Here is a 114,035-nt window from a genome sequence, read left to right as displayed (position 1 = left end):
CCAGTGGTCCCCGTGCCGGTGCGTGGTGACGACGGAGGCGATTCCGTCGTCACCGATCAGCGCCAGCAGGGTCTCCGGCTCGGCGGCCGCGTCGATCAGCAGCTGCTCGCCGGTCGCCCGGCAGCGCAGCAGATAGGCGTTGTTGTTCATCCCGCCGACGGCGACCTTGGAGATCATCAGATCCGTCAGTTCGTGCACGCTCGCCGGTCCGCCGACCTTCACCGCTCCGCTGTACGTCATACGGCTCAGCCTATAGCGGGGGCAGCGCGGGCAGGGGGCCCCCGGCCACGGTCAGGGCGGAGCCGTCACGGCGGCCGCAGAGCCAGCCCAGCAGCTCGGCGGCGGGCCCCTGCACCGTCACCAGGGCGGCCGGCGGGCCGCCGCCCGTGCTCCAGGTGCGGCCGTCCAGGTCGGTCAGCGCGGTGGCGGGCACATCCTGGTTGCCCAGGAAGCGTTCGGCCAGGAACGCGATCTCCCGCTCCACGAACTCCGCGGGCAGGTCCTCCAGCTCGTAGCCGACGTCGAGGTCGACGTGGTGCAGCTCCACCTCGACCCAGCGCCGGAAGGGCACCCGGGCGGCGGAGTCGGTCACGCCGTTGCGCAGGGTGACCGTACGGGACCAGTCGGCGGGTTCGGCGGCGGCCGCCAGGAAGCCGTCCGCGGTCTGCCGCAGATCGGCCAGCTGCTCGGCCGCCGGGCGGGGGGCGCCGTCGGCGATGTCGGCGTCCCGGGTTTCGCTGCTCGCGTACATCGGGAGGCCCCGGAGAACATTTCCGATCGCGTCGGCGTTACGTGACAGGTGGGCCAGTACATGGCCCCGGCTCCATCCGGGAAGCCGTGACGCCCCGGCGACCGAGGCGTTGTCCAGTTTGCCGACTGCGTCGAGCAGTCGTTCGGTCGCTTCGCGTACTGCTCCCAGGTCGTGCGCATGATCAATCATGCGGCCGAGCCTAGCTCCGCCACTCATTCGGGTGAAGGAGCCCGAGGGCGGCCGTAAATCGAATGTGCGTGCTATACGCTCGGAATCGAAAGCTTCTTACACCGCTGTGGCGCCCCCCATACCCTGGGAGAGGGGCTCAGTTCCCCCCGCTTCTCTCTAGAAAGGTGCGGACCGGCGTGGCCGACCGTCTCATCGTCCGTGGCGCGCGCGAGCACAACCTGAAGAACGTCTCGCTCGACCTGCCCCGCGACTCCCTCATCGTCTTCGCCGGGCTCTCCGGGTCGGGCAAGTCGTCCCTCGCGTTCGACACGATCTTCGCCGAGGGGCAGCGCCGCTACGTCGAGTCGCTCTCCTCGTACGCCCGGCAGTTCCTCGGCCAGATGGACAAGCCGGACGTCGACTTCATCGAAGGTCTTTCGCCGGCCGTCTCCATCGACCAGAAGTCGACCTCGCGCAACCCGCGCTCGACGGTCGGCACGATCACCGAGGTCTACGACTACCTCCGGCTGCTCTTCGCCAGGATCGGCAAGCCGCACTGTCCCGAGTGCCGCCGCCCCATCGCGCGCCAGTCGCCGCAGGCCATCGTCGACAAGGTCCTCGGCCTGCCGGAAGGCAGCCGCTTCCAGGTCCTCTCGCCGCTGGTGCGCGAGCGCAAGGGCGAGTTCGTCGACCTCTTCGCCGACCTCCAGACCAAGGGCTACAGCCGCGCCCGGGTCGACGGCGTCACCATCCAGCTCTCCGAGCCGCCCACGCTCAAGAAGCAGGAGAAGCACACCATCGAGGTGGTCGTCGACCGCCTCACCGTCAAGGACGGCGCCAAGCGCCGGCTGACCGACTCGGTCGAGACCGCGCTCGGCCTCTCCGGCGGCATGGTCGTGCTCGACTTCGTCGACCTCCCCGAGGACGACCCCGAGCGCGAGCGGATGTTCTCCGAGCACCTCTACTGCCCGTACGACGACCTCTCCTTCGAGGAGCTGGAGCCGCGCTCCTTCTCCTTCAACTCGCCCTTCGGCGCCTGCCCCGACTGCACCGGCATCGGCACGCGCATGGAGGTCGACCCGGAGCTGATCGTCCCCGACGAGGAGAAGTCCCTCGACGAGGGCGCGATCCACCCCTGGTCCCACGGACACACCAAGGAGTACTTCGGCCGCCTCATCGGCGCGCTCTCCGAAGCGCTCGGCTTCCGTACGGACATCCCCTGGGCCGGGCTGCCGCAGCGGGCCAAGAAGGCCCTGCTCTTCGGCCACAAGATCCAGACCGAGGTCCGCTACCGCAACCGGTACGGGCGCGAGCGCGCCTACACCACGCCCGCCTTCGAGGGCGCGGTGCAGTTCGTCAAGAGGCGTCACACCGAGGCCGAGAGCGACTCCAGCCGGGAGCGCTTCGAGGGCTACATGCGCGAGGTGCCCTGCCCCACCTGCGAGGGCACCCGGCTGAAGCCGATCGTGCTCGCGGTGACGGTGATGGAGAAGTCCATCGCCGAGGTCTCCGCGATGTCGATCAGCGAGTGTGCCGAGTTCCTCGGCCGCCTGAAGCTGAACGCCCGCGACAAGAAGATCGCCGAGCGGGTGCTCAAGGAGGTCAACGAACGGCTGAAGTTCCTCGTCGACGTCGGCCTGGACTATCTGTCGCTGAACCGCGCGGCGGGCACCCTGTCCGGCGGCGAGGCCCAGCGCATCCGGCTGGCCACCCAGATCGGCTCCGGCCTGGTCGGCGTGCTGTACGTCCTGGACGAGCCGTCCATCGGCCTGCACCAGCGCGACAACCACCGGCTCATCGAGACCCTGGTCCGGCTCCGCGACATGGGCAACACGCTCATCGTCGTCGAGCACGACGAGGACACCATCAAGGTCGCCGACTGGGTCGTCGACATCGGTCCCGGCGCGGGCGAGCACGGCGGCAAGGTCGTCCACTCCGGCTCGCTCAAGGAGCTCCTGGCCAACAAGGAGTCCATCACCGGCCAGTATCTGTCCGGCAAGCGGTCCATCCCGACCCCGGACATCCGCCGCCCGGTCGACCCGGCCCGGGGCCTCACCGTGCACGGCGCCCGGGAGAACAACCTCCAGGACATCGACGTCTCCTTCCCGCTCGGCGTCCTCACCGCCGTCACGGGCGTCTCCGGGTCCGGGAAGTCGACGCTGGTCAACGACATCCTCTACACCCACCTGGCCCGTGAGCTGAACGGCGCCAAGTCGGTCCCCGGCCGTCACACCCGGGTCGACGGCGACGACCTCGTCGACAAGGTGGTGCACGTCGACCAGTCGCCGATCGGCCGGACCCCCCGGTCCAACCCGGCGACGTACACCGGGGTCTTCGACCACGTCCGCCGGCTCTTCGCCGAGACGATGGAGGCGAAGGTGCGCGGCTATCTGCCGGGCCGCTTCTCCTTCAACGTCAAGGGCGGCCGCTGCGAGAACTGCTCCGGCGACGGCACGATCAAGATCGAGATGAACTTCCTGCCCGACGTGTACGTCCCGTGCGAGGTCTGCCACGGAGCGCGCTACAACCGGGAGACCCTGGAGGTCCACTACAAGGGCAAGTCCATCGCCGAGGTGCTGGACATGCCGATCGAGGAGGGCCTGGAGTTCTTCGAGGCCGTCCCGACGATCGCCCGCCACCTCCGTACGCTCAACGAGGTCGGCCTCGGGTATGTGCGGCTGGGCCAGTCCGCGCCGACCCTGTCCGGTGGTGAGGCGCAGCGCGTCAAGTTGGCGAGCGAGCTCCAGAAGCGCTCCACCGGCCGCACGGTCTACGTCCTGGACGAGCCGACCACCGGTCTCCACTTCGAGGACATCAGCAAGCTGATCACCGTGCTCTCCGGCCTGGTGGACAAGGGCAACACGGTCATCGTCATCGAGCACAACCTCGATGTCATCAAGACCGCCGACTGGGTCATCGACATGGGCCCCGAGGGCGGCAACGGCGGTGGCCTGGTGGTCGCCGAGGGAACGCCGGAGCAGGTCGCCTCGGTCCCCGCCAGCCACACCGGGAAGTTCCTCCAGTCCATCCTGGACGCGGACCGCATCAGCGAGGCCGCGGTGCCCTCGGGGCGGGGGACGACCCGCAAGGCGGCCGCCCGCAGGACCGCCCCGGCGAAGAAGACGGCCGCCGCGGCCAAGAAGGCCGCGGTGACCAAGGCGAACGCCACGGGCGCCAAGGCGGGTACGGCCAAGGCCGCCGGCACGACGGCCGCCGCGAAGAAGGCCACCCGCGCCCGCAAGGCCTGAGCGAGGCCCGGGCGAGGCCTGGGCGAGGCGCGAGCGGCTGCCCGGCCCGGCAGCCGCTCTTGCCCCGCGCCGACGACGGCGGCTCCCGCAGCACGAAGGGGGCCGCCGTCGCCCGTCGGGGCAGGCGTTCCGGCCCGGTCGCAGGGCTTCCGATCCCCGCCGGTATCGTCGGTTCTGTCACCGGCACGCAGGGCCGCCGTCACCGCCCGCCCTGTCCGGCGACGCGGATCCGCCGTGATCCACCCCGGAACGACCAGCCCCACCGTGATCCACCCCGAACAACGACCCGTGGAGTCCGCATGCCCGGCCTGCCCGCCGCCCGCCGTACCGTGCTGAAGGGCGCCGCGCTCGCCGGCGCCGCCGGGCTGGGAGCGGCCGCCTGCTCCACCGAGTCCAAGCTCGGCCACGCCAAGAACCCCACCCCCACCGCTCCCGTCGACCTCGGGGCCGCCTCCGAGGTGCCCGTCGGCGGGGCCAAGCTCTACCGCGAACAGCGCCTGGTCGTCGTCTGCCCGGCGAAGGGCGAGTACAAGGCGTTCAGCGCCCAGTGCACCCACGGCGGCTGTGTCCTGGACAAGGTCGAGGGCACCGAGGGCCACTGCCCCTGCCACGGCAGCCGCTTCGACATGACCACCGGCAAGCCGGTGAAGGGCCCGGCCACCGTGCCGCTGCCCGCCGTCCCGGTCACCGCCGAGGGCGGAAAGCTCGTCGCGGGCCCCGACGCCTGACGCGGAACCTCGGCCCCGACGCCTGACGGAGACCTCGGCCCCGACGCCTGACGCGGAACCGGCGCTCGGCGCCAGGAGGCCGGTCGTCGCGTCGAGGCCTCACTCCCAGTCCCAGTCGACCCCGATCAGGCCGGGCCGTACGCTCTCCTCCACCAGGTGCACGGTCCGGTGCCGGCCGGTCAGCGTGAGGTCCGCGCGGGCCCCGCGCGCCGCCCCGGCCGACGCCTGGGCGAACCGGCGGCACCGCACCGGGAGCGCCGCCTCGTCGAAGCCGACCTGGAGCACGTACTGCCCACCTCCGAAGGTGAAGCCGCGCACGTACTCGCCGCCGGCCCCGCCCGTACCGTCCTCGAAGCCGTAGCCGAAGAGGTACGTCTCACCGGACCGCAGCCGGGTGTCGAAGAGCAGCTCCGCCACCAGCACCCCCGCGTCCCGGTCCCAGCGGACCCGGCCCGTCCGGCAGTTCTCCAGAGCCCGCACCGCGATCCGCGACGGGTCGCAGCCGGGGTCGCCCCGGTGGACCGCGAGATAGCGGTCGACGCCGTCCCGGTGCGCGCGCACCACGTGCTGCGACGTGCGGCCCGCCAGCTCGCGCCGCGCCCCGATCCGTACCCGCTCCTGGTGCCCCACGGTGTGCAGGCCGCCGTCCACGGGTGACTCCATCGCCGCCAGGAGCCGCTCCACCGAGCCCGACGCCTCCATGAGCGACCGGTACGAGCGGCCGGCCGGGCGGTCCCCGTCCGCCGGGGCGTCACCGTCGCGCAGCAGCCGCAGCAGTGAGTCGTCCGGCAGCGCGAGCACCTCCTCCAGCGCGGCGACGGCCCGCAGCGACTCGGCCCGCCGGGGGCGTCGCACCCCCTGCTGCCAGTAGCTGAGGCTGGTCACCCCGAGTTTGACGCCCCGGTGCGCCAGATGGTGCTGCACTCGCTGGAGCGGCAGCCCGCGCACCGACAGAGCGGTGCGCAACGCCAGATGGAACGGTCCGGTCCGCAGTACCTGCGCCAGTTCGATCTCGGTCTGCCGCAATGCGGGCCTCCGGTGAACGTTCACGTGGGGAGTGGCGACACCGGCCCCCGGGGGATGCGGGGGAGCAGGTGACCGGGACGGGGCCGTTCACACGGACGCCGTGCCGTTCACACCGTGATGTCACCTCGCATTGAAGCGTGTTGACCTGCTCCGGACAACGCCGGATGCTCATCGTCAGCGTCCGGACGCGCTCCTCCGATCCCCACCCCCGCATTGGGAGGAACGCCATGCGCAACCGAAGAGTCAGGCCCGGAAGGTTCTCGTTCACCGCCCTCCTGGCCGCCGTCCTGCTCGCCGTCCCCGCGGGCACCGCCACCGCCGCCCAGTCCCCGGACGGGGCGGGCTCCGCCGTCGCCGCCACCCAGCGGCTCGACATCACTATGCAGGCGCAACAGCAGACCAACTGGTGCTGGGCGGCCGGCGGCAACACCATCGCCGCCTGGTTCGGCCGCAACTACTCCCAGAACCAGTTCTGCAACGCCGCCTTCAACCGCAGCCAGAACTCCCAGTGCCCCAACTCGCAGGCCACCCTCGGCAACGTCCAGACCGGACTGTCCTGGGCCGGGGTCAGGCCCGGCAGTTACGTCACCGGCTGGCTGCGCTACCCGACCGTGCAGGCCGAGATATCCGCCCAGCGCCCCATCGAGACCCGCATCCAGTGGTCGTCCGGCGGCGGCCACATGCATGTGATCTACGGGTACGACGACGCCAACAGCTGGGTCTACTGGGGCGATCCGTGGCCCTCCAGCAACCGCTACAACTGGGCCTCGCACGCCTGGTACGTCAACAACAACGAGTTCTCCTGGACCCACTCGCTCTACCGGATCGGGGCGTGAGGTCATGAACTCCACCACCCGGCGCATCGCCGTCGCCACCGCCCTCACCGGCGCCGCCCTGTTCACCGCCGCGGCCCCCGCCCTCGCCGACGACGGCCGGGCGGCCCCGCCGAAGCTCACCGCCGCCACCCTCGAAGCGGCCCACGAGGCCGCCACCGAGCCCGCGACTCTGGACACCCTGTCCCGGTTCTTCGCCCGGGAGGGCGCGGTGAGCAGGGCGGCGAGCGCACCCAGGATCGAGGGGAGGACCGTTCCCGTCCGCACGCTCTCCGCCGACTTCGTCGCCGGGAAGCCCGGGGCCGCCCCGAGCACCGTGGACTACCTGGCCAGCACCGCTGTCTCCTCCGACGGCCAGAAGGCCTCCCTGTGGACCGTCCCCGGCGCCGACGGGGGCGACCGGTGGCAGGTGGTGAACATCGCCACCGGCGACGACGAGGCCCGCTACACCGCACAGGGGGCCCGCGCGCTCCCCGGCGGCACCGTGTTCCGCGAACCGCAGATCGACGCCTGGTACGTCCACGACGGCTCCCGGGTACTCCCGCTGGACGAGGACGCGAAGGCCGCCGTGGGCGCACGCGGCACCGCGCTCAGCGCCTACCGGACCCGGGTCCAGGAGGCGTACGGCGACAAGCTGCCCGGCTCCGGATACGCCCGCTCCGGCAAGGCGGGCGGCTACGGACCCGACGCGGCCACCGGCGCCGGGGGAGCCCCGGCGGCCGCACCCGCCCCCGGCCCGGTCTCCGGCCCTGCCGCGGACCGGGCGCCGGACCCCGCCGGGAGCCCCGCGCTCGCCGGCACGGCGTCCGGGTCGCCGGACACGGCCCTGACCGCCGTGTCCACGACCGCGGGGGCCGGGGCGCTGCTCGCCCTGGCCCTGTGCGGGGCCGCCGCCGTACGCCGCCGGAACCGTGCCGGGCGACCCCCGGCCACGGACGCATAGCAGCGGCTCCACCGGCCCACAGGCCCGCGCTCCGGGGTGCGAACACCCCACGGCACCCCGGAGCGCGGCACCGCCCCCGGCACCACGTGAGGACGACGCGCTGTCACTGCCCGCAAGTAGGGTGTGAGACATGGCAGACCCCTCCAGCTACCGCCCCAAGCCGGGACAGATCCCCGACTCCCCGGGGGTCTACAAATTCCGCGACGAGCACCGCCGGGTGATCTACGTCGGGAAGGCCAAGAACCTGCGCCAACGCGTGGCCAACTACTTCCAGGACCTCGCCGGCCTCCATCCGCGTACGCGCACGATGGTCACCACCGCCGCCTCCGTCGAGTGGACGGTCGTCTCCACCGAGGTCGAGGCGCTCCAGCTGGAGTATTCCTGGATCAAGGAGTTCGACCCCCGGTTCAACGTCAAGTACCGGGACGACAAGAGCTATCCGTATCTCGCGGTCACGCTCAACGAGGAGTTCCCCCGCGTCCAGGTCATGCGCGGCGCCAAGAAGAAGGGCGTGCGCTACTTCGGCCCGTACGGCCACGCCTGGGCGATCCGCGAGACGGTCGACCTGATGCTCCGCGTCTTCCCCGTCCGCACCTGCTCCGCCGGGGTCTTCAAGAACGCCGCGCGCACCGGCCGCCCCTGCCTGCTGGGGTACATCGGCAAGTGCTCGGCCCCCTGCGTCGGCCGGGTCACCCCCGAGGAACACCGGGAGCTGGCCGAGGACTTCTGCGACTTCATGGCCGGCCGCACCGGCACCTACATCCGCCGCCTGGAGAAGGACATGATGCAGGCGGCCGAGGAGATGGAGTACGAGCGGGCCGCCCGCCTCCGCGACGACGCCGAGGCCCTCAAGCGGGCCATGGAGAAGAGCGCCGTCGTCCTCGCCGACGCCACCGACGCCGACCTGATCGCCGTCGCCGAGGACGAGCTGGAGGCCGCCCTCCAGATCTTCCACGTGCGCGGCGGCCGGGTGCGCGGCCAGCGCGGCTGGGTCACCGACAAGGTCGAGGCGGTCGACACCTCCGGCCTCGTCGAGCACGCCCTCCAGCAGCTGTACGGGGAGGAGCGCGGCGACGCCGTCCCCAAGGAGGTGCTGGTCCCCGCCCTGCCCGAGGACGCCGAAGCGGTCTCCCAGTGGCTCGCCGAGCGCCGGGGCTCCCAGGTCAGCCTGCGCATCCCGCAGCGCGGCGACAAGAAGGACCTCATGGTCACCGTCCAGCGCAACGCCCAGCAGGCGCTCGGGCTGCACAAGACCAAGCGCGCCTCCGACCTGACCACCCGCTCCCGCGCCCTGGAGGAGATCGCCGAGGCGCTGGGCCTGGACACCGCCCCGCTGCGTATCGAGTGCTACGACATCTCCCACCTCCAGGGCGACGACGTGGTTGCCTCCATGGTCGTCTTCGAGGACGGCCTCGCCCGCAAGAGCGAGTACCGCCGCTTCCAGATCAAGGGCTTCGAGGGCCAGGACGACGTCCGCTCGATGCACGAGGTGATCGGCCGCCGCTTCAAGCGCTACCTCCAGGACAAGGAGCGCACGGGGGAGTGGGAGGAGACGCCGGAGACCGCCCCCGCTACCACCGGCCCCGCTCCGGTCCCCGCCGCCACCGGCCCGGTCCCCGCCCCGGCCCTCTCCGCCGCCTCCCCGGACGACGAGCCCGAGCCCCGGGAGGACGACGGCCGCCCCAAGCGGTTCGCCTACCCGCCGCAGCTCGTCGTCGTCGACGGCGGGCAGCCCCAGGTCGCGGCCGCCAAGCGGGCCCTGGACGAGCTGGGCATCGACGACATCGCGGTCTGCGGCCTGGCCAAGCGCCTCGAAGAGGTCTGGCTCCCCGATGACGACGATCCCGTCGTCCTGCCCCGCTCCAGCGAGGGCCTCTACCTCCTCCAGCGCGTCCGGGACGAGGCCCACCGCTTCGCCATCACCTACCAGCGCGCCAAGCGCGCCAAGCGCATCCGCAGCAGCCCCCTCGACGACGTGACCGGCCTCGGCGAGACCCGGAAGCAGGCCCTCGTCAAGCATTTCGGCTCGGTGAAGAAGCTCCGGCAAGCGACAATCGACGAGATCTGCGAGGTGCCCGGGATAGGGCGAAGGACGGCGGAATCGGTGGCCGCCGCCCTCGCCTCGACCGCTCCCGCGGCGCCTGCCGTGAACACGGCCACAGGAGAGATCATTGAAGAGGACGACGGGGGCAGCTCATGACCGAGAACAGCCACGAGAACGCACAGAGCGGCGCGGCGCACGAGACCGCGGACCGAGACAACACCGACCAGGACGTCACCGACCGGGACAGCACCGACCGGGACGTCACCGACCGGGACACCGCAGACCGAGCAGACGGAGCAGCAGACGTGAGTACGAGCACCCCGAACGAGACGGGTGAGGCGGCCATCCCCGAGCTGGTGATCATCTCCGGGATGTCGGGCGCCGGCCGCAGCACCGCCGCCAAGTGTCTGGAGGACCTCGGCTGGTTCGTCGTCGACAACCTGCCGCCCGCGCTGATCCCCACCATGGTGGAGCTCGGCGCCCGCTCGCAGGGCAATGTGGCCCGGATCGCCGTCGTCGTCGACGTACGCGGCCGGCGCTTCTTCGACAACCTCCGCGACTCCCTCGCGGACCTGGAGGCCAAGCACGTCACCCGGCGGATCGTCTTCCTGGAGTCCTCCGACGACGCCCTCGTGCGCCGCTTCGAGTCCGTCCGCCGCCCGCACCCCCTCCAGGGCGACGGCCGCATCGTCGACGGCATCGCGGCCGAGCGCGACCTGCTGCGCGAGCTGCGCGGCGACGCCGACCTGGTCATCGACACCTCCAGCCTCAACGTGCACGAGCTGCGGGCCAAGATGGACGCCCAGTTCGCGGGCGAGTCGGAGCCGGAGCTGCGGGCCACGGTGATGTCCTTCGGCTACAAGTACGGCCTGCCCGTCGACGCCGACCTGGTCGTCGACTGCCGCTTCCTGCCCAACCCGCACTGGGTCCCCGAGCTGCGCCCCTTCACCGGCGTCAACGAGGAGGTGTCCGACTACGTCTTCGACCAGCCGGGCGCCAAGGAGTTCCTCAACCAGTACACCGAGCTGCTCCAGCTGATCGCCGCCGGCTACCGCCGCGAGGGCAAGCGGTACGTGACCATCGCCGTGGGCTGCACCGGCGGCAAGCACCGCTCCGTCGCCATGTCGGAGAAGCTCTCGGCCCGCCTCGCCGCCGAAGGCGTCGAGACCGTCCTCGTGCACCGCGACATGGGGCGAGAGTGACCGGACGCAACCTGCGTATGCGACGCCTGAGCCGCGCCACCTCGGCGCTCTCCGGCCGCAAGCGCGGTGCTCAGCCCAAGGTCGTCGCGCTCGGCGGCGGTATGGGGCTCTCGGCGTCCCTGGCGGCGCTGCGCCGGATCACCGGCGACCTCACGGCTGTGGTCACCGTCGCCGACGACGGCGGCTCCAGCGGCCGGCTGCGCGAGGAACTGGGCGTGCTGCCGCCCGGCGACCTGCGCAAGGCGCTCGCCGCGCTGTGCGGCGACGACGACTGGGGCCGCACCTGGTCCCGGGTCATCCAGCACCGCTTCGAGTCCAAGGGAGACCTCCACGAGCACGCTGTCGGCAATCTGCTGATCGTGGCCCTCTGGGAGCAGCTCGGCGACCATGTCCAGGCGCTCGACCTGGTCGGCAAGCTGCTCGGCGCGCACGGGCGGGTGCTGCCGATGTCGGCCGTCCCGCTGGAGCTCCAGGCGCTGGTCAAGGGCCACGACCCCGATCTGCCCGACGCGATCGTCACCGTGCGCGGTCAGGCCACGGTGGCGCTCACGCCCGGCGAGGTGCAGTCCGTGCACGTGGTCCCGCCCGACCCGCCGGCCGTCCCGGAAGCCGTGGAGGCGGTCCTGGACGCCGACTGGGTGGTGCTCGGTCCCGGCTCCTGGTTCTCCTCGGTGATCCCGCACCTGCTCGTGCCGGAACTGCTCGACGCGCTGGTCACCACGAAGGCCCGCAAGGTCCTCTCGTTGAACCTCGCACCCCAGCCCGGTGAAACAGAAGGCTTCTCACCGCAGCGTCATTTGGAGGTTTTGGGGCGACACGCCCCTAAACTCGCCTTGGACGTGGTGCTGGCCGATGAGGCCGCCGTGCCCGACCGTGAGTCACTCGCCGATGCCGCACTACGGCTCGGAGCCGCGGTCGAGCTGGCGCCGGTGGCATCGCCCGACGGCGTTCCGGTCCATGATCAGGAGCTGTTGGCCGCCGCGTACGACCGTATTTTTCGGATGCATGGAAGGATCGGCCCATGGCGATGACGCCAGCGGTGAAGAACGAAATCTCTCATCTTCCCGTCACCCGGACCTGCTGCAGGAAAGCAGAGGTCTCGGCGATTCTTCGGTTCGCGGGCGGCCTGCACCTGGTGAGCGGCCGGATTGTGATCGAGGCGGAGCTGGACACCGGCAACGCCGCCCGCCGCCTCAAGCGCGACATCCTGGAGATCTTCGGGCACAGCTCGGAGCTGATCGTGATGGCCCCCGGCGGACTGCGCCGAGGCTCGCGCTATGTCGTACGGGTGGTGGCGGGCGGCGACCAGCTGGCCCGCCAGACCGGTCTGGTGGACGGCCGCGGCCGTCCGATCCGCGGGCTGCCCCCGCAGGTGGTCTCGGGGGCCACCTGCGACGCCGAGGCGGCCTGGCGCGGAGCCTTCCTCGCCCACGGCTCGCTCACCGAGCCCGGCCGCTCCTCCTCGCTGGAGGTCACCTGCCCGGGGCCCGAGGCGGCCCTCGCCCTGGTCGGCGCGGCCCGTCGGCTCTCCATCGCGGCGAAGGCCCGCGAGGTGCGCGGAGTGGACCGGGTGGTGGTCCGCGACGGCGACGCGATCGGCGCCCTGCTGACCCGCCTCGGCGCCCATGACGCGGTGCTGGCCTGGGAGGAGCGGCGGATGCGGCGCGAGGTCCGCGCCACGGCCAACCGGCTCGCCAACTTCGACGACGCGAACCTGCGCCGCTCGGCCCGCGCCGCGGTCGCCGCCGGGGCCCGGGTGGGGCGTGCGCTGGAGATCCTCGGCGAGGAGGTCCCCGAGCACCTGGCCGCCGCGGGACGGCTGCGCATGGAGCACAAGCAGGCCTCCCTGGAGGAGCTGGGCGCGCTCGCCGACCCGCCGCTGACCAAGGACGCGGTCGCGGGACGGATCCGCCGGCTGCTGGCGATGGCCGACAAGCGGGCCCAGGATCTGGGCATCCCGGGGACCGAGTCGACCCTCAGCGAGGAGCTCGCCGACGGCCTGGTCGGCTGACTCGGCGGCGAGCAGGGGACGTTGGTCCCGCACCCGCCGGGACCCAGGTCCCGCTCCACCGGGACCCAGGTCCCGCCCGGCGAAACGGAGGTCCGTACTCCTACCGACGAGTACGGACCTCCGGTCGTGTCCGGTGGCGCGCAGTGGCCCTCTCGATGTCACCCCCGGGCCCTCGGAGAGGTAGGGTCGGAAGCGGTCGGGGACATCCCTATACAACTCGCCGGCGTCGAAAACCGGCGTACCTAACGAGGAGATCGGTTCGTGACGATCCGCGTAGGCATCAACGGCTTCGGCCGCATCGGTCGCAACTACTTCCGCGCGCTGCTCGAGCAGGGTGCGGACATCGAGATCGTGGCTGTCAACGACCTGGGTGACACTGCGACCACGGCCCACCTGCTGAAGTACGACACCATTCTGGGTCGTCTCAAGGCAGAGGTCAGCCACACCGCCGACACCATCACCGTCGATGGTCACACCATCAAGGTGCTCTCCGAGCGCAACCCGGCCGACATCCCCTGGGGTGAGCTGGGCGTCGACATCGTCATCGAGTCGACCGGCATCTTCACCAAGAAGGCCGACGCCGAGAAGCACATCGCGGGCGGCGCCAAGAAGGTCCTCATCTCGGCTCCGGCCAAGGACGAGGACATCACCATCGTGATGGGCGTCAACCAGGACCAGTACGACGCGGCCAACCACAACATCATCTCCAACGCCTCCTGCACCACCAACTGTGTGGCGCCGATGGCCAAGGTTCTCGACGAGAACTTCGGCATCGTCAAGGGCCTGATGACGACGGTCCACGCGTACACCAACGACCAGCGGATCCTGGACTTCCCGCACTCGGACCTGCGTCGCGCCCGCGCCGCCGCCGAGAACATCATCCCGACCACCACCGGCGCCGCCAAGGCCACCGCCCTGGTCCTGCCGCAGCTCAAGGGCAAGCTCGACGGCATCGCGATGCGCGTCCCGGTCCCGACCGGCTCCGCCACCGACCTCGTCGTGACGCTGGCGCGCGAGGTCACCAAGGACGAGGTCAACGCCGCGTTCAAGAAGGCCTCCGACGACGGCGCCCTCAAGGGCTTCCTGACGTACACCGAGGACCCGATCGTCTCCTCGGACATCGTCGGCGACCCGTCGTCCTGCACCTTCGACTCCTCCCTGACCATGGTCCAGGAGGGGAACTCGGTGAAGATCCTCGGCTGGTACGACAACGAGTGGGGCTACTCCAACCGCCTCGTCGACCTCACGGTCTTCGTCGGCGAGCAGCTCTGACCCTCGGGCCGGCAGGCACAACGATGTGACTGAGGGGCTCGACCTGCGCAATGAAGCGCAGGTCGAGCCCCTTAGCATGTTCATCCGTCCTTGCAAGGAGTAACGGAAGCCAGATGAAGACGATCGACGAACTTCTCGCCGAAGGGGTCGCGGGCAAGCGGGTATTCGTCCGTGCCGACCTCAACGTGCCGCTGGACGGCACCACGATCACCGACGACGGCCGTATCCGCGCCGTCGTCCCGACGATCGCCAAGCTCGCCGAGGCCGGCGCGCGCGTCGTCGTCGCCTCGCACCTCGGCCGCCCCAAGGGCGCCCCTGACCCGGCCTTCTCGCTGGCGCCCGCCGCCGCACGCCTGGGTGAACTCCTCGACGCCGAGGTCGCCTTCGCCACCGACACGGTCGGCGAGTCCGCCCGCGCCGCGGTCGCCGGCCTCGCCGACGGCCGGGTCGCGGTCGTCGAGAACCTCCGCTTCAACGCCGGTGAGACGTCCAAGGACGACGCCGAGCGCGGCGCCTTCGCCGATCAGCTGGCCGAGCTCGCGGACGTCTACGTGGGCGACGGCTTCGGCGCGGTGCACCGCAAGCACGCCTCGGTCTTCGACCTCCCGGCCCGGCTCCCGCACTACGCGGGCTACCTCATCGCCACCGAGGTCGGCGTCCTGAAGAAGCTCACCACCGACGTCAAGCGGCCGTACGCGGTCGTCCTCGGCGGCGCCAAGGTCTCCGACAAGCTCGGCGTGATCGACCACCTGCTGGAGCGGGCCGACCGCATCCTCATCGGCGGCGGCATGGCGTACACCTTCCTCAAGGCCCAGGGCCACGAGGTCGGCAGCTCGCTGCTCCAGGAGGACCAGATCCCGGCCGTGCGGGAGTACCTGCGACGCGCCGAGGAGAAGGGCGTGGAGTTCGTCCTCCCCGTCGACGTCGTGGTCGCCCCGTCCTTCCCGGACCTCAAGACCAAGGCCCCGGCCCACCCCACCACCGTCGCCGCCGACGCCATGCCGGCCGGCCAGATGGGGCTGGACAACGGACCGGAGACCAACAAGCTCTACGCATCGAAGCTCGCCGACGCGGCCACCGTCTTCTGGAACGGCCCCATGGGCGTCTTCGAGCACCCCGACTTCGCCGACGGCACCCGCGCGGTCGCCCAGGCGCTCGTCGACTCGTCGGCCTTCAGCGTCGTCGGCGGTGGCGACTCCGCCGCGGCCGTTCGCATCCTGGGCTTCGACGAGAATGCATTCGGACATATTTCGACCGGTGGCGGCGCGAGTCTCGAATACCTCGAGGGCAAGACGCTTCCCGGCCTCGCCGCACTGGAGGACTGACCTTTCATGACCACCCGCACCCCGCTGATGGCGGGCAACTGGAAGATGAACCTCAACCACCTCGAGGCCATCGCCCACGTCCAGAAGCTCTCCTTCGCCCTGGCCGACAAGGACTACGAGGACGTCGAGGTCGCCGTCCTCCCGCCCTTCACCGACCTGCGCTCCGTGCAGACCCTGGTGGACGGCGACAAGCTGAAGATCAAGTACGGCGCCCAGGACATCTCGGCGCACGACTCCGGTGCGTACACCGGTGAGATCTCCGGCCCCATGCTCGCCAAGCTGCGCTGCACGTACGTGGCCGTCGGCCACAGCGAGCGCCGCCAGTACCACGGCGAGAACGACGAGATCTGCAACGCCAAGGTGAAGGCCGCCTTCAAGCACGGCCTGACCCCGATCCTCTGCGTCGGCGAGGGCCTGGACATCCGCAAGGCCGGTGACCAGGTCTCCTACACGCTCGCGCAGCTCGACGGCGCCCTGAAGGACATCCCGGCCGAGCAGGCCGAGACCATCGTGATCGCCTACGAGCCGGTCTGGGCCATCGGGACCGGCGAGGTCGCCACCCCCGAGGACGCCCAGGAGGTCTGCGGCGCGATCCGTGGCCGGCTGGCCGAGCTGTACTCCCAGGAGCTGGCCGACGCCGTCCGTATCCAGTACGGCGGCTCGGTGAAGTCCGGCAACGTCGCGGCCATCATGGCGCAGCCCGACGTGGACGGCGCCCTCATCGGCGGCGCCGCACTGGACGCCGACGAGTTCGTCAAGATCGTCCGCTTCCGCGACCAGTGAGTATGCGGTAGCGCCGATCCGTCGTACCCTTGCGGGGGCCGGAGGGGCTAGCGCCCTTCGGCCCCCGGTGCACGTACACGCAGTAGTCAAGAATTCCGGAAAGTAGGGACCAGCCGTGGTTTTGGCGTTCCAGATCGCTCTGATCGTCTTCAGCCTGCTGCTGATGCTGCTGGTGCTCATGCACAAGGGCAAGGGCGGCGGCCTCTCCGACATGTTCGGTGGCGGCATGCAGTCCTCCGTCGGTGGCTCCTCGGTCGCCGAGCGCAACCTCGACCGGATCACCGTCGTGGTCGGTCTGGCCTGGTTCGCGTGCGTCGTGGTGCTCGGTCTGCTCGTCAAGCTGGACAGCTGACCCGTCGTCCGCGCATACCGGTGACGGTGTAACTCCTTCCACTGGACGCGCGTTGGGCCTTACGTAGACTGGGGCATCGCTCGACTCACGCAGGGAGTTACGACCGTGGCAAGTGGCAACGCGATCCGGGGAAGCCGGGTCGGAGCGGGGCCGATGGGGGAGGCCGAGCGGGGCGAGTCCGCGCCGCGCGCCCGCATCTCCTTCTGGTGCTCGAACGGGCACGAGACGCAGCCGAGCTTCGCCCATGACGCGCAGGTGCCGGACACCTGGGACTGCCCGCGCTGCGGCTTCCCGGCCGGCCAGGACAAGGACAGCCCGCCCGACCCGCCCCGCACCGAGCCGTACAAGACGCATCTGGCGTACGTACGCGAGCGGCGGAGCGACGAGGACGGCGAGGCGATCCTCGCCGAGGCGCTGGCCAAGCTCCGCGGCGAGATCTAGGGCCTGTCGCCCTGGCCCCGTCGTTCCACGGACCACCCAGTCGTTCACCGGCCGGATACCCCACGGGTGTCCGGCCGTGTCGCGTTCCCGCGCCACCGCCCTCCTCCACGCCGTCGGCCTTCTCGATCAATTAGGTTGGAGGGGCAGCGGGGATGCTGAGTGACGAGAAGAAGTGGGCTGATATCCGGGATGAACGCAGCAAGCCGAACCAAGCTCAACCAGACACCCGAGTGGACGGCTCTCGCGAAGCACCGTGAGGAGCTCGGCGCACCCCAGCTGCGCGAGCTGTTCGCGCGGCAGCCGGACCGGGGCACCGCCTACACCCTCCGGGTCGGCGACCTCCACCTCGACTACTCCAAGCACCTGGTCACCGACGAGACGCTGCGCCTGCTGCGCGAACTCGCCGCCGCCACCGGGGTCGCGGAGCTGCGGGACGCGATGTTCCGGGGCGAGAAGATCAACACCACCGAGGACCGGGCGGTCCTGCACACCGCGCTCCGCGCCCCCCGCGACGCGGTGATCGAGGTCGACGGCGAGAATGTCGTACCCGCCGTGCACGCCGTCCTGGACAAGATGGCCGGCTTCGCCGAGAAGGTCCGGTCGGGGCAGTGGACCGGTCACACCGGCAAGCCCGTCAAGAACATCGTCAACATCGGGATCGGCGGCTCCGACCTCGGGCCCGCCATGGCGTACGAGGTGCTGCGCTCCTTCACGGACCGCGCGCTCACGCTCCGCTTCGTCTCCAACGTCGACGGCGCCGATCTGCACGAGGCCGTCCGTGACCTCGACCCGGCCGAGACGCTGTTCGTCATCGCCTCGAAGACGTTCACGACGATCGAGACCATCACCAACGCCACCTCCGCCCGGGACTGGCTGCTGACCGAGCTGAAGGCCGGTCAGGACGCCGTCGCCCAGCACTTCGTCGCCCTGTCGACCAATGCCGAGAAGGTCGAGGAGTTCGGCATCGACACGGCCAACATGTTCGAGTTCTGGGACTGGGTCGGCGGCCGCTACTCCTACGACTCGGCGATCGGCCTCTCGCTGATGGTCGCCATCGGACCGGACCGCTTCCGCGAGATGCTCGACGGCTTCCACCTCGTCGACGAGCACTTCCGCACCGCCCCCGCCGAGGAGAACGCCCCGCTCCTCCTCGGCCTCCTCGGCGTCTGGTACGGCAACTTCTTCGACGCCCAGGCGCACGCGGTGCTGCCGTACAGCCACTACCTGTCCAAGTTCACCGCATACCTCCAGCAGCTCGACATGGAGTCCAACGGCAAGTCCGTCGACCGTGACGGCAACCCCGTGGACTGGCAGACCGGACCGGTCGTCTGGGGCACGCCCGGCACCAACGGGCAGCACGCGTACTACCAGTTGATCCACCAGGGCACCAAGCTGATCCCGGCGGACTTCATCGGCTTCGCCGCCCCGGTCCACGACCTGCTGCCCGGGCTGATCGCCCAGCACGACCTGCTGATGGCCAACTTCTTCGCCCAGACCCAGGCCCTCGCCTTCGGCAAGACGCCCGAAGAGGTCCGGGCGGAAGGGGTGCCCGAGGAGCTGGTCCCGCACAAGACGTTCCGGGGCAACCACCCCACGACGACGATCCTCGCCGACAAGCTGACCCCCTCGGTCCTCGGCCAGCTCATCGCGCTCTACGAGCACAAGGTCTTCGTCCAGGGCGCCATCTGGAACATCGACTCCTTCGACCAGTGGGGCGTCGAGCTCGGCAAGGTCCTCGCCAAGAAGATCGAACCGCTCCTGACGGAGAGCGGGGGAGCCGACGCCGGGCAGCTGGACAGCTCCACCGCCGCCCTGGTCGACGCCTACCGCACGCTGCGCGGGCGCTGAGCCGATGCCACAGGGGGAGGGGACGGCGGTAGTGCTGCGGCCGCCGCGCAACACGCTGAACGAGCGCGCCGTCGGCTGGTGGCGGGCCCAGTGGCTGCTGCTGACGGCCGTGCCCGTCGTGCCGCTCGTGGTGCTGGGCGCGCTGATCGAGCCGGCCCGCTTCTGGCTGCTGCTGCCCGCCGCGGTCCTGGCCGCGGTGGGCACGGCGGCCGCCGTCCTCTTCCCCCTGTGGTGGTTCCGTACGCACCGCTGGGAGATCACCGAGGACGCGGTGTACGTCCGTACCGGGTTCTTCTGGCAGGAGTGGCGGATCGCCCCGATGTCCCGGATCCAGACCGTCGACACCGTACGGGGCCCGCTGGAGCAGCTCTTCCGGCTCGCCACCGTCACCGTCACCACCGCCTCCGCCAAGGGCGCGGTACGGATCGCGGGCCTGGACCACGAGGTCGCCGCCGACCTCGCCCGGCAGCTCACCCGGATCACCCGCGACACCCCCGGCGACGCCACATGAGCACCGCCGCCCCGCCCGCCGACTGGCGCCGCCTCGACCCGCGTACGGTCCTGGTCACCGCCCTCGTCGTGGCGGGGGTCGTCGCGGGCGCTGCCATCCCCGTCACGCTCGGGCTCACCCGGTGGTTCAGCCTGCCCGCCGCCGTGCTCCAGGTGTTCGCCGGAGCCGTCCTGGTCATCGGGGTCGCGGCGGGCGCCGACCGCGTCCGCTGGCACCGCACCCGCTACCGGATCGGCGAGGAGCGCGTCGACCTCCACACCGGCCTCCTCCTCGTCAAGCGCCGCTCCCTGGCCCGCAGCCGCATCCGCACGGTCGACCTCACCGCCAACCTGATGCTCCGCCTCCTCGGCCTGGTCACCGTCAGGATCGGCACCGGTGAACAGGGCTCCGAGTCCACCCTCGAACTGGACCCGGTCACCCGCGCCGAGGGCGAACGGCTGCGCCGCCTCCTCCTGGAGCGCGCCGCCACCGCACCGGCCGACGGGGGCCACCGCGAAGGGGAACTGGCCGTCCTGGACCCGCGCTGGATCCGCTATGCCCCGGTCTCCTTCGTCGCCCCCATGCTCGGCGGCGCCGCCGCCGGGGCCGTGCTCCAGGTCAGCGACTGGGTCGGGGCCCAGGGCGAGGTCATCGACTGGGTCGGCGACCGCTTCCGGGACACCCCGCTGCTCTGGACGATCATCGTCCTGGTGCTGGCCGCCCTGGTCGCGGGTGTCGTGGGGGCGCTGGGCCTCTGGATCGAGATGTGGTGGAACTACCGCCTGGAGCGCGAGCCGGGCGGCACGCTGCGCGTGCGGCGCGGACTGTTCACCTCCCGCTCCATCTCCGTCGAGGAGGCCCGGCTGCGCGGCGTCGACCTGGTCGAGCCGCTGGGCGTACGGCTGGTCGGCGCGGCCCGGCTGGACGCCATCACCACCGGCCTCGCCAAGGACCACGAGGCCAGGAACGCCGACCACAACACCCTGCTCCCGGCCGCGCCCCGGACCCGCGCCGACACCGTCGCCGCCGACGTGCTGCGCGAGTCGGTCACCCCGACCGGCGCCGCACTCGTCCGCCACCCGCGTGCCGCCCGGGGGCGCAGACTGCGCTGGTCACTCGCCGCGGCCCTCGGCCCGGTCCTCGTCCTGACCGTCCTCGGGGCGCTGCTCACGCCCGTGCTGCTGTGGATCGCGCTCGGCTGCGCGGTGGTGGCCGTCCCCGTGGCGGTGGTGCTCGCCCTGGACGCGTACCGGGGGCTCGGGCACGCGCTCTCCGGGCGCTATCTGGTCACCCGCTCCGGCACGGTCCGCCGTTCCACGGCCGCCCTGGAGCGGGCCGGGGTGATCGGCTGGACGGTCAAGCAGTCGGTCTTCCAGCGCCGGGCCGGGCTGGTGAGCATCACGGCCACCACCGCAGCCGGCGGGGGCTCCTACACGGTGTACGACGCCGACGCCGCCGAGGGACTCGCCTTCGCCGCCGAGGCCGTACCGGGGCTGCTGGAACCCTTCCTGGAGCGCACCGGGGGCGCAGGGACCACCGGCCCGTGACCGACGGCACAGGAGGCGTCCTGTGCAGCGGGGCCGGTGTCGGCGACGATGCTGATCATGACTTCCACCAGCCGTCGTACGGTCCTCACCGCCCTCGCCACCGCAGCAGTCAGCGGCCCGCTGCTGGGCTCGCTCACCGCGACCGACGCCCACGCCACCGGTGACCTGGACATCTACACCTCCAACACCGACCTCTACCGGAAGCTCGCCGGTCAGGAGGGCGTCGAGTTCGCCCGCCGCTACCGGAGACACGAGTACGCCGACCACTCCCTCCCGCAGGGATACCCGTACAACCGGACCACCGTCATGGCCCTGCACGGCGGCGGCATCGAGACCGGCACCTCCGAACTGTGCCTCGCCATCGCCGGCTACCACCCGGCCACGCTCGCCCCACTGACGGACGGCCACGGGGTGTTCGACTACTGGATGTTCGAGGGGCTGCGCTCCTCCGGCAACCGCGACCTGCACGTCACCGCGAAGAACTGCGACGACCACGTCGCCGTCTCCATGGCGGCGAGCAGCCTCAACGTCCTGAGCCTGCACGGCTGTACGGCTGCACAGGCGGGCACCGTCCCGCAGGCCGTGGTCGTCGGGGGACTGAACACCCGCTTCAAGACCCTGCTCAAGGCCGAGTTCGACGCGGTCGGCATCGCCTGGCGCGACGGCAACGAGGTGCCCGACCTGGCCGGGGTCAACCCCGCCAACCCGGTCAACCGCACCATGCTCGCCAAGGGCGGTCAGCTGGAGCTGACCACGGAGCTGCGCGCCGCCATGTTCACGGTCAATACCCGCGCGGGCCGGGCCGGCAGCACGACCCCGGTCTTCGACCGCTTCGCCGGCGCGTGCCGGGCCGCGATCACGAAGCTGGAACAGGGAACGGACCAGATCATCCTCTGATCCCGGGGCGTGATCACCGGGTCCGGGGCCCCGCGCCCCGGACCACTCGGGAGCATCCCATCCGGTTCTGTTCGCGTGCCGGTATTTTTATGCAGCTTTGACGGAGAGCCGTACAACCATTCCGGACAGTGTCGGGAGTCACAGGTGGGTGCACCCGCTCGTCCCTTTTCGTCGTATCCATGCGGTGGACACCCTGTGAACGGAACGGCAATATTGCCGCGCCGAAGTGGATCTTCGGAGCAAGGCCCGGGGGGGTTCGCTTTCACGTGAACATCTTGTCGTCGTTCTCGCTCCATCCCCTTTGGCGGACCGAGTGGAATTCGACCGGATGAGGCACCCGAGTGAAGGCACGAACCGCAATCAAGACGAAGTCGCGGTGGATGAGATCCCTGGCGAAGGTCACGGGCACCGCTGTCGCGGGCGGAGCGCTGGCCTGGCTGGCGCTGGCCGGGGGAGCACCCGTGGTGGCGAGCGACACGGTGGCCGCTGCCGCCGATGAGACGCCTGGCTACGCGGTGGAGGACTTCAACTACCCGCAGGCCGACAAGATCCTCGCGGAGCAGGGGATCGCGCTGAAGCGCGGAGACGGTCACATCGTCCTGGTGGAGTGCGCCGGCGGCACCGGTCTCATCGAGGTGTGGGCGCGCCGACAGGACAACAAGAAGATCTGTTTCCGCGTCACCGGAAACTCGGGGTGGCTGACGATGGAAATCCCGGCGGTGCACTCCATCAAGGGCAACGACTACACGACCGAGGTCGATATGACCGTCGGCAGTGAGAAGAAGTCGTTCGACATCACCAAGAACGAGTGGACCTCGGTGGGCGAGAGCGCGGACGAGCAGAACCGTGAGCACATGCTCGTGGAGATCCGAACCGCCAAGTAGTCCCGAAGACCCCTGTGCTTCGAATCTTCGACAAAGGACTGCACATGCGACATACGACCGCTCTGCGCGCCGCCGCGCTGACCGCGACCCTGGCAGCCGGATCGCTCGCGCTGCCCGCCGCGCCCGCCTCCGCCGTCGCCGGCGGGACCGCCGCGGCCGGGACCTACGCGTACACGGCCGAGATCACCGTCGGCGACCACGACCGAGGCTGTTCCGGCACCCTGATCGATGCCGAGTGGCTGCTCACCGCGGCCAGTTGCCTCGCCGACGACCCGGCCGCCGGTACGGCCGTGCCGGCGGGGGCTCCGGCGCTGAAGACCACGGCGGTCATCGGCCGCGCCGATCTGACCAGCACCCGGGGCGCCGAGCGCCGCATCGTGGAGCTGGTGCCCCGAACCGACCGGGACGTCGTCCTGGCCCGCCTGAACCGGCCGGTCACCGACGTCACCCCCATCGCCCTGGCCACCACCGCCCCCACCGCGGGCGAGGAGCTGACGTTCGCCGGATACGGGCGTACGCGGGACGAGTGGTCGCCGCTGAAGCTGCACACCGGCGTCTACGGAGTCGACTCGGCCACCGCCACCACGGCAGCGGTCACCGGCAGGAACGGGGCCGCCGCCTGTGCCGGCGACTCCGGGGGCCCGGTGGTCCGGTCGGTGGGCGGAACGGCCACCCTCGCGGCCCTGATCAGCCGTTCCTTCCAGGGGGGTTGCTTCGGGGTCGACGAGACCGTGACCGCCACCGGGGGCGTGACCGCCCGGGTGGACGACCTGTCGTCCTGGGTCGAGGCCGAGACCGCGAACACCCGTATCACCGACTTCAACGGCGACGGGGTCGAGGACATCGCGGTGGCCGACCCGAAGGCCACCGTCGGCGGCCACGCCGCGGCCGGTCTGATCCGGGTCGTGTACGGCGCCGGCAAGGGCACCGCCGAAATCACCCAGGACCTCGACTGGGTGCCCGGCGGAGCCGAGGCCAACGACTGGTTCGGCGAGTCCCTGGCCACCGTCGACCACAACGAGGACGGCTACACGGACCTGGTCGTCGGCACACCCGCCGAAGACGTGGGCGCCGCGGCCAACGCCGGGTTCGTCGACGTGCTGTACGGCGCCGCCGGCGGCCTCGGCGCCGGCACCGAGAAGGCCACCCACCTGGAGCAGGGCGCGGGCACCGGCCACATCGCCGGATCCGCCCCCGAAACGGGCGACCGCATGGGCCACTCCGTCGCCGCGGGCACCACCTCCACCGGTGAACCGTGGATTCTGATCGGCACACCCGGCGAGGCCCTCGGCACCGTCAAGGGAGCGGGCACGGCCTTCTACGTGCGCGGCGGAACCAGCACCTCGCTGCACCAGGACAAGCCCGACGTCCCCGGCGAGGTGGAGGCCGACGACGCCTTCGGCTCCAGCGTCGCCGGCGACGCGCACCACATCGCCGTCGGTGTTCCCGGCGAGGCCATCGGGACGGACAAGAACTCCGGCGGGGTGGCCATGTTCCGCCACACGCCGAACGCCCAGGGCATGCCCACCGTCGTCGGCGGGCTCGACCAGGACACCGCGCCCGTCTCCGGCGCTTCCGAGCCCGGCGACGAGTTCGGCGCCTCGCTCGCCATGGCGGACCACCGGGTCCCGGGCGCCACGCCGTCCGCGGCGTCGGTGCTCGTGATCGGATCGCCCGGCGAGGACATGACCGTGGACGGATCCGACCGGGCCGACGCGGGCCGGGCGATCCTCGTCCGCATCGACGCCGGCGGCACCTGGACCTATCTGCGCGAGCTCAACCCGGGCACCGGCGACGACGACGTGTCCGGCACGGCCGAGACCGGGGACCGCTTCGGCGAGGCCGTGAGCGTCGTCAACACCGCGCCGCGAGAGGCCGGAAGCACGGGCACGATGCGGATCGCCGTCGGCGCGCCGGGCGAGGCCATCGGGACGGCCGCCCAGGCGGGCGCGGTCTCGACCTTCTCGCCCTTCGGCGCGGCAGGCGCCACCGACCGCTGGCTCGAAGCGGGCGACGGCGACGGCATCCCGGTCACCCCGGGCGCCGGCCAGAACCTGGGCAGGAGCATCCACTTCACGGGTACGCACCTGTACGTCGGCATGCCGTACGGTCCCTCCGCCCACGGCGCCCTGTACGCCCTGCCGGTCTCCAACGTGTCCTCGGGCGGAGCGGTCGCCCCGGTGACGACCTACCAGCCCGGCGTCGGCGGACTCCCGGCATCCGGCGCGCGTTTCGGCCACGCGGCACGGTAGCCCCGACCGCCACTCCGACCGAAGGCTGACGGAGTCCCCGAGGGCCACGGCTCTCGGGGACTCCCGCTTGTCGGGGCCTTCACCGGAAGCGGCCCCGTCGACGAGCCCCACCAACGCCCACCCAAGAACGAACGAAGGAGCAAGGCATTGAATGCCAGGTTGCGAGCCGCGCTGTCATGGCGCGGCGCCGTGGCGACGCTGATAGCCCTAGTGATGGTCATGGGCATCGATATGCGTCCTGCCGCGGCAGAGGACGAAGCGTGGGTCTACGACAGAACCGACGTGCTGGAAGCCTGGAAGTACGGCGGTCCGGGGGTGCGCGAGGCCGCCGCGATCGCCCTGGCCGGGTCCGACCAGGACGTCCAGACGTTCATGACCCAGGACCTGCCGAACATCTGGGAGGACGACCTGCGGGTCCAGGTCGCCCAGGTCATGGGCAAGGGCGGCCCGGCCGTACGGGCCGCGGCCAACACCGCCATGGACGGCACCGCCACGCAGCTCCAGGCCTTCCTGGACACCACGCTGGCACCCGCGCACGACGAGGATCTGCGGGTCCGGGTCTCGACGGTGATGGCCACGGGCGGCCCGGGCGTGAAGGCCGCGGGCGGCGCCGCGCTGGACGGTACGGCCGACGACTGGAGCGCTTTCCTCCAGGACGGCCAGTACCGGGCGCGGAACGACGACAACCGCGTTCTCGTCTCCCGGCTGCTGGGATCGGGCGGCCCGAACGTCCGGAAGCTCGCGGGCCAGGCCATGGACGGCACGGACGCGGACATCCAGGAGTTCCTGGACCACGGCTGGGCGATCGCGTCGGCGCGTGACCAGGAGACGCTCACCGTCGCGGAGTTGGCCGCCGTCGCCAGCCACGCGCAGAAGCAGGCCAAGAAGCTCACCGAGACCGCCAAGGAAGAGGCGGACAAGGCGGAGAAGGCCACGGCCGCGGCGAAGTCCGCGGCGCTGCTCGCGGCCAAGGAGGCCAAGGAGTCCCAGGAGTCGGCGGGCAGGGCCGCGGCAGCGGCCTCCCGGGCCGCGGCAGCCGCGGCCCGCGCCGCTCAGTCGGCCCGCACCGCGGTGGCGGCGGCCGCGGCGGCGAACGCCACGGCACGGGTGGCGGCCACCGCCGCCGCGCAGGCCGCGTATGCGGCGAGCCGGGCGGGCAACGCCGCGGCGCTGGCCCGGTCCGCGGCCGGTGCGGCCGCCGGCGACGCGTCCCTCGCCAAGAAGGCCAGGCTGGCCGCGGAGGAGGCGCGCGACGCCGCCGACGGGGCCGAGGACGCGGCGGAAGCCGCCGAGCAGGCGGGCGTCGCCTCCGACGAGGCCGCGAAGTCGGCCGGAGCAGCGGCCAGCGCGGGGGCCAACGCCGCCGCCGCGGCGGCGGCGGCAGCCGATGCCGGCCGTTGGGCCGGCTCGGCCGGCGCCAGCGGCGAGAAGGCGGCCGCTGCGGCTGCCAAGGCCAAGCGGCTCGCCGACCAGGCGACGAGGGCGGCCAAGGCCACGCAGATCAACGCCAACCAGGCCGCCACGGCCGCCCGGCAGTCGCGTGACGCGGCCAACGACGCCGCCGCGCACGCCCGGGCGGCGGCCAAGGCGGCGGACAAGGCCGCCGACGAGGCGGGCAAGGCGGTGGACGCCGCAGCGGCGTCCACCGCTGCGGCGAACGCGGCGACGGTCTCCGCCGACAACGCGTTGAAGGCGGCACAACAGGCCTTGACAGTGGTCGACCTCGCACGCAAGACGGATGCCGAACGGCTGGCCCAGCAACAGGACGAGGAGGTACTGGCGGCGGAGGAGGCCAACCGGGCCCACGAGGCCCGTACGGCCGCCGCCGAGTGGCAGGTCGGCCGCGTCCAGGAACTCACCGCGAGGACGCGGACACTGCTGGACGAGGCCAAGGCGGCATCCGACCCGGCGATCACCGCCACCAAGGGCCGGCAGGCCGCGGTCAACATGCTCAACAGCAGCGGGACCTGGGCCCGGAGCGCCGCCGAGGCCGCGTTGTCGGGCACCGACGCCGGCGTGGCGGAGTTCGTGCACACCACGCTGGCGGTGGCGCTGGAGCAGGACGACCGCGCCAGTGTCGCCCACATCGCCGCGACCAGCGAGATCCCGGCGCAGCAGCAGGCGGCCCTGGACACGGTCGACGCGCCGATCGAGCAGGTGCGGGAGTTCCTTCGCACCCGCGCGTACCCGGGCAAGGGCGACGACGACCGGGTCACCGTCGCCAAGCTCCTCGCCGAGGGCGGCCCCGGTGTGAAGGCCGCCGCGGGCGCGGCCCTCGACGGCACCGACGCCGACGTGGCGCGGTTCCTGGAGACCGGGCAGCACACGGCCCGGGAGGACGACGACCGCGTGCTGGTCAGCAAGGCCCTCAGCACCGGTGGCCCCGAGGTCAAGGCCGCGGCGCAAGCCGTGCTGTCGGGTCCGCCGACCAGGCTGCGCCCCTTCCTGGAGATCGGTCTCCACAAGGCACGGCAGCGTGACGCCAACGCCGGAGCCCACATAGCCGAGGTCAACACCCTGTTGCAGGCCGCCTACAAGTCGGCCCACCTCGCACAGAAGGACGCCCACCTGGCCCAGAAGGCGGCCGCGGAAGCGCGCAAGAACGCCGCGGACGCCGTGAAGTGGGCGAACAAGGCGGCCGACTCGGCCAAGGACGCGGACGGCTATGCCAAGCAGGCCAACGCGTCGGCGAACGAGGCGGCCGCGTCCTCCGAGAAGGCGGCGGAATCCGCCCGAACGGCTCGCAACGCGGCTGCGGCGGCACAGAAGGACGCCCAGTCGGCGGCCCGCTCCGCGGAACGTGCCCAGCACTCCGTCGGTGTTGCCGGGAACTACGCGTACCAGGCCGGGATCTCGGCCTACCAGGCCGGAATCTCGGCGGAGGCCGCGGGCAAGGACGCGGTCGCCGCGGCCAAGGCCGAGACCGAGGCGATGAAGATCGCCGCCACCAAGCTGATCGCGGAACTGCAGGAGCAGATCCGGGCCGAGATGAAGGATCCGAGCAAGCCGCTCTCCGACGACGAGATGCGCAAGGCCGTGCAGAAGCGGTTCGTCGAATTCCGTCAGGGCCTGCTGGAGAACAAGGAGTTGAGGCCGGGCGACACGGTCCTCATCTGCGTCGCGGACGGCGGCGGCGGCATGGGGTGCAGCGAGAGTTCGTACATCGACCAGATGGTCGCCTGGTACATCGGCGCCGACGAGATCGAGAACTGCCTCGCGAACAAGTCGCTCTCGTGCGTCGACGATCTCATCCTGAGCGCCCTCAAGCTCAAGATCCTCAAGAAGCTCCCCTGCAACGGCAAGGGCGCACGGGTCATGATGGGCGGAGCCCGGACCGTCGCGGTCCAGGCAGCCGCCGACAAGTGCCCCAACGGCCGCCTGTCGGACAAGCTGCCCAAGGGGATGTCCCAGGAGATCGCGGAGGGGTACGACCTCTACAAGCAGGGCAGGCTCGTCTCCCACGACACCTACAAGGGCAATGAGTGGCCGAAGTGGGCGGGCGCCAAGGAGTACGCGGTTCCGGGCGCTCCCAACAATCAGCGAATCCTGGTCAAGACCCTGCCGAACGGGGTTGAGATGATCGGGTGGACCTCGACCCACTACAAGAAGATCCAGCGCTTCACCGCCCCTCATTTCCCTGACTGGGGCTGGAAGAAGTAGACAGTAGTCAGCACCGAGTCGAAGCCGCGCGATCAGCTCCGGGAGTTCCTGCCGGGGGATCGCGCGGCTTCGGCCTTCCCGTTGAACGGAACGGTTACGCATGAGCCCCGAAAGCGTAGGCATCGACGATCCGCAGGACGTTCTGTATCGACTTGTCGATCAGGAGTCCGGAGAGGTCCTGATCGCTGCGGAAGATCTTCTGGACTACTTCATGGAGGAGGACCGGGACCCGCCGGAGACCGTCACCTTCGTCCGGGCGCACCGGGTCGGCCGTGCCCGGCGGAAGACCGAGCGGGCCGAGCTGCAGGTCGTCGACCGGCAGGGGGCAACGATCGGGGCGTACGACATCGGGAGGGTGTCCGCCGCGTTCCGGCACGAGCTCGTGCCGCCCGGCGAGGACCGCCCCGACCTCGGCTACTCCTTCTTCGGATACACCTGTGAGTACCCCCTGGCCGGGGAGGTCTGGCGACAGTGGGCCACACGTCGACCCGTCGAGCCCGGGGAATGGGCCCGCCACCCGTCCGACTGGCACGAGAGCTGGCTGCACGTCGTGCAGACCGCCTGGTTCGAATCCGGACGGAACGCGACCCGTTACGAGACCGGCGGAACGGCGGTCATCGACAGCACCGCGATCACCACGAGGGACGCCTTCTACTGCGCCCTGGGAGAAGCCGTCAACGGACCCGGCGGCTACTTCGGCTCGAACCTCGACGCGCTCTTCGACTGCCTCCGGACCGCGCGGCGCGACGAAGCGGCTCCGTTCCGCCTGGTCTGGCGGAACTTCGCGGCCTCCCGCGAGGCGTTGGGCAGCGATTTCACCGAGCGCGTTCTCGCCCTGTTCGAGGAGTGCGGTGTGGAGACCGAGCTGTCCTGAGGGGCGGTGCCCCTCGGACGCTCCCGAGCGGCGAGCCTTCCCACCGCGGGACCGGACCGCTCAGCCGCCGTGCGTCGTGTCGATGACGCAGAAGCGGTTGCCCTCGGGGTCGGCGAGTACGACGAAGTCCGGGTCCGGGGGGATACAGCTCCCACGCGACCCTTTCGGCGCCGAGCCCGATCAGCCGCTCCACCTCGGCCTCCTGGGTGTCGGAGTAGAGGTCGAGGTGGACCCGGGGGACCTCCTGCACGGGGGAGGCGGAGCGCCCCAGCGACAGCCCCACGCCGGGCCCGCCCACCGGGACCAGCACCGCCCAGTCGTCCGTTCCCGGCTCGCGCTCGGTGTACTCCAGCGCCGCCTTCCAGAAGGCGGCGGCCCGTCGAACGTCGGACGCGCCCATCACCACGGTTCCGATATGCACCATGGGGCGAGCCTTTCACGCCGCAGGCCCGGCCCGCTCGGGAAGAGAGGGCCGGGCCTGCGGTGCGCGGAACGCTCAGGCGGACGCCTGCGGATACAGCGCGCGCGGCAGCCGCGAGGCCGCCGCGGCGTCCAGCAGCCACAGCGTGCGGTCGCGCCCGTACGCGCCCGCCGCCGGGGCCTGGATCTCCCCGGCCCCGGACAGCGCGATGGCCGCAGCCTCCGCCTTGTCCTCGCCCGCCGCCAGCAGCCACACCTCGCGCGCGGCGCGGATCGCGGGCAGCGTGAGCGAGACCCGGACCGGCGGCGGCTTGGGAGCCCCGTGCACACCGACGACGGTGCGCTCGGTCTCCCGTACCGCGGGCAGCTCCGGGAAGAGCGAGGCCACATGCGTGTCCGGGCCGACGCCCAGCATCAGCACGTCGAACGCGGGCACCGCGCCATGGTCCTCGGGACCCGCGGCGGCGGCCAGTTCGGCGGCGTAACCGGCTGCCGCCGCGTCCGCGTCGTCGCCGTACGGGCCGTCGGACGCGGGCATCGCGTGCACCCGGGCCGGGTCCAGCCCCACCGCGTCGAGCAGCGCCTCGCGGGCCTGGGTGACATTGCGCTCCGGGTCACCCTCGGGCAGGAACCGCTCGTCGCCCCACCACAGGTCCAGACGCGCCCAGTCGATCGCGTCCCGGGCGGGCGCGGCGGCGAGCGCGGCCAGCAGGCCGTTGCCGTTGCGCCCGCCGGTCAGCACCACCGAGGCGTGGCCCCGGGAGGCCTGGGCGTCCACGATCCTCGTGATCAGCCGGGCCGCTGCGGCCTGCGCCATCAGCTCCTTGTCGCGGTGCACGACCAGTTGGGGAGGTGTCACTTCGACGCCGCCTTCTTGGCCGGGGCCTTCTTCGCGGCGGGAGCCTTGGCCTCGGCGGCCCTGTCCGCCTTCTCCTCGGCGCTCGCGACCGGTGCGGCCTTGACCTCGCCGCCCGCGTGCAGCCGGTCGACGCCGAACTTCACCGCGGACGCGTAGGTGTTGTCCGGGTCCAGCCGGCGCAGCTCCTCCGCCAGCAGCTCGGCGGTGTCACGGCGCTTGAGCGCCACCGCGCGGTCCGGCTGGTTCTGCATGGAGAGCGTGGCGAGCGAGCCGTCGGCCCGGTCCAGGACGATGACGCCGTTCTTCGTCTCCATCCGGACCGCGGTGAGACCGGGCCCCCCGGAGAGCGTGCGCTCCACCGGGACGCCGAGCCGGTCCGCGAGCCACATGGCGAGCAGCTCGCAGCTCGGGTTGTCGCTCTCGCCCTCGACGGTCGCGCCCACGACCTCGGCCGGCTGCTGGTCCAGCGCGGCGGCCAGCATCGAGCGCCACGGCGTGATCCGGGTCCAGGCGAGATCCGTGTCGCCGGGGCTGTAGGTCGCGGCCCGCACCGCCAGCTCGTCGAGCGGGAGCTCGGCCGAGTAGGTGTCGGTGATCCGGCGCTGGGCGAGGGCACCGAGCGGGTCCTTCGCCGGGTCGGCGGGTGCGCCCTCGGGCCACCACACCACGACCGGGGCGTCCGGCAGCAGCAGCGGAAGGACCACCGACTGGGCGTGGTTGGCCAGTTCGCCGTGGAGCCGCAGGACGACGGTCTCGCCGGTGCCCGCGTCGGAACCGACCCGCACCTCGGCGTCGAGACGGGCGTCCCTGCGGGCCCGCGGCGAGCGGCTGACCCGCTTGATCACCGCGATGATCCGCGAGGGGTGCTCGCGGGAGGCGTCGCCGGCCGACTTGAGCGCGTCGTACGCGTTCTCCTCGTCGGTGACGACGACCAGGGTGAGCACCATGCCGATGGCGGGGGTGCCGATGGCCCGGCGGGCCGAGACCAGCGCCTGGTTGATCTTGCTGGACGTGGTTTCCGTGAGATCGATCTTCATGGCCGCCTCCAGCTCCGTCCGTCACGTGCGAGCATCTCGTCGGCCTCGGCCGGACCCCAGGTGCCGGCCGCGTACTTCGCGGGCTTGCCGTGCTTGTCCCAGTACTCCTCGATCGGGTCGAGGATGGTCCAGGAGAGTTCGACCTCCTGGTGGCGCGGGAAGAGGTTGGCGTCGCCGAGCAGGACGTCCAGGAGAAGCCGCTCGTACGCCTCCGGGCTGGACTCCGTGAACGACTCGCCGTACGCGAAGTCCATCGTGACGTCCCGGACCTCCATCGAGGTGCCGGGCACCTTGGAGCCGAACCGCACGGTGACGCCCTCGTCCGGCTGGACCCGGATGACCAGGGCGTTGCCGCCCAGCTCCTCCGTGGCGCCGGACTCGAAGGGCAGGTAGGGCGCGCGCTTGAAGACGACCGCGATCTCCGTGACCCGGCGGCCGAGCCGCTTTCCGGTGCGGAGGTAGAACGGCACGCCCGCCCAGCGGCGGTTGTTGATCGTCAGCTTGATCGCCGCGTAGGTGTCGGTCGTCGACTTGGGGTCGATGCCGTCCTCCTCGCAGTAGCCGAGGACCTCCTGGCCGCCCTGCCAGGCGTGCTCGTACTGGGCGCGCACGGTGTGCAGACCGAGGTCCTCGGGCAGCTCGACGGCGGTGAGCACCTTGAGCTTCTCGGCGACCAGGGCCTTCGGGTGGAAGGAGCCGGGCTCCTCCATCGCGGTCAGCGCCAGCAGCTGGAGCAGGTGGTTCTGGATGACGTCACGGGCGGCGCCGATGCCGTCGTAGTAGCCGGCCCGGCCGCCGATGCCGATGTCCTCGGCCATCGTGATCTGTACGTGGTCGACGTAGGACCGGTTCCAGATCGGCTCCCACATCGTGTTGGCGAACCGCAGCGCCAGGATGTTCTGGACCGTCTCCTTCCCCAGGTAGTGGTCGATCCGGAAGACCTCGTTGGGCGGGAAGACGTCGTGCACGAGCTGGTTGAGCTCCTGCGCGCTGGCCAGGTCGTGGCCGAACGGCTTCTCGATGACGGCACGGCGCCAGGAGCCGTCCTTCTGGTCGGCCAGGCCGTGCTTCTTCAGCTGCTGGACGACCTTGGGGAAGAACTTCGGCGGCACGGAGAGGTAGAAGGCGAAGTTGCCGCCCGTCCCCTGGGCCTTGTCGAGCTCCTGGATGGTGGCCTTGAGCGTCTCGAACGCCTCGTCGTCGTCGAAGTTGCCCTGGACGAAGCGCATCCCCTGGATGAGCTGCTGCCAGACCTCCTCGCGGAATGGCGTACGGGCGTGCTCCTTGACGGCGTCGTGGACGACCTGGGCGAAGTCCTCGTCCTCCCAGTCGCGGCGCGCGAAGCCGATGAGCGAGAAGCCCGGCGGCAGCAGGCCGCGATTGGCCAGGTCGTAGACGGCGGGCATCAGCTTTTTACGGGACAAATCGCCCGTGACGCCAAAGATGACCAGGCCCGACGGCCCCGCGATACGCGGGAGCCGTCGGTCCTGTGCGTCACGGAGCGGGTTGGCTCCGGGAACAGCAGACAAAGTGGTCAGCCCTCCGAGGGGGCGAGGCGCGAAAGCTCCGCCTCGGTCGACTTGAGCAGGTCGTTCCAGGACGCCTCGAACTTCTCCACGCCCTCGTCCTCCAGCACCTGTACGACGTCGTCGTACGAGATGCCGAGCTTCTTGACCGTGTCGAGGTCGGCGCGTGCCTGGTCGTAGCCGCCGGTGACGGTGTCGCCGGTGATCTCGCCGTGGTCGGCCACCGCCTCCAGCGTCGCCTCCGGCATGGTGTTCACCGTGTTCGGCGCCACCAGGTCGTCGACGTACAGCGTGTCCTTCAGCGACGGGTCCTTGACGCCGGTCGAGGCCCACAGCGGACGCTGCTTGTTGGCCTGCGCCTTGTCCAGGGGGGCCCAGCGGTCGGAGGAGAAGACCTCCTCGTACGCCTCGTAGGCCAGGCGCGCGTTGGCCAGCGCGGACTTGCCCTTGGCCGCCTTCGCCTCGTCCGAGCCGATGGCGTCCAGCCGCTTGTCGATCTCGGTGTCCACCCGGGACACGAAGAACGAGGCCACCGAGTGGATCTTGGAGAGGTCCAGGCCCGCGGCCTTCGCCTTCTCCAGGCCCGCCAGGTAGGCGTCCATGACCGCGCGGTAGCGCTCCAGCGAGAAGATCAGCGTCACGTTGACGCTGATGCCCCGGCCGATCGTCTCGGTGATCGCCGGCAGGCCGGCCTTGGTCGCCGGGATCTTGATGAGCGTGTTCGGCCGGTCGACCAGCCACGCCAGCTGCTTGGCCTCGGCGACGGTGGCCGTGGTGTTGTGCGCCAGGCGCGGGTCGACCTCGATGGAGACCCGGCCGTCCTGGCCGTCCGTGGCGTCGAAGACCGGGCGCAGGATGTCGGCGGCGTCGCGGACGTCCGCCGTCGTGATCATGCGGAGGGCTTCCTCGACGGTGACCTTGCGGGCGGCGAGGTCGGTGAGCTGCTGCTCGTAACCGTCGCCCGAGGAGATCGCCTTCTGGAAGATCGACGGATTGGTGGTGACGCCGACGACATGGCTCTGGTCGATCAGCTCGGCCAGGTTGCCGGACGTGATCCGCTTGCGCGACAGGTCGTCGAGCCAGATCGCCACGCCCTCGTCGGAGAGGCGCTTGAGTGCGTCTGTCATGAGTTGCATCTCCTACTAGTCGTATCTACCGGCGTCAGCGCGTGGCGGCGGCGAGAGATTCCCGCGCGGTGGCGGCCACGTTCTCGGCGGTGAAGCCGAACTCCCGGAACAGCACCTTCGCGTCGGCCGAGGCCCCGAAGTGCTCCAGCGAGATGATCCGGCCCGCGTCGCCCACGTACCGGTACCAGGTCAGGCCGATGCCCGCCTCGACGGCGACCCGCGCCTTCACCGACGGCGGCAGCACACTGTCCTTGTACGCCTGGTCCTGCTCCTCGAACCACTCGACCGACGGCATCGAGACGACCCGGGTCGGCACGCCGGCCGCCTGGAGCTCCTCGCGCGCCTCGACGGCGACGTGGACCTCGGAACCGGTCGCGATGAGCAGCACCTGCGGCGCGGTGTTCTGCCCGGAGGCCTCTTCGGCCTCGAACAGGACGTAACCGCCCTTGGCCGCGTCCTCGTTCGCCTCGTACGTCGGCACACCCTGCCGGGTCAGCGCCAGACCGTGCGGCGCGCCCTTGCCGAACACCTTGGTGTAGCGGCGCAGGATCTCGCGCCAGGCGATGGCGGTCTCGTTCGCGTCGGCCGGGCGCACGATGTTCAGGCCCGGGATGGCGCGCAGCGCGGCCAGGTGCTCGACCGGCTGGTGGGTGGGACCGTCCTCGCCGAGGCCGATCGAGTCGTGCGTCCACACGTACGTCACCGGCAGGTGCATCAGCGCGGACAGTCGCACCGCGTTGCGCATGTAGTCGGAGAACACCAGGAAGGTGCCGCCGTAGATGCGGGTGTTGCCGTGCAGCGCGATGCCGTTCATGGCGGCGGCCATGGCGTGCTCGCGGATGCCGAAGTGGATCGTCCGGCCGTACGGGTCGGCCTCCGGCAGCGGGTTGCCCACCGGGAGGAACGACGACGTCTTGTCGATCGTGGTGTTGTTCGAGCCCGCGAGGTCGGCGGAGCCGCCCCACAGCTCGGGCACGATCTCGCCGAGCGCCTGGAGCACCTTGCCGGAGGCGGCACGGGTGGCCAGGCCCTTGCCGGGCTCGAAGACGGGGAGCTTCTCCTCCCAGCCCTCGGGCAGCTCGCCCGCGGCGATCCGGTCGAAGGAGGCGGCGCGCTCCGGGTTGGCGGTGCGCCACGCGGCGAACGACTTGTCCCACTCGGCGCGGGCCTCACGGCCGCGGTCCAGGGCCTCGCGGGTGTGGCCGATGACCGCGTCGGAGACCTCGAAGGTCTGCTCCGGGTCGAAGCCGAGGACCCGCTTGGTCGCCGCGATCTCGTCGTCGCCGAGCGCCGAGCCGTGCGCGGCCTCGGTGTTCTGGGCGTTCGGGGCGGGCCAGGCGATGATCGAGCGGGCCGCGATGAACGAGGGGCGCTCGGTCTCGGCCTTGGCCGCCTGCAGCGCCGCGTACAGACCCGCCGGGTCCAGGTCGCCGCTGGGGAGCTGCTCGACGCGCTGGACGTGCCAGCCGTACGCCTCGTACCGCTTCAGGGTGTCCTCGGAGACCGCGGTCTCCGTGTCGCCCTCGATGGAGATGTGGTTGTCGTCCCAGAGCAGGACCAGGTTGCCCAGCTTCTGGTGCCCGGCCAGCGAGGACGCCTCGGCCGAGATGCCCTCCTGGAGGCAGCCGTCACCCGCGACGACCCACACCATGTGGTCGAACGGGGAGGTGCCGGGGGCCGCCTCGGGGTCGAAGAGGCCGCGCTCGTAGCGGGCGGCCATCGCCATGCCCACCGCGTTGGCGACGCCCTGGCCCAGCGGCCCGGTGGTCGTCTCGACGCCGGTCGTGTGGCCGTACTCCGGGTGGCCCGGGGTCTTGGAGCCCCAGGTGCGGAAGGCCTTGAGGTCGTCCAGCTCCAGGCCGTAGCCGGCCAGGTAGAGCTGGATGTAGAGCGTCAGGCTGGAGTGGCCGGCGGAGAGGACGAACCGGTCGCGACCGGTCCACTCGGCGTCCGCGGGGTCGTGCCGCATCACCTTCTGGAAGAGGGTGTACGCGGCGGGAGCCAGGCTCATCGCCGTGCCCGGGTGGCCGTTTCCGACTTTCTGTACGGCGTCCGCGGCGAGAACGCGGGCGGTGTCCACGGCCCGCTGGTCCAAATCGGTCCACTGAAGGTCTGTGGTGGTCGGCTTGATGCTCACCCTGAGTCAGGGCTCCTCTCCACTGTCGTAAACCGGTGACTGTTACCGCACCGGGCGCTGTCGAGCCTACCCCCGTTGACAGGCACACTTTCCGAGCACTTTCCAGGGTGTGGGCGACCCGTGGAGTTCGCCTCCCGGCGGAATGCACATCCGGGGAACAGTCACCCCCAACACGACCCCACCCCCGCGAAGGGCGGCGTATCCGCAACGTCTAGAGTGAACGGGTTCGCGCAAGTCTTCACCGGGCCTCTCCGCCCGGAGCTTGCTGGGATTTCTCTGTCAGGGGTGTGCGTGACGGCCGTCGAGTCCCGACCCGCAGGGGTCGCCTTGACTCCCAGCCCGGGGGGCCATCGCCCGTTCGGGGCCCGCGTCAAGGCCTTCGTGGCGCTTACCAAGCCACGGATCATCGAGCTGTTGCTCATCACCACCGTTCCGGTGATGTTCCTCGCTGCCCAGGGTGTACCCGACCTGTGGCTCGTTCTCACTACCACCATCGGGGGATATCTCTCCGCCGGTGGCGCCAACGCGCTGAACATGTACATCGACCGTGACATCGACGCGCTGATGGACCGTACGTCCCAGCGCCCGCTGGTCACCGGCATGGTCAGCCCCCGCGAATGCCTCGCCTTCGGCATCGCCCTCGCGGTGATCTCCACGGTCTGGTTCGGGCTGCTCGTCAACTGGCTCTCGGCGGCTCTCGCGCTCGGCGCGCTGCTCTTCTACGTCGTCGTCTACACGATGCTGCTGAAGCGCCGCACCTCCCAGAACATCGTCTGGGGCGGCATCGCGGGCTGCATGCCGGTTCTCATTGGCTGGTCGGCCGTGACGAACGAGCTCTCCTGGGCCGCCGTCATCCTCTTCGCCGTCATCTTCTTCTGGACGCCGCCGCACTACTGGCCGCTGTCGATGAAGGTCAAGGACGACTACGCCCGGGTCGGCGTCCCGATGCTCCCGGTGGTCGCCTCCAACCGGGTGGTCGCCCGGCAGATCGTCCTCTACAGCTGGGTGATGGTCGCGGTCTCGCTGCTGCTCACCCCGCTCGGCTACACCGGCTGGTTCTACACCGCGGTGGCGCTGCTGTCCGGCGGCGCCTGGCTCTGGGAGGCCCACGGCCTGCAGAACCGGGCCAAGGCCGGAGTGACCGGGGCGAAGCTCAAGGAGATGCGGCTGTTCCACTGGTCCATCACCTATGTCTCCCTCCTCTTCCTCGCCGTCGCGGTGGACCCCTTCCTCCGCTGACACACCCTCTTCCCGGGTACGGGCGGGTCGCGTGGCACAAGCCACGCGACCCGCCCGTCGCCAGTTCATCTACCCGTCGGTAGCATCCTGTTCATGGCAGAGACGGCAGCAGACGCAGCGGACACCGGACAGACCTCACGCACGGACGCCAGGAAGGCGGCGCGCGCCGAACGCAGGGCGGCGAGGCTCGCCCACCAGATCGGCGCCTTCGCCAAGGAGCACGGCGGCGCGGAGGGGCAGCTCGCCTACATCGGCCAGGCGGGCGCCCGTATCGTCCTGGTCGGCGAGGACGGCGCCTGGGGCGACCTCGTGGCCCCGACCTACGCGGTGGCCGAGAACGCGGCCGCGAAGTCCGGCATCACGATGCACGAGGAGTTCGACGGCGAGTTCGCGCTCAAGGTCCGCACCGGCCCGTACGAGTGGTCCCGGATGGCCGGGATGCAGATCGGCGGCCCCTCCAACGACCGCTGAGGCGACAGCGCCGCTTTCGCCGCCGCCGGGCGACACCTGACACGGGGCCCACCCGTTAGGCCGTGCACACGCACGCCTTCCCAGGGAGCCCGGATGACCGACACCGTTCCCGTGGCCGACCTGGTCGACCAGAACTGCCACGGCGTCCTGCGCACCGAGCTGGGTCTCGGCACCTTCGAGGCCCGGCTCGGTGCCGCCCGCGCACCGGCCGCCCCCGGCACCACCCTTTTCGACACCCAGACCGGGTTCGCCGTACGCCGCTGGTGCCCGCCCCTGCTCGGGCTCGAAGCACACTGCCCGCCCGCCCACTATCTGGCCAGACGGCGTGAACTGGGTGTCGCCGAGACCTCCCGCCGCCTGCTGCGCGCCACCGGGGTCTCCGCCCACCTCGTCGACACCGGACTCCCCGGCGACCTCACGGGACCGGCCGAGATGGCCTCGGCGGCCGGGTCCGAGGCCCGTGAGATCGTCCGTCTCGAAATCCTCGCCGAACACGTCGCCGACACCTCGGGCACCGTCGACGCCTTCCTCGTCAACCTCGGCGAGGCCGTCCACACCGCCGCGTCCTCCGCGGTGGCGTTCACCTCCGGCGTGGCGGTCGCCCCCGTCGGCGGGAAGGCCCCCCGCGTCGCCCCCGAGCCGCCGGGGCCGGTCCGGTTGCGGGCGGCGGCCGGACGCTGGCTGGCCCGGCGCGAGGAGGAGCGCCGGGCCGCCCGCCGGGGCACGGGGGGCCGGGGCGGCGGCGGTGTGCGCGTCGAGCCGGAGCTGCTGGACCATCTGCGCTGGTCGGCGGTGGCCTGCGGGCTGCCGCTGCAACTGCGCCTGGGCGCTGCGGACCCGGCCCGCCTCGCCGACTTCGCCGCCGCGACCGAGGGCCACGGCTGCGACCTCGTCCTCCTGCACGGCTACCCGCACCACCGGCAGGCCGCCGCGCTGGCCGGCCGGCACCCGCACGTCTACGCCGATCTGGGGACCGTACCGGCGCGGACCGGGGCGCGGGCGGCGGGCGTGCTGGCGGAGATCATGGAGCTCGCGCCGTTCGGCAAGCTGCTGTTCTCCAGCGGGGCGCAGGAGCTGCCGGAGCTGCATCTGGTGGGCGCGCGGCAGTTCCGCGAGGCGCTCGGGCGGGTGCTGGGCGGCTGGGTCGAGGACGGCGCGTGGACCCGGCAGGACGCGGCCCGGGTCGCCACGATGATCGGCTCGGGCAACGCGCGCCGGGTGTACGGACTGGGGTGAGGAGCCGGAACGCGCGAACGAAGAAGGGGCGGCGGGCCCGGGCCCGCCGCCCCTTCTTCGTTCGCGCGTGGGTCAGGTCCTTCAGACCGCCGTCGCCGGGGTCGTCTCCGGCTGCTCGGCGGACGGGCCGGGCAGCGGGGCGGGCGCGTCGTCGCCGCGCTCGCGCATGCTCAGCACGAGCCGGATCACGGCGATCCACAGGATGGCCGAGCCGAACATGTGCACGCCGACGAGGATCTCGGGGACGTCGCTGAAGTACTGGACGTACCCGATCGCGCCCTGGGCGAGCAGCACGACCAGCAGGTCGCGGGCGCGGGCCCGGGCGTCGGCGGGCGCGTCGACCACTCGCAGGGCCAGCCACATCGCGATGGCCAGGGCGCAGACGACCCAGGCGGAGATGGCGTGCACATGGGCGGCGGCCGACCAGTCCCACGGCATGCGCGGTACGTCGCTGCTGTCGCCGGCGTGCTTGCCGGAACCGGTCACCGAGGTGCCCAGGACGATCAGGACCACGGTGGTCGCCACGATCGCCCAGGCGAGGCGCCGCACCGGCAGCGGAGTCCGGGGGCGCGGCGGGCCGTCGCCCTCGCCGACCCGCACCCAGGTGATCACGGCGACCGCGAGGAGCGCGTTGGCCAGCAGGAAGTGCCCGGCGACCGTCCAGGGGTTGAGGCCCGCCCAGACCGTGATCCCGCCGAGGACGGCGTTGCCCAGCACGATCCAGAACTGCAGCCAGCCCAGCCGGGCGAGCTTGCGGCGGCGCGGCTTGACCGCGCTGATGGCGATGATCGCCCAGCCGACCGCGGCCGACAGGACGTAGGTCAGCATCCGGTTGCCGAACTCGATCGCGCCGTGCAGCCCCTGTTCGGGCGTCGCGAACAGGCTGTCGTCGGTGCACTTGGGCCAGGTGTCGCAGCCGAGGCCCGAACCGGTGAGCCGGACGGCCCCGCCGGTGACGATGATGAAGACGCTCATCATGACGGCGGAGAGCGCGGCGCGCTTCACCACCTTGGTGGACGGCGTCCAGCGCTTGGCGATGAGGGAGATGGGGGTTTCCACGCGGACCATCGTAGGACGGGGCTTGTGCATGATTTCACGAGGGGGTGGGTTCGTACCCGGTTGCCCGGACACGTCCAGCCGTACGGCCCCGGTGGCCTACTCCCAGCGGAAGAACTTCGCCGCGGCGCCGAGCCCCAACACCGCCCACACCGCGAGGATCCCGGCCTCGGCCCACGGCATCGACGCACCGTGCTGGAGGACGTCCCGCAGCCCCTCGGAGAGCGCCGACACGGGCAGCAGCCCCAGCACCGACTGCGCGGCGTCCGGGAACTTGTCCAGCGGCACGATGACCCCGCCGCCGACCAGCAGCAGCAGGAACACCAGGTTGGCGGCGGCGAGCGTCGCCTCCGCCTTGAGCGTCCCGGCCATCAGCAGCCCGAGCCCGGAGAACGCGGCGGTGCCCAGGACGAGGAGCAGCAGCACGGAGAGCGGGTTGCCCTCGGGCGACCAGCCGAGCGCGAGGGCGATCGCCGTCAGCAGCACGATCTGGAGCACCTCGGTGACCAGCACCGACAGCGTCTTCGCGGTCATCAGCGCCCAGCGGGGCAGCGGGGAGGCCGCGAGCCGCTTGAGGACCCCGTAACGGCGTTCGAAGCCGGTGGCGATGGCCTGGCCGGTGAAGGCGGTCGACATCACGGCGAGTGCCAGGATGCCCGGGGCCAGGAAGTCGACCGACGCGCCCGAGCCGGTGTCCACGATGTCGACCGCGCTGAACAGCACCAGCAGCAGCGTCGGGATGATCACCGTCAGCAGCAGCTGCTCGCCGTTGCGGAGCAGCATCCGGGTCTCCAGCGCGGTCTGCGCGGCGATCATGCGGGGGAGCGGGGCCGCGCCGGGGCGCGGGGTGTACGTACCGGCGCTCATGCGCGCAGCTCCTTGCCGGTCAGTTCGAGGAAGACGTCCTCCAGGGTGTGCCGCTCCACCGAGATGCCCTCGGGCATCACGTCGTGCTGGGCGCACCAGGAGGTCACCGTGGCCAGGAGCTGCGGATCGACGGACCCGGTGATCCGGTACGTCCCCGGCAGCGGTTCGGCGGCCCCGGAGCCGTCGGGCAGCGCCTTGACGAGGGAGCCGAGGTCGAGTCCCGGGCGTCCGGTGAAGCGCAGGGTGTTCTCCGCGCCGCCCCGGCAGAGCTGCTCCGGGCTGCCCCGGGCGATGACCCGGCCCGCGTCGATGATCGCGACGTCGTCGGCGAGCGCCTCGGCCTCGTCCATGAAGTGGGTGGTCAGCACCACGGACACCCCGTCGGCGCGCAGCTCGCGCACCAGGTCCCAGGTGGAGCGGCGGGCCTGCGGGTCGAGCCCGGCGGTCGGCTCGTCCAGGAAGACCAGCTCGGGCCGTCCGACGACCGCCATGGCCAGCGAGAGGCGCTGCTGCTGGCCGCCGGAGAGCCGCCGGTAGGTGGTGCGGCCGCAGTCGGCGAGGCCGAGGCGTTCGATCAGGGCGTCCACGTCGAGCGGATGGGCGTGCAGTTTCGCCATATGGCGGAGCATCTCGTCGGCGCGTGCCCCGGAGTAGACGCCGCCGGACTGGAGCATCACCCCGACCCGGGGGCGCAGCCGCTCCGCGTCGGCGACCGGGTCGAGTCCGAGGACCCGTACGGTGCCGGCGTCCGGGCGGCGGTAGCCCTCGCAGGTCTCGATCGTGGTGGTCTTCCCGGCGCCGTTCGGGCCGAGGACGGCGGTCACCGCGCCGGTCGCGACCACCAGATCGAGGCCGTTCACCGCGGTCTTCGTGCCGTACCGCTTCACCAGGCCCTTGACCTGTACGACGGGCTCGTTCTCCATGGCGCACCAGTCTAGGCAGGGTCCCGGAGCGGGCGGCCCCCGGGGCCAGATTAGGTAACCCTAAGTGACGAACCGCACCGTAGATCGTTCCGGACCGTGGTTGTCAGAGCTGAATGAATTACGCAACAATGGTGTTGTGAAATACGACGGACGGGCTCCCCAGGAGGAACTCGCGACCGGTGAGCGCTCGACGCGCAACCGGGTCGCGCGCTCCATCCTGGACCACGGCCCCTCCACGGTCGCGGATCTCGCCAAGCGCGTGGGCCTCACCCAGGCCGCCGTCCGCCGTCACCTGGACGCCCTCGTCTCCGACGATGTCGTCGAAGCCCGCGAACAGCGGGTCTACGGGGCGCGGACCCGTGGCAGGCCCGCCAAGGTGTTCGCCTTGACGGACTGCGGCCGGGACGCCTTCGACCAGTCCTACGACAAGCTGGCCGCCGACGCCCTGCGCTTCATCGCCGCTTCCGGGGGTGACGAGGCGGTGCTCGCCTTCGCCCGCGCCCGGATGGCCGCGGTGGGCGAGGCGTACCGCGCCGTGGTCGAGGCCGCGGAGCCCGAAGGGCGCACCGAGGCCCTGGCCAAGGCTCTGTCGGCCGACGGGTACGCTGCTATGGCGCGAAGCGCGCCGGGCCCGCAGCAGGGCGAGCAGCTGTGCCAGCACCACTGCCCGGTGGCGCATGTCGCCGAGCAGTTCCCACAGCTGTGCGAGGCGGAGACGGAATTCTTCTCCAGCCTCCTCGGGACCCATGTGCAGCGTCTGGCCACCCTCGCCCACGGCGATGGCGTGTGCACGACCTACGTGCCGCGAAGTGGCCACGCAGCACCCCCACAGACCACCCATTCAGCATCTGCAAGCACGGCCGGGAGGAACCCCGCATGACGCTCCCCACGGAGACTGCCCACCCTGAGCTCGAGGGTCTGGGTACGTACGAATTCGGCTGGGCCGACTCCGACGCGGCAGGCGCGGCGGCGAAGCGCGGTCTGTCCGAGGCTGTCGTCCGCGACATCTCGGAGAAGAAGAACGAGCCCGAGTGGATGCTGAAGCTCCGGCTCAAGGGCCTCAAGCTCTTCGGCAAGAAGCCCATGCCGAACTGGGGCTCCGACCTGTCGGGCATCGACTTCGACAACATCAAGTACTTCGTGCGGTCCACGGAGAAGCAGGCGGCCTCCTGGGAGGAACTGCCCGAGGACATCAAGAACACGTACGACAAGCTCGGCATCCCCGAGGCGGAGAAGCAGCGCCTCGTCGCCGGCGTCGCCGCGCAGTACGAGTCCGAGGTCGTCTACCACCAGATCAACGAGGAGCTGGAGGCGCAGGGTGTCATCTTCATGGACACCGACACCGCGCTGAAGGAGCACCCGGAGCTCTTCAAGGAGTACTTCGGCACCGTCATCCCCGTCGGTGACAACAAGTTCGCCTCGCTGAACTCGGCCGTGTGGTCCGGCGGCTCGTTCATCTACGTGCCCAAGGGCGTCCACGTGGACATCCCGCTCCAGGCCTACTTCCGTATCAACACGGAGAACATGGGTCAGTTCGAGCGGACGCTGATCATCGTCGACGAGGACGCCTACGTCCACTACGTCGAGGGCTGCACCGCCCCGATCTACTCCTCGGACTCGCTGCACAGCGCCGTGGTCGAGATCATCGTGAAGAAGGGCGGCCGCTGCCGCTACACGACCATCCAGAACTGGTCGAACAACGTCTACAACCTGGTCACCAAGCGGGCCGTGGCCTACGAGGGCGCGACCATGGAGTGGGTCGACGGCAACATCGGCTCCAAGGTGACCATGAAGTACCCGGCCGTCTACCTGATGGGCGAGCACGCCAAGGGCGAGACCCTGTCCATCGCCTTCGCGGGCGAGGGCCAGCACCAGGACGCCGGCGCCAAGATGGTCCACATGGCCCCGAACACCTCCTCCAACATCGTCTCCAAGTCGGTGGCGCGAGGCGGCGGCCGTACGTCCTACCGCGGTCTGATCGAGATCGGCGAGGGCGCGCCGGGCGCGAAGTCCAACGTGCTCTGCGACGCTCTGCTCGTCGACACGATCTCCCGCTCGGACACCTACCCCTACGTCGACGTCCGCGAGGACGACGTGTCGATGGGCCACGAGGCGACCGTCTCCAAGGTCTCCGAGGACCAGCTCTTCTACCTCATGAGCCGCGGACTCACCGAGTTCGAGGCCATGGCGATGATCGTGCGCGGCTTCGTCGAGCCGATCGCGAAGGAGCTGCCCATGGAGTACGCCCTGGAGCTCAACCGGCTGATCGAGCTGCAGATGGAGGGTTCGGTCGGCTAGGTCCTCGCCCGAGGACCACCGGGACGGCCGTTCGCGGCCGTCCCCGCCCCACCGAATCCCCCGAGTTCTTGACTTAAGAAAGCGAGCACTACGACAGCCATGGCTGAGGCTCAGAACACTCCGGCGGGCTCCACCACCGCCGGCTCCATCGCGGTGGCCGCCGAGTCGACCGTCGCCACCCGTATGAGCGCACCCCCGTCCTTCGACGTCGCGGACTTCCCCGTCCCGCACGGCCGTGAGGAGGAGTGGCGCTTCACACCGCTGGAGCGACTGCGCGGGCTGCACAACGGCACCGCCGTCGCCACCGGCAGCGGGGTGAAGGTCGCCATCGAGGCCCCCGAGGGCGTCACGGTCGAGACCGTCGGCCGCGACGACTCCCGGCTCGGCAAGGCCGGCATCCCGGTGGACCGGGTCGCCGCCCAGGCGTACAGCTCCTTCGAGCAGGCCTCGGTCGTCACGGTCGCCAAGGAAGCCGTGCTCACCGAGCCGATCCGGATCGCCGTGCACGGAGAGGGCGGCGTCGCCTACGGCCACCAGCTCATCCAGCTGGGCGCCTTCGCCGAGGCCGTCGTCGTCATCGACCACACCGGTGACGCGGTGCTCGCCGCCAACGTCGACTACGTGCTGGGCGACGGCGCGAAGCTGACCGTCGTCTCCGTGCAGGACTGGGACGACACGGCCGTCCACGTCGGCCAGCACAACGCGCTGGTCGGCCGGGACGCCTCGTTCAAGTCGATCGTCGTCACCTTCGGCGGCGACGTCGTGCGCCTGCACCCCCGGGTGGCCTACGCGGCCACCGGCGGCGAGGCGGAGCTCTTCGGCCTGTACTTCACCGACAAGGGCCAGCACCAGGAGCACCGCCTCCTGGTCGACCACAACACCCCGCACTGCAAGTCCAACGCGGTGTACAAGGGTGCACTCCAGGGCGACGGCGCGCACGCCGTCTGGATCGGCGACGTCCTCATCCAGGCCGCGGCCGAGGGCACCGACACCTACGAGATGAACCGGAACCTCGTCCTCACCGACGGCGCCCGGGTCGACTCCGTACCCAACCTGGAGATCGAGACCGGCGAGATCGTCGGCGCCGGCCACGCCTCGGCGACCGGCCGCTTCGACGACGAGCAGCTCTTCTACCTCCAGTCCCGCGGTATTCCGGCCGAGGAGGCCCGCCGTCTCGTCGTGCGCGGCTTCTTCGCCGAGCTGGTCCAGCAGATCGGTCTGCCGGACGTCGAAGCGCGCCTCATCGAGAAGATCGAGGCCGAGCTGAAGGCGTCCGTCTGATGTCCTTCGTCAAGGCCTGTGCGCTGAGTGAGCTGGAGGACGACACCCCGAAACGGGTGGAGCTCGACGGCACACCCGTCTCCGTCGTCCGCACCGAGGGCGAGGTGTTCGCGATCAACGACATCTGCTCGCACGCGAACGTGTCCCTCTCGGAGGGCGAGGTGGAGGACTGCGCGATCGAGTGCTGGCTGCACGGATCGTCGTTCGACCTCCGCACCGGCAAGCCGTCCGGCCTTCCCGCGACGCGCCCCGTCCCCGTATACCCCGTAAAGATCGAAGGGGACGATGTGCTCGTCTCCGTCACCCAGGAGTCCTGAGTCACCCATGGCAACGCTTGAAATCCGCGACCTGCACGTCACCGTCGAGGCCGACAACGCCACGAAGGAGATCCTCAAGGGCGTCGACCTGACCGTGAAGCAGGGCGAGACCCACGCCATCATGGGCCCCAACGGGTCCGGCAAGTCCACCCTCGCGTACTCGCTCGCGGGTCACCCCAAGTACACGATCACCAGTGGCACGGTCACCCTGGACGGCGAGGACGTCCTGGAGATGTCCGTCGACGAGCGGGCCCGCGCCGGCCTGTTCCTCGCCATGCAGTACCCGGTCGAGATCCCCGGTGTCTCGGTCTCCAACTTCCTGCGCACCTCCGCCACCGCCATCCGCGGCGAGGCCCCCAAGCTGCGTACGTGGGTCAAGGAGGTCAAGGAGACGATGGCCGGGCTCCAGATGGACCCCGCCTTCGCCGAGCGCAACGTCAACGAGGGCTTCTCCGGCGGTGAGAAGAAGCGCCACGAGATCCTCCAGCTGGAGCTCCTCAAGCCGAAGATCGCCGTCCTGGACGAGACCGACTCCGGCCTGGACGTCGACGCGCTCAAGACCGTCTCCGAGGGCGTCAACCGGGTCCGCGAGACCGGCGAGGTCGGCACCCTGCTGATCACGCACTACACCCGCATCCTGAAGTACATCAAGCCCGACTTCGTGCACGTCTTCGCCAACGGCCGGATCGCGGCCTCCGGCGGCGCCGAGCTGGCCGACCAGCTGGAGAACGAGGGCTACGAGGCCTACACGAAGGGTGGCGCTTCCGCGTGACTGACGCCCGACAGGGGCTCACCGGCCTCCTCGACACCGAGGCGATCCGCAAGGACTTCCCGATCCTGGACCGCACGGTCCACGACGGCAAGAAGATCGTTTACCTGGACTCCGCGGCGACCTCGCAGAAGCCGCGTCAGGTCCTCGACGCGCTCAACGAGTACTACGAGCGGCACAACGCGAACGTGCACCGCGGCGTCTACACGATCGCCGAGGAGGCCACCGCGCTGTACGAGGGCGCCCGCGACAAGGTCGCCGCCTTCATCAACGCACCCAGCCGCGACGAGGTGATCTTCACGAAGAACGCCTCGGAGTCGCTGAACCTCGTGGCGAACATGCTCGGCTGGGCGGATGAGCCCTATCGGGTGGACCGCGAGACCGAGATCGTCACCACGGAGATGGAGCACCACTCCAACATCGTGCCGTGGCAGCTGCTCTCGCAGCGCACCGGCGCGAAGCTGAAGTGGTTCGGCATCACCGACGACGGCCGGCTCGACCTCTCGAACATCGACGAGATCATCACGGAGAAGACGAAGATCGTCTCCTTCACGCTGGTCTCCAACATCCTGGGCACGGTCAACCCGGTCGAGCAGATCATCCGCCGCGCCCAGCAGGTCGGCGCGCTGGTCTGCATCGACGCCTCGCAGGCGGCCCCGCACATGGTGCTCGACGTGCAGGCGCTCCAGGCCGACTTCGTGGCCTTCACCGGTCACAAGATGGTCGGCCCGACGGGCATCGGCGTGCTGTGGGGACGGCAGGAGCTCCTGGAGGACCTGCCTCCCTTCCTCGGCGGCGGCGAGATGATCGAGACCGTGTCGATGCACTCCTCGACGTACGCCCCCGCGCCGCACAAGTTCGAGGCCGGTACGCCCCCGATCGCCCAGGCCGTCGGCCTCGGCGCGGCCGTGGACTACCTCTCGGCGATCGGCATGGAGAAGATCCACCAGCACGAGAAGGCGATCACCGAGTACGCGGTGAAGCGTCTCCTGGAGGTCCCGGACCTGCGGATCATCGGCCCGGCGACGGCCGAGGACCGCGGGGCCACGATCTCCTTCACGCTCGGCGACATCCACCCGCACGACGTGGGTCAGGTCCTCGACGAGATGGGCATCGCCGTCCGGGTCGGCCACCACTGCGCCCGCCCGGTCTGCCTGCGGTACGGAATTCCCGCGACGACGCGAGCGTCGTTCTATCTGTACTCCACGCCCGCCGAGGTCGACGCCCTGGTGGACGGTCTGGAGCACGTCCGGAACTTCTTCGGCTGAGGGCTGACTGGTGAAGCTGGAATCCATGTACCAGGAAGTGATCCTGGACCACTACAAGCACCCCCACGGGCGCGGCCTGCGGGACGGCGATGCCGAGGTGCACCACGTCAATCCGACGTGCGGCGACGAGATCACGCTCCGGGTGAAGTACGACGGCGAGACCATCGCCGACGTGAGCTACGAGGGCCAGGGCTGCTCCATCAGCCAGGCCAGCGCCTCCGTGCTGAACGAGCTGCTCGTCGGCAAGGAGCTGTCCCAGGCGCAGAAGATCCAGGACGCCTTCTTGGAGCTGATGCAGTCCAAGGGCCAGCTGGAGCCGGACGACGCGATGGAGGAGGTGCTGGAGGACGCCGTCGCGTTCGCCGGCGTCTCCAAGTACCCCGCCCGGGTCAAGTGCGCGCTGCTGAGCTGGATGGCGTGGAAGGACGCGACGGCCAAGGCGCTGTCCGAAGGGAAGACCGCATGAGCGACAACGAGACCGTGACCATGAAGCCGGCCTCCGAGGAGGAGGTCCGCGAGGCGCTGTACGACGTCGTCGACCCCGAGCTGGGCATCGACGTCGTCAACCTGGGCCTGATCTACGGCATCCACGTCGACGACGCCAACATCGCCACCCTCGACATGACCCTGACGTCCGCGGCCTGCCCGCTGACCGACGTCATCGAGGACCAGGCGAAGTCCGCCACGGACGGCATCGTCAACGAGCTCCGGATCAACTGGGTCTGGATGCCGCCGTGGGGCCCGGACAAGATCACCGACGACGGACGCGAGCAGCTCCGCGCGCTGGGGTTCAACGTCTGATCCGCCCCCCGTCTGACACGCTCCGCGAAGAGCGGTGAACGGCCATGCCCGCCAGGCACACTGGCGGGCATGGCCGTTTCGCTGTACCACATCGCCGTCGACGCTCACGACCTGCCGCTCATGGCCCGTTTCTGGAGCGCGGTGCTGGACTGGCAGGTGCTCTTCGAGCACGAGCAGGAGATCATCATCGGCGCGCACGAGACCGCGCTGCCGGGCATGTGCTTCCTCCCCGTGCCGGAGGGGAAGACGGTCAAGAACCGGCTGCACATCGATCTGACACCGGACGACCAGGCCGCCGAGGTCGAGCGGATTCTCGCGCTCGGCGCCCGGCGGGTGGACGTCGGGCAGGGGCCGGAGGCCACCTTCGTGGTGATGGCCGATCCGGAGGGCAACGAGTTCTGCGTGCTGCGCCCCAAGCGGACCCTGACCGACTGAGCCGGGCTCGGCCCCCGCGTGTTCAGACGGGGGAGGGCGGCGGCGGGCCGTACTGCTCGGGCAGGGTCGCCGCCGCGGCCTCGGCCAGGACCGGGCCCAGGTTCTCCGTGCGCATCCGGAGGTCGACGTACAGCAGGCCGACCATCAGCGGCGGGAAGATCGCCGTGAACAGCTGGGCGATCATCTGGCTGATGAACGACAGCAGGATCAGGCCGCCGAACAGGGCGATGAGCTCCCCGCCGCTCGGGTCGGCGTCCACGTCCGCGGTGTCGAACACACCGGGGAGCATGCCGGCCATCTGGAACGGCATCTGGATCATGTAGCCGATCACGGAGGCGAGTCCGAAGGCGAGCAGCCCGACGCCGAACACCCGCCACCAGCTGCCGCGCACCAGTCGGGCCGAGCGGCGCAGGGCCGCGACCGGGCGCTGCTGCTCGAAGACCACGACCGTGGGGGCCAGGGAGAAGCGCACCCAGAGCCAGATCGCCACGGGGGCGACGACCAGGGTGCCGAGCGAGCCGGCCACGATCAGCGGCACGACGCCGTCCTCGTCGCCCAGCGTGACGGCGTAGACCATCAGCCCGGCGAAGGCGGCCAGGAAGAGCGCCACCGGGATGACCATGATCAGCCCGGTCAGGAACACCGTGCCGATGATGGACCAGGCCCGCGACCAGGCTCGGCGCCACACGGCGCCGAAGCGGATCGGGCGGCCCAGGACGGCTTCCTGGAGGACCACCGGGACCGCCGCCTGCACCACGGCCGACGCCAGCAGGTAGATGATCATGCTGACGAGCATCAGCACACCGAACGCGATGCCCAGCGGGACCAGTTCCGAGGAGTCCGGGGACCCCGGGGAGCTGGAGGTGAGCTCGTCCCAGTGGGTCGCGACGGCGGCGCCGGCGACCACCAGCGCGGCGATCATCACGAGCGTCGCCGCGCCGAACAGCGTCAGGGCCATCCCGATCAGCGGCTTCCAGTACCGCCCGAGCGTCGAGAAGGCGCCGCTGAGCATGTCCGAGACCCTCAGCGGCGCCAGGGGTATCACCCCGGGCTTGGGCGGTGCCGCCGCCCACCCGCCGTTCCATCCCCCGCCCGGTCCCTGCGCGCCCCCGTGGAAGGGCCCCCCACCGTGAGGTGCGCCCCCGTACGGGCCGCCGCCCCACCCTGCGTCCTGCGCCACTGCGTCTCCGTCGTGTCGTCGGCCCGGGCAACGGGCCGTGTGGTCGGTCGGCACACCGTAGCGCCCCCGACGTGGGGAGATTATGTGTACGGCCGTACGTAACGTTGGGTACAGTCGTACACATGGGATACGCATACGGACTTCTGGCCGCCGCCATCGCGGCGGAGGTGGCCGGGACGACGGCCATGAAGTACAGCGAGGGCTTCACCCGGCTCTGGCCCTCGCTCGGCACCGTGGTGGGCTACCTCATCGCCTTCACCCTGCTCGCGCAGACCCTCAAGACGCTCTCCGTGGGCACCGCGTACGCCATCTGGGCCGGCGTCGGCACCGCGGCCGTCGCCCTCATCGGGATCCTCTTCCTGGGGGAGTCCAGCGGCCTGGTCAAGATCGCGGGCATCACCCTGATCGTGGCCGGGGTCGTCGTCCTCAATCTGGGAGGGGCGCACTGATGGTCCGGCGGTACGACCCCGGGCGGCGGACGCGGATCATCGACGCGGCGCTCGCCGTGATCGCGGCCGACGGCATAGCGGGTCTCAGCCATCGCACCGTGGCGGCCGAGGCCGATGTGCCGCTCGGCTCCACCACGTACCACTTCGGCTCCCTCGACGAACTCCTGGTCGCCGCCCTGCGCCGGTGCAACGAGAACTTCGTCCAGGCCCTGCGCGACAGCGGCGCATTCGCGGTGGAGGCCGGGGAGGGCGGGCCGGAGGCCGACCTCGCGGAGGAGCTGACCCGGGTGCTGGACCGGTGGTTCGCGGGCGAACGCGGGGCGATCGAGCTGGAGTACGAGCTGTACCTCGCGGCCCTGCGCCGCCCCGCGCTGCGCCCCGTCGCCGCCGAGTGGGCCGAGGGGGCCGTCGAGCTGCTGTCCCGGCGCACCGACCCGGAGACCGCGCGGGCCCTCGTAGCGCTGATGGACGGGGTCTGCCTCCAGGTGCTGCTCACCGGCGGCACGTTCGACGCGCCCTGCACCCGGGAGATGCTGGCCCGGATCGTGGACGGCGCCGCCTGAGCCGAAGGCCGTGGGCGCGGCCCTAGGCGTTGCCTCGGTCGCCCCAGGGGGTGTCCACCCGGTCCGCCGGGCGGCGGACGGCTTCCAGGGCCTCGCGAACGCTCGCCCCGATGTCCGTGATCGGGTACAGCACTTCGCGGATCGTCCGCTCCCGGTCCACCACCAGCGTCAGTCGCTTGAGCCTGCTCACGCCCGCCGCCCGGAACGTCGGCAGGCGCAGCGCCGCCGTCAGCGCCAGGTCCGCGTCCGAGAGCAACGGGAACCGCAGCCCCTCCTTCTCGGCGAAGGCGCGCTGCTCGTCCGGGCGTTGTGCGGACACCCCGTGCACGGTCGCACCCGCCGCCGTGAACTCGGCCGACTGGTCGCGGTACGTGCACGATTCGAGGGTGCAGCCACGCGCCCCCGGGATCCCCGCCCAGCCCGGCGGGTAGGCGTCGCGGCGGGCGTAGGCGCTGGGGAAGCAGTACAGGACGGTGTACGGGGTGTCGGCGACCGGGTCGCGCGGCTCCCCGTCGTCCCCGGTCAGCAGCAGCTCCGGCAGCCGTGTTCCCTTCAGGGCCCGCACCCGGGCCGCCTCCCGCGAGGCCTCCGTCGTCGTCGCCATCGTCTCCCCTTCCCCCAGCACCCAGGTGTCGCCCCAGTCCTGGAGCGCGATCAGCACGGGCAGCAGGGCCCGGCCGCGTGGCGTGAGGCGGTACTCGTGCCGGACCGGTCGGTCCTGATACGGCTCCCGCGCCAGCACGCCCGCGTCGACCAGCAGCCGCAGCCGTTCGGTCAGCACCTTGCGCGAGACGCCCAACTCCTGCTGGAGCGCGTCGAACCGGTGCACGCCGCGCGCGGTGTCCCGCACGATCAGCAGCGTCCACCAGTCGCCCACGACGTCGAGGGCCTGGGCGATCGAGCAGTCGGCGTCGGCCAGGCTGGTGCGCTGAGGCATGGTCGTCCCTCCGGTTGTGGCCGCTGTCCGCCCCGCCCCGCCGGGGCCTTTCGGTTGACCCCGATGGAATCATGCTGCCATAGTCCGTTCCCATAAGGAACTCACTGGCGATCGTGTGGGGGTGGCGGGGATGGGCATGGTGCGCGGTGTACCGCGGACGGTACGGCTGCTGGCGCTCGGGGCGTTTCTCAACGCCGTCGTCAGCTTCACCTTCGTCTACCTCTTCGTGTACCTCGTCGGGCCGCGCGGTCTGACCGTCACCCAGGCCGGAGTGATCAGCGGCGTCGGCGGCGTCGGCCTGGTCGCGGGGAACTTCACCGGCGGCTGGTTCGGCGACCGCCTCGGCCATCGCCGCGCCCTGCTGACCGGCGCCTGCGTCAGCGGTGCGGCGCTCGTCGTCCTGCCCGCCCTGCCGGTCGCGGCCCTGTACGCCGTGCTCCCGGTCGCCCAGTACGCGGCGGGCGTCGTCCGCGCCGCCAACGCGGCCCTCGTCGCGGTCTCCGTCCCCGAGGGCGGAAGCCGCCGCCAGAGCTTCGCCCTCTTCCGCTTCGCCGCCAACGGGGGCTTCGCGATCGGCCCGCCGCTCGGCGCCCTGGTCGCCACCCGGTTCTCGTACGACTGGCTCTTCGTCGCCGACGGCGTCGGCACCCTGCTCTTCGCCGTCTACGCCGCCCGGATCCTGCCCGCCCGCGGCAGCGCCCACTCCGTGCGCGCCCACGACCCGGACGCCCCGGGCCTCTGGCACGAACTGCGGGCCAGGCCCGCCGTCCTGGTGCTGCTCGCCGCGATCGTCCTGGTCGACCTCGTCTACCGGCAGCAGTACTCCACCCTGCCGGTCTTCCTCGCCGACCACGGGCACTCCACCCAGCTCTACGGTTGGCTGCTCGCCATCAACGGCGGCCTCATCCTCTGCCTCGAACTGCCCGCCGCCCACGCCCTGCGCCGACGTGCCCCGCTCGGCCTCGTCGGCGTCGGGCTCCTGCTCGTCGGGCTCGCGTACGCCATCCTGATCCCCGGCGCGGGGGTGCTCTTCGCCTTCACCATGATGCTCTCGCTGACCCTCGGCGAGATCCTGTACAAGACCCCCGCCACCGCCTACGTCGCCGACCAGGCCCCCGGCCACGCCCAGGGCCGTTTCCAGAGCCTGTACGCCGGCGCCTCGATCAGCGGCCAGGTGCTCGCCCCGCCGCTGGGCGCCGCCCTGTACGCGGCCGCTCCCGCCCTGCTCTGGCCGCTCTGCGCCCTGCTCGCGGCGGGTGCGGGGGTCGCGGTGCTGGCGGCGCGGCGGCTGCCCGTACCGGGGGAGCGGGCGCGGGTGGCGGGGAAGAGGCCGCACGCTGAGACCGGTTCGCCCGAGCGGGCCCCGGCCGGTTAGGTTGCTGTTCATGACCGACACGACTTCCCAGGGTTCTGCCCGCACCACCGGCGCCGTCGCCGCCGGCCTCGCCACCGTCGCCGGTGACGGCACCGTCCTCGACACCTGGTTCCCCGCTCCCGAGCTGACCTCCGACCCCGGCCCGGCCGGTACGACGCGCCTCGGCCCGGACGAGGCCGTCAACCGGCTCGGCGAGGGCGCCGCCAAGGCCCTCGGCGTGGACGCCCGGCGCGGCGTCGAGGTCGTCGCCGTGTCCACGGTCATCTCCTCGCTCGACGACAAGCCGCTCGACGCGCATGACGCCTACCTGCGGCTGCACCTGCTCTCGCACCGGCTCGTCCGGCCGCACGGCCAGAACCTCGACGGGCTCTTCGGGCTGCTCGCCAACGTCGCCTGGACCTCGCTCGGCCCGGTCGCCGTCGACGACCTGGAGCGCGTGCGGCTCAACGCCCGCGCCGAGGGCCTGCACCTCCAGGTCACCTCGGTCGACAAGTTCCCCCGGATGACGGACTACGTCGCCCCCAAGGGCGTACGCATCGCCGACGCCGACCGCGTCCGGCTCGGCGCGCACCTCGCCGCCGGAACCACCGTCATGCACGAGGGCTTCGTCAACTTCAACGCGGGCACGCTCGGCACCTCCATGGTCGAGGGCCGGATCTCCGCGGGCGTCGTCGTCGGCGACGGCTCGGACATCGGCGGCGGCGCGTCCACCATGGGCACCCTCTCCGGCGGCGGCACGGAGCGCATCGTCATCGGCGAGCGCTGCCTGGTCGGCGCGGAGGCGGGCGTCGGGATCGCGCTCGGCGACGAGTGCGTCGTCGAGGCCGGTCTGTACGTCACCGCCGGCACGCGGATCACGCTGCCGGACGGCCAGGTCGTCAAGGCCCGCGAGCTGTCCGGCGCCTCCAACATCCTCTTCCGCCGCAACTCGGTCACCGGCACCGTCGAGGCCCGCCCGAACAACGCGGTGTGGGGCGGCCTCAACGAGGTCCTGCACGCCCACAACTGACCCGTTCAGCAGAGTGCGAGGAGTTCCTCGTACGCCGCACGCAGCCCGTCGGCCGCCCCGCGCCCGGCGGGCTGCAGCGGTTCCCGGACCGGTCCCGCGTCCAGGAGCGCCTTCACGGTGACGGTTCCGGGGAGGCCGCTCGCCATCATCAGTTCGGTGAGGCGCGCCGTGAGCCCGTTGAGCCGGGCCGCCTCGTCGGTGCGGCCCGCGTCGAACGCGTCCAGCGGCGCCCGCACCTGGCGCGGGGCCACGTTCGCGACCGTGCTGACGTACCCCGCGCCGCCCACCGCGTACAGCGGCAGGTTCAGCTCCTCGCACCCCGAGTAGTACGCCAGCGAGGTGCGGGCCATCACCTTCGTCGAGCCGAGCAGGTCGTAGGCGCAGTCCTTCACCGCCACCACGCGCGGGTGCTCCGCCAGCCGCAGCAGGGTCTCCGGTTCGATCCGGGTGCCGGTACGGCCGGGGATGTCGTACAGCATCAGCGGCAGGCCGGTGGAGTCCGCGACCCGCAGGAAGTACGCCTCGACGGCGGCCTGCGGCGGGCGGCTGTAGTACGGGCTCACCACCAGCAGCCCGTCCGCGCCCGCCTCCTCGGCCTCCCGAGCCAGGCGCAGGGTGTGCGCGGTGTCAGGCCCCCCGACGCCGGTGAGCAGCGGCACCCCGTCGCCGACCTCCGCCCGGACGGCCCGCAGCAGAGCGGACTTCTCGGCGTCCGTCGTGGTGGGGGACTCGCCCGTGGTGCCGCTGAGGACGATCCCGTCGCAGCCCTGGGCCACCAGGCGCGCGGCGTGCGCGCGGGCTGCGTCCGGGTCCAGGGCCCCGGTGGCGGTGAAGGGCGTGATCATGGCGCAGAGTGCGCGGCCGAAGGGGCGCGGTGCGGTGGCGGTCATGTCCGAAGTGTCGGCTCCCGGAACCGTGCAGGTCCACTTAGATCTTCTTGGGGTGACCGGCAAGGAACGCTGAAGAGTCCGCGGGAGCGGCGGTGACTCAGGCACCGCTTCTGACATGATCGAACGCACGGACGACGGGCCGCGACGGCAGATCGTGGCGAGGGGTGGGGGCATGGGCAGCGGTGTGTGCGTACGGGTGCGGAGACGGGGCGCTGTCGTGCTGTCGGCGGCGACGCTGACCGCGCTGACCGGCTGCTCCGGCTTCCTCGTCCCGGCCGGCGAGGGCGAACCCGACCCCACACCCTCCGCCTCCGGCCCCGGCATCGTCCGCGCCGAGACGCTGCCCCCGACCCCCGCCCCCGCCTACGGCGCGCCGGAGCGGACCGCCCCGACCTCCGCCCCGCCCGATGAGTGCCCCGCCTCCGGGGCCGTGGTGACCATGGGGGAGGTGCTGACCGCGATGATGAGCCGTGCGGTCGCCCTGACCCTGACCAACTGCGGCTCGAAGCCCTACCGGGTCGACGGCTACCCCTCGGTCCAGGCGCTCGGCGAGGACGGCGAACGCCTCCCGGTGAAGGTCAACCCGGCCGGCTCCCAGTTCGGCCGCGACCACGGCCCCCAGGCGCTCACCCTGAAGCCGGGTGCCACCGTGCGGTCGATGCTCGCCTGGGTCTCCACCCAGGAGGGCGGCGAGCTCGTCATGGCCGACGCCCTGGAACTGGCCGCCGCCCCCGACGCCGGGGCGCGGGTCTACCCGCTGGAGGGGCACGACATCCGGTACATGGACGAGCTGAACGTCACGGCCTGGCGGGCCGAGCTGCCCGAGTGACCGGTCGGGGCAGTCCTTCGGCCTCGCCCACCGGCACGGTGTGGGTGACCCAACCCGTGCCGGGCGGCCCCTCCGGCAGGACGTGCAGCAGGAAGGCCGGGGGCTCGTCGGGGTAGCCGGGGACGCCCTCCCGCAGCACCAGCCCGCTCTGCCGGTACGTACTCGGCGCGACGGCCACCGTGCTGCCCGCGAAGGGCGCCGTGACCGGGCGGTGCACATGGCCCGCCAGCACCCGCACGACCCGGGGGTGCGCGGCTACCACCTCCGCCAGCGCGGCGCCGTCCGCCAGGCGCATCGCGTCCAGGAACGGGATGCCGACCGGAACCGGCGGGTGGTGCAGACAGACGAGGGCCGGTACGCCGGGGCGTCGGGAGAGCTCCCGGTCCAGCCGGGACACCTGCCCGGGACCCAGCCGGCCGCCCGGCGCACCGGCCACCCACGAGTCCAGGACCACGACCGTGAACGCCGGGTGCTCCACCGTGTACGACGTCAGCGTCCCCCCGCCCAGGAAGCGCGTCCCGCCGAACGCGCCCACGAGAGCCTCCGGCACGTCGTGGTTGCCCGTCACCAGGTGCAACGGCAGCGGAAACGCCCCGACCTCCTCGCGCAGGGCCGCGTACTCGCCCGGCTCCCCGCGCTCGGTGAGGTCACCGGTGATCACGACGCAGTCCGGGAGCGGGTCCAGGGCGAGCACCCGGCGCAGGGCGGCCCGCAACCCGGCCGAGCGGGCCGCGGCCCCGGGACCGGTCGTGAGGTGCGGGTCGCTCAGGTGCGCCACGGAGAGGGTCATGTCCCCACCCTTCCCCGGCCGCCACCGGCCGCACCCGACGCCGCTCACGCCGTGGGCGAACGGGCGGGACCCCGGAGGAACGGCCTTGACCTCAAGCGAACTTGAGGTGCCACGGTGGTGTCCGCGACGCACCGACCGGCGCGCGTGAGAAGGGAACACCGCCATGACCGCGCACTTCACCGACCTCCCCGACCCGACCCGGGCCGACGCCCGGCTCGCCAAGGCCAGCACCTGGAACGTCGGTACACAACGGCGGCAGCGAGAAGCCGTCGACGCCATCCGGAAGGCCTGGGAGAACCGGGAATGGCCGCACCCCGGGCTGCTCTCCTACAGCGTCTACGCGGGGGAGGACGGCGCGACCCTGCTGCACTACTCCCAGTGGACCGGCGAACAGGCCTACCAGGACTTCGTACGGGAGGGCCGCGACATCCGCAACGCCGAGATCGACGCCGCCGTCCCCGGCATCGAACGCCTCGAACTGCGCACGTACGAGCTGTACCGCTCCGGCCTCCGGGCCGCGGGCGACACCCGGGAGACCGGCTGCCTCGTCATCGTGGAAGCCGAGTTCGACGGGCCCGACCCGGCCCGCCAACGCGCCTGGGTGGACACCGTGTTCGAGGCGCTCGGCGAAGAGGCCGACCTGCCCGCCGGCGGCATCGCCGCGTACTTCCACGTCAGCACCGACGGCACCCGGGTCATCAACTACGCCGAGTGGGAGAGCGCCGAGCACCACATCGCGGCACTCGCCGCACCCGGGGACGGCGTCGGCTCCCCGTCCCCGCACTGGGAACGGGTCCACCACTACCCGGGCATGACCGGCGGCGGGGGCGTGCACCGCTACACCCCCGCGCTCAGCATGCAGCCGGGCGTGGGCGGATAGGGGCGAGGCGGGCGGTATGCGGTGAAGCGGCGGGCGGCATACGGTGCATTGCGTCTAGGCTTGGGCGGCTGAACCGCGTACGCACTCCGTATGCCCCGAGCACGCACCGAGGAGAACCCCCGATGTCCGCAGAGCGCCCCTCCCTGCCGCCGGTGCGGCTGAACTCCGAGGCCGAACTGGCACGGGACGCGCTCGCCGCTCCGCTGTTCGTCCGCGCCGTCAGGCTCGCCCGGTGGGCGGGCCCGGACACCCGGGTCGGGGCGGGCGGCGAACTCGTCGAGGCCCAGCTGCCCGCGGCCGCCGAGCACCTCGGCCTGCCGGCCGACGAGGACGGCGCCGCGTACGCCAGCGAGGCCTGGCGGCTCGCCGTGGACACCGGCCTCCTCGACGTCACCGACCCCGAGGAGGGTGCGGACGGCGAGACCGAGGGCACCGTCACCACCGGCGAGAACCTGGCCCTGCTCACCGGCGGCTCCCCGCAGGACGTCCTGTCCATCTGGCTCGACGGCCTCGACGCCGTGCACGCCGACGCCACCGCGCCCGTCCTGGACGACTTCGCCGACCTCGTCGGCGAGGACGGCTCGATCGACTTCGACGCCCTGGACTGGGACCCGGAGGCCGAGGCGGAGTTCCTCGACGGCGTCCTCGGCAACCTCTACCTGCTCACCCTCGCGGACAACGGCGCGGGCGAAGGACCGGTCCCGCTGCCCGCCCTCGCCGCGTCGATGATCGTCCCCGACGACATGGGCGAGCCCACCGACGACATCCTGGAGCAGGTGTCCGAGGCGATGATGCGCCTCGACGACCAGTTCCGGCTCCTCGAACCCATCGGGATCGTCGAGTACCACCCGGTCGACGAGGCGTTGCTCGTCGAGGAGGGCGAAGCCGCTGACGCCTCCGCCGCCGGGGCCGACGACGAGGACGTCACCCGGTACGGCATGGTCAAGCTCACCCCCCTCGGCCTGTACGGCATCCGGGCCCGGATGCTGGAGGCCGGGGTGGACGCCCCCGCCGTCGGCGACCTCGCGGGCAAGGGCGCCGACGCCCTCCTCGACGGCCTCGCCCACTACCCGGAGTCCGCCGCCCGCGCCGAGGTCAAGCTCTGGCTCGCGGAGTACGGAACGGGGGGCGCGGTATCCGCGGCGGCCGAGCTGCTGGCCGCCGCGCGCGGCGCGGACGAGGGCGCGCCGCTGCGCCGCCTCCACTGCCAGCAGGCCCTCGCCCTGGCCGGCCCCTCGGCGGAGCCCGCCGTACGCGCGGTGCTCGGCGACCCGGAGCTGGGCGGCCTGGCCCGCGTCTGGCTCGCGGAGCGCGGAGCGGCCGACGTGCCCGCCCCGCCGGAGGACATGATCTTCTGGCTGGCCATCGACACCATCGCCGCCCAACTGGACGCGGACGGCGAACTGGACGAGCTCCAGGGCCTGATCGAGGGGCTCTCCGCGCAGCACAGCGGCTTCTTCGACGAGGTCTGGCGCGTCGACCACCCGGCCACCGCCGACGTGCTGGAGGCCATGGGCCGGCTGCACAGCGACAAGAAGGCCGCCAAGGACGCCCGCAAGGCCGCGTTCAAGGCCCGCTCGCGCGCGGGCGGTTGAGGGGCCTGAACGCCGGGTTCCTCAGGAGCCCCGCACCGGCGCAGCCGTGTGGTTGTACGCCCGTATCGCCTTCGTGCCGATGCGGGCGTACCAGCCGGACGGGTCCGCGGCGAGGTCACGGACGTCGGTGACCTCCCAACCGCGCTGCACCGCACCCCGGTTCACGTCCAGCGCCCGGCACAGCTCACCCGTCGCCGCGTACACCGTGCCCCCGGCCACCACCGGCGGCACCTGGCCGACCTCGCCGAACGCGGCGGCCCAGCGCTCCTCGCCGCTGCGGAGGTCGAGGCACTGGAGGACCCCCGCCCGCGCCCAGTGGAGCAACGATCCGCCGGCCGTCACCGGGGCCCGGACGCCGCCCGTGCCCGCGGGCCAGCTGGTGTCCAGCCCCACCGTCCCCGCCGACCAGAGGTGCCGGCCGGTGGCGGCTGCGTAGGCGTGGACCCGGCCCCCGGTGGTCAGCAGCACCGTGGAGCCGACGGCGGCCAGCGCGCTGGAGCCGGAACTCGGCCCGCCCTCCAGCGCGGCGGTGGCCAGGCGGCCGCCGTCGCGTGTCCGGAGGAAGTGCAGGGCGCCCCCGATGCCGAGCAGGACGAAGCAGCCCGCCCCCGGCACCGCCGCCAGAGCGGCCACTGAACCCTCGAACTCTTCGTAAGCCCAGCGGAGTTCACCGCTGACCGCGTCGACGCACCGGATGTTCTCGCCGTCCTCGTCGGCCAGCAGCACCGACCGGTCCAGCACGGCGGGCGACCGGACCTCCGCCGTGCCCCCGGTCCAGCGCCGCGCACCGGTGCGCAGGTCCACGGCGGTCAGCGTCGGGGCGTCGCCGTCCGCCCCGAAACCGGAGATCAGGGTGCCCGCGGCGACGGTGAACCACAGCGGTGCCGGGCGCTCCGCGGGCTCGCCGCGCGGTTCGCCTGTCGCCAGATCGAGGGCGCCGAGCCCCACATCGGCCGCCACGAGCACGGAACCGGACACCCCCCACTGCGCCGGGGCGTTCTCCTCGGCGTCGGCCAGCCACCGGCGCCCCGCGTCGCCGGCCCGCCGTGCGGTGACGTATCCGCCGTTGCCGCCGGCCCGGCCGGCATCGGGTACGGCGACGCCGTGCACCAGCAGCGAACTCCCGGCCGACCGCAGCGCGTCCACGGAGGTGCTGTCGAACGCGGGCGACAGGGTCCATCGCAGGGCGCCCTGCCGGGCGCTCCCGGGCCGGATCCGCACCGGGTCCTCGACCCGCTCCCCCCGCTCGCCCGCGCGGCCGCTCCGGAGGAAGGCGTACGTGACGAGCGAGGCGAGTCCGCCGCCTCCGGCCAGCAGCAGACCGCGCCGCGCGAGCTCCCCGCGCCGGTCCGCCCGGCTCCTCACCACGGGCGGCGGTGGCAGGGCGGACAGCCGGGGGGTGCGGGGAGGCCCCGGTGCCGGGGCGGTCCGGGGCGCGGCCCGCGGGCCGGGTGTCGCGGCCGGCTCCTCGGCGGGCTGCTCGGCCGCCTCGCCCAGGACCAGCGAGCGCAGCGGCTCCGTGCGCCACCACAGCGCCGGATGTGGATCGGCGGTGGCCCGCAGCACCTGGTCCACCGTCGGACGAAGACCGGGGTCCTTCTCCAGGCAGGCCGTCACCACCTCCCGTACCCCGTCCGGTACGCCGGAGAGATCCGGGTCCTCGTGGACGGCCCGGTAGAGCAGCACCGCCGGGGTCGCCGAACCGAAGGGGCTGCCTCCGGTGGCGGCGAACACCAGCACCGCCCCGAGTGCGAACACATCGGCGGCCCCGGTCACCGCTCCCCGGGTCACCGCGGCACCCGTGGCGATGGCCCCGGTGATCTGCTCCGGGGCGATGAACCCCGGGGTGCCGATGACATCGCCCGCCCCGGTCAGCCCGTGGTCGCTGATCGCGCGGGCGATCCCGAAGTCGATGACCCGGGGCCCGTCGGCGGTGATCAGCACGTTCGACGGCTTGAGGTCGCGGTGGACGAGCCCCGCCCGGTGGACGGCCTCCAGCGCTTCGGCGAGCGCCGCGCCCAGGGACCGTACGGCGGAGGGTTCCAGCGGTCCGGTCGCCGCCACCGCGTGCCGCAGGGTGACGCCCGGCAGATACGCGGTGGCGAGCCAGGGCCGGGAGGACTCCGGGTCCGCGTCGAGCACCGCCGCCGTGTGCGCCCCGGTCACCGCGCGGGCGGCGGCGGCCTCACGGCGGAACCGTTCTCGGAAGTGCGGGTCGGCCGCCAGGTGTTCGTGCACCGTCTTCACCGCGACGGTCAGCCCGCCGGGCGTCCGGCCCAGATAGACGGTGCCCATGCCGCCCGCCCCGAGCCGGCCCAGCAGCCGGATGGAGCCGAGCCGTTCGGGATCGCCGGGGAGCAGGGGGCCCGTCACGCGGAGTCCGGTCCGGTGAAGGTCTGCACGGTCCCGTCGGCGCAGACGTGGAGGAGGCCCCCGCCGGCGGCGGCCCGGAGGGGCCCGTCCGCCTCGACGGGGGCCGACCACAGCCGGCGCTCGCGGAGGGCGTCGAGGGCGTGCACCCCCCAGAAGGCATCCCTCCAGGACTTCTCCTCGCGGCCCGGCTCCGGCCCGGTGGCGTACAGCGTGCCGTCCGCCACCAGCGGCGGCCCGTCGTCGGCGCTGTCGTCGTCGGAGGCGAGCCGCCCGAGATCCGTGCGGCTCCAGCGAATCCGCCCGCTCCGGGCGTCGAGCGCGGTGACCCCGCCCGGCGTCGTCGCGGCGTGCACCATGCCACCGGTCGCCGAGGGCGTGACCGTGGGCGACCCTTCGAGCGCCCGGCGCCAGACGGTGCGCCGGGCCGCCAGATCGACCGCGACGATCCGGCCGCCCCGCGCGTAGTACCGGGTGCCGGAGGCGCCGGGGTGGGCGTGCGGATACGCGGCGCCACCGGGTATCTCCGGTTCCGGCCGCGGCGCCGCGCCGGAGGTCCGGAGCACGAACAACGGCTCATCGGCGGGGGTCCCGGAACGGGCGGGGAGGCGGAGCCCGACGGCCAGCCGCCCGCCCGCCGCGTCGATGCCGGTGACCGCGGCCCGCGTCCCCTCGTGGAACCAGAGAGCCTCTCCCGTACGGGAGTCGAACCCGTAGGCGCGCCAGGGACGGTCGCCCAGGGAGCGCTTCGTCCACAGGGAGGCGTCGGAGGCGTAGGAGACCAGGGCCGTCGTCCCGCCGTCGACGGTGAAGAACGCCGACTGGCCGTCGGGGGCGGCGGACGTCCGGGCGCCGGCCGGCCGGTCCGGCAGGGCCGACCAGCGCTGGTTGCCCGTCCGGGCGTCGAGGGCGAGGAGTTCCGGTGCGAAGAGCAGCCCGGAGAGCAGCAGGAGCACCTGGTCCCCGAGCGGCCGGACGGCCGTGACGTCCCGCGCCGGATGCCGCCACCGGACCGCACCGGTGGCCGCGTCGAGCGCGGTCACCGAGGTCGCGTCCGTGATGAGGAGCGCACCGCCGTGGCGCAGCACCCGGCCGGTGGAACCGAGGTCGCCGACGGTCCGGGTCCACAGCAGACGTCCCCGGGCCCAGCGGGTCTTCGTCGGTGGTGCGGCCGCCCGGTCGCCGTTCGGGCCGTCCTTCTCGGTGAGCCGGAGCAGAGCCGCGCCGCCGAGGCCGCCTCCCGCGACGAGCGCGGCCCCGGCGAACGCGAACAGCCGCCGCCGGTCCGGACCCCGGCCCGGCTCACCGCCGTCCGGGACGGCGTCCTGCGGCGGGACCACGGGACGGGTCCGGTGCGGGACGGCGTCCGCCGGGGTGCGCGTGGCGCCGCTGGGGGCGGGTACGGCGTCGGCCGGAGCGGGTCCGGAGGCCGCCGTGCCCGCCAGGGCGCCCGTGTCGTGCGCGTCGTCCGTGCCGGCCGGGGCGCCCGCACCGTCCCGGCCGTCAGCGGCGTCCGCCACCAGCGCCGCGACCCGGTTCTCGTGGTCGCGGACCAGGCCGGACACCGGATCCCGCTCCCACCACGCGCCGGCCGGGGACCGCTCCGCGCACCAGCTCAGCACCTCGGCCACGGTGGGACGCTCGGCCGGTTCGCCCGTCAGGCAGGAGGCGAGGAACACCCGCCACTCTGCCGTCGGGGCCCCGTCCAGATCGGCCTCGCCCCGCACCGTCCGGTACAGCATCTGGTGCACGGGACCGGAGCCGAAGGGCGCCCGGCCCGTCGCCAACCGGGCGAGCAGCGCCGCGAGGGCGAACACATCGGTGGCGGGGGAGGGCTCGGCGTCGGCCGTCAGCAGTTCGGGGGCGATGAACCCGGGCGAGCCGATGACCTCCCCGGTGTCCGTGAGGGTCTCGTCGGCCGCCCGCCGGGCGATGCCGAAGTCCAGGACCTTCGGGCCGCCCCGGGTGAGCACCACGTTCGACGGCTTCAGATCGCGGTGGACCAGCCCGGCCCGGTGGATGCTCGCCAGCGCCTCCGCGAGCGCCGCCCCCAGCCCGGCCAGCGGTCCCGCGCCCAGCGGTCCGAGCGCCCCGGCGGCCCGGGTGAGCGTCGGCCCGGCACAGAACTCGGTCGCCAGCCACGGCCGTACGGCATCGGGGCCGGCGTCCAGCACCGCGGCCGTGAACGGACCGGCGACCGCCCGTGCGGCGAGCGTCTCGCGTCGGAACCGCTCCCGGAACAGCGGGTCGGCGGCGAGGTGCTCATGGATTGTCTTCACCGCCGCGAGCCGGCCCGACGCGGTGCGCGCCAGGTGGACCCGCCCCATGCCGCCCTCGCCGAGCAGCGCCACGAGCCGGTACCCCGCGACCTGCTCCATGTCGTGTGTTCCCCTCTTGTGCCGCCGGACCGGGACGATCACCGCGAGCCCCTTCTGTGCGACGCCCGCGCCCACCGCTTCGGTTGCGTCCCCGGGTGTCCCGTCGGGCTCCCCCCCCCCCGGGCCGGGGAAAATCCTTCGCGTGCGACCGGAGCGTTCCCTAAGGTCATGGACATGCACCTCCCGGTGCGAAGGCGGCGGCTCCTTCCTTTCCCGAAATGTGCCGCAGCCACTGGTGATCTCGGGAGGCGCGAGCGCCGGGGTGCCCGGTGCGCAGGCGACGGATACTTCTGGATCAGAGGGTTGCGGGTTCGAGTCCCGCCCGGCTCCGGCCGGTAGCTCAATCGGTCAGAGCATCTGACTGTTCCCGTCGCCGACTCCTGATCTCGGGCACCCCGTTCCGCCGCCGCGCCCTTCCCCAGGAATTCGGGGGAATTCTTCTCATGGCCCGTTTCAACTTCCGTACCCACAGGTCCCGGTCCGTAGGGTCCGTGCCCACCTCGCCCGTCGCGACGACCGGCGCGCTCGCGCCCAACCACCAGGGCGGCACCGGACATGTACGCGACGCCCGCTCCGAGCTCTTCCTGCTCGCCGTCGCCAACTTCGTGGCCCAGGACTCCTTCTACGAGGGCGGGGACCAGCGCGACGACCGGTTCGCCTCGCTCGTGCGCCGGCTCGCCGTGGAGGACCCCGCGTGGACCGCGGGGCTGCTCCACTGGCTGCGCCGCGACGGGCAGATGCGGACCGCCTCGCTGGTCGGCGGCGCGGAGTACGTGAAGGCGCGGCTGGCGGCGGGCTGCACCGAGGGGCCCTCGAACCGCCAGGTCATCGACTCCGTACTCCTGCGGGCCGACGAGCCGGGCGAACTGCTCGGCTACTGGACGTCCCGCTACGGGCGCGCCCTGCCCCAGCCCGTGAAGCGGGGCATCGCCGACGCCGTGCGCCGCCTCTACACCGGGCGGGCCCTGCTGAAGTACGACACCGCGTCCAAGGGCTACCGCTTCGGCGACGTCCTCAATCTGGTGCACGCGGCGCCCGACCCCGCCAAGCCCTGGCAGGGCGAGCTGTTCCGGTACGCGCTGGACCGCAGGCACCGGCCGGAGACCGCCGTGCCGCCCGCCGCCGACCCCACCCTGAGCGCCCACCGGGAGCTGATGGAGCTGCCGGTCGCCGAGCGTCGCACCGTGGTCACCGGACCCGGCGGCGCGGAGCGGCTGGCCGAGGCCGGGATGACCTGGGAAGCGCTGGCGGGCTGGCTGCAGGGCCCGATGGACGCGGCGGCGTGGGAGGCGGTGATTCCGTCGATGGGAACGATGGCGCTCGTCCGGAACCTCCGCAATTTCGACGAGGCCGGGGTACGGGACGAGGTCGCGGCGACCGCCGCGGCCAGGATCAGCGACCCGGAAGCCGTCGCCGCCTCGCGCCAGTTCCCGTTCCGCTACCTCGCCGCTTACCGGCACGCGCCCTCGCTCCGCTGGGCCCACCCGCTGGAACAGGCGCTCGGGCACTCGCTGGGCCACGTTCCCGCGCTGCCCGGCCGCACCCTGGTCCTGGTCGACCGCTCCGGTTCGATGGGCGCGCCGCTCTCCGAGCGCTCCCGGCTGAACCGGGCCGACGCCGCGGCCGTCTTCGGCGCGGCGCTGGCGTTGCGCTCCGCCGACGCGGACCTGGTGCAGTTCGGCACGACCAGCGCACCGGTGGCCTTCCGCAGGGGCGAGTCCGTGCTCCGGGTCCTGGACCGCTTCGGCGACCTGGGCGGCACGAACACGGCCGAGGCGGTGCGGCGGCACTACCGGGACCACGACCGGGTGATCGTCGTCACCGACGAGCAGGTCGGGTACACCCGGCGTGGCGACGCGACCCGGAGCGTTCCGGACACGGTGCCCGTCTACACCTGGAATCTGGCCGGATACCGGCTCGGCCACGCCCCGACCGGCGACGGAAACCGCCACACGTTCGGGGGTCTTTCCGACGCGGCGTTTCGCATGGTTCCGCTGCTGGAGGCGGGAGGAAGCGCTGACTGGCCGTGGTGAGCGCTGATTACGAATCCGGCACGTCTGGGGCCTTGGGCACCGACGGGCATGGCGTAGGGCCTTCGCAGGGCGCATACTCGACTTAATGAAACAGTCAGCCCGGCGTCACCTGCCTTCCAGTCCCTTCAACCGCCCGGCCCAGGAGGCCCCACCGGTCGAATGCTTCGATGTGGGCGACAGGGTGTCGCACGACCAGTTCGGGCTCGGCAGGATTCTTGCTGTCGAGGGCGACAACGATGCAGTCCTCATCGACTTCTCGGGGCGACAGGGAAGGATCCTGAGCCCGTACTCCAAGTTGACCAAGCTCTGAGTCGCGAGACGAGCACGAGCAGCGTCCGTCTTCTCCGGAACCGGGGCACCTGAATCACTTCAGGCGCCCCGGACTCCGTTGCGGCCCTCCGGCGAGCGAGGGCCCACGGCGGTTACAGGGACTTGGCGGCGGGCTTCACCATGCCCCGCACGGTGCGCGACTTCACGAACTCGCCCATCCCGGTCATCTCCCACTCGCCGGTGAACTGCTTGATGAGCTTGGCCATCATCACGCCGGTCTGCGGCTCGGCGCCGGTGAGGTCGAAGCGGACCAGCTCCTCGCCGGACGCGTCGTCGATCAGCCGGCAGTAGGCCTTGGCCACCTCGTTGAACTTCTGGCCGGTGAACGAGTTCACCGTGAAGACCAGGCCCGTCGCCTCCGCGGGGATCCGGCCGAGGTCCACCATGATCACCTCGTCGTCGCCCGCGCCCTCACCGGTGAGGTTGTCGCCGGAGTGCTTGATCGCCCCGTTCAGGATGGTCAGCTTGCCGAAGTAGCAGCTGTCCAGGTGGTTGCGGTTGGGGCCGTAGGCGATCACCGACGCGTCCAGGTCGATGTCCTTGCCGCGGAACGCCGGCTCCCAGCCGAGGCCCATCCTGACCCGCGAGAGCAGCGGTGCGCCGCCCTTGACGAGGGACACGGTCTGGTTCTTCTGGAGGTTGACCCGGCCCTTGTCCAGGTTGATCTTCCCCGAGCCCGCGGGCGCGGCGGGGGGAGCGGGCGGGGCGGCCGGAGCCGGCGGGGCGATGCGCGGGTCGACGGGGGCGGCGACCGGAGCGGGGGCCACCGGCGCCGGAGGGGCGACCGGGGCCGCGGGCTCCTCGACCGAGACGCCGAAGTCCGTGGCGATCCCGGCCAGCCCGTTCGCGTAACCCTGGCCGACCGCGCGGGCCTTCCAGGCCCCGTTGCGCAGGTAGATCTCGATGACCACGAGCGCCGTCTCGGCGCCCAGCTGCGGCGGGGTGAAGGTGGCGAGCGCGCTGCCGTCGTCCGCGTTGCGCACGGTGGCGGTGGGCTCGACGCCCTGGAAGGTCTGGCCCGCGGCGTCCGGGCTCGCGGTGACGACGATCTTCTCGATGCCCGGCGGGACGGCCGCGGTGTCCACCACGATCGCGTCGGGCGCGGAGCCCCCGCCGGAGCGGTAGGTCACGCCGGGGCCCGAGGGCTGGTTGTAGAAGATGAAGTCGTCGTCGGAGCGCACCTTGCCGTCGGCGGTGAGCAGCAGGCCCGAGACGTCGAGCCGCACCGGAGCGGCGACGTCCACCGCCACGCGGGCGGCGGAGAGAGGGATGTTCGAGCCGGGGGTCATTGCGGTCATGCACGGGGTAACGAACGACCCGGCTTTGCCGTTCCCTTACCTTCGGCCGTCCGGGCCACGGTCCTCGACGTGCCCTCAGCGGCGGTTGCGCGGGTGGTCGCGGGCGGTGCGCTCGTTGCCGTGCTTGTACGCGCCGGTCCAGCGCGCCATCACCAGCTGGGCGTCGCCCGACGCCGCCTCGGCCAGGAACTTCTCCGCCCGGCCGCCGCGCAGGGTGCCCGCGGGCCGGCCGTGGTGGGTGATGGTGACGCTCTGGTCGCCGTGCTGTTCGTACTGGAATCCGGAAGGTCTCGGCATGTCCGTATCCTGCCCGTCCGCCGCGCCCGCGTCGCCCGGATTTCCGCGCCCGCCCCCGGGCCGCCGCTTCCGCCCGCCCGACTCCCCCCGCCGCCGGGCGGCTCAGTGCGGCCAGATCGGCGGGTCGGTCGCGAAGTGGCCGCCCACGCGGGCGTGCGCCGGATTGTCCGGGTCCAGCTCGCCCTGCTCGGCGACGAGCTTCGCCGCGTACGGCTCCGAGTCGTCCAGCGGCCGGTAGCCCAGCGCCCGGGCCGGCGTCAGGTCCCACCACAGGCGGGTGTTGGCGGAGGAGCCGTACACGACGGTGTGTCCGACGTCCTCGGCGGTGAGGGCCGCGTGGAACAGCCGTGCGCCGTCGCCGGGGCTCATCCAGACCGACAGCATCCGCACCGAGGTGGGCTCGGGGAAGCAGGACCCGATCCGCACCGAGACCGTCTCCAGCCCGTGCCGGTCCCAGTAGAGCTGGGCCAGGTCCTCGCCGAAGCACTTCGAGAGCCCGTAGAAGGTGTCGGGGCGGCGCGGGGCGTTCAAGGGGATCGGCGGATCGCCCGGGGCCGGGCGCGGGGTGTGACCGATGACGTGGTTGGAGGAGGCGGACACGATGCGTCGGACGCCCTCCTCGCGGGCGGCCTCGTAGAGGTGGTACGTGCCCTGGATGTTGGCGCGGAGGATCTTGTCGAACGTGGACTCCAGCGAGATGCCCGCCAGGTGGATGACCGCGTCCACCCCGCGCACGGCCTCGCGCAGCGCCTCCCGGTCGTTCAGGTCGGCGGTGATCGCCTCGGGCGCGCCCTCCACCGGGACCAGGTCGAACAGCCGCAGGTCGTATCCGTACGCGGGCAGCAGCCCCCGCATCAGGGTGCCGAGGCCGCCTGCGGCGCCGGTGAGCAGGACGGTACGGGGAGCGGTCATACGGGGGTCTCCTCGGGGCGTACGCGGGCGCTGTGCGCAATCCTGGCTGGCATTCACATGCGTGGACAAGCTAAGGAGGGGAGGTGAGGTGCGTCAAGAGCCCGCGTCCGCCTTGACCTGCCATCGGAGGCTGCCTTAGCGTTGCGGTGTTCAGAAATATGGACACCGATCATAATTGTGCACGCCTGGATCTGCTCAGGGAGCGCCCGTGACCTCAGCCCCCCTCGCCGCCCGGCTCAGCGAAGTCGCCGGGCCGCTCTTCTTCCCCGTGACCGCGTTCGGGCCGGACGGCACCGTCGACCTCGCCGTCTTCCGCGCCCATGTGCGCGCGGGGATCGACGCCGGAGCCGCCGCGGTCTTCGCCTGCTGCGGCACGGGCGAGTTCCACGCGCTGACCCCCGAGGAGTTCCGCCTCGCGGTCGCCGCCGCCGTCGAGGAGACGGCCGGACAGGTCCCCGTCCTCGCGGGAGCCGGCTACGGCACGGCGCTCGCCGTCCAGTACGCGCGGGCCGCCGAAGAGGCCGGCGCGGACGGGCTCCTCGCCATGCCGCCCTATCTCGTCGTCGCCGACCAGGAAGGGCTGCTGAACCACTACGCGGCGCTCGCGGCGGCCACCGGCCTGGAGACGATCGTCTACCAGCGCGACAACGCGATCTTCACCCCCGAGACGGTCGTCGCCCTGGCCCGCACCCCCGGCATCATCGGGCTCAAGGACGGCCACGGCGACCTCGACCTCATGCAGCGCATCGTCAGCGCGGTCCGCACCCACCGGCCCGACGGCGACTTCCTCTACTTCAACGGACTGCCCACCGCCGAACTCACCGGCCCCGCCTACCGGGGCATCGGCGTCACCCTCTACTCCTCCGCCGTCTTCGCCTTCGCCCCGGACATCGCGCTCGCCTTCTACCGGGCCCTGGACTCCGGGGACGACGCGCTGGTCGACGGACTGCTCGACCACTTCTACCGGCCGCTGGTCGAACTGCGCGCCAAGGGCCGCGGATACGCCGTCTCCCTGGTCAAGGCCGGTGTCCGGCTCCAGGGCCTGGACGTCGGCGAGGTCCGCACCCCCCTCACCGAACCGCCCGCCGCACACGTCAAGGACCTCGTCGAGATCATCGCGAGCGGCCGCGCCCTGCTGGAGGAGCACGCATCCCAGGAGCGCTCCCCGGCGGGCCGGGCGGGGGGCCGGGCGTGAAGGCGGGCGCGTTCCTCTACCCGTGGGACGTCGTCGGTGACCCGGACGCCGCCGCCCGGATCGCGGACCTGGGCGTCCGGCAGGTCACCCTGGCCTCCGCCTACCACTCCACCCGGGCCCTGACCCCCTGCCACCCCGCCCACCGCGTCGTCACCGCCGAGCACGCCGCCGTCCTCTACCCGCCGGACCCGGACCGCTGGGCGGGGCGGGCCCTCGCCCCGTACCGCCAGAGCTGGACGCCCGGCGACGATCCGTACGGGGAGGCCGCGGGCGCGCTGGCCGCCGCCGGTCTGGAGGTGCACAGCTGGGTGGTCCTCGCGCACAGCTCACGGCTCGGCGCGGAGCACCCGGACACCTCGGTGGTCAACGCCTACGGGGACCGCTACCCCTGGGCCCCCTGCATCGCCCGCCCCGCCGTGCGCGCGTACCTCGTGGACCTCGCCGCTGAGGCCGCCGCCCGGCCCGGCACGCACGGGACCGAACTGGAGTCCTGCGGCTGGTACGGCTTCGCCCATCTGCACGCCCACGACAAGGTCGCCGGCGTGGGCCTCGGCGAGGCGGCGCAGTACCTGATGTCGCTGTGCTTCTGCCCGGAGTGCCGCGCGGGGTACGGGAAGGAGGGCGCCGACCCGGACGACCTGTCCGCCGCCGTCCGCCGCGCCCTGGAACCGGCCTGGTCCGGCGCCGGCTCCCCGGAGTCCGGCCGGGACGGCATCGGGAAGCTGCTCGGGCCCGAACGCGCCGACGCCACCCTGCGGTGGCGCGGCCGGGTCGCCCGTACGTTCCAGGAGGAGGCCGTCGCCTCGGTACGGGCCGCGGCTCCCCCCGGCTTCCAGGTGCTGCTGCACGCCGACCCCGTCCCGTACCGCACCGGGGCCAACGTCGGCGTCGGGGTGGACCACGTCCTGACCGTGGCCGACGGCGTGGTGCTGCCCTGCACCGGACCCGACAGCGCCCGGGAAGCCGTCCTCGGGCCGTTCGCCGGCCGGGGCGGCGTGCGCGCCGCCAACTTCGGGATCGTCACCGGGATGGGCGGAAGCCCGCGCACCCTGGAGCGCGACGCGGCCCACGCCGCCTCGCTCGGCGCGGACGAACTGCGCCTGTACCACGCGGGACTCGCCTCGGGCCCGGACCTGGAGGCGGTCGCCGAGGCGCTCTCACGGCTGGGGTAAGGCGGGGCCGGACTCCGACGCGGGGCCCGATGCCGACACGGGGGCGGTGCGGCGCCGTGCCGCCCCCGCCGCCAGCAGCGCCGCGGCCAGCAACCCCGCCGCCCCGCCGACCGCTGTCAGCACCCGCACGTCCACCACCGCGACGAGCCCCGCCCCCAGCGCCAGGGCCACCGCGTTGGGCGCCGTCATCAGCGAGCTTGCCGTCGCCGCCGTCCGCGCCAGCACCGCGTCCGGCGTCTCCCGCTGCACCGCGGTCATCGTCGCGATCAGCACGCACGGCAGGCCGAACCCGATCGCCGCGCTCGCCGCCAGGGCCACCCCGTCCGGCGGCAGTGTCCGCGCGCCCACCGCCAGCGCGAACAACGCCATCCCGCCCGCCGCGAACACCCGCTCCGGCAGCCGGCGCAGCAGCGGCCCCACCAGCAGCCCCACCGCAACGGAACCGGCGCCCTGCACCGCGTACAGGACCCCCGCGAACTCCGGCGACCGGCCGAGCACATCATCGACGTACGCGAACGTCACGGCCCCGTTCACCCCTGCCAGCAGCATCGTCGCCGCCCCCGCCGTGACCAGCGGGCGCAGCACGGCCGAGGCGCGTATCCGCCGCAGCCCGGCGAGGAGTTCACCGCGCCACGCCCCCATCCGGGGCCGCGGGGCCTCCCGCTCCCGTACCGGCAGCCGGGCGAAGATCAGGGCGGCCAGGGCGCACGTCGCCGCGTCCAGCAGCGCCACGGCCGGGCCGCCGAACCGCGCGTACACGCCGGCGCCCGCCAGCGGGGCGACCAGCTTCATGCCCTCGTTGGCCGTCATCCGCAGCCCGTTGAAGTCGGCCAGCAGCGAGGCGGGCACGGTCCCCGCGACGAGCGCCGACTCCGCCGCGTCGAGCAGGACGCCGCTCGCCCCGTAGAGCACCAGCACCACGAAGACCAGCCAGACGGTGCGGCCCGAGTCCACCAGGACCAGCGTGGCCAGCAGGCAGGCCATCGCCAGGTTGACCCGGACCAGCAGCGTCCTGCGGTCCATCCGGTCCGCGAGCGCCCCGAGCGCGGGCCCGGCCAGCACCGGGGCCCACATCGCGCACACGGTCAGCGCCGCCAGGCTGTTCGACCCGGTCAGCGACTTGACCCAGATCCCCGCCGTGAGCCACATCGCCGACGTACCGAAGCCGGAGACGACCACCCCCGCCAGATACCGCCCCGCCGTCGGGTCCCGCAGGACCCGCACCACCGCCGAACCGCCCATGCCGCCCCACCCTCCGCCCGGTGGTCCGCACCGTGTCCGTGCGGGCCGTGCGCTCATGCTGCGGAGTAAGGCGGTGCGGCGGCATCGGGCGGATGCCCTAGGTCGTGTCCGCGGAGTCTCGTCCGGCCCGATCCGGGCGAAAGCCCTAGCCTGGCCCGCATGATGGAGATCAACGGGGTGGAGGTCGTCGCGTTCCCGGATGCGGCGGCCTTCGACGACTGGCTGTCCGAGCACCACACCCGCCGCGAGGGCGTGTGGGTCGAGGTAGCGAAGAAGGCGTCGGGGATCGCGTCGGTCACGGCCGATGAACTGGTCGACGTGGGGCTGTGCTGGGGCTGGATCTCCGGGCAGCGCCGGGGCTCGGACGACCGGCACTACCTGCAGAAGTACGGTCCGCGGCGACCGAGGAGCCTGTGGTCGCGGGTGAACGTCGAGAAGGTCGCGGCCCTGGCGGCGGCGGGCCGGATGCGGGAGCCCGGCCTCGCCGAGGTCCGCCGGGCCCAGGAGGACGGCCGTTGGGACCGCGCGTACGCATCGCAGGCGACGGCTGTGGTCCCCGACGACCTCGCCGCCGCGCTCGCCGCGGACCCGGCGGCGCGTGCGGCGTTCGACGGGCTCGACCGGACCGCCCGCTACCTGGCGATGCTTCCGCTGCTGCGGGCCGCGACACCGGAGACGCGGCGGACGCGGCTGGAACGGGCGGTACGGGACCTGGCGGAGGGGCGGCCCGCGAGCGAGGGGTGACACCCGGCGCCGCCCGAGCGGCCCGGCCGGGCGGCGCCGGTGCCACCGCGCCGGCCGCCCCCGGCATCACCGCTCCAGCGCCGCCTTCATCGTCTTCTGGGCGATCGGCGCGGCCAGCCCGTTGCCGCTGATCTCGGAACGCGCCGCCCCCGAGTCCTCCACGATCACCGCGACGGCGACCTCCTTGCCGCTGTCGCGGTCCTTCGCGTACGAGGTGAACCAGGCGTACGGGGTGCTGCTGTTCTCCACGCCGTGCTGCGCGGTGCCCGTCTTGCCGCCCACCTCGGCCCCGGGAATCCGGGCGTTGGTGCCGGTGCCCTCCTCGACGACCGTCACCATCGCGCTCCGCAGCTGCTCGGCGGTCGACTCCTTCACCACCCGCTCGGTGTCGCCGTCGGCGGTCTCCTCCAGCACCGTGCCGTCCCCGTCGGTCACCTGGGAGACCATGTGCGGCGCGGCCAGCTCACCGCCGTTGGCGAGGGCCGAGGTGACCATCGCCATCTGGAGCGGGGTCGCGGTGACCTCGAACTGCCCGATCCCCGTCAGCGCCGTCTGCGCCTTGTCCATGCCGGTCGGGTAGACGCTCTTCGCCGCCCGTACGGGGACGTCCAGCTTCTCGGTGTCGAACCCGAACGCGTCCGCCATCTCCTTGACCTCGTCCTGGCCGAGGTCGGCCGCGGCCTTCGCGAAGACGTTGTTGCAGGAGTACTGGAGCGCGGTGCGCAGGGTCGCGTTCTCGCAGGGGGCGGACGCGTTCTCGTTGGGCAGCACGGTGGTGGTGCCGGGCAGGGTGTACGGGTCGGGGCTGTCGGTGCGCTCGTCGACCGAGCCGTACAGCCCGTTCTCCAGCGCGGCGGCCGCGACCACCAGCTTGAACGTGGAGCCCGGCGGCAGCGGCTGCCGCATCGCCCGGTTGACCAGCGGCTTGTCCGGGTCGTCCAGCAGGGCCTGCCAGGCGTCCCCGTCCGTCGTCCCGCTGATCGTCGAGGGGTCGTAGGAGGGGGTGGAGACCATGCCGAGGATCCGCCCGGTCCCCGGGTCGATGGCCACCGCCGCGCCCTTGGTGTCGCCGAGCGCCTCGTAGGCCGCCTTCTGGACGTCCGGGTCGATCGTCGTCAGCACGTTGCCGGGGGTGGCCTGCCCGCCGGTGAGCAGGTCCTTCGGGTTCTTCAGCCGGTCGTCCGTGCCGTCCAGGACGTCGCTGTAGATGCCTTCGAGCTGGTTCGCCCCGTACGCCTGCGAGCTGTAGCCGGTGACCGGCGCGTACAGCTCGCCCTGCGGGTAGGTGCGCTTGTACCGGAGGTCGCCGCCACTGGTCCCCTTCGATCCGGTGACCGGCGAACCGGCCACGATGATGTCCCCGAGCGGCTGCGCGTACTGCGCGATGGTGTTCCGCCGGTTGTGCTCGTCGTCTGCGAGCGCCTTGGCCTGGTAGCCCTGCACCCATGTCGCCCGCACCAGCAGGGCGAGCACCATGAGCAGACAGAAGACCGAAGCGCGCCTGATTGTCTTGTTCATCCCGCTGGAGGGACGAGCGGGCGCGTTCCGGTCGTTCCCGATCGTGCCGCTTCTCACCGATTTCTCACCCGGCGCGCGGCGCCGCGCGGCTCAGCCCGGGGTGATGAAACCGGACTCGTACGCCGCGATGACCGCCTGGGTGCGGTCCCGGGCGCCGGTCTTCGCGAGGACCGCCGCCACATGCGTCTTCGCCGTCGCCGCGCCCACCGAGAGCCGCCCCGCGATCTCCGCGTTGGTCAGCCCCGCCGCCATCAGCCGCAGCACGTCCGCCTCCCGCCCGGTCAGCCTCGCCACCCACGCCGGAGCCCCGGCCGCCCGCCGCCCGGCGTGCTCGGCGGCCAGCGTGCGCACCGCCGCCGGATACAGGAGCGAGTCGCCGCACGCCACCAGGCGCACCGCCTGCACCAGCTCCTCGGCCGCCGACCGCTTCAGCAGGAACCCGGCCGCCCCGGCGTGCAGGGCCTCGTACACGTACGCGTCGTTCTCGAAGGTCGTCACGACGACGACCCTCGGCGGGTCCTCCAGTGTGGCGAGGATCTGCTCCGTGGCCCGGATGCCGTCGATCTCCGGCATCCGCACGTCCATCAGCACCACGTCGGGCCGCAGCTCCCGCACCACGGAGACGGCCTCCGCACCGGTGGCGGCCTCCCCGACGACCTCGATGCCCTCCTCGGCTTCCAGGATCACGCGCAACGCCGTACGCACCATGCGCTCGTCGTCCGCCACCACCACCCGCACCGGAGCCCCGCTCATCGCCGTCCCTCCGTCCGCCCGGCCGTACCCGGCAGCACGGCGGTCAGCCGCCAGAGGCCGCCGTCCGCCCCCGCCTCGGTCCGGCCGCCCAGCAGGACGGCCCGCTCCGCGATGCCGCGCAGTCCACGACCGCCCCCGGGACGTACCACGGCGGGCCGCTCGCCCAGCGGATTCTCCATCACGATCTCCAGCTCCCTCTCCCGTACCGCGATCAGCAGCCGCACCGGGGACGCGCCCCCGCCGTGCCGCGACGCGTTGCTCAGCCCCTCCTGGACGATCCGGTACGCCTCCCGCGAGACCACCGGGTCCACGCTGTCCGGATCGCCCTGCCGCTCGTACGCCACCGGCACCCCGCAGTGCGCCAGCAGTACGCCGAGCGCGTCGAGCCCCGGCCCGTACGCCGTGTCCTCGTCGCCCGGCTCCCCGTCCTGCCGCAGCAGCCCCAGCACCGAGTCCAGCTCCCCGACCGTCCGCCGCGTCGTCTCCTCGATGGCGGTCAGCGCCTCGCGGACGAACTCCGGATCGCGGTCCAGGACCCGGCGCGCCGCCCCCGCCTGAAGGGTCACCGCACTCAACGCGTGCCCCACCGAGTCGTGCAGCTCCCGGGCGAGCCGGTTGCGCACCGCCAGATCCGCCGCACGGCGCTCGGCGGCGGCCAGCCGGTCCTCGGGCGTCGGCCCCAGCAGCACCGGGGCCCGCCGGGCCAGCACCTCCCCGGCCACCGCCGCGGCCAGCGCCAGCGCCAGCAGCATCGCGAGCCCGGCGAACGGGGCGAGGGCCAGGGCCCACGGCCCCCGCAGCATCTCGGGCCCGTCGAGCAGCCAGGTGGCGCGCAGCCCCGCGAAGAACGGCAGGGCGGCCACCGCCACCGCGAACGGCGGCAGTGTCAGGGTGCTCCCGCTGATGATGCCGCCGAGCGCCAGATGCAGCGTGTACCAGCCGGCGCTACGCACCCGGGCCTGCCGGGTCCGGGCGGGCCCGTCGGCCAGCAGGGCGGGTGGAATCCCGCACAGGGCGCGGACGGCGGCCACGGACAGCGGCCGGACGAGCGGGAAGAAGCCGGTGACCGCCGCCAGCGGCAGGGCGATGGCGAACGCGGCGAACTGGGCGGGCACGGACGAGAAGAGAGCCTGGCCGCCACCCGTCATGCCGACCAGGACCGTGCCGACGAGGAAGTACGGCATCAGCAGCGCGCCGCCGATGATCAGATGCAGCCAGCGCAGCCGCGCCCGCCGTCCGAACAGCGACGCGAGGTGCTTCATCACACCGGGTCGGCGGCGGCCGGGTCGGCGGCGGTCGTGGGCAGCGCGGAAGCCGCCGAGCGCTCCGCGAAGAAGTAGGCGCCCAGCGTCACGACGAGTGCTCCGGCCAGCATCTGGACAGCGTAGGTCAACACCGTCGCCGTCGTCGGCCGGTCCGCCGCCTCGCCCGCGCCGATCAGCCCCGCGACACTCAACCAGCCACCCCAGCAGGCCATTTCCGCCGAACCGGCCCAGGCCAGGACGAGCGGCAGACGCAGGGAGAGGCGGCCGGAGCGCCGGAAGGCCAGCAGCAGCACGCCGACGGCGGTGACCACGACGAAGAGCAGGTTGACGGCTTCCATGACGGAGAAGTCGCTGGTGCGGTCCGCCGCCCGGCCCGCGTGCAGCCCGGCGGTCGAACCGCTCACCCACAGCAGGTGCGTGACGCCGGGGAAGAGAGCCGCCGACGCGGCGGCGACGGCGGTCGCGCGCAGCGCGGGCGTGGTCGGACCCACCGGCAGATCCCGCAGCCGCCCCTGCCACAGACGGCCCCAGCGCTCCCTGGCGTACCAGGCGAAGAGGGCGCCGAGGGCGAGGCCCTGGACGATGAAGCCGCCGTAGACGACGCCGAAGACCCACGGGTCCAGGAACGGCTCGGAGTTCCCCTCGCCGACCGGCCGGCCGCCGCCACCGCCGAGAAGCCCGACAGCCAGCTGGACCGGGAAGGCCGTCATGATCGGCAGCAGCAGACCGCTCGCCACCCACATCGGCAGCACCAGCAGCCAGGCGGGCACCCGCTTGCCCCAGGGCCGGGTGAGGAGCAGCGCGAGGACGATGACGGCACCGTCCATCAGCACCGTGACCCCGTTGGCGACGCGCAGCAGGGTGCCGCCGTCCAGCAGTGCGCTGCCTTCCGGGATGCCGAGCCGACTGCCCGCCATCCAGGCCACTTTGAGCCCGATGTAGGGCAGACAGGCCACCATGGCGACCACCCGGAGCACGGCCCGCGCCCGGCCGACGCGGTACGAGGGCGCCTCGGCGCGGTGCGGTGGTGACCCAGGGCGCCGAGGCGTCCCGGAACGGTGCGGCGGGGCGGGCGAGGGTGCCTCGGGGGGCCGGTTCGCTGTCATGGCTCCCAGGCTTCCGCGCCGGCCGGCCCCGCACGTCCTGCCCGGCGACGATCCGTCTCCGCCGCGCGGGGGAGACGGATCGTCTCAGCCGCGCAGGGTGACCAGGACCTCGTCGATCTCCTCGCCCCGCGCCCGGGCGAACCCGCGGTCCTTGCCGGTCACCACGAAGCCGCACTTCTCCAGCACCCGGCGCGAGCCGAGGTTGTCGGCCGCCGCCCGCGCGTGCAGCGGGCGCGTGGGCGTCTCGTCGAGGTACGCCCGCAGGGCGGCCGTCGCCAGTCCCCGGCCCCAGTGCGCGCGGCCGATCCAGTACGTGACCTGGCGGTCGCCGGGGTCCCCGTACTCCCCGACATGGCCCACCACCGCACCGTCGGCCACCACCGTGCGCATCACTACGCGTGACCCGGCGCGGATCCGCGCCCAGTGGGCGTCGAACGCGGCCCGGTCGGTGGGGTCCTCGGCGGTGAACGCGGCGACGCGGGTCGCCCCGGGGTCGCTCATCCAGGCGAAGAAGAGCGGCAGATCCCCGTCCTGGACCGGGCGCAGCACTATCTCGGCCATCAGAGCCGCCGGGTCGCGAGGGTGAGCCGGTCCCGCGCGTCGAACAGGGCGTCCTTCACCATCTGTTCGTGGCCGGGGGTGAGCCGGGCGACCGGCACCGAGCAGCTGATCGCGTCGCGCGCGGGCGTCCGGTAGGGGATCGCCACACCGAAGCAGCGCAGGCCGACGGTGTTCTCCTCGCGGTCCACCGCGTAGCCCTGCTCGCGGACCAGCCGCAGTTCCTCGATGAGCTTCTCGCGGTCCGTGATGGTGTGTTCGGTCAGCGCGGGCAGCGACTCGGGCAGCATCTTGCGGACCTGCTCGTCGCTGTGCGTGGCCAGCAGCGCCTTGCCGAGCGAGGTGGAGTGCGCGGGCAGCCGGCGGCCGACCCGGGTGAAGGGGCGCAGATAGTGCTGGGACTGCCGGGTGGCGAGGTAGACGACGTTCGTCCCGTCGAGGCGGGCCAGGTGGATGGTCTCCGTGGTGTCGTCGGACAGCCTGTCCAGGGTGGGCCTGGCGGCGGCCACGACCTCGTCGCCGTCGATGTACGACGTGCCGACCAGCAGGGCGCGGACGCCGATCCCGTACCGGGTGCCCGTCGCGTCCGTCTCCACCCAGCCCAGCTCCACCAGGGTGCGCAGCAGCATGTAGAGGCTCGACTTGGGGTAGCCGACAGCCTCCTGGACGGCGGCCAGCGAGTGCATGCCGGGCCGTCCCGCGAAGTATTCGAGGAGTTCCACGGTCCGTACCGCGGACTTGACCTGTGCCCCACCGGACTCGGCGACCGACATCGCCCACGCCCCCTTCTCCAGCTCATCGACTTCTCGTCCACGTCGGCGTCCGAAAAGCCGCCACACGATTGCCAACACGGAACGCCCGCAAATAGAGTCCCAGGGCATTCACGTTCAGGAACTCTGTTCAGAATACCGAACACTTGCTGATGTGCGGCCGACGCAGGCCGGAAGTCGGCCGGAGGACGGTCGCACCACGGGAGGTAATCACGGTGAGCGCAGCACCAGTCTGGAGTGTCGACCCCCGAACCGGGAACCCGCGCGAGCAGGTCGCGGTGGAGGCTACCGCCGAGGAGGTCGACCGGGCGGTCGGGGCGGCCCATGCCGTCCGTGACGCCCTGGCCGACCGCGCGGCGCGCGCCGCGTTCCTGCGTACGGCGGCGGAGCTGCTGGAGGAGTCCGGCGAGCACATCGTCGAGGCGGCCGACGCGGAGACCGCGCTCGGTCCGGCCCGGCTCACCGGTGAACTGGCCCGCACCGCAGCCCAGTTGAGGGCCTTCGCGGAGGTCGTGGACGAAGGCGCCTATCTCGACGTCCACATCGACCACCAGGACGGCTCCCGGACCCCGCCCTGGCCCGACCTGCGCCGCTACAAGATCCCGCTCGGGGTCGTCGCCGTCTACGCGGCCAGCAACTTCCCGCTCGCCTTCTCCGTCCCGGGCGGCGACACGGCCAGCGCGCTCGCGGCCGGCTGCCCGGTCGTGGTCAAGGCGCACCCCGACCACCCGGCCACCTCCGAACTCTGCGCCTCGGTCCTCCGCCGCGCCGCCGCCCGCACCGGACTGCCCGAGGACGTCCTGACCCTGGTGCACGGCTTCGACGCGGGCGTCGAGCTGATCCGCCACCCGCTGGTGAGCGCCGCCGGATTCACCGGCTCGGTGCGCGGCGGACGCGCCCTGTTCGACGCGGCGGCCGCCCGCCCCGCCCCCATCCCCTTCCACGGCGAGCTCGGCTCCCTCAACCCGGTCGTCGTCACCGGGGCGGCCGCCGCCGAGCGCGCCGGGGAGATCGGCGCCGGGCTCGGCGGCTCGATGACCCTGGGCGCGGGTCAGTTCTGCACCAAGCCCGGCTTCGTCCTGGTCCCCGAGGGCGCGGCGGGCGACCAGCTCCTCAAGACGCTCACCGAGACGGTCAGCTCCACCGGCTCCGGCGTCCTGCTGGACCACCGCATGCGGGACGCCTTCGTCACGGGCGTACGGGAGCGGGCAGCGCTGCCCGACGTCGGGGCGCCCGTCACCCCCGGGGCGGGCGGCGAGCACACCGTCTCCGCCGGATTCCTCACCGTCCCGGCCGCCCGGCTGACCGCCGAGGGCCCGCACGACGCGCTGCTGGAGGAGTGCTTCGGGCCGGTCACCGTGATCGCCCGGTACGCCTCCGTCGACGAGATCGCCGCCGTCCTCGCCCGGCTGCCCGGAAACCTCACCGCCACCCTCCAGACCGCCGCCGAGGACGCCGACCCCGACGCGGCGCGCCTGCTGGCCGCGCTCACCCCGCTCGCCGGGCGCATCCTGGTCAACGGCTGGCCGACCGGCGTCGCCGTCGCCCCCGCCCAGCACCACGGCGGGCCCTACCCGGCGACCACCTCCACCTCCACCTCCGTCGGCGCGACGGCGATCGAACGCTGGCTGCGCCCCGTCACGTACCAGTCCACCCCCGAGGCGCTCCTCCCGCCGGAGCTGCGCGAGGACAACCCGCTGGGGCTGCCCCGCCGGGTGGACGGACGCCGGGCGTGAGCCCGCGCCCGGACGCCCTCCCCTCCGTCCGGGCGCGGAGGGTCCCGACGGGCGCGGGACCCACGCCGACGGCGGGCTGACCTGCCGGGCTTCGGGGCCCGGTCAGGACCTGTCCGTCCCCCCGTGCGGCGGTGAGGGGAAAGGGGGAACGGGCGGGAAGGTCCGGGAATCACCCGGTCCGGATTCGCGTTCGACTCACTGACCCCGTGCGGAGGACCCTCCGTGCCCGTCGCGACCCCTGGAGAGAAGAAGAGTCATGCGCGTCGAGATCTGGAGCGACATCGCTTGTCCGTGGTGCTACATCGGCAAGGCCCGTTTCGAGAAGGGCCTCGCGGAGTTCGCCCACCGGGACGAGGTCGAGGTGGTGCACCGCTCCTTCGAGCTCGACCCCTCACGGGCCAAGGGCGACACCGCGCTCGTGATCGACATGCTGGCCGAGAAGTACGGCCGCACCCGCGAGGAAGCGGCCTCGATGGAGGCCAACGTCGCGGCCAACGCGCAGGCCGAGGGGCTCGGCTACCGCACCGAGGGGCGTGACCACGGCTCCACCTTCGACCTCCACCGGCTGCTGCACCTGGCCAAGGCCCGCGGCCGCCAGGACGAGCTGCTGACCCTCGCCTACCGGGCCAACTTCGCCGAGGAGCGGTCCGTCTTCGACGATGCGGTGCTGCTCGCCCTCGCCGTGGAGGCCGGACTCGACGCCGACGAGGCCCGTGCGGTGCTCGCCGACCCCGAGGCGTACGCGGACGACGTCCGCACCGACGAGCGCGAGGCGGCCGAGCTGGGCGCCAACGCCGTGCCGTTCTTCGTCCTCGACCGCCGGTACGGGATCTCCGGCGGCCAGCCGTCGGAGGTTTTCGTCCAGGCGCTGGAGCAGGCCTGGAAGGACCGTCCCGTCACCGCTCTCACCGCCGTCGGCGGGGATGCGGCGGCCTGCGACACGGACGGGTCCTGCGAGGTTCCGCGGAGCTGAGCCCGCCCGAGAATTCATCTATAAGTGTTCCTTTGGTGTCCCCTTGACTCTTCGTGATTGACTTTGGGTCAAGGGGGCTTCAGGGTGGACGTATGACGATCCTTGCGCCCATCCGAGCGGCAGCCGTTGAATTCGCGCCCGAGGTCACCTACCTCAACACCTCCAGCTGGGGCCTGCTGCCCCGCCGGACGATCGCCGCCGTCAAGGCCCTGGCCGACGAGAACGCCGCCGGGCGCCGGGTGGGGGCGGGCAGCTTCGACGCGGTGGAGGCCGCCCGGGCCGGCTTCGCCCGGCTCGCCGGGGTCCGTTCGGACCGGGTCGCCACCGGCAGTTCCGTCACCGTCCACGTCGGTCTGATCGCTGCTTCACTGCCGCCGGGCGCCGAAGTCCTCTGCCCCGAGGGCGAGTTCTCCTCCGTGGTCAGCCCGTTCGCGCTCCGCGGTGATCTGCGCATGCGGTACGCGCCGCTCGACGGCCTCGCCGCGGCCGTGCGTCCCTCGACCTCTCTCGTCGCCTTCTCCGCCGTGCAGTCGGCCGACGGCCGGGTGGCCGACCTCGCCGCCGTCCGCGCGGCCGCCGCGGCGCACGGGGCCCGGACCCTGCTGGACGGCACCCAGGCGGCGGGCTGGTTCCCGCTGGAGGCGGGGGCGTACGACTACACCGTCACCGGCGGCTTCAAGTTCCTGCTCTGTCCGCGCGGTACGTCGTTCCTGACCGTCACCGAGGAGGCGCAGGACACCCTGCCGCCCCTCTTCGCCGGCTGGGTCTCCGCCGGTGCTCCCTGGACGAGCAACTACGGCCCGCTGGAGCGCCTCGCCCCCACCGCCCGCGGCTTCGACGAGCCGCCCGCCTTCCTCTCGTACCACGGGGCCGAACACTCTCTGGACCTGCTCGCCGAGGTGGGTGCCGACGCCCTGTACGCGCACGCCACCGGGCTCGCGGCCCGGCTGCGGGCGGGGCTGACGAAGCTCGGGCACGCGACGGTTCCCGGGGAGTCGGCGATCGTCTCCGTGCCGGGTCTGGAGGGCCGTCAGCCCGACCTGGTGGAGGCCGGTGTCGCCGTCTCGGCCCCGGCCGGGAATCTGCGGATCTCCTGCCACCTCTACAACACCGAGGCCGATGTGGACCGGGTGCTGGAGGTCCTGGCCTGATCCGTACGGGTGCGGTTCAGCACCCGTCCGGGCGGCAGTCCGCGGTCTCCCGGCAGAGGTTCTCCTCGACCTTCGCCAGCAGCCGGACCAGCTCCGCGCGCTCGGCCGGGTCGAGGCCCGCGAGCGTGTGCTCCTCCAGGCTGCCCCAGGCGTCCCGGACCGCCGTGTGCAGCGCGCAGCTCTCGTCCGTCGCCTCGACCAGCACGGCCCGCCGGTCGGCCGGGTCGGGGCGGCGGCGCACATGTCCGGTCTGCTCCAGCCGCTGGAGCATCTTCGTGACCGTGGACGGGTCCAGGTCCAGGGCCCTGATCAGCTCCGTCTGACGGACCGCGCCCCGGTCCCACAGATGCATCATCAGCAACTCCTGCCCCGGGTAGAGGTCCACCCCCTTGAGCGCCTTGCCCGCCGCCGTCCGGTGCAGCCGGGCCACCCGGGACACGGCGTGGCTGACGGGCCCGCTGAGCGCCGCCATGGGCAGCGCGTTCGTACAGGCGTCTTCCGCGGGGGTGGCGCGGCCGGTGGTCATGGCGGGCTCCTGGGGTCCTCGGGGGTGCAGGCGGCGGCTTTCGATGATGCCCGACGGTTTCCCGCAACTTTACCTTGGTCGACCAATCAATGGGTTACAGTTGCCGCTGTCGCCGATGCTTGGTCGACCACATACTTTCTTGGGAGCCCTCATGACCACCGCTTTCGACCCGATCGACCTGTCCGGCGCCCAGCTGGCCAACCGCATCGCGCTGGCCCCGATGACCCGCAGCCGGGCCGGTGAGGGCGGTACCGCCACCGAGCTCACCGCCACGTACTACGCCCAGCGCGCCTCGGCCGGCCTCGTGATCACCGAAGGCATCCAGCCGTCCGTCGTGGGCCAGGGCTACCCCACCACGCCGGGTCTGCACAGCGCCGAACAGGTCGCCTCCTGGCGCAAGGTCACCGACGCGGTGCACGCCGAGGGCGGCCGGATCTTCGCCCAGATCATGCACGCGGGCCGCATCGGCCACCCGGTCCTCCTGCCGGACGGCCTCGTCCCCGTCAGCGCCTCCCCGGTCAAGGCCGAGGGACAGGTCTACACCCACGTCGGGCCGAAGGACTTCGTCGAGCCGCGCGAGCTGACGGACGCCGAGATCCACGCGACCGTCGCCGACTTCACCACCGCCTCCCGCAACGCCGTGGAAGCCGGATTCGACGGGGTCGAGCTGCACGGCGCCAACGGCTATCTCATCCAGCAGTTCCTGGCCCCCAACACCAACCGGCGCACCGACGCGTGGGGCGGCTCCGACGAGGCCCGCATCCGCTTCGCCGTCGAGGTCGTCAAGGCCGTCGCCGCCGAGATCGGCCCGGAGCGCACCGCACTGCGCATCTCGCCCGGCAACCCGTACAACGACATCGACGAGCCCGCTCCGGAGGCCACGTACACCGCGCTGGTGCAGGCGATCGAGCCGCTCGGCATCGCCTACCTGCACATCCTGGAGGCCGCCCCGATCCGGGAGCTGACCCTCGCCCTGCGCAAGGCCTTCTCCGGGGCCGTCGTCCTCAACGTGCACTCCGATGGCGCCACCGGACCCGGTGACCACACGGTGATCGACGACGGCATCGCCGACCTGATCTCCTACGGGGCGCTCTTCCTCGCCAACCCGGACCTGCCCGCCCGGCTGAAGGCGGGCGGCCCGTTCAACACCCCCGACCCGTCGACCTTCTTCGGCGGCGACGCCAAGGGCTACACCGACTACCCGGCGCTCGACTCCGTCTGAGCGTCCTCGCGCGGCCTCCCGTCCCACCGCCACGAGGTACGGCGCGGGTGGTCCGGCAGCTCGGCGCGGCCGGTGGCCCACAAAAGGACGGTCCACCGGTCGCCGCCCGCCGGGGCGTCCGGGAAGAGCCGGGCCAGCACCCGGTCGCAGAGGGCCGGGGACGGCGACCAGTCCAGCCCCAGGCCCTCGGCGAGGTCGTACGTGTGCACCAGGGTCTCCACCACGCCCATCGCGGCGAAGCCCTCCGGGTCGGAGATCCCGTACCCGTGGTACGAGCGCACCTCGGGCGGCGTCGTCCGCGCCATCGAGGCCAGCAGCGCCCCGCTCGCCTCCAGCGTGGCCAGCAGCCCGGCGGGACCGGCATCACGGTCGGCGAAGACCGCGTTGTAGGGCCCGCCCTGCCGTTCGGGCGCCCACCGGTAGGGCACGTCCCGGTCCAGCGGAGGCGTACGGGGTCCCAACTGCACGGCGTAAGCGAACAGATCGTCGCTCAGGTGCTCCACCGTCTCCCAGCAGGTCCAGTCGAGGCTTCCCGCGGGCGCGTCCCAGCGGTCCGCCGGGGCTCCGGCCAGCACGTCCACCGCGAGCCGCACCGCCGAGGTCACATCGTCGGCGGTCACCGGCAGCCGGGTCCCGGTGAGCGCCGCCCGCTCGGCGGCGGAGCACTCCACACAGAACTCGTTGCCCTCGGGATCGGCGAGTGTCGCCCAGCCGCGCCCGTTCGGCCTGCGGTGGTCGCCCACCAGGGTCGCGCCGAGCGCGAGCAGCCGCTCCACCTCCTCGTCCCGGGAGCGGTCCTGCGGCTGGATGTCCAGATGGACGCGGTTCTTGGTCTGCTTCTTCTCGTCCACCCGGACGAAGAGGATCGCCGCGCCGGGAGCCTCGACCAGAGCCTCCGGATCGCCGGGGAAGTCCTCGTCGGAGAGCGGCGCGCCGAGCACCTGGGCCCAGAAGCCGCCGAGCGCGTAGGCATCGGCGCAGTCGATCGTGATGTGACGTACATGGGAAGTCATGGCGGACACCCTCTCCGCTGACCCGGCCCCGGTCCAGCGAGTTACCCGGGAAGGGCCGGGACGGCGTACCCGTCCCGGTCCTCCCCGCCCGTGCGGCCCGCTACTTCACCGGGGTGAAGTCCCGCGCCCCGATGAACTCGGGGCGGCGGATCGGAGCCGCGAAGGGCTCCTGCGCCGCGTTCTCCACGCTGTTGAAGACGATGAAGACGTTGCTGCGCGCGTACGGGGTGATGTTGTCGCCCGAGCCGTGCATGGCGTTGCAGTCGAACCAGGTCGCCGAACCGGCCCTGCCCGTGAAGAGCCTGATGCCGTGGCGGTCGGCCATCTTCGTCAGCGCCTCGTCGGACGGGGTGCCGGCGTCCTGCATCTGGAGCGACTTCTTGTAGTTGTCCTTCGGCGTCTCGCCCGCACAGCCGAGGAATGTCTTGTGCGAACCGGGCATGATCATCAGCCCGCCGTTGGTGTCGAAGTTCTCGGTCAGCGCGATCGACACGGACACCGTCCGCATGTTCGGCAGACCGTCCTCCGCGTGCCAGGTCTCGAAGTCCGAGTGCCAATAGAAGCCCGTGGCCCCGAAGCCCGGCTTCACGTTGATCCGGGACTGGTGGACGTACACGTCCGAGCCGAGGATCTGGCGGGCCCGGCCCACCACCCGCTCGTCGCGGACCAGACCGGCGAAGACCTCGCTGATCCGGTGGACCTCGAAGACGGACCGTACGTTCTGCGACTGCTTCTCGACGATCGAGCGCTCGTCGGCGCGGACCGCCGGGTCGGAGATCAGCCGGTTCAGCTCCGCCTGGTAGACGGCGACCTCGTCCGGGGCGATGAGCTGGTCGACGGTGAGGAAGCCGTCGTGCTCGTATCCCTGGAGGTCCTTGGCGGCGACCGGACCCGGTGCGCCCGGCGCGGACCAGATGACCGGGTCCTGGCGGGGAGTGGTCATCTCGGCGGCGCCGCGCGAGGGGTACAGATCGGCGCGTACTTCGGTGGTCATGGTGGTTCAGGCCTCCTCGGTCAGCAGTGGGTAGACACCGTTCTCGTCATGGTCCTCCCGTCCCGTGACGGGGGGGTTGAAGACACACACGCAGCGGAAGTCGGTCTTGGGCCGCATGGTGTGCCGCTCATGCCCGTCCAGCAGGTACATGGTGCCCGGCGTGATCCAGTGCGTCTCGCCGGTCTCGTCGTTGGTGAGCTCGGCCTCGCCCTCGGTGCACAGCACCGCCTCGATGTGGTTCGCGTACCACATGGAGGTCTCCGTGCCCGCGTACAGCACGGTCTCGTGGAGCGAGAAGCCCACCTTCTCCTTGGCGAGCACGATGCGCTTGCTCTCCCAGGTGCCGGATGCCGCCTTCACATGCCGGTCGGTGTTCTCGATGTCACTGAACGATCGGACGATCACGGTGAGCGGTTGCCTTTCTCTCTGTACAGCGTCCCGGGCCTCGCGGCCCGGGACCTCTCTTCTCCGCCTGCCCCGGCAGTGCCGGGTCAGGCCGTTTCGCGGACGCAGCGGGCCAGCGTGCGCAGGCCCTCGTCCAGCTCTTCGGGGGTGATGGTCAGCGGCGGCAGCAGCTTGACGACCTCGCTCTGCGGGCCCGAGGTCTCCAGGAGGAGCCCCAGCTCGAAGGCGCGGGCGCAGACCGCCGAGGCGCGCGCCTTGTCCTCGAACTCCATGCCCCACACCAGGCCCCGGCCGCGGAACTGCGCGGTCGGCTCCTCGGCGCAGATGGCGAGCAGGGTCTGTTCGACCTGTTCGCCGCGGGCGAGGGTCTGCTTCTCCATCTGGCCGTCGGCCCAGTAGGCGTCGAGCACGGCGGCGGCCGTGACGAAGGCCGGGTTGTTGCCGCGGAAGGTGCCGTTGTGCTCGCCGGGCTCCCAGATGTCCAGCTCGGGCTTGAAGAGGCAGAGGGACATGGGCAGGCCGTAGCCGCTGATGGACTTGGAGAGCGTGACGATGTCCGGGACGATGCCGGCCTCCTCGAAGGAGAAGAAGCCGCCGGTGCGGCCGCAGCCCATCTGGATGTCGTCGACGATCAGCAGCATGTCCTGGCGGTGGCAGAGCTCCTGGAGCGCGCGCAGCCACTCGGCGCGGGCGACGTTGATGCCGCCCTCGCCCTGGACGGTCTCCACGATCACCGCTGCGGGCTTGTTGAGTCCGGAGCCCTGGTCCTCCAGCAGTCGCTCGAACCAGAGGAAGTCGGGGACCGTGCCGTCGAAGTAGTTGTCGAACGGCATCGGGGTGCCGTGGACCAGCGGGATACCGGCCCCGGCCCGCTTGAACGCGTTCCCGGTCACCGCGAGCGAGCCCAGCGACATGCCGTGGAAGGCGTTGGTGAACGAGACGACCGACTCGCGGCCCTTGACCTTGCGGGCCAGCTTCAGCGCCGACTCGACGGCGTTGGTGCCGGTCGGGCCGGGGAACATCACCTTGTACGGCAGATCGCGCGGCCGCAGGATCACGTTCTGGAACGTCTCCAGGAACGCCCGCTTGGCGGTGGTCGCCATGTCCAGGCCGTGGGTGATGCCGTCGCGCTCGATGTAGTCGATCAGCGCTCGTTTCAGCACCGGGTTGTTGTGGCCGTAGTTGAGCGAGCCGGCCCCGGCGAAGAAGTCCAGGTAGGAGTGGCCGTCCTCGTCGGTCAGCCGGGCGCCCTGCGCGCGGTCGAACACGGCGGGCCAGCCGCGGCAGTAGCTCCGTACCTCGGACTCCAGGGTCTCGAAGACGCTCAGGGCGGGCGGGGTGATGGTCACAGCGGATCTCCTGCGTGAGGGGGGTGTGACGGGCAGTGGTCGAGTGCTCCCCGCCGCACGGGTGCGGCCGGGACCGCGCCGAGTGGTCGGTCGGCGCGATAAGTCAGGGGGATCCGGCGTACGGGTCGGGTACGCCGGGGTGCGGTGGCCGGGGCGGCTCAGGTGGCGAACGGGCCTATCCGGTAGAGCACCTCGGGCAGGTGCGTCTCTTCGGGGAACAGCTCGCCGTCGAAGAGCACTTCCTTCTCCAGCGCGACGTCGTGGCGCTGGGCGTAGGACGTGAACAGCCGGTCGGAGGCGGTGTTGTCCGGCGTGATCGTCGTCTCCACGGACGACAGGCCCTGGTCGGCGGCGACCCGGGCGGTCAGTGCGTCCAGCAGTGCGGCGGCCAGCCCCTTGCCGCGGTGGGCCTGGTCGACGGCCACCTGCCAGACGACGAGGGTCTGGGGGCGGTCGGGCCTGACGTAGCCCGTCACGAAGGCGATGGGCTCGCCGTTCTCGCCACGGGCGACGGCGGAGGTCGCGGCGAAGTCACGGCACCACAGCAGGTAGCTGTACGAGGAGTTCAGGTCCAGGACCTGGGAGTCGCGGGCTATGCGCCAGATCGCGGCTCCGTCCTCCACTCGTGGCGCATCGATACTGAGGAATTCGCTTCGGGCACGGGCAAAATCTGCTGGTGCGGCGGTCATGCGAATTGAATTTACCCAGCAAATTTCGAAATTGCATCGACGTAGAGGGTTGGGTGGGGGGCTCCTTTGTGTTATCAGGCGTGCGCGAGGTTCCCGGTGATTCAGGTGCATTTTCCTGCGCTTTGTCCTGAATTTTTCGGGCATAACGCCGACCCTGTGGAGTCGGTCACAGGGTTGTAACTCTCGCGAGATGTGTCCGAATCATGAAGTTCGCGGCCAGAAAAAACTGGCCCGTTTAGGTGACGGGAAAGCGGGCAGAAGAATGTGGGAAGCTGCTTTTCAATAAAGCAGCTTTCCGCATGAGGAATATCAGAGGCTCGGCCAGGTTTCCGAAACAGCCCTACGGGCAGCCTCGATATCGACCCGCCGGCCGGCATCGGTCAGCACCGCCCCCAGAGCCGCGAGCGAGGACAGCACCGCGCCCCGCGTCGCATCCGCCCCGTAATGGTTGACCCGGATCATCTCCTTGGACAGCGCCCCACCGCCCGCGACGAGCGGCAGCGCGGGGTCCGCCGCCAGCGCCGCCGCGACCAGCGCGGCCGCGTCCGTCCCCGCCGGGGCGCGCAGCGTCGTCGCCACCGGGGCCGCGTCCCGCGCCTCGTGGACGTACGGCTCCAGCCCGCCGCCCAGGGCCACCGCACCGGCCCGGGTGGCCGCGGCGGCCGAGGCGTGGCGGGCCGTCACCGTGTCCAGGCCCTCGTCCTCGATCCGCGCCACGCAGGCCTCCAGGCCCAGCATCTCCAACTGCGCCGGGGCGTGCGGCAGCGCCGTACGGCCGCCGTCGATCCAGCGCTCCTTCCAGTCCAGGAGGGAGAGGTAGGAGCGGCGCGGGGCGGCCGGGTTGGCGGCGATCCGCTCCCAGGCCCGCGCGCTCACCGACACCGCCGACACCCCGGCGGGCCCGCCCATGGCCTTCTGCGCGCCGATCACGCACAGGTCGACGCCCCAGGCGTCCGGCAGCAGCGGCTCGGCGCCCACCGAGGCGACCGCGTCCAGCATGAACAGCGCGCCGTGCGCCCTGACCACCTCGCCGATCTCCGCGATTGGGTTGGTGTTGCCGGTCGCCGCCTCCGCGTGCACCAGCGAGACGAAGTCGATCTCCGGGTGCTCGGCGAGCGCCTCGGCGACCTGGTCGGCGGTGACCGCGGCGTGGAAGGGCACCGTGAGGTCGACGACCTCCGCGCCGCAGTCCCGCAGCCAGTTGCCGAAGGTCTGCCCGTACGGTCCGGTGACCACGTTCAGCGCGGTCGAGCCGGGCCGTGCGCCGCCGCGGATGCAGCCCTCCAGCGGCAGCAGCGCCTCGCCCTGGGTGATGACGACGTCCTGCTCCGTGGCGAGGAGCCGGGCCACGCGCCGCTCGATCGCCGCGAAGTGGCCGGCGGTGAGCGGGGGGAGGTCGAGGAAGGGGTGCGTCACGGTGGGGCTCTCTTCGGGGTCGTTCGCGGGTCCATGGGCAGGCGCCGGTGAAACGTTCCCGCCTTCCGGGCGGGCGGCGGGAACGTCCACGGGCCCCAGCAGCCTACCGACGGCCTCGTACAGTGCCGCGTATGAGTGATCAGGAGGAGCAGCGGGTGCTGCGGGTGAAGGGCCGGGTGCTCGTCGGCCCGGACGAGGTGCGGGACGAACTGTGGGCCGTGGGCGGGCGGATCACCTACGAGCGGCCGCCCGGCGCCGACCGCGCGGTGACGGTCAGGGGGTGGGCGCTGCCCGGACTGGTCGACGCGCACTGCCATGTGGGCCTGGACCGGCACGGCCCGGTCGACGCGGCGACCGCCGAGAAGCAGGCGCTCACCGACCGGGAGGCCGGAACCCTGCTGATCCGGGACGCGGGATCGCCCTCCGACACCCGGTGGATCGACGACCGCGAGGACCTTCCGAAGATCATCAGGGCCGGCCGCCACATCGCCAGGACCCGCCGCTACATCCGCAACTACGCCCATGAGATCGAACCCGGCGACCTCGTCGCGTACGTGGCCCGGGAGGCCCGGCGCGGGGACGGCTGGGTCAAGCTGGTGGGGGACTGGATCGACCGCGACGCCGGGGACCTGACCGCCTGCTGGCCGCGCGGCGAGGTCGAGGCGGCCATCGCCGAGGCGCACCGGCTCGGCGCCCGCGTCACCGCGCACTGTTTCGCCGAGGAGTCGCTCACCGACCTGGTGGAGGCGGGCATCGACTGTATCGAGCACGCCACCGGCCTCACCGAGGACACCATCCCGCTCTTCGCCGAGCGGGGGGTGGCGATCGTCCCGACGCTGGTCAACATCGCCACGTTCCCCGATCTCGCGGCGGGCGGCGAGGCCAGGTTCCCCCGCTGGTCGGCGCATATGCGGCAGCTGTACGACCGCCGCTACGACACCGTGCGCGCCGCGTACGACGCCGGGATCCCCGTCTACGTCGGCACCGACGCGGGCGGCTCCCTGGCGCACGGGCTGGTCGCGGGCGAGGTCGCCGAACTCGTCAAGGCGGGCATCCCGCCCCTGGAGGCCCTCTCCGCCACCGCGTGGGGGGCCAGGCGCTGGCTGGGGCGGCCCGCGCTGGAGGAGGGCGCTCCGGCGGACCTGGTCGTGTACGACGAGGACCCGCGCGCGGACGTCCGGGTGCTGGCGGCGCCTCGCCACATCGTGCTGAACGGGCGGGTCATCGGCTGAGGGCGGCGCGGTGCCGTGTTGACGAGCAGTGACGGATACGGTCCCGGACTCGTTGATGCACCTCTGCGCATGCTCCGGCGCGAGCGCGCTCTGTACGGCTCGCGCCGGGTGAAACGAGTGACATCAGCGAACGCACGTGCCGAAAGATTCGAATATGCGCGCGGAAACCCCCCTTTGGGGTGAACTCACGCCAGGTATCCGCCAGTTCACCCTCAGTGCGTAAAGATTCACGGAGTCGAGGCCGTCGGCGCAGGCGATGTCCCCCATTGGACTGTGCCGGCGGCTCCATGTCTCTTGTGGGGGTTCCACCATCTTGAACAGCAACACCTTCCGTCTCGCCGCCCTGGCGGTCGCCGCCGGACCCGTCGCCCTGCTTGCCGCCGTCCCCGCGCACGCAGCCCCGGCGACGCCCACCACCGGCGGCGAGGGCAGGGCGAGCGCGGTCGTGCTCCGTACCGGGCTCGACGTCTCGCTCCTCAACAAGTCCGTCCAGGTGCCCCTCAAGGTCACGCTCAACGAGGTGCAGGCCCCGGCCAGCGCCGAGAAGACCGCGCTCAGCGTGAACGTGGACGGAGTGGAGGGCGGGGCCCCGGTCAGCGTCCTGCGCGCCGACGTGGCCACCGCGAACGCCACGGTGGACGAGCACAGGGCCGAGGGTTACACCAACCTGGCGAAGGCCAGGATCCATGTGCCCGGACTGCCGGTGCTCTCGCTCATCGAGGTCGAGAAGGTCACCTCCAAGGCGGTCTGCGAGGTCGGCAGGAAGCCCGTCGCCGAGTCGAACGTGCTCGGCCATGTCGCAGTGCTCGGCAAGAAGGTGACGCTCTCCGCGGGCGGACCGACCCGGGTGGCGGTGCCGGGCGTCGGCGAGGTCTCCCTCGACCTGTCGAAGACGGTCACCACCGAGCGTACGGCGGCCGCTACGGCGCTCCAGCTCAAGGTGTCCGTCAACCCGCTGAACCTCAACGTCGCCGAGGTGGAGGGCGAGGTCACCCTCGCCGAGGCGACCTGCGAGACCCCGAAGGGGCCGAAGACCCCCGAGAAGCCGGGCTCCACGGACGGCGGTTCCACGGGCGGCTCCACGGACGGCGGTTCCACGGGCGGCTCCACGGACGGCGGTTCCACGGGCGGCTCCACGGACGGCGGTTCCACCGACGGCGGTTCGACGGGCGGCGGTGGGGACACCGGCGGCGACCAGGGAGACGGCGGCACGAGCGGCGGCGACGTGAAGACGCAGACCGGCTCCGACACCGGCACCGCCCCCACCGGGGCCAACCTCGCCGAGACCGGCGGCAGCTCCACCACCCCGTACATCGCGGGCGGAGCGGCCCTGCTGCTGGCCGTCGGCGCGGGCGCGACGGTGCTGGCGCGCAGGCGCGCCGGCAGCCAGGGCTGATACGCGCCGGGGGCGGCGTCCGTCGTACGGACACCGCCCCCGGCACGCCCGGCCGGAGGGACGACCCTCAGCGCCCGGATCTCGCGGGCAGCGCCTGCACGGCCTGGTCCAGGGCCTGGAGGAAACGATTGGTCGTGGCCCGGTCGCGGACCGCGAGCCGCAGCCACTGCGGCCCCAGACCCGGGAACGTGTCCCCGCGCCGGGCCGCGAAGCCCAGCAGCCGCAGCCGCTCCCGGACCTCCGCCGCCCGCTCCAGACGCACCAGGACGAACGGCCCCCGGGCCGCCTCCACCACCTCCACCTCGCTGAACTCGGCCAGCCCGGCGAGCAGATGGGCCCGGTCCACCGTGATCCGGTCCGCCGCCTCGGCCGCCTCCACCAGCGCCCGCGGCTCCATGCACGCCTCCGCCGCCGCCAGCGCCGGGGACGACACCGGCCACAGCGGCTGCGCCTCGGACAGCAGCGCCACGGTCTCCGGAGCGGCCAGGACATAACCGATCCGCAGCCCGGCGAGCCCCCACGTCTTGGTGAGGCTGCGCAGCACCACGAGCCCCGGGACGTCCGTCCGGTCGCACAGCGCCTCACGCTCGCCCGGCACGACGTCCATGAACGCCTCGTCGACCACCAGCGTCCGCCCGGGCCGCGCCAACCGCTCCAGCAGCGCCGCCGGATGCAGCACGGACGTAGGGTTCGTCGGGTTGCCGATCACCACGAGGTCCGCCTCCTCGGGCACCGCCTCCGGATCGAGCCGGAAGCCGTCCTCGGCACGCAGCAGCACCCGCCCCACCCCGTGCCCTGCCGCCCGCAGAGCCGCCTCCGGTTCCGTGAACTGAGGATGCACCACGACCGGACGACGGGCCGGAAGAGCACGGGCGATCAGGACGAACGCCTCGGCCGCGCCCGCCGTCAGCAGCACCCGCTCCACCGGCAGCCCGTGCCGGCCGGCGACGGCGGCGCGGGCCGAGGACCCGTCCGGGTAGGCGGCCAGCGAAGTGAGCGACGCGGCTATCCGCTCGCGCAGCCACTCCGGGGGAGTGTGGGTACGGACGTTCACGGCGAGATCGGTCAGATTCTCGCCGCGCACCTCCGCGTCGCCGTGGTGGCGCAGGTCGGGGCCTGCGCTCTCGATGTTCCGCGTGGGGGGATTCATGGCAGCCATGGTGAACGGGCGGGAGCCCCCCGTCACCGGTGAGGTGGAAGTTTTCCTCCCGGAAACCTCGAAAGTCCCGACGACGGCCGGAAACCGGCGGGCCACCGCACAGGTCGCCATCCCCCTGCCGGCGGCCTTCCCGCCCGGGGCGCGGGTCTTCGGCACCACCAGTTCGTCCGCCTCGATCAACGCCGCCGCCTCCGCGACCGACGGAGTCCCCACCGCCGCACCCACCGCGCCCGAGGGGTGCGGCACGCGGACCGCGGCCAGCGCCCCGGCCGGATGGGTCCGCACCGGCACCCCCAGCCGGGCCGCCGCCCCCACGATCCCCGGCTCGTCCCCCTTGGCGTCGACCGTCGCCACCTCCAGCACGTCCGCCGCGTCCAGCCCCGCCCCGCTCAACACCGCCTCGATCAGGGCGAACACCACATCCCCGGGGACGCCCCGGCGCGCGCCGACCCCCACCACCAGACTGCGGGCCCCGGACTCCGGTCCGGTACCGACGGATGCTCCGGTCATCGGCGGAGTCCTGCCTTTCAGATCAAACGTCTCGGTGGTGCAGGGGAGGAGGCGGGGCCGTTCCGTATACGGAAACGGGCGGCGGGAGAGGCGTGGTGGACGCCGCCGGTAAGGACACCCTGAGATGCGGAGAGAGGGCCCGATCGGCTAGCAAGGCCCCATGGCGGTGTTCGTCGCGCTCGGCGCGTTCCTGATGACTCTGGCCGGCGGCTGGGTCGCACAACGCGTCACCGACCGCCGTCACCTGGTGCTCGGCCTCGCGGGCGGCCTGATGCTCGGCGTGGTCGGACTCGACCTCCTGCCGGAGGCGATCGAGGCCGCGGGCACACCGGTGTTCGGGGTGCCCGCCGCCCTGCTGCTGTTCGTCGGCGGCTTCCTGGCGGCCCATCTGGTCGAGGGACTGCTCGCCGTACGCCAGGTGGCACACGGGGCGAGCGGCGAACGCGTCCCGCAGGTGGGGCTGACGGCGGCCGCCGCGATGGTCGGGCACAGCTTCATGGACGGCATCGCGCTCGGCGCCGCCTTCCAGGTCAGCGGCTCCATGGGCGTGGCCGTCGCGCTGGCGGTGATCAGTCATGACTTCGCCGACGGATTCAACACGTACACCCTCACCAGTCTTTACGGGAACGCCCGCCGCAAGGCGCTCCTGATGCTGTTCGCGGCCGCCGCGGCACCGGTCGTGGGCGCCGCGACGACGCTGCTGTTCACCCTTCCGGAGGAACTGCTCGGCGGCTATCTCGGCTTCTTCGGCGGAGCGCTGCTCTACCTGGCCGCTGCGGAGATCCTTCCCGAGGCGCACCACACCCATCCCACCCGCTCCACCCTTCTCTGCACCATCGGGGGCGTGGGCTTCATCTGGCTGGTCGTCGGCATCGCGGAGTGAGCCCCGCGTACGCCCGAGCGCTTCGTCACGAAGGACACGCCCCCTGGACCGCGGTTCACCGCGCTGGACCGTGGTTCACCGCGCTGGACCGTGGTTCACCGCGCCCGACAGTGCTCGACGAACCGCCGGGCCACTCCGGGCGACGCGGCCCAGTGGGTGTGCAGATAGCTCGCGTGCACGCCCCGCTGGACGTACCCCTCGACCCGCCGCTCCGGCTGGTGCATGCCCCAGGCGGGCGTGGTCCCCGCCCCCGGCTCCAGCACCGTGCGATGGAACTCATGACCGCGCATCCGGGTCCCCGCCACCGCCAGCGCACTGTCCGACACGGCCACCGCTTGCCGGTACCCGAGCGTGAGGCGCTCGGACATCCGGGCCTCGGCGTCCAGCACCCCGCACATGGGCTTCCCGTCCAGCTCCCGCGCCAGATACAGCAGCCCCGCGCACTCGGCCGCCACCGGGGCGCCGCTCAGGGCCAGTTCCGTGACCGCCCGCCGCAACGGCTCGTTGGCGGAGAGCTCGGGGGCGTACATCTCCGGGAACCCGCCGCCGATCACGAGCCCCGCCGTACCCACCGGCAGCTTCTCGTCCCGCAGCGGGTCGAAGACCACGACCTCCGCGCCGGCCGCCGTCAGCAGCTCGGCGTGCTCCGCGTACGCGAAGGTGAACGCCGCCCCGCCGGCCACGGCCACGACGGGCCGCACGGAACCGGTGACCGAGGCGGGCGGCGGCTCCCACGCCGCGTCCGGCAGGGCCGGAGCGGTCCGGGCCAGCGCCATCAGCGCGTCCAGGTCGCACCCGGCGCGCACCCGCTCACCCATCGCCGCCACGGCGTCCACGGCCTCGGACCCCCGCTCGGCCACCGGGACCAGCCCCAGATGGCGCGAGGGCGTCGCCACCTGCGGGGCCCGGCGCAGCACGCCCAGGACCGGCAGCCCCGACTCGTCCAACGCGTCCCGCAGCAGCGCCTCGTGCCGGTCGGAGGCCACCTTGTTCAGGATCACCCCGCCGATCCGGACCTCGGGGTCCCAGGAGGCGAACCCGTGCACCAGGGCCGCCACCGAACGGGACTGCGAGGAGGCGTCCACCACCAGCACCACGGGGGCGCGCAGCAGCTTCGCCACCTGCGCGGTGGACGCCAGCTCCCCCTGGCCCGAGGCGCCGTCGTACAGCCCCATCACGCCCTCGACCACGGCGAGGTCGCACCCCGCCGACCCGTGCGCGAACAGCGGGGCGATCAGATCCGTCCCGCACATGTACGCGTCGAGATTGCGGCCGGGGCGTCCCGTCGCCAGCGAGTGATAGCCCGGATCGATGTAGTCCGGCCCCACCTTGTGCGGGGAGACGGCGAGCCCGCGCGCGGCGAAGGCGGCCATCAGGCCGGTGGCGACGGTGGTCTTGCCGCTGTTGGAGGCCGGAGCGGCGATGACCAGACGGGGCGTACTCACCACTCGATGCCCCTCTGGCCCTTCTGCCCCGCGTCCATCGGGTGCTTGACCTTCGACATGTCGGTCACCAGGTCGGCGGCCTCGATCAGCGCGTCCGGTGCGTTGCGGCCGGTGATCACCACATGCTGGGTGCCGGGCCGGTTCCGCATCACCTCGACGACCTCGTCGGTGTCGATCCAGCCCCAGTGCATCGGGTACGCGAACTCGTCGAGCACGTACAGCTTGTACGTCTCGGCCGCCAGGTCGCGCTTGACCTGCTCCCAGCCCTCGCGGGCCTTCTCCTCGTTGTCCAGCTGACCGTCGCGCTGGACCCAGGACCAGCCCTCGCCCATCTTGTGCCAGTCGACGGTGCCGCCCTCGCCGCTCGCTCCGAGGACCTTCAGCGCGTTCTCCTCGCCGACCTTCCACTTCGCGGACTTCACGAACTGGAACACCCCGATCGGCCAGCCCTGGTTCCAGGCCCGCAGCGCGAGCCCGAAGGCGGCGGTCGACTTGCCCTTGCCGATACCCGTGTGGACGAAGAGGAGCGGACGGTTGCGCCGCTGACGGGTGGTGAGCCCGTCGTCCGGCACCGATGTCGGCTGTCCCTGCGGCATTAAGCGGCCCTCCCGGCTGCGGTGACGTCCTTGACGAGCCCGGCGATCGAGTCGGCCCGCAGCTCGTCGAGCGTGACGGCGGTGCCTCCCAGTTCCCGGGCGAGTTCCCCGGCGAGACCGAGGCGTACGTACCCCGACTCGCAGTCCACGACGACGGATGCCGTCCCCTCCGAGCGGTGCAGCCGGCCGGCCCGGCCCGCGAGCGCCACCGGCTCCGGCCCGCCGGTCGCCCGGCCGTCCGTCACCACGACGAGCAGGGGCCGCCGCGACGGATCGCGCAGCCGCTCCACCCGCAGCACGTCGTGCGCCTTGAGCAGACCGGCGGCCAGCGGGGTGCGGCCCCCGGTTGGCAGCGACTCCAGCCGGGAGGCGGCCGCGTCCACGGACGAGGTCGGCGGCAGCGCCACCTCCGCCTCCTTGCCCCGGAAGGTGACCAGGCCGACCTTGTCCCGCCGCTGGTAGGCGTCCAGCAGCAGCGACAGCACGGCCCCCTTGACCGCGCTCATCCGCTGCCGCGCCGCCATCGAGCCCGACGCGTCCACGACGAACAGCACGAGGTTGCCCTCCCGCCCCTCCCGGGTCGCCTGCCGCAGATCGTCCCGGCGCACCACGAGCCCCCGCCCGGAACGCCCGCGCGCCCGCTGGTGCGGGGCGGCGGCCTGCACGGTCGCGGCCAGGTGCAGCTTGGTCAGCGCCCCCTGCGGGCGGCGGGCGCCGGTGGTGCGCCCGTGCTCGGTACGGGCCCGGGAGCGCCGCCCCGCAGCGCCCTCGCCGAGCCCCGGCACGCTGAGCATCTTCGTCCGGAACGGCTCGGCGGACGCCACCGGCTGCTGCTCGGCCCCGGTGGACCGGCCGGGCGCGTCGGGGCTGCCCTCGGGGGCCTGTGACGGCGTGTCGCCACTCTCGCCCCGGGGCGGCGTATGGTCCCCGTCGGCCTGCGGCGGCACACCGCCACCACCGCCGCCACCGCCGTCATCGTCCCCACCCCCGTCGGGATCGGGATCGGGCCGGTCGTCACCGTCGTTGTTCTCCTGCGGACCGGCCTCGTCCAGGGTCTGGTCGAGCTTGTCCTCGTCCAGGCCGGGCGCGTCGAACGGGTTGCGGCGACGCCGGTGGGGGAGCGCGAGGAGAGCGGCCTGCCGCACATCGTCGGCGGTGACCTCCTCGCGGCCCGCCCAGGCGGCGAGCGCGGTCGCGGTACGGGCCATCACGATGTCGGCCCGCATCCCGTCGACCTCGAACGCGGCGCAGGTCGCGGCGATCTGCCGCAACACGCCGTCACCGAGCACGACGCGGGGCAGCAGGGCGCGCGCGGCGGCGATGCGCTCCCGCAGGGCGCTCTCCTCCCCGGCCCAGCGCGCGGCGAACCCCTCGGGGTCGTCGTCGTACGCGAGCCGTCGCCGCACGACCTCGACCCGCTCGTCGGTGTCCCGGGACGCGGCCACCTCGACGGTCAGCCCGAACCGGTCCAGCAACTGCGGCCGCAGCTCGCCCTCTTCCGGGTTCATCGTCCCGACCAGCAGGAACCGTGCCGCGTGCCGTACGGAGACGCCCTCGCGCTCGACGTACGAGGCGCCCATGGCCGCCGCGTCCAGCAGCAGGTCCACCAGGTGGTCGTGGAGCAGGTTGACCTCGTCGACGTACAGGATCCCGCGGTGCGCGTCGGCCAGCAGCCCCGGCTCGAACGCCTTCACGCCCTCCGACAGCGCCCGCTCGATGTCCAGCGCTCCCACGAGCCGGTCCTCGGACGCGCCGACGGGCAGCTCCACGGTCCGCGCGGCCCGCGACACACCGGCGGCCTCCGCGTGCGGCCCGTCGGGACACGCCGGATCGGGGGAGACGGGATCACAGGAGAACCGGCACCCCGGAACGACGGAGACCTCCGGCACGAGCGCGGCGAGCGCCCGCACGGCGGTGGACTTGGCGGTCCCCTTCTCGCCCCGCACGAGCACCCCGCCGACAGCCGGACTGACCGCGTTCAGCAACAGCCCGAGCCGAAGGTCGTCCTGACCGACGATCGCGGTGAAGGGATACGGCGTACTCACTTGGCCTCCTGGTCGACATGAACAACAGCTGCTTCCCCGAGCCCTTGGGGCGTTGCCTCAGCGGACCCGGCAACATCAAGCTCCTGGGGCGTTGGCCCGGCACAATCAAGCCCCTGGCCCCTTGACCCGGTGGGCCCGGCGGACCCGGCAAATCCAAGCTCCTCCGGCGATTGAGGAGCGGGGTCCGGGGCAGCGCCCCGGCTCTCCGGAGCACCCGCACCCGCACCCGCACCCGCGCCCAACGGCGGCGCCCCCGGCGGCACGAACGGCAACCCCACAGGCGCACCCCCCTCGATCAACCGCCACAACGCATCCGTGTCCGCGTGCTCCTCCACCAGATCCCCCAGCCGATCCAGCTGCTCCTCCCGCAACACCCCGAAACTCGTGTCCGGCGCCGGCACGAACCGCCGCCCGGCGGCCCGGGCCACCTCCACCAGGAACCGTCGCCGAAACGCGTCGCTCTCCAGCGACCCGTGCCAGTGCGTCCCCCACACCGCCCCCACCCGGCACCCGTCCAGGAACGGCTCCCCGCCCCGCACATCGGCCACCCCGTGGTGGATCTCGTACCCCTCCACCGGCTCGCCCAGTGCCGAACCGACCGGCCGCGCCAGCGTCTTGTCCCGGTCGAAGCGCACCCGCACCGGCAGCAGCCCCAGCCCGTCCACGACCCCCGCCCGCGACTCCACCTCGTCCTCGATCCGCTCACCGAGCACCTGGAACCCGCCGCAGATCCCCAGCACCGGCCGGCCCTCCGCCGCCCGTCGTACCAGTGCGTCCGCGAGCCCGCGCTCACGCAGCCAGGCCAGCGCCTTCACCGTGCCGCGCGTCCCCGGCACGATCACCAGGTCCGCGTCGGCCAGCTCCTCCGCCCGGTCCACGAACCGCACGACGACGCCCGGTTCGGCGGCCAGCGCGTCCACGTCCGTGAAGTTGGACATCAGCGGCACCGCGCAGACCGCGACCCGCAGCACGTCCTCCCCATGGGGCGGCGCCACGACCGACTCCCGCACCGCACCGCGCAGGGACACCCGCAGGCCGTCCTCCTCGTCGATGCCGAGCCCATGGGCGTACGGCAGCACCCCGTACGTCCGCCGCCCGGTCAGCCCGTACAGCATGTCGAGCCCCGGCTCCAGCAACGAGACGTCGCCCCGGAACTTGTTCACCAGATAGCCCGCGACCAGGGCCTGGTCCTCCGCGCTCAGCAGCGCCGTCGTCCCGAAGAACGACGCGAAGACCCCGCCCCGATCGATGTCCCCGACGACCAGCACGGGGAAGCGGGCGGCCCGCGCGATCCCCATGTTCACGATGTCGGTGCGCCGGAGGTTGATCTCGGCGGGGGAACCCGCCCCCTCGCAGATCACCGCGTCGTACGTCGACCGCAGCTCCTCCAGGCACTCCGTGACCGTGCCGAGCAGCGCCTCCTGCCGGCCTCCGTGGTACCCCCGGGCGCTCATCTCGCCGACCGGCTTCCCCATCAGGACCACCTGGCTGGACCGGTCACTGCCGGGCTTCAGCAGCACCGGGTTCATCAGGGCCGTCGGCTCCACCCGGGCGGCCTGCGCCTGCATCGCCTGGGCCCGCCCGATCTCCGCGCCCTCCCGGGTCACGAAGGAGTTCAGGGACATGTTCTGGGCCTTGAAGGGCGCGACCTTCACGCCCCGGCGCACCAGCCAGCGGCAGATGCCCGCCGTGACGACGCTCTTGCCCGCGTCCGATGTGGTCCCCGCGACCAGCAGTCCGCCGCTCATGCCCGCTCCCGTTCCCGTACCGCGTTCCGTGCCGGACCGTTCATGGCCGTCCCCGCTTCCGCCCCGCGACCGTCCGGCCCGCGGCCATCCGCCCCGCGATCATCCGGCCCGCCACGCACACACCCAGGGCCAGCGTGCTCACCCGGCGCGACAGCCGTACCGCACGTTCGATGTCCGCGCTCCGCACATCCCGCCCGGACTCCCCGTTCAGCACCGGCCGGTGCTCGACGCGCCCCGCGTACGCCAGCGTCCCGCCCAGCCGTACGCCGAGCGCCCCCGCGAACGCGGCCTCCACCGGCCCCGCGTTCGGGCTCGGGTGACGCCCCGCGTCCGCCCTCCAGGCGCGTACGGCCTCCCGGGGCCGCCCGCCGCCCGCCACGGCCAGCGCGGCCGTCAGACGGGCGCCGGGCCACCCGGCGAGGTCGTCCAGGCGGGCCGAGGCCCAGCCGTAACGTCGGTAGCGGGGCGACTTGTGGCCGACCATCGCGTCGAGCGTGTTCACGGCCCGGAAGCCGACGAGCCCCGGCACCCCGCCGATCGCCCCCCACACCAGTGCGCCGACGACGGCGTCCGAGGTGTTCTCGGCGACCGACTCGACGACCGCGCGGGCGATGCCCGGACCGTCCAGGGAGTGCGGATCGCGCCCGCACAGATGCGGCAGCCGCTCCCGTGCCACCTCCAGGTCCCCGGCGGCCAGGGCGCCGCCGATGGCGCGGGCCTCCCGGCCCAGCGACGTACCTCCGACGACGGACCAGGCGGTGGCGGCGGTCAGCGCGACGGCGAGCGCGGGGTGTCCCCGGACGGCGCGGGCGGCCAGCGCGGCGGCCCCCACGGCGCCTCCGGCGCACACGAGGGTGTGCAGGGCGCCCGCGCCCCGGTCGTCACGCCACAGGAGGGATTCGGCCCGCGCGGCCGCGCGGCCGAATCCGGCGACGGGGTGGCCCCGCCGGGGATCGCCGAGCAGGGCGTCGGCGATCAGCCCGGCCGTGGCGCCGTACGCGAAGACGCGGTCGGCACGCACGGCTCAGCCCGTCGCGGGGAGAGGTGTTCCGGAATGAGAACGAGGGGGCAGGGGCGCAGGAAGCGGCGCACGGCAGCCGGGCATGGCGTATGTCCTCACTCAGGGTCCGCGCCCTGGTTCGACGTGACCGGCGACGAGAGTCTCCTGGCTTCCGGATCCGCAGTTCCCCCGGCCTTCCAGCCCGCGTCCCGCGGGCCGTGACGTCCGGTGTGGGGGAGTGCTCCCCGGTGACAGTGGCGGGACCGCGCCGGATTCGCACCGGCTTCCTCTGCTGTCGCCGTAAATGGCTCCGGCAGTCCACCACGCCCCGCGAACAACCGTCAACTCGCTGTTGACCTGCGAGGCTCCACTGTGCGCAGACGCACATCGGGCCGGACACACGAGGGTGTGTCCGGCCCGAAGGAGTGCGGGGTACGGGGTCAGGCGACGATCAGGTAGATCCCGTACGAGACCGCCGCGACGCACAGCGCGAAGCAGGCGTACGCGCCGGTGCGCGCCAGTGCTGCCGACCCGCCGGAGGCGCTGCCCCCGGCCGTGGCGGACTGCTTGGAGAGGGCGACGATGCCCACGGTGAAGACGCCGACCAGCGCGACGGTGACCACGAGGCTGACACCGAACACGGAGGCGAGAGCTGCCCAGTCGATTTTCATGCGGATCTTTCCTTACACCTTGGCCGGCGGCCGGGCCGGGTCGTCGGGCGACGAGGCCGGGGCCGGGATGGTGGTCGAGAGGTCGGAGGCCGGGCCGCCGACGGGCGGCGGCTGGACCGCGGCCATGGCGGTGGTGACGACGCCCTGGGGCTCGTCGTCGCCCGTGTCGTTGACGTTGGTGTGGTCGACCGGCTGGCGGCGCGAGGCCACCCAGATCGCGAACGAACCGCCCACCAGGATGACCGCCGTGACGGCGATGCCCCAGGGGCCCTGCTTCGTGAGGAACTCGGCGCCCGCGCCGACCAGGCCCGCGGCCGGGAGCGTCAGGCCCCAGGCGATGAACATCCGGGTGGCGGTGGACCAGCGGACCACACCGCCCTTGCGGCCGAGGCCCGCGCCCATCACGGCCCCGGAGCAGGACTGCGTGGTGGAGAGCGAGAAGCCGAGGTGCGAGGAGGCCAGGATGACGGTCGCCGCACTGGTCTGGGCGGCGAAGCCCTGCGGCGGCTGGAGGTCGGTCAGGCCCTTGCCCATGGTGCGGATGATGCGCCAGCCGCCGAGGTAGGTGCCGAGCGCGATGGCCACACCGGCGGAGACGATGACCCACAGCGGCGGGTTGGAGCCGGGGGCGAGGACGCCGCCGGTGACCAGGGCCAGCGTGATGATGCCCATCGTCTTCTGGGCGTCGTTGGTGCCGTGGGCGAGCGAGACGAGACCGGCGGAGGCGATCTGTCCGGCCCGGTAGCCCTTGGCCGTCGACTTCAGCTGGCCCTCGTCGGTGACGTTCCGGTTGATCCGGTACGTCAGTCGCGTGGCCAGCATCGCGGCGAGGCCGGCGACCAGCGGGGCGGCGATCGCCGGGAGCAGCACCTTGGTGACGACGGTGCCGCCGTTGATCGAGGACCAGCCGGCCGACATGACCGCGGCGCCGATCAGACCGCCGAACAGGGCGTGGGAGGAGCTGGAGGGCAGACCGACCAGCCAGGTCAGGAGATTCCACAGGATGGCGCCGACGAGCGCCGCGAAGATGACCTCGGTTCTGAGGCCGTCCTCGTTGACAATCCCGCCGGAGATCGTCTTGGCGACCTCCACCGACAGGAACGCGCCGATCAGGTTGAGAACGGCGGACATCGCCACCGCTGTCTTGGGCTTCAGGGCGCCGGTCGAGATGGTCGTCGCCATCGCGTTGGCGGTGTCGTGGAAACCGTTCGTGAAATCGAACACGAGAGCTGTCACGACCACAATCGCAAGCAGCAGCGTGATGTGTTCCATTTACCCAGGCAATCGTTCGACGTCAGTGGCACGTGGACCGTAGGCAACCTGGATGAACGGAAGATGAACTGAGCAGGGCGTTGCGGTGACCCCAAACGGAGTGGGTTCCCTCCGCTTGTGTTCGGGAGGGGCTGCGCTGCGCCTGTGGGGTGGGGCGTGGACCGCCCTTTGCCACTAGTTGGCGAACATTTTGAACGGCTGTTCGGCACCCGGAAGAGACCTCCGTCACCTCCCCCGTGACGTTCCGGTTGCGCGTCCCGCCCCCTACGCTCGCCCCATGAGCGAGCAACACCCGGAATCCGTCGGCCGGATCTGGCTGGACGTCGTCGCGACCGCCCGTCGCAGCGCGGCGGACGGCCTGGTCGTCGGCACCTCGGGCAATGTGTCGGCCCGCGTCGGCGACCTGGTCCTGGTCACGCCCAGCGGGGTGCCCTACGACCGGCTGGGCCCCCGGGACGTGGTCGGCGTCGACCTGGAAGGCCGCCAGGTACTCGGCGACCTCGGGCCGACCAGCGAACTCCCCCTCCACCTGGCGGTCTACCGCTCCACCGCCGCCGCCGCCGTGGTCCACACGCACGCCGTGCACGCCACCGCCGTCTCCACCCTCGTCACCGAGGTGCCGCTGGTCCACTACGCGGCCGCGATCCTCGGCGGTCCCGTCCGCACCGCCGCCTACGCCCGCTACGGCACCCCGGAACTGGCCGAGGCCATGCTCGGGGCCCTGGAGGGCCGCACCGGCTGTCTGCTCGCCAACCACGGCACCGTCACCTACGGCGACACGCTCGACCAGGCCTACGAGCGCACCGCCCAACTGGAGTGGCTCTGCCGGCTCTGGCTCACCGCGAGCTCCGTGCCCGGCCGCACCCCGGCCCTGCTCGACGCGGCCCAGCTGGACGAGGTGACGGAGGCGCTCAAGGGATACGGCCAGCCCGGCTGACCCGCGACCGCCCCGGACGGCCCCGTCCGCTGGCAGCGCGCCTCCGGCCCCACGACACTGGAGCGGTGCGCCCGGTAACCGCGACGGCAACGGCCGTCACCACGATCCTCGGCGTCGGCGCGACAGCGGTCGCGGCCGGCCGGTACGCCAGCGACGTCGCCCTCAAGGCGACGCCCGGACGTCCCCTCCCCGCCGACCGCAGACTCACCGTGCACGCCACGGCGGCCGGGCAGGTCACCCTGACCCGGTCCTTCTCGGCGCTCAGGCCCGGCACCTACGGCCTGTCCGGACCCGGCGTCCACGCGGTCGTCGGGCCCGTCGTCGAAGGGGCCTCCCAGGCCGCCGACACCGTCGTCCGCAGGCTGGAGAACGTCGGCCGGGGAGTCCTCGAACCGGGCGTGAAAGTGCGGCTCACCCCCGCGCTGTACAGCGGCGACCCGGGCAGCGACCTCGGTCTGGATTACCAGGAGGTCGAGATCCCCGGCGAGCTGGGAGCCCTGCCCGCCTGGTACGTCCCCGGCGCGCGCGACACCTGGGTCATCACCGTGCACGGTCTCGGCACCACCCGGGCCCACCCCATGAACCTGATGGGATTCCTGCGCGAACAGCGCTTCCCCGTGCTCGACCTCGCCTACCGGGGCGACCCCGGAGCCCCCCGCCCCGCGGACGGACTCGGCCACTTCGGCGCCTCCGAGTGGCGCGACCTCGACGCCGCCCTCCGCTGGGCGCTGCGCGGCGGGGCCCGCAACGTGATCGTCCACGGCTGGTCGACCGGCGCCACCATGGCCCTGTACGCCGCGGTCGAGTCCCCGCTCCGCGACCGGATCAGCGGCCTCGTCCTCGACTCCCCGGTGCTGGACTGGCCGGTCACCCTGCGCGCCCTGGCGGCGGCCCGCGGCGTCCCGGCCGCCCTGCTGCCGCTCGCCGTCCGCGCCGCCCAGGGCAGGACCGGGATGAACGGCGCCCCGGTGCTGGAGACCTCGGTGCCGGCCTCCCTGCGCACCCCGACCCTGATCCTGCACGGCCCGGACGACACGATCGCCCCCTGGGGCGCCTCCCGCGAGCTCGCCGCCCGCCGTCCGGACCTGGTCAGCCTCCACGCCGTGACGCAGGCTCCGCATGCGTCGATGTGGAACGCCGGACCGGCCCGTTACGAGGAGACCCTGCGACGCTTCCTCACGCCCCTGATGTGAGCCGATGGGGTGAACTCTCCCGCTTGCCGACGCACCGGGGGAACCTTTCCCGTACCGGTGAAACGCCTTCCGTTTGGGCTTTCGGGCCGTCAGGAGCAAGACTGCTCCCGTGACGTCCCGTACTCCGCGCGACTCCAGGCTGCGACTTGTCCGCCCGCGACCCCTCGCCACCGCCCGCAAGGCCGTGACGACCCGGCGTACCAGGCCGGCTCCCCGGCCCCCCGAGGGCACCCCGCCCCGTACGGAACTGGCGCGCCAGGCCAGGGCGGTGCTCGCCGACGCCGTGCGCATCGCCCACTGGGCGGCCGGCACGCCGGGGCCGGGCACCGCCGCCCCGCTCGCGGCCCATGCCCTCGAACGGGCGGCCACCGCCCTGGAACTCTCCCCGGCGCAGGTCCGCGCCGGCTGGGACAGGGCCCGGCTGGCCGGACTGATCGAACTGCACGGCGACACCGCCCGCCCCGGCTGGCGGCTGCGCGCCTGGGACCGGGACGACTCCGCCGTCCTGCGCGGCTGGGTGGCGCTCTTCGACGCCTGGTCGCTCGTCCACGCCGCACCGGCCGACATCGAGGCGGGCGCGGTCGCCGAAGCCGTCGAGGCCGTGCCCCAGGTGCTCTCCCTCCTCCAGCTCTCCGCGGGCCCCGTCACCGTCCCCGCACTGCTGGACCTTCTCGGCCAGCGCGTCGCCGAACTCCAGGAGGAGCGCTGCGAAGTGCCCCTGGGGCCCGGCAGAACCGCGCCCGCCCCGGCGGAGACCGCCGCCCGGGCAGGGACGGCCGAATCCGCCGCCGGACCCGCCAGGAGCGCCGACCTCAACGCCCTGCTGCTCGACTGGGCCCTGGAGGGCCTCGCCGCCGTCGGGGCCCTGACCCTCGGCAAAGGGCACGCCACCCTCACCCCGCTCGGCAACTGGGCGGTCTGGGTCAAGCTGGAACAGATCTGCGTCGCCGCCCAGAGCCCGGCCGGAAACATCGAGCAGTCCGCCGCCGACATGCTCCTCGGCTGCGCCCGGCTCACCCCCGGCCCGGCCCGCGCCGAGTACCGCGCCTGGCTCGCCGCCCGCACCGTGGGCAGTGCCGTCGCCGAACTGCTGACCGTCGCCCGGGGCGAGGACGCGCTGCTGCGCGGACTGGCCTTCGAGGCGCTGAGGGTCGTCGGCGCCCCCGCCGAGCCCGAGGTCCGCGCCGTGCTCGCCGAACCCTCGCTGCGGCCCTACGCGCTGCTCTGGCTCGCCGAGTACGAGGGCAACGACCCGGACGACGCCCAGGACGTCCTCAGCCGCGAGGAAGCCACCTGGCTCTGGGTCGACACGGCCGCCGCGGTGGCCGACCACGGCGAGACCGGGCTGCTGGTGCGCCACCTCGACTCCGCCGTCCAGGGCACCGTCCCGGCCCTGCTCGACGAGGTCAGGGCCGTCGGCCACCCGCGCACCGTCCAGGTCCTGGTCGCCCTGGCCGCGGCCCACCCGGACCCGGCCCTGGCCAAGGCGGTCCGCCGGGCCGCCTTCCAGGTGCACACCGGAGGGGCCTGAGCCGCCGGCCGCCGGGGTCCGCTCAGCCGGACCCCGGGGCGTACGTCCCGAAGCTCCACACATTGCCCTCGGCGTCCCGTGCCATGTAGTCCCGGGAACCGTAGTCCTGGTCGGTCGGCTCCATGAGGATCTCCACGCCGAACTCCTTGGCGCGGGCGTAGTGCTCGTCCACCTCTTCGACCACCACGTACACCCCCGCCGGGCCCGCGCCCGTCATCGCCTGCGCGAACAGTCCCTCGCGCCCCTTGGAACCGAGCATCACCCTGCCGTTGCCGCAGGACAGCTCGGCATGCAGCACGCTGCCGTTCTCCCCCTCGTAGACCGCCTCCTCGGTGAAGCCGAGGCCCTGCGTCAGCGTCCTGATCGCGGCCTTCGCGTCGTCGTACAGGATCGTCGGGTAGATCGTGGGAACGCCGCTCGCCCCGTCTGTCATCGCACTCGCCTCTCCCGGTGTCGCCTCTGCCGTCCGGACCACCCTGATGTGATCTGCGTCTCAGTCTTCCACCGGGCTCTGACAATGCCCTCCCGGGAAGCGTTCCCGCAGGTCAGGCGCGTACGGTTCAGACCGGATCGGCTTGGTTCGGTTCGTATCAGGCGAAGGTGTCGCACCGCGCCATGTCGCCCGTGCGGAACCCGGTGGAGAACCACTGCTGCCGCTGCGCGGCCGAACCGTGCGTCCACGACTCCGGGGTGACCCGGCCCTGGTACCTCTCCTGGATCCGGTCGTCGCCGACCGCCGCCGCCGCGTCCAGGCCGTCCCGGACATCCGCCCGGGTCAGCTCCGTGATCAGCGGCCGGCCGGTCGACTCGTCCGGCGTCGTCGTGGCGTGGTGCGCCCAGACCCCGGCGTAGCAGTCGGCCTGCAGCTCCACCTTCACCGCGTTGCTGTCCTCGCCCTGCCGCCCGTCCTGCGACCGGCTCAGCGTGCCCATCTGGTTCTGCACATGGTGGCCGTACTCATGGGCCACGACGTACGCCTGGGCGAACGGCCCGCCGCTGGAGCCGAACTTCGTCCGCAGGTCGTCGAAGAACCCGAGGTCCAGATAGACCTTCCGGTCGCCGGGGCAGTAGAACGGCCCGACCGCTGAGGTGGCGGCCCCGCACGCGGTGCCGACCTGCCCGCTGAACAGGACCGTCGGGGCGGCCGAGTAGTCCGCGTCGCGCCGCGCGAACTCCTGACGCCAGAAGTCCTGCACGCTGTTGACCACCGCCACCGTCCGGCAGTCCTCCCGGCTGTTCGCGTCCTGCCCCTTCAGGCAGTTCTCCCGCACCTGCCCCGCCGACGACGAGGTCGCCGCGGGGTCCGCGTCACCGGAGGAGAGCCCGAGCTGATCGGGCCCGACGCCGAAGAGCAGGCCCAGGATCAGGGCGATCACCCCGGCGATGCCGCCGCCCACGGTGGCCTTCCCGCCCGGGATCCGGCTGCCGCGGACATCCTGGACCTCGGAGGTGTCCAGATCGGCGTCGTCGTCGAACTGCACGGTCGCACCACCCTCGGGCTCGGGTGGGCGACGGGGGTGCCGCCCTGCGCCGAGTATCGGACGGTTCGTCCCGACGGGCACGCGGAAAAGAAGTTGCGTACCGCCAGTAGAATGGGCTGTATGGCCTTCCTCCTTGTGCATTAGCGGCGTCGAGAGACCTCCGCCCTCGTCCCTCCGCCGTCCATACTGCCCTGGAGTTTTTCCGTGATCACCGCTTCCGGCATCGAGCTGCGCGCCGGCGCCCGCATCCTCATCGAATCCGCTTCCTTCCGCATCGCCAAGGGCGACCGCATCGGCCTCGTCGGCCGCAACGGAGCGGGCAAGACCACCCTCACCAAGTGCCTCGCGGGCGAGGGCACCCCCGCCGGGGGCACCATCACCAAGTCCGGCGAGGTGGGCTACCTCCCGCAGGACCCGCGCACCGGCGACCTCGACATCCTCGCCCGTGACCGCATCCTCTCCGCCCGCGGTCTCGACACGATCCTGCGCAAGATGCGCGAGAACGAGGACCGGATGGCGAACGGGCAGGGTGCCACCCGCGAGAAGGCCATGAAGAAGTACGAGCGCCTGGAGACGGAGTTCCTCACCAAGGGCGGATACGCCGCCGAGGCCGAGGCCGCCACCATCGCCGCCGCGCTCAGCCTGCCCGACCGGGTGCTCGGCCAGCCGCTGCACACGCTCTCCGGCGGTCAGCGCCGCCGCGTCGAGCTGGCCCGGATCCTCTTCTCGGACGCCGACACGCTGCTCCTGGACGAGCCGACCAACCACCTCGACGCCGACTCCATCGTCTGGCTGCGCGACTACCTCAAGTCCTACCGCGGCGGCTTCATCGTGATCTCCCACGACGTCGACCTGGTCGAGACGGTCGTCAACAAGGTGTTCTACCTCGACGCCAACCGCTCCCAGATCGACGTCTACAACATGGGCTGGAAGCTCTACCAGCAGCAGCGCGAGGCCGACGAGAAGCGCCGCAAGCGCGAGCGCCAGAACGCCGAGAAGAAGGCCGCGACCCTCAACGCGCAGGCCGACAAGATGCGCGCCAAGGCCACCAAGACCGTCGCCGCTCAGAACATGGCCAAGCGCGCCGACCGGCTGCTCTCCGGCCTGGAGGCCGTGCGGGTCTCCGACAAGGTCGCCAAGCTGCGCTTCCCCGACCCCTCGCCCTGCGGGAAGACCCCGCTCATGGCGGAGGGCCTCTCGAAGTCGTACGGCTCGCTGGAGATCTTCACCGACGTCGACCTCGCCATCGACAAGGGCTCCCGCGTCGTCATCCTCGGCCTCAACGGCGCCGGCAAGACCACGCTGCTGCGCCTCCTCGGCGGCGCTGAGAAGCCCGACACCGGCGAGATCATCGAGGGGCACGGCCTCAAGCTCGGGTACTACGCCCAGGAGCACGAGACCCTCGACCCGGAGCGCACGGTCCTGGAGAACATGCGTTCCGCCGCGCCCGACCTCGACCTCGTGGCGGTCCGCAAGACGCTCGGCTCCTTCCTCTTCTCCGGCGACGACGTCGACAAGCCCGCGGGCGTGCTCTCCGGCGGCGAGAAGACCCGGCTAGCCCTCGCGACCCTGGTCGTCTCCTCCGCCAACGTGCTCCTGCTCGACGAGCCGACGAACAACCTCGACCCCGCCAGCCGCGAGGAGATCCTCGGCGCGCTGCGCACCTACAAGGGCGCGGTCGTCCTCGTCACCCACGACGAAGGCGCCGTCGAGGCGCTCCAGCCGGAGCGGATCATCCTGCTTCCGGACGGCGTGGAGGACCTCTGGGGAGCGGACTACCGCGACCTCGTCGCCCTCGCCTGATCCACCGGGGATAGATCATTCGGCCTACGCGTGATCCATCATCTGCGTGAGGACGTCTCGTACTCCGGTGGTGCGCCCGGCGCTCACCCGCCGTGCGCCCCTTTTCCGGCCGCCTTTCCCCGTACGGCCCTGACCTGCCTGTTCTTCTGCCGGTCGGGGCCGTGCGCCCTCGTGCGCCCTTTGGAATCGGGGATTCCGCTCGTGTCGACGTGCTTCTCGTCAGGGAAACCGCTCGCACCGACCTTGCCGAATGGGTGGCCAGGAAGCGCGGGAGGGGTGATCATGAGAGTCCAGAGCGCACTTCCCATGAGGAGGCACGGGTGGCCGAGACTCTGAAGAAGGGCAGCCGGGTAACCGGCGCCGCGCGTGACAAGCTCGCGGCAGACCTGAAGAAGAAGTACGACTCCGGTGCGAGCATCCGGGCGCTGGCCGAGGAAACCGGCCGCTCCTACGGATTCGTCCACCGGATGCTCAGTGAGTCCGGAGTGACGCTGCGAGGACGCGGCGGCGCGACACGGGGCAAGAAGGCCGCTTCGGCCTGAGGCCTCCGACCTTTTCGGCGTGCCGGCGTTTCGGCGTCATCGGGCCCAACGGAATTCGGGGTGGCCACCCGGCTGACCGCAAGGTCGTCCGGGTGGTTACTGTTCAGTCACTTAATACCGAGTGCTGACTGCACCCCATCCGGAGGCGCCCCATGACCTCGCTCGACACTGTGCTCGACAAGGACGGCGTACGGCTCACCGTCGACGACGCCGTCGCCACGGTGACGCTCACCAATCCGGCCAAGCGCAACGCTCAGTCTCCCGCTCTGTGGCGGGCGTTGACCGAGGCCGGAAGGGCGTTGCCCGGCACGGTCCGGGTCGTGGTGCTCCGTGGCGAGGGCATGTCCTTCTCCGCGGGCCTCGACCGGCAGGCCTTCACTCCCGAGGGCTTCGACGGCGAGCCGTCGTTCCTCGACATGGCGCGTGGCCCGGAGGCCGAGCTCGACGCGACCATCGCCGAGTACCAGGAGGCGTTCACCTGGTGGCGCCGCAACGACCTCGTGTCGATCGCGGCGGTACAGGGCCACGCCATCGGCGCCGGCTTCCAGCTCGCCCTCGCCTGCGATCTGCGGATCGTCGCCGAGGACGTGCAGTTCGCCATGCGCGAGACCAGCCTCGGCCTCGTTCCCGACCTCACGGGCACCCACCCCCTGGTGCACCTCGTGGGGTACGCCCGCGCGCTCGAAATCTGCGCCACCGGCCGCTTCGTCCACGCCGAGGAGGCCGAGCGCACCGGCCTCGCCAACCTCGTGGTCCCCGCCGACCAGCTCGACGCGGCGGCCCGCGACCTGGCCGGGGCCCTGGTGGCGGCGCCCCGCGACGCCGTCGTCGAGACGAAGGCACTCCTCGGCGGCGCGCTCTCGCGCGACTACGAGGAGCAGCGCATCGCCGAGCGGGCCGCCCAGGGCCGCCGACTCCGCGACCTGGCGGGCATCACCGACTGACCACGTCCGTGACCAGCACCGACACCGGCAGGCGGTCCTCCATGGCCGCCGCCACCGCCGTGCGCACCGACCGGGCGACATCCAGCGCC

Annotated in this window: 103 protein-coding genes, 1 pseudogene and 1 riboswitch (2 of these 105 only partly in view); of the genes and pseudogenes, 58 read left to right on the top strand and 46 right to left on the bottom strand. The window is 72.3% G+C overall.

Annotation, left to right across the window (positions count from 1 at the left end):
• Together IE272_RS00775 and IE272_RS00770 are read right to left on the bottom strand one after the other, a co-directional pair.
• Positions 1-240, bottom strand: partial view of an MBL fold metallo-hydrolase gene (locus IE272_RS00775; protein ID WP_032790788.1) — the 5' portion only. 417 nt of this gene lie to the left of the window's left edge; the window shows 240 of its 657 coding nt (coding positions 1-240); it begins with the start codon at positions 238-240; its stop codon lies beyond the left edge, outside the window.
• A 10-nt stretch (positions 241-250) separates the two neighbouring features.
• Complete coding sequence (locus IE272_RS00770) at positions 251-940, bottom strand: maleylpyruvate isomerase family mycothiol-dependent enzyme (RefSeq protein WP_073742040.1); 690 nt, start codon at positions 938-940, stop codon at positions 251-253.
• Between the two features lie 176 nt (positions 941-1,116).
• Between IE272_RS00770 and uvrA the strand changes: the two genes are divergently transcribed.
• Positions 1,117-4,167 (top strand): excinuclease ABC subunit UvrA, encoded by a 3,051-nt coding sequence (gene uvrA, locus IE272_RS00765; RefSeq protein ID WP_190006037.1) that lies wholly within the window; start codon positions 1,117-1,119, stop codon positions 4,165-4,167.
• A 299-nt stretch (positions 4,168-4,466) separates the two neighbouring features.
• Positions 4,467-4,895, top strand: a complete 429-nt coding sequence (locus tag IE272_RS00760) for a Rieske (2Fe-2S) protein (protein WP_050358163.1) — start codon at positions 4,467-4,469, stop codon at positions 4,893-4,895.
• A gap of 99 nt (positions 4,896-4,994) precedes the next feature.
• Here IE272_RS00760 and IE272_RS00755 read toward each other — a convergent pair whose 3' ends face one another.
• The gene (locus tag IE272_RS00755) at positions 4,995-5,921 is read right to left on the bottom strand and encodes a hypothetical protein (protein WP_050358164.1); all 927 of its coding nucleotides are present in this window, start codon (positions 5,919-5,921) and stop codon (positions 4,995-4,997) included.
• Positions 5,922-6,148: 227 nt separating this feature from the next.
• Between IE272_RS00755 and IE272_RS00750 the strand changes: the two genes are divergently transcribed.
• The 19 genes from IE272_RS00750 to IE272_RS00660 all read left to right on the top strand — a co-directional run bounded on the left by IE272_RS00750 (position 6,149) and on the right by IE272_RS00660 (position 29,579).
• Complete coding sequence (locus IE272_RS00750; protein ID WP_057661961.1) at positions 6,149-6,757, top strand: papain-like cysteine protease family protein; 609 nt, start codon at positions 6,149-6,151, stop codon at positions 6,755-6,757.
• Positions 6,758-6,761: 4 nt separating this feature from the next.
• Positions 6,762-7,697 (top strand): hypothetical protein, encoded by a 936-nt coding sequence (locus tag IE272_RS00745; protein ID WP_190006036.1) that lies wholly within the window; start codon positions 6,762-6,764, stop codon positions 7,695-7,697.
• Positions 7,698-7,827: 130 nt separating this feature from the next.
• Entirely contained in the window at positions 7,828-9,897 is a 2,070-nt protein-coding gene (gene uvrC / locus IE272_RS00740) for an excinuclease ABC subunit UvrC (RefSeq protein ID WP_050358166.1), read from the top strand.
• Positions 9,894-10,943, top strand: a complete 1,050-nt coding sequence (gene rapZ / locus IE272_RS00735; RefSeq protein ID WP_078961212.1) for an RNase adapter RapZ — start codon at positions 9,894-9,896, stop codon at positions 10,941-10,943. Before uvrC ends, rapZ begins: the two co-directional genes overlap by 4 nt.
• Positions 10,940-11,974, top strand: a complete 1,035-nt coding sequence (locus IE272_RS00730; protein ID WP_007448516.1) for a gluconeogenesis factor YvcK family protein — start codon at positions 10,940-10,942, stop codon at positions 11,972-11,974. The genes rapZ and IE272_RS00730 overlap by 4 nt, the downstream gene beginning before the upstream one ends.
• Positions 11,965-12,954, top strand: coding sequence for a DNA-binding protein WhiA (gene whiA / locus IE272_RS00725; RefSeq protein ID WP_032790781.1), 990 nt, complete (start codon positions 11,965-11,967; stop codon positions 12,952-12,954). Before IE272_RS00730 ends, whiA begins: the two co-directional genes overlap by 10 nt.
• A 261-nt stretch (positions 12,955-13,215) precedes the next feature.
• A complete protein-coding gene (gene gap / locus IE272_RS00720; RefSeq protein ID WP_050358167.1) occupies positions 13,216-14,226 on the top strand; it encodes a type I glyceraldehyde-3-phosphate dehydrogenase in 1,011 nt (336 codons plus the stop codon).
• Positions 14,227-14,339: 113 nt separating this feature from the next.
• Complete coding sequence (locus IE272_RS00715; RefSeq protein WP_050358168.1) at positions 14,340-15,551, top strand: phosphoglycerate kinase; 1,212 nt, start codon at positions 14,340-14,342, stop codon at positions 15,549-15,551.
• A gap of 6 nt (positions 15,552-15,557) precedes the next feature.
• Positions 15,558-16,334 carry a triose-phosphate isomerase gene (gene tpiA, locus IE272_RS00710; protein ID WP_007448510.1) on the top strand — a complete coding sequence of 259 codons (777 nt, stop codon included), beginning with the start codon at positions 15,558-15,560 and terminating at the stop codon, positions 16,332-16,334.
• A 115-nt stretch (positions 16,335-16,449) separates the two neighbouring features.
• The gene (secG, locus tag IE272_RS00705) at positions 16,450-16,686 is read left to right on the top strand and encodes a preprotein translocase subunit SecG (protein ID WP_003969872.1); all 237 of its coding nucleotides are present in this window, start codon (positions 16,450-16,452) and stop codon (positions 16,684-16,686) included.
• A gap of 105 nt (positions 16,687-16,791) precedes the next feature.
• Positions 16,792-17,127, top strand: a complete 336-nt coding sequence (locus IE272_RS00700) for an RNA polymerase-binding protein RbpA (RefSeq protein ID WP_006123681.1) — start codon at positions 16,792-16,794, stop codon at positions 17,125-17,127.
• A 189-nt stretch (positions 17,128-17,316) separates the two neighbouring features.
• Positions 17,317-18,975, top strand: coding sequence for a glucose-6-phosphate isomerase (gene pgi, locus IE272_RS00695; protein ID WP_056706276.1), 1,659 nt, complete (start codon positions 17,317-17,319; stop codon positions 18,973-18,975).
• A 4-nt stretch (positions 18,976-18,979) separates the two neighbouring features.
• A complete protein-coding gene (locus tag IE272_RS00690) occupies positions 18,980-19,486 on the top strand; it encodes a PH domain-containing protein (protein ID WP_190006035.1) in 507 nt (168 codons plus the stop codon).
• A complete protein-coding gene (locus IE272_RS00685; protein WP_190006034.1) occupies positions 19,483-21,012 on the top strand; it encodes a PH domain-containing protein in 1,530 nt (509 codons plus the stop codon). The genes IE272_RS00690 and IE272_RS00685 overlap by 4 nt, the downstream gene beginning before the upstream one ends.
• A gap of 57 nt (positions 21,013-21,069) precedes the next feature.
• The gene (locus IE272_RS00680; RefSeq protein WP_032790808.1) at positions 21,070-21,909 is read left to right on the top strand and encodes a poly-gamma-glutamate hydrolase family protein; all 840 of its coding nucleotides are present in this window, start codon (positions 21,070-21,072) and stop codon (positions 21,907-21,909) included.
• Between the two features lie 380 nt (positions 21,910-22,289).
• Positions 22,290-22,793 (top strand): hypothetical protein, encoded by a 504-nt coding sequence (locus IE272_RS00675; RefSeq protein WP_229897179.1) that lies wholly within the window; start codon positions 22,290-22,292, stop codon positions 22,791-22,793.
• 44 nt (positions 22,794-22,837) lie between these two features.
• Positions 22,838-25,045 carry a trypsin-like serine protease gene (locus IE272_RS00670; RefSeq protein ID WP_190006033.1) on the top strand — a complete coding sequence of 736 codons (2,208 nt, stop codon included), beginning with the start codon at positions 22,838-22,840 and terminating at the stop codon, positions 25,043-25,045.
• Between the two features lie 189 nt (positions 25,046-25,234).
• Entirely contained in the window at positions 25,235-28,705 is a 3,471-nt protein-coding gene (locus IE272_RS00665; protein ID WP_229897178.1) for an ALF repeat-containing protein, read from the top strand.
• Between the two features lie 100 nt (positions 28,706-28,805).
• The gene (locus tag IE272_RS00660) at positions 28,806-29,579 is read left to right on the top strand and encodes a barstar family protein (RefSeq protein WP_190006032.1); all 774 of its coding nucleotides are present in this window, start codon (positions 28,806-28,808) and stop codon (positions 29,577-29,579) included.
• A gap of 60 nt (positions 29,580-29,639) precedes the next feature.
• On the opposite strand, the pseudogene IE272_RS00655 reads toward IE272_RS00660, so the two are convergent.
• The 6 genes and pseudogenes from IE272_RS00655 to tkt all read right to left on the bottom strand — a co-directional run bounded on the left by IE272_RS00655 (position 29,640) and on the right by tkt (position 36,685).
• Positions 29,640-30,003: pseudogene (locus IE272_RS00655) on the bottom strand (VOC family protein).
• A 72-nt stretch (positions 30,004-30,075) separates the two neighbouring features.
• Positions 30,076-30,858, bottom strand: a complete 783-nt coding sequence (gene pgl / locus IE272_RS00650) for a 6-phosphogluconolactonase (protein ID WP_050358175.1) — start codon at positions 30,856-30,858, stop codon at positions 30,076-30,078.
• Entirely contained in the window at positions 30,855-31,895 is a 1,041-nt protein-coding gene (opcA, locus tag IE272_RS00645; protein ID WP_056706267.1) for a glucose-6-phosphate dehydrogenase assembly protein OpcA, read from the bottom strand. The genes pgl and opcA overlap by 4 nt, the downstream gene beginning before the upstream one ends.
• The gene (gene zwf, locus IE272_RS00640) at positions 31,892-33,424 is read right to left on the bottom strand and encodes a glucose-6-phosphate dehydrogenase (RefSeq protein ID WP_050358177.1); all 1,533 of its coding nucleotides are present in this window, start codon (positions 33,422-33,424) and stop codon (positions 31,892-31,894) included. Before zwf ends, opcA begins: the two co-directional genes overlap by 4 nt.
• Positions 33,425-33,429: 5 nt before the next feature.
• Complete coding sequence (gene tal / locus IE272_RS00635) at positions 33,430-34,548, bottom strand: transaldolase (protein WP_050358178.1); 1,119 nt, start codon at positions 34,546-34,548, stop codon at positions 33,430-33,432.
• A gap of 34 nt (positions 34,549-34,582) precedes the next feature.
• On the bottom strand, positions 34,583-36,685 hold the full coding sequence (tkt, locus tag IE272_RS00630) for a transketolase (RefSeq protein WP_190006031.1): 2,103 nt from the start codon (positions 36,683-36,685) through the stop codon (positions 34,583-34,585).
• A gap of 285 nt (positions 36,686-36,970) precedes the next feature.
• On the opposite strand from tkt, the gene IE272_RS00625 reads away from it, so the two are divergent.
• The 3 genes from IE272_RS00625 (at position 36,971) to IE272_RS00615 (ending at position 39,631) form a co-directional block, all read left to right on the top strand.
• Positions 36,971-37,924: a heme o synthase gene (locus tag IE272_RS00625; RefSeq protein ID WP_057661941.1), complete on the top strand. Its 954-nt coding sequence runs from the start codon at positions 36,971-36,973 to the stop codon at positions 37,922-37,924.
• Between the two features lie 93 nt (positions 37,925-38,017).
• Positions 38,018-38,395: a hypothetical protein gene (locus IE272_RS00620; RefSeq protein WP_007448485.1), complete on the top strand. Its 378-nt coding sequence runs from the start codon at positions 38,018-38,020 to the stop codon at positions 38,393-38,395.
• Positions 38,396-38,488: 93 nt separating this feature from the next.
• A complete protein-coding gene (locus IE272_RS00615; protein ID WP_050358180.1) occupies positions 38,489-39,631 on the top strand; it encodes an amidohydrolase family protein in 1,143 nt (380 codons plus the stop codon).
• 81 nt (positions 39,632-39,712) lie between these two features.
• Here the strand turns inward: IE272_RS00615 and IE272_RS00610 are convergent, their stop codons facing one another.
• The 3 genes from IE272_RS00610 to IE272_RS00600 form a co-directional block, all read right to left on the bottom strand.
• Positions 39,713-40,699 carry a COX15/CtaA family protein gene (locus IE272_RS00610; RefSeq protein WP_056706265.1) on the bottom strand — a complete coding sequence of 329 codons (987 nt, stop codon included), beginning with the start codon at positions 40,697-40,699 and terminating at the stop codon, positions 39,713-39,715.
• Between the two features lie 87 nt (positions 40,700-40,786).
• Complete coding sequence (locus IE272_RS00605; protein WP_056706263.1) at positions 40,787-41,554, bottom strand: ABC transporter permease; 768 nt, start codon at positions 41,552-41,554, stop codon at positions 40,787-40,789.
• On the bottom strand, positions 41,551-42,477 hold the full coding sequence (locus IE272_RS00600) for an ABC transporter ATP-binding protein (RefSeq protein ID WP_190006030.1): 927 nt from the start codon (positions 42,475-42,477) through the stop codon (positions 41,551-41,553). Before IE272_RS00600 ends, IE272_RS00605 begins: the two co-directional genes overlap by 4 nt.
• A 136-nt stretch (positions 42,478-42,613) precedes the next feature.
• Between IE272_RS00600 and IE272_RS00595 the strand changes: the two genes are divergently transcribed.
• From IE272_RS00595 to IE272_RS00555, 9 genes are all read left to right on the top strand, one after another.
• On the top strand, positions 42,614-43,357 hold the full coding sequence (locus IE272_RS00595; RefSeq protein WP_050358183.1) for a helix-turn-helix transcriptional regulator: 744 nt from the start codon (positions 42,614-42,616) through the stop codon (positions 43,355-43,357).
• Positions 43,354-44,775, top strand: a complete 1,422-nt coding sequence (sufB, locus tag IE272_RS00590; RefSeq protein ID WP_057661932.1) for a Fe-S cluster assembly protein SufB — start codon at positions 43,354-43,356, stop codon at positions 44,773-44,775. The genes IE272_RS00595 and sufB overlap by 4 nt, the downstream gene beginning before the upstream one ends.
• A 99-nt stretch (positions 44,776-44,874) precedes the next feature.
• A complete protein-coding gene (sufD, locus tag IE272_RS00585; RefSeq protein ID WP_007448474.1) occupies positions 44,875-46,056 on the top strand; it encodes a Fe-S cluster assembly protein SufD in 1,182 nt (393 codons plus the stop codon).
• Positions 46,056-46,373 carry a bifunctional 3-phenylpropionate/cinnamic acid dioxygenase ferredoxin subunit gene (locus IE272_RS00580; protein WP_003969893.1) on the top strand — a complete coding sequence of 106 codons (318 nt, stop codon included), beginning with the start codon at positions 46,056-46,058 and terminating at the stop codon, positions 46,371-46,373. Before sufD ends, IE272_RS00580 begins: the two co-directional genes overlap by 1 nt.
• A gap of 7 nt (positions 46,374-46,380) precedes the next feature.
• Positions 46,381-47,145: a Fe-S cluster assembly ATPase SufC gene (gene sufC, locus IE272_RS00575; RefSeq protein ID WP_018957647.1), complete on the top strand. Its 765-nt coding sequence runs from the start codon at positions 46,381-46,383 to the stop codon at positions 47,143-47,145.
• Positions 47,142-48,410 (top strand): cysteine desulfurase, encoded by a 1,269-nt coding sequence (locus IE272_RS00570; RefSeq protein ID WP_056706262.1) that lies wholly within the window; start codon positions 47,142-47,144, stop codon positions 48,408-48,410. The genes sufC and IE272_RS00570 overlap by 4 nt, the downstream gene beginning before the upstream one ends.
• A gap of 10 nt (positions 48,411-48,420) precedes the next feature.
• The gene (sufU, locus tag IE272_RS00565; protein WP_063886126.1) at positions 48,421-48,876 is read left to right on the top strand and encodes a Fe-S cluster assembly sulfur transfer protein SufU; all 456 of its coding nucleotides are present in this window, start codon (positions 48,421-48,423) and stop codon (positions 48,874-48,876) included.
• Complete coding sequence (locus IE272_RS00560) at positions 48,873-49,211, top strand: metal-sulfur cluster assembly factor (RefSeq protein WP_007448467.1); 339 nt, start codon at positions 48,873-48,875, stop codon at positions 49,209-49,211. Before sufU ends, IE272_RS00560 begins: the two co-directional genes overlap by 4 nt.
• 69 nt (positions 49,212-49,280) lie before the next feature.
• Entirely contained in the window at positions 49,281-49,646 is a 366-nt protein-coding gene (locus IE272_RS00555) for a VOC family protein (protein WP_056706260.1), read from the top strand.
• A gap of 22 nt (positions 49,647-49,668) precedes the next feature.
• On the opposite strand, the gene IE272_RS00550 is transcribed toward IE272_RS00555, so the two are convergent.
• Positions 49,669-50,658 (bottom strand): DUF7847 domain-containing protein, encoded by a 990-nt coding sequence (locus IE272_RS00550; protein ID WP_190006029.1) that lies wholly within the window; start codon positions 50,656-50,658, stop codon positions 49,669-49,671.
• Positions 50,659-50,948: 290 nt separating this feature from the next.
• Here IE272_RS00550 and IE272_RS00545 point away from each other — a divergent pair, with 290 nt between their 5' ends.
• Entirely contained in the window at positions 50,949-51,275 is a 327-nt protein-coding gene (locus IE272_RS00545) for a DMT family transporter (RefSeq protein ID WP_050358187.1), read from the top strand.
• On the top strand, positions 51,275-51,838 hold the full coding sequence (locus IE272_RS00540) for a TetR/AcrR family transcriptional regulator (RefSeq protein WP_190006028.1): 564 nt from the start codon (positions 51,275-51,277) through the stop codon (positions 51,836-51,838). The genes IE272_RS00545 and IE272_RS00540 overlap by 1 nt, the downstream gene beginning before the upstream one ends.
• Before the next feature lie 22 nt (positions 51,839-51,860).
• Here IE272_RS00540 and IE272_RS00535 read toward each other — a convergent pair whose 3' ends face one another.
• A complete protein-coding gene (locus tag IE272_RS00535; protein ID WP_190006027.1) occupies positions 51,861-52,775 on the bottom strand; it encodes a winged helix-turn-helix transcriptional regulator in 915 nt (304 codons plus the stop codon).
• 130 nt (positions 52,776-52,905) lie between these two features.
• On the opposite strand from IE272_RS00535, the gene IE272_RS00530 reads away from it, so the two are divergent.
• Positions 52,906-54,150 (top strand): MFS transporter, encoded by a 1,245-nt coding sequence (locus IE272_RS00530; RefSeq protein WP_190006026.1) that lies wholly within the window; start codon positions 52,906-52,908, stop codon positions 54,148-54,150.
• A 10-nt stretch (positions 54,151-54,160) separates the two neighbouring features.
• A complete protein-coding gene (gene dapD, locus IE272_RS00525; protein ID WP_032790801.1) occupies positions 54,161-55,159 on the top strand; it encodes a 2,3,4,5-tetrahydropyridine-2,6-dicarboxylate N-succinyltransferase in 999 nt (332 codons plus the stop codon).
• Positions 55,160-55,164: 5 nt separating this feature from the next.
• Here the strand turns inward: dapD and IE272_RS00520 are convergent, their stop codons facing one another.
• Positions 55,165-56,049 (bottom strand): 4-hydroxy-tetrahydrodipicolinate synthase family protein, encoded by an 885-nt coding sequence (locus IE272_RS00520; RefSeq protein WP_050358191.1) that lies wholly within the window; start codon positions 56,047-56,049, stop codon positions 55,165-55,167.
• Positions 56,050-56,164: 115 nt separating this feature from the next.
• Here IE272_RS00520 and IE272_RS00515 point away from each other — a divergent pair, with 115 nt between their 5' ends.
• Positions 56,165-56,878 (top strand): DUF4232 domain-containing protein, encoded by a 714-nt coding sequence (locus IE272_RS00515; RefSeq protein WP_078961213.1) that lies wholly within the window; start codon positions 56,165-56,167, stop codon positions 56,876-56,878.
• Here the strand turns inward: IE272_RS00515 and IE272_RS00510 are convergent.
• Positions 56,847-57,668, bottom strand: coding sequence for a phosphodiesterase (locus tag IE272_RS00510; RefSeq protein WP_190006025.1), 822 nt, complete (start codon positions 57,666-57,668; stop codon positions 56,847-56,849). The genes IE272_RS00515 and IE272_RS00510 overlap by 32 nt on opposite strands.
• A gap of 163 nt (positions 57,669-57,831) precedes the next feature.
• Between IE272_RS00510 and IE272_RS00505 the strand changes: the two genes are divergently transcribed.
• On the top strand, positions 57,832-58,548 hold the full coding sequence (locus IE272_RS00505; protein ID WP_190006024.1) for an antibiotic biosynthesis monooxygenase: 717 nt from the start codon (positions 57,832-57,834) through the stop codon (positions 58,546-58,548).
• Between the two features lie 122 nt (positions 58,549-58,670).
• Positions 58,671-60,143 carry a hypothetical protein gene (locus tag IE272_RS00500; protein ID WP_190006023.1) on the top strand — a complete coding sequence of 491 codons (1,473 nt, stop codon included), beginning with the start codon at positions 58,671-58,673 and terminating at the stop codon, positions 60,141-60,143.
• A gap of 21 nt (positions 60,144-60,164) precedes the next feature.
• On the opposite strand, the gene IE272_RS00495 is transcribed toward IE272_RS00500, so the two are convergent.
• Complete coding sequence (locus tag IE272_RS00495; RefSeq protein ID WP_190006022.1) at positions 60,165-62,516, bottom strand: serine/threonine-protein kinase; 2,352 nt, start codon at positions 62,514-62,516, stop codon at positions 60,165-60,167.
• Positions 62,513-64,891, bottom strand: coding sequence for a serine/threonine-protein kinase (locus tag IE272_RS00490; protein ID WP_190006021.1), 2,379 nt, complete (start codon positions 64,889-64,891; stop codon positions 62,513-62,515). The genes IE272_RS00495 and IE272_RS00490 overlap by 4 nt, the downstream gene beginning before the upstream one ends.
• 443 nt (positions 64,892-65,334) lie before the next feature.
• Between IE272_RS00490 and IE272_RS00485 the strand changes: the two genes are divergently transcribed.
• Both IE272_RS00485 and IE272_RS00480 read left to right on the top strand, forming a co-directional pair.
• Positions 65,335-66,924 carry a TROVE domain-containing protein gene (locus tag IE272_RS00485; protein WP_056706240.1) on the top strand — a complete coding sequence of 530 codons (1,590 nt, stop codon included), beginning with the start codon at positions 65,335-65,337 and terminating at the stop codon, positions 66,922-66,924.
• A gap of 85 nt (positions 66,925-67,009) precedes the next feature.
• Positions 67,010-67,234 (top strand): hypothetical protein, encoded by a 225-nt coding sequence (locus IE272_RS00480; protein WP_032752687.1) that lies wholly within the window; start codon positions 67,010-67,012, stop codon positions 67,232-67,234.
• Between the two features lie 112 nt (positions 67,235-67,346).
• Here IE272_RS00480 and IE272_RS00475 read toward each other — a convergent pair whose 3' ends face one another.
• From IE272_RS00475 to IE272_RS00465, 3 genes are all read right to left on the bottom strand, one after another.
• Positions 67,347-68,552: a TerD family protein gene (locus IE272_RS00475; RefSeq protein WP_190006020.1), complete on the bottom strand. Its 1,206-nt coding sequence runs from the start codon at positions 68,550-68,552 to the stop codon at positions 67,347-67,349.
• A 75-nt stretch (positions 68,553-68,627) separates the two neighbouring features.
• Entirely contained in the window at positions 68,628-68,849 is a 222-nt protein-coding gene (locus IE272_RS00470; RefSeq protein WP_007448442.1) for a hypothetical protein, read from the bottom strand.
• A gap of 102 nt (positions 68,850-68,951) precedes the next feature.
• Entirely contained in the window at positions 68,952-69,761 is an 810-nt protein-coding gene (locus IE272_RS00465) for an NAD-dependent epimerase/dehydratase family protein (RefSeq protein ID WP_098892204.1), read from the bottom strand.
• Between the two features lie 208 nt (positions 69,762-69,969).
• Between IE272_RS00465 and IE272_RS00460 the strand changes: the two genes are divergently transcribed.
• Both IE272_RS00460 and IE272_RS00455 read left to right on the top strand, forming a co-directional pair.
• Complete coding sequence (locus IE272_RS00460) at positions 69,970-70,956, top strand: 5-dehydro-4-deoxyglucarate dehydratase (RefSeq protein ID WP_050358200.1); 987 nt, start codon at positions 69,970-69,972, stop codon at positions 70,954-70,956.
• Positions 70,953-72,128 (top strand): hypothetical protein, encoded by a 1,176-nt coding sequence (locus IE272_RS00455; RefSeq protein WP_190006019.1) that lies wholly within the window; start codon positions 70,953-70,955, stop codon positions 72,126-72,128. Before IE272_RS00460 ends, IE272_RS00455 begins: the two co-directional genes overlap by 4 nt.
• On the opposite strand, the gene IE272_RS00450 is transcribed toward IE272_RS00455, so the two are convergent.
• Positions 72,114-73,370: an MFS transporter gene (locus tag IE272_RS00450; RefSeq protein ID WP_190006018.1), complete on the bottom strand. Its 1,257-nt coding sequence runs from the start codon at positions 73,368-73,370 to the stop codon at positions 72,114-72,116. The genes IE272_RS00455 and IE272_RS00450 overlap by 15 nt on opposite strands.
• Positions 73,371-73,529: 159 nt before the next feature.
• On the opposite strand from IE272_RS00450, the gene IE272_RS00445 reads away from it, so the two are divergent.
• Positions 73,530-74,114, top strand: a complete 585-nt coding sequence (locus IE272_RS00445; protein ID WP_050358203.1) for a YdeI/OmpD-associated family protein — start codon at positions 73,530-73,532, stop codon at positions 74,112-74,114.
• 66 nt (positions 74,115-74,180) lie between these two features.
• Here the strand turns inward: IE272_RS00445 and IE272_RS00440 are convergent, their stop codons facing one another.
• From IE272_RS00440 to IE272_RS00415, 6 genes are all read right to left on the bottom strand, one after another.
• The gene (locus tag IE272_RS00440) at positions 74,181-75,632 is read right to left on the bottom strand and encodes a peptidoglycan D,D-transpeptidase FtsI family protein (RefSeq protein WP_050358204.1); all 1,452 of its coding nucleotides are present in this window, start codon (positions 75,630-75,632) and stop codon (positions 74,181-74,183) included.
• Positions 75,633-75,722: 90 nt separating this feature from the next.
• On the bottom strand, positions 75,723-76,385 hold the full coding sequence (locus IE272_RS00435) for a response regulator transcription factor (RefSeq protein ID WP_057661902.1): 663 nt from the start codon (positions 76,383-76,385) through the stop codon (positions 75,723-75,725).
• On the bottom strand, positions 76,382-77,647 hold the full coding sequence (locus IE272_RS00430) for a sensor histidine kinase (protein ID WP_057661899.1): 1,266 nt from the start codon (positions 77,645-77,647) through the stop codon (positions 76,382-76,384). Before IE272_RS00430 ends, IE272_RS00435 begins: the two co-directional genes overlap by 4 nt.
• Complete coding sequence (locus IE272_RS00425) at positions 77,647-78,756, bottom strand: hypothetical protein (RefSeq protein ID WP_373304131.1); 1,110 nt, start codon at positions 78,754-78,756, stop codon at positions 77,647-77,649. The genes IE272_RS00430 and IE272_RS00425 overlap by 1 nt, the downstream gene beginning before the upstream one ends.
• An 84-nt stretch (positions 78,757-78,840) precedes the next feature.
• Positions 78,841-79,317, bottom strand: coding sequence for a GNAT family N-acetyltransferase (locus IE272_RS00420; protein ID WP_050358207.1), 477 nt, complete (start codon positions 79,315-79,317; stop codon positions 78,841-78,843).
• Positions 79,317-80,087 carry an IclR family transcriptional regulator gene (locus IE272_RS00415; protein ID WP_032791577.1) on the bottom strand — a complete coding sequence of 257 codons (771 nt, stop codon included), beginning with the start codon at positions 80,085-80,087 and terminating at the stop codon, positions 79,317-79,319. Before IE272_RS00415 ends, IE272_RS00420 begins: the two co-directional genes overlap by 1 nt.
• 212 nt (positions 80,088-80,299) lie before the next feature.
• Between IE272_RS00415 and IE272_RS00410 the strand changes: the two genes are divergently transcribed.
• The 3 genes from IE272_RS00410 to IE272_RS00400 all read left to right on the top strand — a co-directional run bounded on the left by IE272_RS00410 (position 80,300) and on the right by IE272_RS00400 (position 83,944).
• Complete coding sequence (locus tag IE272_RS00410; protein ID WP_190006017.1) at positions 80,300-81,820, top strand: aldehyde dehydrogenase family protein; 1,521 nt, start codon at positions 80,300-80,302, stop codon at positions 81,818-81,820.
• A gap of 256 nt (positions 81,821-82,076) precedes the next feature.
• Positions 82,077-82,793 (top strand): DsbA family oxidoreductase, encoded by a 717-nt coding sequence (locus tag IE272_RS00405; protein ID WP_050358209.1) that lies wholly within the window; start codon positions 82,077-82,079, stop codon positions 82,791-82,793.
• A gap of 92 nt (positions 82,794-82,885) precedes the next feature.
• The gene (locus tag IE272_RS00400; RefSeq protein WP_190006016.1) at positions 82,886-83,944 is read left to right on the top strand and encodes an aminotransferase class V-fold PLP-dependent enzyme; all 1,059 of its coding nucleotides are present in this window, start codon (positions 82,886-82,888) and stop codon (positions 83,942-83,944) included.
• A 16-nt stretch (positions 83,945-83,960) separates the two neighbouring features.
• Here the strand turns inward: IE272_RS00400 and IE272_RS00395 are convergent, their stop codons facing one another.
• Positions 83,961-84,470 (bottom strand): MarR family winged helix-turn-helix transcriptional regulator, encoded by a 510-nt coding sequence (locus IE272_RS00395; RefSeq protein WP_190006015.1) that lies wholly within the window; start codon positions 84,468-84,470, stop codon positions 83,961-83,963.
• A 151-nt stretch (positions 84,471-84,621) separates the two neighbouring features.
• On the opposite strand from IE272_RS00395, the gene IE272_RS00390 reads away from it, so the two are divergent.
• Positions 84,622-85,692 carry an alkene reductase gene (locus tag IE272_RS00390; RefSeq protein WP_190006014.1) on the top strand — a complete coding sequence of 357 codons (1,071 nt, stop codon included), beginning with the start codon at positions 84,622-84,624 and terminating at the stop codon, positions 85,690-85,692.
• Here IE272_RS00390 and IE272_RS00385 read toward each other — a convergent pair.
• The 6 genes from IE272_RS00385 to IE272_RS00360 form a co-directional block, all read right to left on the bottom strand.
• Entirely contained in the window at positions 85,668-86,705 is a 1,038-nt protein-coding gene (locus IE272_RS00385; protein ID WP_050358213.1) for a VOC family protein, read from the bottom strand. The genes IE272_RS00390 and IE272_RS00385 overlap by 25 nt on opposite strands.
• 100 nt (positions 86,706-86,805) lie before the next feature.
• Positions 86,806-87,699, bottom strand: a complete 894-nt coding sequence (thpD, locus tag IE272_RS00380; protein ID WP_056706218.1) for an ectoine hydroxylase — start codon at positions 87,697-87,699, stop codon at positions 86,806-86,808.
• 6 nt (positions 87,700-87,705) lie between these two features.
• Positions 87,706-88,104, bottom strand: a complete 399-nt coding sequence (locus IE272_RS00375; protein WP_007450483.1) for an ectoine synthase — start codon at positions 88,102-88,104, stop codon at positions 87,706-87,708.
• Positions 88,105-88,190: 86 nt separating this feature from the next.
• Positions 88,191-89,453 carry a diaminobutyrate--2-oxoglutarate transaminase gene (ectB, locus tag IE272_RS00370; protein ID WP_050358215.1) on the bottom strand — a complete coding sequence of 421 codons (1,263 nt, stop codon included), beginning with the start codon at positions 89,451-89,453 and terminating at the stop codon, positions 88,191-88,193.
• A gap of 158 nt (positions 89,454-89,611) precedes the next feature.
• Positions 89,612-90,142, bottom strand: a complete 531-nt coding sequence (gene ectA, locus IE272_RS00365; RefSeq protein WP_056706213.1) for a diaminobutyrate acetyltransferase — start codon at positions 90,140-90,142, stop codon at positions 89,612-89,614.
• Between the two features lie 309 nt (positions 90,143-90,451).
• Positions 90,452-91,558, bottom strand: coding sequence for a pyridoxal-phosphate-dependent aminotransferase family protein (locus tag IE272_RS00360; protein WP_190006013.1), 1,107 nt, complete (start codon positions 91,556-91,558; stop codon positions 90,452-90,454).
• Positions 91,559-91,689: 131 nt separating this feature from the next.
• Between IE272_RS00360 and IE272_RS00355 the strand changes: the two genes are divergently transcribed.
• Positions 91,690-92,790, top strand: a complete 1,101-nt coding sequence (locus IE272_RS00355) for an amidohydrolase family protein (RefSeq protein WP_079044157.1) — start codon at positions 91,690-91,692, stop codon at positions 92,788-92,790.
• A 313-nt stretch (positions 92,791-93,103) separates the two neighbouring features.
• A complete protein-coding gene (locus IE272_RS00350) occupies positions 93,104-94,186 on the top strand; it encodes an SCO1860 family LAETG-anchored protein (protein WP_190006012.1) in 1,083 nt (360 codons plus the stop codon).
• A gap of 67 nt (positions 94,187-94,253) precedes the next feature.
• Here the strand turns inward: IE272_RS00350 and cobC are convergent, their stop codons facing one another.
• The gene (gene cobC / locus IE272_RS00345; RefSeq protein WP_190006011.1) at positions 94,254-95,855 is read right to left on the bottom strand and encodes an Rv2231c family histidinol phosphate aminotransferase CobC; all 1,602 of its coding nucleotides are present in this window, start codon (positions 95,853-95,855) and stop codon (positions 94,254-94,256) included.
• Positions 95,856-96,015: 160 nt separating this feature from the next.
• On the opposite strand from cobC, the gene IE272_RS00340 reads away from it, so the two are divergent.
• Positions 96,016-96,738 (top strand): ZIP family metal transporter, encoded by a 723-nt coding sequence (locus tag IE272_RS00340; protein WP_032794480.1) that lies wholly within the window; start codon positions 96,016-96,018, stop codon positions 96,736-96,738.
• Positions 96,739-96,833: 95 nt separating this feature from the next.
• On the opposite strand, the gene IE272_RS00335 is transcribed toward IE272_RS00340, so the two are convergent.
• From IE272_RS00335 to IE272_RS00305, 7 genes are all read right to left on the bottom strand, one after another.
• The gene (locus IE272_RS00335) at positions 96,834-98,186 is read right to left on the bottom strand and encodes a cobyrinic acid a,c-diamide synthase CobB (protein ID WP_050358220.1); all 1,353 of its coding nucleotides are present in this window, start codon (positions 98,184-98,186) and stop codon (positions 96,834-96,836) included.
• Positions 98,180-98,779, bottom strand: a complete 600-nt coding sequence (gene cobO, locus IE272_RS00330; RefSeq protein ID WP_018512216.1) for a cob(I)yrinic acid a,c-diamide adenosyltransferase — start codon at positions 98,777-98,779, stop codon at positions 98,180-98,182. Before cobO ends, IE272_RS00335 begins: the two co-directional genes overlap by 7 nt.
• Positions 98,779-100,824 (bottom strand): putative cobaltochelatase, encoded by a 2,046-nt coding sequence (locus IE272_RS00325; RefSeq protein ID WP_190006010.1) that lies wholly within the window; start codon positions 100,822-100,824, stop codon positions 98,779-98,781. Before IE272_RS00325 ends, cobO begins: the two co-directional genes overlap by 1 nt.
• The gene (locus IE272_RS00320) at positions 100,821-102,572 is read right to left on the bottom strand and encodes a cobyric acid synthase (protein ID WP_190006009.1); all 1,752 of its coding nucleotides are present in this window, start codon (positions 102,570-102,572) and stop codon (positions 100,821-100,823) included. Before IE272_RS00320 ends, IE272_RS00325 begins: the two co-directional genes overlap by 4 nt.
• Before the next feature lie 40 nt (positions 102,573-102,612).
• Positions 102,613-103,593: a cobalamin biosynthesis protein gene (locus IE272_RS00315; protein ID WP_190006008.1), complete on the bottom strand. Its 981-nt coding sequence runs from the start codon at positions 103,591-103,593 to the stop codon at positions 102,613-102,615.
• A 138-nt stretch (positions 103,594-103,731) separates the two neighbouring features.
• A riboswitch (cobalamin riboswitch) is annotated at positions 103,732-103,861 on the bottom strand.
• 151 nt (positions 103,862-104,012) lie between these two features.
• The gene (locus tag IE272_RS00310) at positions 104,013-104,243 is read right to left on the bottom strand and encodes a hypothetical protein (protein WP_007459487.1); all 231 of its coding nucleotides are present in this window, start codon (positions 104,241-104,243) and stop codon (positions 104,013-104,015) included.
• 12 nt (positions 104,244-104,255) lie between these two features.
• The gene (locus tag IE272_RS00305) at positions 104,256-105,515 is read right to left on the bottom strand and encodes an inorganic phosphate transporter (RefSeq protein WP_050358225.1); all 1,260 of its coding nucleotides are present in this window, start codon (positions 105,513-105,515) and stop codon (positions 104,256-104,258) included.
• Positions 105,516-105,792: 277 nt separating this feature from the next.
• On the opposite strand from IE272_RS00305, the gene IE272_RS00300 reads away from it, so the two are divergent.
• The 3 genes from IE272_RS00300 to IE272_RS00290 all read left to right on the top strand — a co-directional run bounded on the left by IE272_RS00300 (position 105,793) and on the right by IE272_RS00290 (position 109,176).
• Positions 105,793-106,452, top strand: a complete 660-nt coding sequence (locus tag IE272_RS00300; protein WP_190006007.1) for a class II aldolase/adducin family protein — start codon at positions 105,793-105,795, stop codon at positions 106,450-106,452.
• A gap of 65 nt (positions 106,453-106,517) precedes the next feature.
• Positions 106,518-107,645, top strand: coding sequence for an alpha/beta hydrolase (locus IE272_RS00295; protein WP_057661860.1), 1,128 nt, complete (start codon positions 106,518-106,520; stop codon positions 107,643-107,645).
• A gap of 184 nt (positions 107,646-107,829) precedes the next feature.
• Entirely contained in the window at positions 107,830-109,176 is a 1,347-nt protein-coding gene (locus IE272_RS00290) for a hypothetical protein (protein ID WP_050358310.1), read from the top strand.
• Positions 109,177-109,198: 22 nt separating this feature from the next.
• Here IE272_RS00290 and IE272_RS00285 read toward each other — a convergent pair whose 3' ends face one another.
• Positions 109,199-109,609: a VOC family protein gene (locus tag IE272_RS00285; protein ID WP_190006006.1), complete on the bottom strand. Its 411-nt coding sequence runs from the start codon at positions 109,607-109,609 to the stop codon at positions 109,199-109,201.
• A gap of 157 nt (positions 109,610-109,766) precedes the next feature.
• Positions 109,767-110,657, bottom strand: coding sequence for a KPN_02809 family neutral zinc metallopeptidase (gene ypfJ, locus IE272_RS00280; RefSeq protein ID WP_190006005.1), 891 nt, complete (start codon positions 110,655-110,657; stop codon positions 109,767-109,769).
• Between the two features lie 204 nt (positions 110,658-110,861).
• Between ypfJ and IE272_RS00275 the strand changes: the two genes are divergently transcribed.
• The 3 genes from IE272_RS00275 to IE272_RS00265 all read left to right on the top strand — a co-directional run bounded on the left by IE272_RS00275 (position 110,862) and on the right by IE272_RS00265 (position 113,946).
• Positions 110,862-112,460 carry an ABC-F family ATP-binding cassette domain-containing protein gene (locus IE272_RS00275; protein WP_007459479.1) on the top strand — a complete coding sequence of 533 codons (1,599 nt, stop codon included), beginning with the start codon at positions 110,862-110,864 and terminating at the stop codon, positions 112,458-112,460.
• Positions 112,461-112,780: 320 nt separating this feature from the next.
• Positions 112,781-113,002, top strand: a complete 222-nt coding sequence (locus IE272_RS00270) for a helix-turn-helix domain-containing protein (RefSeq protein ID WP_006123601.1) — start codon at positions 112,781-112,783, stop codon at positions 113,000-113,002.
• Positions 113,003-113,154: 152 nt separating this feature from the next.
• The gene (locus IE272_RS00265; RefSeq protein WP_050358230.1) at positions 113,155-113,946 is read left to right on the top strand and encodes an enoyl-CoA hydratase/isomerase family protein; all 792 of its coding nucleotides are present in this window, start codon (positions 113,155-113,157) and stop codon (positions 113,944-113,946) included.
• Here IE272_RS00265 and IE272_RS00260 read toward each other — a convergent pair.
• Positions 113,936-114,035 carry the final stretch of a hypothetical protein gene (locus IE272_RS00260; protein WP_050358231.1) on the bottom strand. 644 nt of this gene lie beyond the right edge of the window, so the window shows 100 of its 744 coding nt (coding positions 645-744); its start codon lies off the right edge, out of view; it ends in the stop codon at positions 113,936-113,938. The two genes, IE272_RS00265 and IE272_RS00260, sit on opposite strands and share 11 nt — an antisense overlap.

The sequence above is a fragment of the Streptomyces anulatus genome (assembly GCF_014650675.1).
GTDB classification, from domain to species: domain Bacteria; phylum Actinomycetota; class Actinomycetes; order Streptomycetales; family Streptomycetaceae; genus Streptomyces; species Streptomyces anulatus.
Note: the sequence above shows the minus strand (reverse complement) of the source record. Positions and strands in the feature narration are given on the sequence as shown.

Coding starts and splice junctions, on each gene's coding strand:
- IE272_RS00770 (WP_073742040.1), bottom strand. CDS start 940: ATGATTGATCATGCGCACGACCTGGGAGCAGTACGCGAAGCGACCGAA.
- IE272_RS00760 (WP_050358163.1), top strand. CDS start 4,467: ATGCCCGGCCTGCCCGCCGCCCGCCGTACCGTGCTGAAGGGCGCCGCG.
- IE272_RS00750 (WP_057661961.1), top strand. CDS start 6,149: ATGCGCAACCGAAGAGTCAGGCCCGGAAGGTTCTCGTTCACCGCCCTC.
- IE272_RS00745 (WP_190006036.1), top strand. CDS start 6,762: ATGAACTCCACCACCCGGCGCATCGCCGTCGCCACCGCCCTCACCGGC.
- uvrC (WP_050358166.1), top strand. CDS start 7,828: ATGGCAGACCCCTCCAGCTACCGCCCCAAGCCGGGACAGATCCCCGAC.
- rapZ (WP_078961212.1), top strand. CDS start 9,894: ATGACCGAGAACAGCCACGAGAACGCACAGAGCGGCGCGGCGCACGAG.
- whiA (WP_032790781.1), top strand. CDS start 11,965: ATGGCGATGACGCCAGCGGTGAAGAACGAAATCTCTCATCTTCCCGTC.
- IE272_RS00715 (WP_050358168.1), top strand. CDS start 14,340: ATGAAGACGATCGACGAACTTCTCGCCGAAGGGGTCGCGGGCAAGCGG.
- tpiA (WP_007448510.1), top strand. CDS start 15,558: ATGACCACCCGCACCCCGCTGATGGCGGGCAACTGGAAGATGAACCTC.
- pgi (WP_056706276.1), top strand. CDS start 17,317: ATGAACGCAGCAAGCCGAACCAAGCTCAACCAGACACCCGAGTGGACG.
- IE272_RS00690 (WP_190006035.1), top strand. CDS start 18,980: ATGCCACAGGGGGAGGGGACGGCGGTAGTGCTGCGGCCGCCGCGCAAC.
- IE272_RS00685 (WP_190006034.1), top strand. CDS start 19,483: ATGAGCACCGCCGCCCCGCCCGCCGACTGGCGCCGCCTCGACCCGCGT.
- IE272_RS00680 (WP_032790808.1), top strand. CDS start 21,070: ATGACTTCCACCAGCCGTCGTACGGTCCTCACCGCCCTCGCCACCGCA.
- IE272_RS00675 (WP_229897179.1), top strand. CDS start 22,290: ATGAGATCCCTGGCGAAGGTCACGGGCACCGCTGTCGCGGGCGGAGCG.
- IE272_RS00670 (WP_190006033.1), top strand. CDS start 22,838: ATGCGACATACGACCGCTCTGCGCGCCGCCGCGCTGACCGCGACCCTG.
- IE272_RS00660 (WP_190006032.1), top strand. CDS start 28,806: ATGAGCCCCGAAAGCGTAGGCATCGACGATCCGCAGGACGTTCTGTAT.
- opcA (WP_056706267.1), bottom strand. CDS start 31,895: ATGAAGATCGATCTCACGGAAACCACGTCCAGCAAGATCAACCAGGCG.
- tal (WP_050358178.1), bottom strand. CDS start 34,548: ATGACAGACGCACTCAAGCGCCTCTCCGACGAGGGCGTGGCGATCTGG.
- IE272_RS00620 (WP_007448485.1), top strand. CDS start 38,018: ATGGCAGAGACGGCAGCAGACGCAGCGGACACCGGACAGACCTCACGC.
- IE272_RS00615 (WP_050358180.1), top strand. CDS start 38,489: ATGACCGACACCGTTCCCGTGGCCGACCTGGTCGACCAGAACTGCCAC.
- IE272_RS00610 (WP_056706265.1), bottom strand. CDS start 40,699: ATGGTCCGCGTGGAAACCCCCATCTCCCTCATCGCCAAGCGCTGGACG.
- IE272_RS00605 (WP_056706263.1), bottom strand. CDS start 41,554: ATGAGCGCCGGTACGTACACCCCGCGCCCCGGCGCGGCCCCGCTCCCC.
- IE272_RS00600 (WP_190006030.1), bottom strand. CDS start 42,477: ATGGAGAACGAGCCCGTCGTACAGGTCAAGGGCCTGGTGAAGCGGTAC.
- sufB (WP_057661932.1), top strand. CDS start 43,354: ATGACGCTCCCCACGGAGACTGCCCACCCTGAGCTCGAGGGTCTGGGT.
- sufD (WP_007448474.1), top strand. CDS start 44,875: ATGGCTGAGGCTCAGAACACTCCGGCGGGCTCCACCACCGCCGGCTCC.
- IE272_RS00580 (WP_003969893.1), top strand. CDS start 46,056: ATGTCCTTCGTCAAGGCCTGTGCGCTGAGTGAGCTGGAGGACGACACC.
- sufC (WP_018957647.1), top strand. CDS start 46,381: ATGGCAACGCTTGAAATCCGCGACCTGCACGTCACCGTCGAGGCCGAC.
- IE272_RS00560 (WP_007448467.1), top strand. CDS start 48,873: ATGAGCGACAACGAGACCGTGACCATGAAGCCGGCCTCCGAGGAGGAG.
- IE272_RS00555 (WP_056706260.1), top strand. CDS start 49,281: ATGGCCGTTTCGCTGTACCACATCGCCGTCGACGCTCACGACCTGCCG.
- IE272_RS00550 (WP_190006029.1), bottom strand. CDS start 50,658: ATGCTCAGCGGCGCCTTCTCGACGCTCGGGCGGTACTGGAAGCCGCTG.
- IE272_RS00545 (WP_050358187.1), top strand. CDS start 50,949: ATGGGATACGCATACGGACTTCTGGCCGCCGCCATCGCGGCGGAGGTG.
- IE272_RS00540 (WP_190006028.1), top strand. CDS start 51,275: ATGGTCCGGCGGTACGACCCCGGGCGGCGGACGCGGATCATCGACGCG.
- IE272_RS00535 (WP_190006027.1), bottom strand. CDS start 52,775: ATGCCTCAGCGCACCAGCCTGGCCGACGCCGACTGCTCGATCGCCCAG.
- IE272_RS00530 (WP_190006026.1), top strand. CDS start 52,906: ATGGGCATGGTGCGCGGTGTACCGCGGACGGTACGGCTGCTGGCGCTC.
- dapD (WP_032790801.1), top strand. CDS start 54,161: ATGACCGACACGACTTCCCAGGGTTCTGCCCGCACCACCGGCGCCGTC.
- IE272_RS00520 (WP_050358191.1), bottom strand. CDS start 56,049: ATGACCGCCACCGCACCGCGCCCCTTCGGCCGCGCACTCTGCGCCATG.
- IE272_RS00515 (WP_078961213.1), top strand. CDS start 56,165: ATGATCGAACGCACGGACGACGGGCCGCGACGGCAGATCGTGGCGAGG.
- IE272_RS00510 (WP_190006025.1), bottom strand. CDS start 57,668: ATGACCCTCTCCGTGGCGCACCTGAGCGACCCGCACCTCACGACCGGT.
- IE272_RS00505 (WP_190006024.1), top strand. CDS start 57,832: ATGACCGCGCACTTCACCGACCTCCCCGACCCGACCCGGGCCGACGCC.
- IE272_RS00500 (WP_190006023.1), top strand. CDS start 58,671: ATGTCCGCAGAGCGCCCCTCCCTGCCGCCGGTGCGGCTGAACTCCGAG.
- IE272_RS00490 (WP_190006021.1), bottom strand. CDS start 64,891: ATGGAGCAGGTCGCGGGGTACCGGCTCGTGGCGCTGCTCGGCGAGGGC.
- IE272_RS00485 (WP_056706240.1), top strand. CDS start 65,335: ATGGCCCGTTTCAACTTCCGTACCCACAGGTCCCGGTCCGTAGGGTCC.
- IE272_RS00480 (WP_032752687.1), top strand. CDS start 67,010: ATGAAACAGTCAGCCCGGCGTCACCTGCCTTCCAGTCCCTTCAACCGC.
- IE272_RS00475 (WP_190006020.1), bottom strand. CDS start 68,552: ATGACCGCAATGACCCCCGGCTCGAACATCCCTCTCTCCGCCGCCCGC.
- IE272_RS00470 (WP_007448442.1), bottom strand. CDS start 68,849: ATGCCGAGACCTTCCGGATTCCAGTACGAACAGCACGGCGACCAGAGC.
- IE272_RS00465 (WP_098892204.1), bottom strand. CDS start 69,761: ATGACCGCTCCCCGTACCGTCCTGCTCACCGGCGCCGCAGGCGGCCTC.
- IE272_RS00450 (WP_190006018.1), bottom strand. CDS start 73,370: ATGGGCGGTTCGGCGGTGGTGCGGGTCCTGCGGGACCCGACGGCGGGG.
- IE272_RS00445 (WP_050358203.1), top strand. CDS start 73,530: ATGATGGAGATCAACGGGGTGGAGGTCGTCGCGTTCCCGGATGCGGCG.
- IE272_RS00440 (WP_050358204.1), bottom strand. CDS start 75,632: ATGAACAAGACAATCAGGCGCGCTTCGGTCTTCTGTCTGCTCATGGTG.
- IE272_RS00435 (WP_057661902.1), bottom strand. CDS start 76,385: ATGAGCGGGGCTCCGGTGCGGGTGGTGGTGGCGGACGACGAGCGCATG.
- IE272_RS00430 (WP_057661899.1), bottom strand. CDS start 77,647: ATGAAGCACCTCGCGTCGCTGTTCGGACGGCGGGCGCGGCTGCGCTGG.
- IE272_RS00425 (WP_373304131.1), bottom strand. CDS start 78,756: ATGACAGCGAACCGGCCCCCCGAGGCACCCTCGCCCGCCCCGCCGCAC.
- IE272_RS00420 (WP_050358207.1), bottom strand. CDS start 79,317: ATGGCCGAGATAGTGCTGCGCCCGGTCCAGGACGGGGATCTGCCGCTC.
- IE272_RS00415 (WP_032791577.1), bottom strand. CDS start 80,087: ATGTCGGTCGCCGAGTCCGGTGGGGCACAGGTCAAGTCCGCGGTACGG.
- IE272_RS00405 (WP_050358209.1), top strand. CDS start 82,077: ATGCGCGTCGAGATCTGGAGCGACATCGCTTGTCCGTGGTGCTACATC.
- IE272_RS00400 (WP_190006016.1), top strand. CDS start 82,886: ATGACGATCCTTGCGCCCATCCGAGCGGCAGCCGTTGAATTCGCGCCC.
- IE272_RS00395 (WP_190006015.1), bottom strand. CDS start 84,470: ATGACCACCGGCCGCGCCACCCCCGCGGAAGACGCCTGTACGAACGCG.
- IE272_RS00390 (WP_190006014.1), top strand. CDS start 84,622: ATGACCACCGCTTTCGACCCGATCGACCTGTCCGGCGCCCAGCTGGCC.
- IE272_RS00385 (WP_050358213.1), bottom strand. CDS start 86,705: ATGACTTCCCATGTACGTCACATCACGATCGACTGCGCCGATGCCTAC.
- thpD (WP_056706218.1), bottom strand. CDS start 87,699: ATGACCACCGAAGTACGCGCCGATCTGTACCCCTCGCGCGGCGCCGCC.
- ectA (WP_056706213.1), bottom strand. CDS start 90,142: ATGACCGCCGCACCAGCAGATTTTGCCCGTGCCCGAAGCGAATTCCTC.
- IE272_RS00355 (WP_079044157.1), top strand. CDS start 91,690: ATGAGTGATCAGGAGGAGCAGCGGGTGCTGCGGGTGAAGGGCCGGGTG.
- cobC (WP_190006011.1), bottom strand. CDS start 95,855: ATGACCGGAGCATCCGTCGGTACCGGACCGGAGTCCGGGGCCCGCAGT.
- IE272_RS00340 (WP_032794480.1), top strand. CDS start 96,016: ATGGCGGTGTTCGTCGCGCTCGGCGCGTTCCTGATGACTCTGGCCGGC.
- cobO (WP_018512216.1), bottom strand. CDS start 98,779: ATGCCGCAGGGACAGCCGACATCGGTGCCGGACGACGGGCTCACCACC.
- IE272_RS00320 (WP_190006009.1), bottom strand. CDS start 102,572: ATGAGCGGCGGACTGCTGGTCGCGGGGACCACATCGGACGCGGGCAAG.
- IE272_RS00310 (WP_007459487.1), bottom strand. CDS start 104,243: ATGAAAATCGACTGGGCAGCTCTCGCCTCCGTGTTCGGTGTCAGCCTC.
- IE272_RS00305 (WP_050358225.1), bottom strand. CDS start 105,515: ATGGAACACATCACGCTGCTGCTTGCGATTGTGGTCGTGACAGCTCTC.
- IE272_RS00300 (WP_190006007.1), top strand. CDS start 105,793: ATGAGCGAGCAACACCCGGAATCCGTCGGCCGGATCTGGCTGGACGTC.
- IE272_RS00285 (WP_190006006.1), bottom strand. CDS start 109,609: ATGACAGACGGGGCGAGCGGCGTTCCCACGATCTACCCGACGATCCTG.
- IE272_RS00265 (WP_050358230.1), top strand. CDS start 113,155: ATGACCTCGCTCGACACTGTGCTCGACAAGGACGGCGTACGGCTCACC.